The organism is Tabrizicola sp. (genome assembly GCF_016792905.1).
GTDB lineage: Bacteria > Pseudomonadota > Alphaproteobacteria > Rhodobacterales > Rhodobacteraceae > Tabrizicola.
In genome coordinates, this window is sequence record NZ_JAEULP010000037.1 from 1 (window position 1) to 112,854 (window position 112,854).

107 protein-coding genes, 3 tRNA genes and 3 pseudogenes are annotated in these 112,854 nt (G+C 65.2%); 56 read left to right on the top strand and 57 right to left on the bottom strand.

Translation table 11 applies throughout. The features are described 5' to 3' along the window. Positions 1–401, bottom strand: a pseudogene (locus JNL31_RS08135) (bifunctional proline dehydrogenase/L-glutamate gamma-semialdehyde dehydrogenase); the annotation flags it as partial. A 104-nt stretch (positions 402–505) separates the two neighbouring features. Here JNL31_RS08135 and JNL31_RS08140 point away from each other — a divergent pair. Next, positions 506–967: an Lrp/AsnC ligand binding domain-containing protein gene (locus JNL31_RS08140; protein ID WP_294972080.1), complete on the top strand. Its 462-nt coding sequence runs from the start codon at positions 506–508 to the stop codon at positions 965–967. Positions 968–991: 24 nt separating this feature from the next. Here the strand turns inward: JNL31_RS08140 and JNL31_RS08145 are convergent, their stop codons facing one another. Continuing rightward, on the bottom strand, positions 992–1,117 hold the full coding sequence (locus tag JNL31_RS08145; protein WP_294972082.1) for a hypothetical protein: 126 nt from the start codon (positions 1,115–1,117) through the stop codon (positions 992–994). Between the two features lie 140 nt (positions 1,118–1,257). Between JNL31_RS08145 and JNL31_RS08150 the strand changes: the two genes are divergently transcribed. After that, a complete protein-coding gene (locus JNL31_RS08150; protein ID WP_294972085.1) occupies positions 1,258–2,376 on the top strand; it encodes an aromatic ring-hydroxylating dioxygenase subunit alpha in 1,119 nt (372 codons plus the stop codon). Between the two features lie 15 nt (positions 2,377–2,391). Here the strand turns inward: JNL31_RS08150 and JNL31_RS08155 are convergent, their stop codons facing one another. After that, positions 2,392–3,315 carry a DMT family transporter gene (locus tag JNL31_RS08155; protein ID WP_294972088.1) on the bottom strand — a complete coding sequence of 308 codons (924 nt, stop codon included), beginning with the start codon at positions 3,313–3,315 and terminating at the stop codon, positions 2,392–2,394. Between the two features lie 94 nt (positions 3,316–3,409). Here JNL31_RS08155 and ade point away from each other — a divergent pair, with 94 nt between their 5' ends. Further along, on the top strand, positions 3,410–5,110 hold the full coding sequence (ade, locus tag JNL31_RS08160) for an adenine deaminase (RefSeq protein WP_294972090.1): 1,701 nt from the start codon (positions 3,410–3,412) through the stop codon (positions 5,108–5,110). A gap of 329 nt (positions 5,111–5,439) precedes the next feature. On the opposite strand, the gene JNL31_RS08165 is transcribed toward ade, so the two are convergent. Next, positions 5,440–6,144: an endonuclease/exonuclease/phosphatase family protein gene (locus tag JNL31_RS08165; RefSeq protein ID WP_294972092.1), complete on the bottom strand. Its 705-nt coding sequence runs from the start codon at positions 6,142–6,144 to the stop codon at positions 5,440–5,442. Positions 6,145–6,184: 40 nt separating this feature from the next. Between JNL31_RS08165 and JNL31_RS08170 the strand changes: the two genes are divergently transcribed. Further along, positions 6,185–6,829 carry a hypothetical protein gene (locus JNL31_RS08170; RefSeq protein WP_294972095.1) on the top strand — a complete coding sequence of 215 codons (645 nt, stop codon included), beginning with the start codon at positions 6,185–6,187 and terminating at the stop codon, positions 6,827–6,829. Positions 6,830–6,863: 34 nt separating this feature from the next. Here the strand turns inward: JNL31_RS08170 and JNL31_RS08175 are convergent, their stop codons facing one another. Further along, a complete protein-coding gene (locus tag JNL31_RS08175; RefSeq protein ID WP_294972348.1) occupies positions 6,864–7,694 on the bottom strand; it encodes an NmrA family NAD(P)-binding protein in 831 nt (276 codons plus the stop codon). A 110-nt stretch (positions 7,695–7,804) separates the two neighbouring features. Here JNL31_RS08175 and JNL31_RS08180 point away from each other — a divergent pair, with 110 nt between their 5' ends. Then, entirely contained in the window at positions 7,805–8,197 is a 393-nt protein-coding gene (locus JNL31_RS08180) for a helix-turn-helix domain-containing protein (protein ID WP_294972098.1), read from the top strand. A 112-nt stretch (positions 8,198–8,309) separates the two neighbouring features. On the opposite strand, the gene JNL31_RS08185 is transcribed toward JNL31_RS08180, so the two are convergent. From JNL31_RS08185 to JNL31_RS08220, 8 genes are all read right to left on the bottom strand, one after another. After that, positions 8,310–10,631, bottom strand: a complete 2,322-nt coding sequence (locus tag JNL31_RS08185; protein WP_294972101.1) for a calcium-binding protein — start codon at positions 10,629–10,631, stop codon at positions 8,310–8,312. Positions 10,632–10,640: 9 nt separating this feature from the next. Then, positions 10,641–11,285, bottom strand: a complete 645-nt coding sequence (locus JNL31_RS08190) for a hypothetical protein (RefSeq protein ID WP_294972104.1) — start codon at positions 11,283–11,285, stop codon at positions 10,641–10,643. Between the two features lie 117 nt (positions 11,286–11,402). Beyond that, positions 11,403–11,858: a low molecular weight phosphatase family protein gene (locus JNL31_RS08195; protein ID WP_294972107.1), complete on the bottom strand. Its 456-nt coding sequence runs from the start codon at positions 11,856–11,858 to the stop codon at positions 11,403–11,405. Between the two features lie 4 nt (positions 11,859–11,862). Next, a complete protein-coding gene (locus tag JNL31_RS08200; protein WP_294972110.1) occupies positions 11,863–12,339 on the bottom strand; it encodes a UPF0262 family protein in 477 nt (158 codons plus the stop codon). A 57-nt stretch (positions 12,340–12,396) separates the two neighbouring features. Then, positions 12,397–13,698, bottom strand: coding sequence for a histidinol dehydrogenase (gene hisD, locus JNL31_RS08205; RefSeq protein WP_294972350.1), 1,302 nt, complete (start codon positions 13,696–13,698; stop codon positions 12,397–12,399). A 161-nt stretch (positions 13,699–13,859) separates the two neighbouring features. Further along, positions 13,860–14,333 carry a DUF2948 family protein gene (locus tag JNL31_RS08210; protein ID WP_294972113.1) on the bottom strand — a complete coding sequence of 158 codons (474 nt, stop codon included), beginning with the start codon at positions 14,331–14,333 and terminating at the stop codon, positions 13,860–13,862. Then, positions 14,330–15,598, bottom strand: coding sequence for a UDP-N-acetylglucosamine 1-carboxyvinyltransferase (murA, locus tag JNL31_RS08215; protein WP_294972116.1), 1,269 nt, complete (start codon positions 15,596–15,598; stop codon positions 14,330–14,332). Before murA ends, JNL31_RS08210 begins: the two co-directional genes overlap by 4 nt. A gap of 5 nt (positions 15,599–15,603) precedes the next feature. After that, complete coding sequence (locus tag JNL31_RS08220; protein WP_294972119.1) at positions 15,604–15,774, bottom strand: hypothetical protein; 171 nt, start codon at positions 15,772–15,774, stop codon at positions 15,604–15,606. A gap of 112 nt (positions 15,775–15,886) precedes the next feature. On the opposite strand from JNL31_RS08220, the gene JNL31_RS08225 reads away from it, so the two are divergent. After that, a tRNA-Thr gene (locus JNL31_RS08225) sits at positions 15,887–15,961 on the top strand. Between the two features lie 138 nt (positions 15,962–16,099). On the opposite strand, the pseudogene JNL31_RS08230 reads toward JNL31_RS08225, so the two are convergent. Beyond that, positions 16,100–16,795 (bottom strand): annotated as a pseudogene (locus JNL31_RS08230) (IS5 family transposase); the annotation flags it as partial. 701 nt (positions 16,796–17,496) lie between these two features. On the opposite strand from JNL31_RS08230, the gene JNL31_RS08235 reads away from it, so the two are divergent. The 4 genes from JNL31_RS08235 to JNL31_RS08250 all read left to right on the top strand — a co-directional run bounded on the left by JNL31_RS08235 (position 17,497) and on the right by JNL31_RS08250 (position 20,782). Beyond that, on the top strand, positions 17,497–18,261 hold the full coding sequence (locus JNL31_RS08235; protein ID WP_294972122.1) for an AraC family transcriptional regulator: 765 nt from the start codon (positions 17,497–17,499) through the stop codon (positions 18,259–18,261). Positions 18,262–18,342: 81 nt separating this feature from the next. Next, on the top strand, positions 18,343–18,789 hold the full coding sequence (locus JNL31_RS08240; protein WP_294972125.1) for a FixH family protein: 447 nt from the start codon (positions 18,343–18,345) through the stop codon (positions 18,787–18,789). A gap of 11 nt (positions 18,790–18,800) precedes the next feature. Continuing rightward, entirely contained in the window at positions 18,801–20,030 is a 1,230-nt protein-coding gene (locus JNL31_RS08245) for a cytochrome c peroxidase (protein ID WP_294972127.1), read from the top strand. Further along, the gene (locus JNL31_RS08250) at positions 20,027–20,782 is read left to right on the top strand and encodes a hypothetical protein (protein WP_294972129.1); all 756 of its coding nucleotides are present in this window, start codon (positions 20,027–20,029) and stop codon (positions 20,780–20,782) included. Before JNL31_RS08245 ends, JNL31_RS08250 begins: the two co-directional genes overlap by 4 nt. 705 nt (positions 20,783–21,487) lie before the next feature. Here JNL31_RS08250 and JNL31_RS08255 read toward each other — a convergent pair. From JNL31_RS08255 to JNL31_RS08280, 6 genes are all read right to left on the bottom strand, one after another. Then, entirely contained in the window at positions 21,488–21,799 is a 312-nt protein-coding gene (locus tag JNL31_RS08255; RefSeq protein ID WP_294972132.1) for a putative quinol monooxygenase, read from the bottom strand. 4 nt (positions 21,800–21,803) lie between these two features. Beyond that, the gene (locus tag JNL31_RS08260; RefSeq protein ID WP_294972134.1) at positions 21,804–22,757 is read right to left on the bottom strand and encodes an ABC transporter permease; all 954 of its coding nucleotides are present in this window, start codon (positions 22,755–22,757) and stop codon (positions 21,804–21,806) included. After that, on the bottom strand, positions 22,750–24,339 hold the full coding sequence (locus JNL31_RS08265; protein WP_294972137.1) for a sugar ABC transporter ATP-binding protein: 1,590 nt from the start codon (positions 24,337–24,339) through the stop codon (positions 22,750–22,752). The genes JNL31_RS08260 and JNL31_RS08265 overlap by 8 nt, the downstream gene beginning before the upstream one ends. Beyond that, entirely contained in the window at positions 24,336–25,502 is a 1,167-nt protein-coding gene (locus JNL31_RS08270; protein ID WP_294972140.1) for a Gfo/Idh/MocA family oxidoreductase, read from the bottom strand. The genes JNL31_RS08265 and JNL31_RS08270 overlap by 4 nt, the downstream gene beginning before the upstream one ends. Positions 25,503–25,607: 105 nt before the next feature. Beyond that, positions 25,608–26,729 (bottom strand): substrate-binding domain-containing protein, encoded by a 1,122-nt coding sequence (locus tag JNL31_RS08275; RefSeq protein WP_294972142.1) that lies wholly within the window; start codon positions 26,727–26,729, stop codon positions 25,608–25,610. 54 nt (positions 26,730–26,783) lie between these two features. Further along, entirely contained in the window at positions 26,784–27,605 is an 822-nt protein-coding gene (locus JNL31_RS08280; protein WP_294972144.1) for a sugar phosphate isomerase/epimerase, read from the bottom strand. A gap of 220 nt (positions 27,606–27,825) precedes the next feature. Between JNL31_RS08280 and JNL31_RS08285 the strand changes: the two genes are divergently transcribed. From JNL31_RS08285 to JNL31_RS08295, 3 genes are all read left to right on the top strand, one after another. Beyond that, complete coding sequence (locus JNL31_RS08285) at positions 27,826–29,199, top strand: ROK family protein (protein ID WP_294972146.1); 1,374 nt, start codon at positions 27,826–27,828, stop codon at positions 29,197–29,199. Continuing rightward, positions 29,196–30,200 (top strand): substrate-binding domain-containing protein, encoded by a 1,005-nt coding sequence (locus JNL31_RS08290; RefSeq protein ID WP_294972147.1) that lies wholly within the window; start codon positions 29,196–29,198, stop codon positions 30,198–30,200. Before JNL31_RS08285 ends, JNL31_RS08290 begins: the two co-directional genes overlap by 4 nt. Positions 30,201–30,739: 539 nt before the next feature. Beyond that, complete coding sequence (locus tag JNL31_RS08295) at positions 30,740–31,606, top strand: MurR/RpiR family transcriptional regulator (RefSeq protein ID WP_294972149.1); 867 nt, start codon at positions 30,740–30,742, stop codon at positions 31,604–31,606. Here the strand turns inward: JNL31_RS08295 and JNL31_RS08300 are convergent. Genes JNL31_RS08300 through iolD form a run of 3 tightly spaced genes read right to left on the bottom strand, consistent with a single transcriptional unit; the run spans position 31,603 to position 35,187 of the window. Next, entirely contained in the window at positions 31,603–32,415 is an 813-nt protein-coding gene (locus tag JNL31_RS08300) for an SDR family oxidoreductase (protein ID WP_294972177.1), read from the bottom strand. The genes JNL31_RS08295 and JNL31_RS08300 overlap by 4 nt on opposite strands. Beyond that, the gene (gene iolE, locus JNL31_RS08305) at positions 32,412–33,314 is read right to left on the bottom strand and encodes a myo-inosose-2 dehydratase (RefSeq protein WP_294972180.1); all 903 of its coding nucleotides are present in this window, start codon (positions 33,312–33,314) and stop codon (positions 32,412–32,414) included. Before iolE ends, JNL31_RS08300 begins: the two co-directional genes overlap by 4 nt. Before the next feature lies 1 nt (position 33,315). Continuing rightward, positions 33,316–35,187, bottom strand: coding sequence for a 3D-(3,5/4)-trihydroxycyclohexane-1,2-dione acylhydrolase (decyclizing) (gene iolD / locus JNL31_RS08310; protein ID WP_294972182.1), 1,872 nt, complete (start codon positions 35,185–35,187; stop codon positions 33,316–33,318). Between the two features lie 112 nt (positions 35,188–35,299). Between iolD and JNL31_RS08315 the strand changes: the two genes are divergently transcribed. The 12 genes from JNL31_RS08315 to JNL31_RS08370 all read left to right on the top strand — a co-directional run bounded on the left by JNL31_RS08315 (position 35,300) and on the right by JNL31_RS08370 (position 48,256). Beyond that, entirely contained in the window at positions 35,300–36,739 is a 1,440-nt protein-coding gene (locus JNL31_RS08315; protein ID WP_294972185.1) for an NAD-dependent succinate-semialdehyde dehydrogenase, read from the top strand. Then, entirely contained in the window at positions 36,736–37,545 is an 810-nt protein-coding gene (locus JNL31_RS08320; RefSeq protein ID WP_294972188.1) for an aldolase/citrate lyase family protein, read from the top strand. The genes JNL31_RS08315 and JNL31_RS08320 overlap by 4 nt, the downstream gene beginning before the upstream one ends. Next, positions 37,545–38,522: a hydroxyacid dehydrogenase gene (locus JNL31_RS08325; RefSeq protein ID WP_294972190.1), complete on the top strand. Its 978-nt coding sequence runs from the start codon at positions 37,545–37,547 to the stop codon at positions 38,520–38,522. The genes JNL31_RS08320 and JNL31_RS08325 overlap by 1 nt, the downstream gene beginning before the upstream one ends. Continuing rightward, positions 38,519–39,634: a Gfo/Idh/MocA family oxidoreductase gene (locus tag JNL31_RS08330; RefSeq protein WP_294972192.1), complete on the top strand. Its 1,116-nt coding sequence runs from the start codon at positions 38,519–38,521 to the stop codon at positions 39,632–39,634. The genes JNL31_RS08325 and JNL31_RS08330 overlap by 4 nt, the downstream gene beginning before the upstream one ends. Next, a complete protein-coding gene (locus tag JNL31_RS08335) occupies positions 39,631–40,605 on the top strand; it encodes a Gfo/Idh/MocA family oxidoreductase (protein ID WP_294972194.1) in 975 nt (324 codons plus the stop codon). The genes JNL31_RS08330 and JNL31_RS08335 overlap by 4 nt, the downstream gene beginning before the upstream one ends. A gap of 17 nt (positions 40,606–40,622) precedes the next feature. Beyond that, on the top strand, positions 40,623–41,456 hold the full coding sequence (locus JNL31_RS08340) for a TIM barrel protein (protein ID WP_294972197.1): 834 nt from the start codon (positions 40,623–40,625) through the stop codon (positions 41,454–41,456). A gap of 25 nt (positions 41,457–41,481) precedes the next feature. Beyond that, positions 41,482–42,555: a Gfo/Idh/MocA family oxidoreductase gene (locus JNL31_RS08345; RefSeq protein ID WP_294972199.1), complete on the top strand. Its 1,074-nt coding sequence runs from the start codon at positions 41,482–41,484 to the stop codon at positions 42,553–42,555. Positions 42,556–42,601: 46 nt separating this feature from the next. Continuing rightward, a complete protein-coding gene (gene dnaG / locus JNL31_RS08350) occupies positions 42,602–44,530 on the top strand; it encodes a DNA primase (RefSeq protein WP_294972202.1) in 1,929 nt (642 codons plus the stop codon). A gap of 77 nt (positions 44,531–44,607) precedes the next feature. Continuing rightward, positions 44,608–46,605 carry an RNA polymerase sigma factor RpoD gene (rpoD, locus tag JNL31_RS08355; RefSeq protein WP_294972205.1) on the top strand — a complete coding sequence of 666 codons (1,998 nt, stop codon included), beginning with the start codon at positions 44,608–44,610 and terminating at the stop codon, positions 46,603–46,605. A 13-nt stretch (positions 46,606–46,618) separates the two neighbouring features. Next, a complete protein-coding gene (locus JNL31_RS08360; protein ID WP_294972208.1) occupies positions 46,619–47,122 on the top strand; it encodes a hypothetical protein in 504 nt (167 codons plus the stop codon). A gap of 268 nt (positions 47,123–47,390) precedes the next feature. Further along, positions 47,391–47,693, top strand: a complete 303-nt coding sequence (locus JNL31_RS08365) for a hypothetical protein (RefSeq protein WP_294972210.1) — start codon at positions 47,391–47,393, stop codon at positions 47,691–47,693. A gap of 92 nt (positions 47,694–47,785) precedes the next feature. Continuing rightward, the gene (locus tag JNL31_RS08370) at positions 47,786–48,256 is read left to right on the top strand and encodes a hypothetical protein (RefSeq protein ID WP_294972211.1); all 471 of its coding nucleotides are present in this window, start codon (positions 47,786–47,788) and stop codon (positions 48,254–48,256) included. Here the strand turns inward: JNL31_RS08370 and JNL31_RS08375 are convergent. Together JNL31_RS08375 and yghX are read right to left on the bottom strand one after the other, a co-directional pair. Then, positions 48,253–49,125: a glycosyltransferase family 2 protein gene (locus tag JNL31_RS08375; RefSeq protein ID WP_294972214.1), complete on the bottom strand. Its 873-nt coding sequence runs from the start codon at positions 49,123–49,125 to the stop codon at positions 48,253–48,255. The genes JNL31_RS08370 and JNL31_RS08375 overlap by 4 nt on opposite strands. A gap of 47 nt (positions 49,126–49,172) precedes the next feature. Beyond that, positions 49,173–50,072 (bottom strand): YghX family hydrolase, encoded by a 900-nt coding sequence (gene yghX / locus JNL31_RS08380; protein ID WP_294972217.1) that lies wholly within the window; start codon positions 50,070–50,072, stop codon positions 49,173–49,175. A 222-nt stretch (positions 50,073–50,294) separates the two neighbouring features. On the opposite strand from yghX, the gene nrdR reads away from it, so the two are divergent. Next, the gene (nrdR, locus tag JNL31_RS08385) at positions 50,295–50,762 is read left to right on the top strand and encodes a transcriptional regulator NrdR (protein WP_128514091.1); all 468 of its coding nucleotides are present in this window, start codon (positions 50,295–50,297) and stop codon (positions 50,760–50,762) included. Positions 50,763–50,788: 26 nt separating this feature from the next. Further along, positions 50,789–51,856 carry a bifunctional diaminohydroxyphosphoribosylaminopyrimidine deaminase/5-amino-6-(5-phosphoribosylamino)uracil reductase RibD gene (ribD, locus tag JNL31_RS08390; RefSeq protein WP_294972220.1) on the top strand — a complete coding sequence of 356 codons (1,068 nt, stop codon included), beginning with the start codon at positions 50,789–50,791 and terminating at the stop codon, positions 51,854–51,856. A gap of 45 nt (positions 51,857–51,901) precedes the next feature. Here the strand turns inward: ribD and JNL31_RS08395 are convergent, their stop codons facing one another. Beyond that, positions 51,902–52,330, bottom strand: a complete 429-nt coding sequence (locus JNL31_RS08395; RefSeq protein WP_294972223.1) for a VOC family protein — start codon at positions 52,328–52,330, stop codon at positions 51,902–51,904. Between the two features lie 89 nt (positions 52,331–52,419). Here JNL31_RS08395 and thyX point away from each other — a divergent pair, with 89 nt between their 5' ends. Continuing rightward, the gene (thyX, locus tag JNL31_RS08400) at positions 52,420–53,325 is read left to right on the top strand and encodes an FAD-dependent thymidylate synthase (RefSeq protein WP_294972225.1); all 906 of its coding nucleotides are present in this window, start codon (positions 52,420–52,422) and stop codon (positions 53,323–53,325) included. Between the two features lie 216 nt (positions 53,326–53,541). Continuing rightward, a complete protein-coding gene (locus tag JNL31_RS08405; RefSeq protein WP_294972227.1) occupies positions 53,542–53,922 on the top strand; it encodes a hypothetical protein in 381 nt (126 codons plus the stop codon). A gap of 108 nt (positions 53,923–54,030) precedes the next feature. Here JNL31_RS08405 and JNL31_RS08410 read toward each other — a convergent pair whose 3' ends face one another. After that, the gene (locus tag JNL31_RS08410; protein ID WP_294972230.1) at positions 54,031–54,594 is read right to left on the bottom strand and encodes a transposase; all 564 of its coding nucleotides are present in this window, start codon (positions 54,592–54,594) and stop codon (positions 54,031–54,033) included. 160 nt (positions 54,595–54,754) lie between these two features. Between JNL31_RS08410 and JNL31_RS08415 the strand changes: the two genes are divergently transcribed. Continuing rightward, positions 54,755–55,081, top strand: a complete 327-nt coding sequence (locus JNL31_RS08415) for an ArsC/Spx/MgsR family protein (RefSeq protein ID WP_294972232.1) — start codon at positions 54,755–54,757, stop codon at positions 55,079–55,081. A 1-nt stretch (position 55,082) separates the two neighbouring features. On the opposite strand, the gene JNL31_RS08420 is transcribed toward JNL31_RS08415, so the two are convergent. Then, a complete protein-coding gene (locus tag JNL31_RS08420; RefSeq protein ID WP_128514143.1) occupies positions 55,083–55,289 on the bottom strand; it encodes a cold-shock protein in 207 nt (68 codons plus the stop codon). 257 nt (positions 55,290–55,546) lie between these two features. Then, positions 55,547–57,493 carry a threonine--tRNA ligase gene (thrS, locus tag JNL31_RS08425; RefSeq protein WP_294972235.1) on the bottom strand — a complete coding sequence of 649 codons (1,947 nt, stop codon included), beginning with the start codon at positions 57,491–57,493 and terminating at the stop codon, positions 55,547–55,549. A gap of 162 nt (positions 57,494–57,655) precedes the next feature. Between thrS and JNL31_RS08430 the strand changes: the two genes are divergently transcribed. Then, positions 57,656–58,453, top strand: a complete 798-nt coding sequence (locus JNL31_RS08430) for an alpha/beta hydrolase (RefSeq protein ID WP_294972238.1) — start codon at positions 57,656–57,658, stop codon at positions 58,451–58,453. A gap of 129 nt (positions 58,454–58,582) precedes the next feature. After that, positions 58,583–59,332: an alpha/beta hydrolase gene (locus JNL31_RS08435; protein ID WP_294972240.1), complete on the top strand. Its 750-nt coding sequence runs from the start codon at positions 58,583–58,585 to the stop codon at positions 59,330–59,332. Positions 59,333–59,365: 33 nt separating this feature from the next. On the opposite strand, the gene phaZ is transcribed toward JNL31_RS08435, so the two are convergent. Then, the gene (gene phaZ / locus JNL31_RS08440) at positions 59,366–60,634 is read right to left on the bottom strand and encodes a polyhydroxyalkanoate depolymerase (RefSeq protein WP_294972242.1); all 1,269 of its coding nucleotides are present in this window, start codon (positions 60,632–60,634) and stop codon (positions 59,366–59,368) included. Between the two features lie 96 nt (positions 60,635–60,730). Between phaZ and phaC the strand changes: the two genes are divergently transcribed. The 5 genes from phaC (at position 60,731) to JNL31_RS08465 (ending at position 65,578) form a co-directional block, all read left to right on the top strand. Continuing rightward, the gene (phaC, locus tag JNL31_RS08445; protein WP_294972245.1) at positions 60,731–62,521 is read left to right on the top strand and encodes a class I poly(R)-hydroxyalkanoic acid synthase; all 1,791 of its coding nucleotides are present in this window, start codon (positions 60,731–60,733) and stop codon (positions 62,519–62,521) included. A 150-nt stretch (positions 62,522–62,671) separates the two neighbouring features. After that, entirely contained in the window at positions 62,672–63,121 is a 450-nt protein-coding gene (locus tag JNL31_RS08450) for a Phasin (protein WP_294972247.1), read from the top strand. Positions 63,122–63,238: 117 nt separating this feature from the next. Beyond that, entirely contained in the window at positions 63,239–63,886 is a 648-nt protein-coding gene (locus tag JNL31_RS08455; RefSeq protein ID WP_294972250.1) for a glutathione S-transferase family protein, read from the top strand. A 78-nt stretch (positions 63,887–63,964) separates the two neighbouring features. Next, a complete protein-coding gene (gene phaR / locus JNL31_RS08460; RefSeq protein ID WP_294972252.1) occupies positions 63,965–64,516 on the top strand; it encodes a polyhydroxyalkanoate synthesis repressor PhaR in 552 nt (183 codons plus the stop codon). A gap of 114 nt (positions 64,517–64,630) precedes the next feature. Then, positions 64,631–65,578 (top strand): LysR family transcriptional regulator, encoded by a 948-nt coding sequence (locus tag JNL31_RS08465; RefSeq protein ID WP_294972253.1) that lies wholly within the window; start codon positions 64,631–64,633, stop codon positions 65,576–65,578. A 318-nt stretch (positions 65,579–65,896) separates the two neighbouring features. On the opposite strand, the gene JNL31_RS08470 is transcribed toward JNL31_RS08465, so the two are convergent. The 8 genes and pseudogenes from JNL31_RS08470 to JNL31_RS19150 form a co-directional block, all read right to left on the bottom strand. Next, positions 65,897–67,084 carry an aminotransferase class I/II-fold pyridoxal phosphate-dependent enzyme gene (locus JNL31_RS08470; protein WP_294972351.1) on the bottom strand — a complete coding sequence of 396 codons (1,188 nt, stop codon included), beginning with the start codon at positions 67,082–67,084 and terminating at the stop codon, positions 65,897–65,899. Between the two features lie 93 nt (positions 67,085–67,177). Beyond that, a complete protein-coding gene (locus JNL31_RS08475; RefSeq protein ID WP_294972255.1) occupies positions 67,178–67,723 on the bottom strand; it encodes a sarcosine oxidase subunit gamma in 546 nt (181 codons plus the stop codon). Next, positions 67,716–70,625 carry a sarcosine oxidase subunit alpha family protein gene (locus tag JNL31_RS08480; RefSeq protein ID WP_294972257.1) on the bottom strand — a complete coding sequence of 970 codons (2,910 nt, stop codon included), beginning with the start codon at positions 70,623–70,625 and terminating at the stop codon, positions 67,716–67,718. The genes JNL31_RS08475 and JNL31_RS08480 overlap by 8 nt, the downstream gene beginning before the upstream one ends. Further along, positions 70,622–70,885 carry a sarcosine oxidase subunit delta gene (locus JNL31_RS08485; RefSeq protein WP_294972260.1) on the bottom strand — a complete coding sequence of 88 codons (264 nt, stop codon included), beginning with the start codon at positions 70,883–70,885 and terminating at the stop codon, positions 70,622–70,624. The genes JNL31_RS08480 and JNL31_RS08485 overlap by 4 nt, the downstream gene beginning before the upstream one ends. Before the next feature lie 174 nt (positions 70,886–71,059). Then, positions 71,060–72,310, bottom strand: coding sequence for a sarcosine oxidase subunit beta family protein (locus tag JNL31_RS08490; RefSeq protein ID WP_294972263.1), 1,251 nt, complete (start codon positions 72,308–72,310; stop codon positions 71,060–71,062). Positions 72,311–72,436: 126 nt separating this feature from the next. Beyond that, positions 72,437–72,967, bottom strand: coding sequence for a DNA starvation/stationary phase protection protein (locus JNL31_RS08495; RefSeq protein WP_294972265.1), 531 nt, complete (start codon positions 72,965–72,967; stop codon positions 72,437–72,439). Between the two features lie 82 nt (positions 72,968–73,049). Further along, on the bottom strand, positions 73,050–73,304 hold the full coding sequence (locus JNL31_RS19145; RefSeq protein WP_366928936.1) for a MerR family DNA-binding protein: 255 nt from the start codon (positions 73,302–73,304) through the stop codon (positions 73,050–73,052). Between the two features lie 33 nt (positions 73,305–73,337). After that, positions 73,338–73,491, bottom strand: a pseudogene (locus tag JNL31_RS19150) (MerR family DNA-binding transcriptional regulator); the annotation flags it as partial. 79 nt (positions 73,492–73,570) lie between these two features. Between JNL31_RS19150 and JNL31_RS08505 the strand changes: the two are divergent. Beyond that, positions 73,571–74,239: a cation transporter gene (locus tag JNL31_RS08505; protein ID WP_294972267.1), complete on the top strand. Its 669-nt coding sequence runs from the start codon at positions 73,571–73,573 to the stop codon at positions 74,237–74,239. 45 nt (positions 74,240–74,284) lie between these two features. Here the strand turns inward: JNL31_RS08505 and JNL31_RS08510 are convergent, their stop codons facing one another. Then, entirely contained in the window at positions 74,285–75,718 is a 1,434-nt protein-coding gene (locus tag JNL31_RS08510; protein WP_294972269.1) for a Glu/Leu/Phe/Val dehydrogenase, read from the bottom strand. A 336-nt stretch (positions 75,719–76,054) separates the two neighbouring features. On the opposite strand from JNL31_RS08510, the gene JNL31_RS08515 reads away from it, so the two are divergent. The 13 genes from JNL31_RS08515 (at position 76,055) to JNL31_RS08575 (ending at position 88,094) form a co-directional block, all read left to right on the top strand. Further along, entirely contained in the window at positions 76,055–78,106 is a 2,052-nt protein-coding gene (locus tag JNL31_RS08515; RefSeq protein ID WP_294972271.1) for a Tad domain-containing protein, read from the top strand. Further along, positions 78,103–78,645: a TadE/TadG family type IV pilus assembly protein gene (locus JNL31_RS08520; protein WP_294972272.1), complete on the top strand. Its 543-nt coding sequence runs from the start codon at positions 78,103–78,105 to the stop codon at positions 78,643–78,645. The genes JNL31_RS08515 and JNL31_RS08520 overlap by 4 nt, the downstream gene beginning before the upstream one ends. Positions 78,646–78,651: 6 nt before the next feature. Then, entirely contained in the window at positions 78,652–79,278 is a 627-nt protein-coding gene (locus JNL31_RS08525; protein WP_294972275.1) for a hypothetical protein, read from the top strand. Positions 79,279–79,351: 73 nt separating this feature from the next. Then, complete coding sequence (locus JNL31_RS08530; protein WP_294972277.1) at positions 79,352–79,588, top strand: hypothetical protein; 237 nt, start codon at positions 79,352–79,354, stop codon at positions 79,586–79,588. 65 nt (positions 79,589–79,653) lie between these two features. Next, positions 79,654–80,943 carry a homoserine dehydrogenase gene (locus JNL31_RS08535; protein WP_294972279.1) on the top strand — a complete coding sequence of 430 codons (1,290 nt, stop codon included), beginning with the start codon at positions 79,654–79,656 and terminating at the stop codon, positions 80,941–80,943. A gap of 80 nt (positions 80,944–81,023) precedes the next feature. Beyond that, positions 81,024–82,124, top strand: a complete 1,101-nt coding sequence (locus JNL31_RS08540) for a hypothetical protein (RefSeq protein WP_294972282.1) — start codon at positions 81,024–81,026, stop codon at positions 82,122–82,124. Positions 82,125–82,207: 83 nt separating this feature from the next. Next, positions 82,208–83,173: a class II fructose-bisphosphatase gene (glpX, locus tag JNL31_RS08545; RefSeq protein WP_294972285.1), complete on the top strand. Its 966-nt coding sequence runs from the start codon at positions 82,208–82,210 to the stop codon at positions 83,171–83,173. Between the two features lie 146 nt (positions 83,174–83,319). Next, positions 83,320–84,348 carry a nitronate monooxygenase gene (locus JNL31_RS08550; protein WP_294972289.1) on the top strand — a complete coding sequence of 343 codons (1,029 nt, stop codon included), beginning with the start codon at positions 83,320–83,322 and terminating at the stop codon, positions 84,346–84,348. Beyond that, positions 84,345–85,028, top strand: a complete 684-nt coding sequence (locus JNL31_RS08555) for a 5-formyltetrahydrofolate cyclo-ligase (protein ID WP_294972290.1) — start codon at positions 84,345–84,347, stop codon at positions 85,026–85,028. Before JNL31_RS08550 ends, JNL31_RS08555 begins: the two co-directional genes overlap by 4 nt. Before the next feature lie 163 nt (positions 85,029–85,191). Then, positions 85,192–86,931 carry a single-stranded-DNA-specific exonuclease RecJ gene (gene recJ, locus JNL31_RS08560; protein WP_294972293.1) on the top strand — a complete coding sequence of 580 codons (1,740 nt, stop codon included), beginning with the start codon at positions 85,192–85,194 and terminating at the stop codon, positions 86,929–86,931. A gap of 63 nt (positions 86,932–86,994) precedes the next feature. Next, positions 86,995–87,069, top strand: a tRNA-Glu gene (locus JNL31_RS08565). 115 nt (positions 87,070–87,184) lie between these two features. Then, positions 87,185–87,976, top strand: coding sequence for a lytic murein transglycosylase (locus JNL31_RS08570; RefSeq protein ID WP_294972354.1), 792 nt, complete (start codon positions 87,185–87,187; stop codon positions 87,974–87,976). Positions 87,977–88,019: 43 nt separating this feature from the next. Then, positions 88,020–88,094 (top strand) — tRNA-Glu (locus tag JNL31_RS08575). 82 nt (positions 88,095–88,176) lie between these two features. Here the strand turns inward: JNL31_RS08575 and JNL31_RS08580 are convergent. The 3 genes from JNL31_RS08580 to JNL31_RS19155 are packed head-to-tail and all read right to left on the bottom strand — an operon-like array spanning position 88,177 to position 89,688. Continuing rightward, on the bottom strand, positions 88,177–89,211 hold the full coding sequence (locus JNL31_RS08580) for a tyrosine-type recombinase/integrase (RefSeq protein ID WP_294972294.1): 1,035 nt from the start codon (positions 89,209–89,211) through the stop codon (positions 88,177–88,179). Beyond that, positions 89,204–89,527: a hypothetical protein gene (locus JNL31_RS08585; protein ID WP_294972297.1), complete on the bottom strand. Its 324-nt coding sequence runs from the start codon at positions 89,525–89,527 to the stop codon at positions 89,204–89,206. Before JNL31_RS08585 ends, JNL31_RS08580 begins: the two co-directional genes overlap by 8 nt. Then, on the bottom strand, positions 89,524–89,688 hold the full coding sequence (locus JNL31_RS19155) for an Arc family DNA-binding protein (RefSeq protein WP_366928934.1): 165 nt from the start codon (positions 89,686–89,688) through the stop codon (positions 89,524–89,526). Before JNL31_RS19155 ends, JNL31_RS08585 begins: the two co-directional genes overlap by 4 nt. Positions 89,689–89,776: 88 nt before the next feature. Here JNL31_RS19155 and JNL31_RS08590 point away from each other — a divergent pair, with 88 nt between their 5' ends. Beyond that, a complete protein-coding gene (locus JNL31_RS08590) occupies positions 89,777–90,100 on the top strand; it encodes a hypothetical protein (protein ID WP_294972300.1) in 324 nt (107 codons plus the stop codon). Positions 90,101–90,386: 286 nt separating this feature from the next. On the opposite strand, the gene JNL31_RS08595 is transcribed toward JNL31_RS08590, so the two are convergent. Next, a complete protein-coding gene (locus JNL31_RS08595) occupies positions 90,387–90,860 on the bottom strand; it encodes a hypothetical protein (protein WP_294972302.1) in 474 nt (157 codons plus the stop codon). Positions 90,861–90,972: 112 nt separating this feature from the next. On the opposite strand from JNL31_RS08595, the gene JNL31_RS19160 reads away from it, so the two are divergent. Continuing rightward, positions 90,973–91,329 (top strand): helix-turn-helix transcriptional regulator, encoded by a 357-nt coding sequence (locus JNL31_RS19160; RefSeq protein ID WP_366928935.1) that lies wholly within the window; start codon positions 90,973–90,975, stop codon positions 91,327–91,329. A gap of 225 nt (positions 91,330–91,554) precedes the next feature. After that, positions 91,555–92,616, top strand: coding sequence for a bifunctional 2-polyprenyl-6-hydroxyphenol methylase/3-demethylubiquinol 3-O-methyltransferase UbiG (locus tag JNL31_RS08600; RefSeq protein ID WP_294972305.1), 1,062 nt, complete (start codon positions 91,555–91,557; stop codon positions 92,614–92,616). A gap of 1 nt (position 92,617) precedes the next feature. Here JNL31_RS08600 and JNL31_RS08605 read toward each other — a convergent pair whose 3' ends face one another. From JNL31_RS08605 to JNL31_RS08650, 10 genes are all read right to left on the bottom strand, one after another. Beyond that, positions 92,618–94,156 carry a type IV secretion system DNA-binding domain-containing protein gene (locus JNL31_RS08605; protein WP_294972308.1) on the bottom strand — a complete coding sequence of 513 codons (1,539 nt, stop codon included), beginning with the start codon at positions 94,154–94,156 and terminating at the stop codon, positions 92,618–92,620. Then, positions 94,153–96,237: a DNA sulfur modification protein DndD gene (gene dndD, locus JNL31_RS08610; RefSeq protein WP_294972311.1), complete on the bottom strand. Its 2,085-nt coding sequence runs from the start codon at positions 96,235–96,237 to the stop codon at positions 94,153–94,155. Before dndD ends, JNL31_RS08605 begins: the two co-directional genes overlap by 4 nt. 5 nt (positions 96,238–96,242) lie before the next feature. After that, positions 96,243–96,443 carry a hypothetical protein gene (locus JNL31_RS08615; protein WP_294972314.1) on the bottom strand — a complete coding sequence of 67 codons (201 nt, stop codon included), beginning with the start codon at positions 96,441–96,443 and terminating at the stop codon, positions 96,243–96,245. Further along, positions 96,444–97,631, bottom strand: coding sequence for a DNA phosphorothioation system sulfurtransferase DndC (gene dndC / locus JNL31_RS08620; RefSeq protein ID WP_294972317.1), 1,188 nt, complete (start codon positions 97,629–97,631; stop codon positions 96,444–96,446). A 98-nt stretch (positions 97,632–97,729) separates the two neighbouring features. Beyond that, entirely contained in the window at positions 97,730–98,812 is a 1,083-nt protein-coding gene (locus JNL31_RS08625) for a site-specific integrase (RefSeq protein WP_294972321.1), read from the bottom strand. A gap of 302 nt (positions 98,813–99,114) precedes the next feature. Beyond that, positions 99,115–99,636: a DUF488 family protein gene (locus tag JNL31_RS08630; protein ID WP_294972323.1), complete on the bottom strand. Its 522-nt coding sequence runs from the start codon at positions 99,634–99,636 to the stop codon at positions 99,115–99,117. 119 nt (positions 99,637–99,755) lie between these two features. Then, on the bottom strand, positions 99,756–100,751 hold the full coding sequence (locus tag JNL31_RS08635; protein WP_294972326.1) for a hypothetical protein: 996 nt from the start codon (positions 100,749–100,751) through the stop codon (positions 99,756–99,758). Positions 100,752–101,307: 556 nt separating this feature from the next. Further along, positions 101,308–102,306: a diguanylate cyclase gene (locus JNL31_RS08640; RefSeq protein WP_294972329.1), complete on the bottom strand. Its 999-nt coding sequence runs from the start codon at positions 102,304–102,306 to the stop codon at positions 101,308–101,310. Positions 102,307–102,309: 3 nt separating this feature from the next. Further along, positions 102,310–102,885 (bottom strand): heme NO-binding domain-containing protein, encoded by a 576-nt coding sequence (locus tag JNL31_RS08645; RefSeq protein ID WP_294972331.1) that lies wholly within the window; start codon positions 102,883–102,885, stop codon positions 102,310–102,312. A 63-nt stretch (positions 102,886–102,948) separates the two neighbouring features. Next, positions 102,949–104,673, bottom strand: coding sequence for a DUF4153 domain-containing protein (locus tag JNL31_RS08650; RefSeq protein WP_294972333.1), 1,725 nt, complete (start codon positions 104,671–104,673; stop codon positions 102,949–102,951). A 126-nt stretch (positions 104,674–104,799) separates the two neighbouring features. Here JNL31_RS08650 and JNL31_RS08655 point away from each other — a divergent pair, with 126 nt between their 5' ends. After that, positions 104,800–105,261, top strand: a complete 462-nt coding sequence (locus tag JNL31_RS08655) for a GNAT family N-acetyltransferase (protein WP_294972335.1) — start codon at positions 104,800–104,802, stop codon at positions 105,259–105,261. 31 nt (positions 105,262–105,292) lie between these two features. On the opposite strand, the gene JNL31_RS08660 is transcribed toward JNL31_RS08655, so the two are convergent. From JNL31_RS08660 to JNL31_RS08675, 4 genes are read right to left on the bottom strand one after another with little or no spacing between them, the layout of a single operon-like run. Beyond that, complete coding sequence (locus JNL31_RS08660) at positions 105,293–107,362, bottom strand: hypothetical protein (protein ID WP_294972338.1); 2,070 nt, start codon at positions 107,360–107,362, stop codon at positions 105,293–105,295. Beyond that, complete coding sequence (locus JNL31_RS08665; protein WP_294972339.1) at positions 107,359–110,145, bottom strand: DUF4159 domain-containing protein; 2,787 nt, start codon at positions 110,143–110,145, stop codon at positions 107,359–107,361. The genes JNL31_RS08660 and JNL31_RS08665 overlap by 4 nt, the downstream gene beginning before the upstream one ends. Then, a complete protein-coding gene (locus tag JNL31_RS08670; RefSeq protein WP_294972342.1) occupies positions 110,146–111,033 on the bottom strand; it encodes a DUF58 domain-containing protein in 888 nt (295 codons plus the stop codon). Continuing rightward, positions 111,030–112,034 (bottom strand): MoxR family ATPase, encoded by a 1,005-nt coding sequence (locus JNL31_RS08675; RefSeq protein ID WP_294972344.1) that lies wholly within the window; start codon positions 112,032–112,034, stop codon positions 111,030–111,032. Before JNL31_RS08675 ends, JNL31_RS08670 begins: the two co-directional genes overlap by 4 nt. A 247-nt stretch (positions 112,035–112,281) precedes the next feature. Here JNL31_RS08675 and JNL31_RS08680 point away from each other — a divergent pair, with 247 nt between their 5' ends. Further along, positions 112,282–112,854 (top strand): DUF1285 domain-containing protein, encoded by a 573-nt coding sequence (locus JNL31_RS08680; RefSeq protein ID WP_294972346.1) that lies wholly within the window; start codon positions 112,282–112,284, stop codon positions 112,852–112,854.

Below are 112,854 nucleotides of genomic sequence, written 5' to 3' on the forward strand. Positions count from 1 at the left end.
AGCACCTTGCCGGTCAGCATCAACGCCCAGGTGGAGGCGTTCACCAAAGACGACGCCGATTTCCCCAGATGGCGGCCCCAGTCCGAGGGCGCGATCTTGTCCTCGATCAGCGCATCCATCGTCTCGGCGTCCGGCACGCGCAGAAGCGCTTCGGCCAGGCACATCAGCGCGATGCCCTCGTCGGTCGACAGCCCGTATTCCGCCAGGAAGACCTCCATCAGGCCGGGGCGGGAACTTGCCCGGATACGCTTCACCAGGTCGGCGCCCTCAGCCACGATGGCGGCCCGCGCGGGGGCGTCCAGCGCGGCTTCGGCCGCAAGGCGCTGCACCAGCGCGGTCTCGTCGGTCAGGCTTCCGGTCTGGATCACGGACCAGGCGGACAGGGCGGATTGGGCAGTCATTCGGGCACCTCGCTTTCCGCCCAGCATATACCCAAATCGAAAGGCTGTTTTCCCGAAACTTTCGTGTTACTCAGGCGAATGACGGAATATTCGGGGAAAGACCAATGCCTTCCGACCGCGCCGATCTGGACCGTTTCGACCTTGCCATCCTGCGGGTCCTGCAAACCGAGGGCCGTATTGCCGCCGTCGAACTGGCCCGCCGCATCGGCCTGTCGAAATCGCCCACCCAGGCACGGATGAAGCGGCTGGAGGAAGCGGGGATCATCACCGGCTACCGCGCGATCCTCGACCCGATCCGCATGGGCCAGGCACATGTCGCCTTCGTCGAAGTCCGCCTCTCCGATACCCGCGAGGCTGCCCTGACCGCGTTCAACAAGGCCGTGCTGATCGTGCCCGAGGTGGAACAGTGCCACATGATGGCGTCCTCCTTCGACTACCTCCTGAAGGTGCGGACGGCCGACATCCAGTCCTACCGCCGCGTGCTGGGCGAGGTGATCAGCGCCTTGCCGCATGTCGCCAGTACCTCGACCTATGTGGCGATGGAGGCGGTGAAGGAAGTGTTCTGAAGGGCCGGTGGGTTGGCACCCACCCTACTCTTTCGGCTTGGCCGTGCTGATCGTGACCTTCGCATTGGTCGACGACACCGCCACCGGGGCCTTCGCGGCCTCTTTCTTCGGCTTCTTGGTTTCCTTGCGCTTGTTCATGCCCTTGGCCATGGTCGCCTCCCCTGTCGGCCCTGATGGCCGTACCGAATCCTAGGCTCACTGCCCCGAGATTGCACGGGCCAAATGTGCCCGGACTTGCCAGCCCGGAGCCGTCGCCGCAAACTGCTTGCCGGGAATCCGGAGCCGAGCCGATGAGCCTTGAACGTGCCGACCTGACTGCCGCCACGCAACCCTTGAACCGGGCGCGGTCGATGCCCGCCGGGTTCTATACCGACCCCGCGATCTTCAGGAAGGAACGCGAGCGGGTGTTCCTGAAGCACTGGTTCTTCCTGACCCGGGCCGAGGAACTGCCTGAAGCAGGCGACTACCGCGCCTTCGACAGCCCCGGCGGGCCCATCGTGCTGATCCGGGGCAATGACGGCAAGCTTCGCTGCTTCGCCAACTACTGCCGCCACCGCGGCTCGATCCTGCTGGAGGGCAAGGGCAACGCGGGGGGCCGCATCACCTGCCCCTACCACGCCTGGAGCTACCTGAACGACGGTCGCCTGTACGGCTGCCCGGACATGAAGGACGCCGAGGGCTTCGACAAGGTGGAAAACGGGCTGGTCGCATTGGACCTCGACGACTGGGAGGGCTTCGTCTTCGCCCGCTTCACCCGCGAGGGCCCCTCTTTGCGCGAGCATCTGGGCGACTTCCCCGACCGGATGGCCAGCCACAAGCTTGGGGCCATGCGCTGCACCTGGTCGGTGACGCTGGACGCGGCCTGCAACTGGAAGCTCATCCTGGAAAACGCGGTCGAGACCTATCACACCGGCATCGTCCACCGTGACACCGTGGGGGCGCAGCAGTCCCGTTCACCCGCAACGAAGGGCGACTGGATTGCCATCCAGGTCATCTCGGGCCGGTCGATCGCCACGCTCGGCACCGAACAGCCGCCCTTTCCGCCGATCGACGGGCTGGACGAGGAGGCAAAGCTGGGGACCTGGTTCACCGTCGTCTTCCCCACCGTGCAATTCGCCGTGGCGCAGGATTGCCTGTGGTGGCTCAACACGCGCCCGGTCAGCGAAAGCCGCACCGTGCTGGAGGTCGGCGGCTGCTTCCCCGAGGACCGGCTGGCCCTGCCCGATTTCGAGGCCCGCGCCCTGCCCTATTATGACCGCTGGGAGAGGGTCGCGAAGGAAGACGTGGGCATCCTGGAGAAGCAGCAGCGCGCGCTCGGCTCGGCGCTCTACCGGCCCGGCCCGCTGTCCTGGCGCGACGACATGGTGCAGGCGATGGGTGTCTGGGTTCTGGACCGGCTGGAGCTTTGACGGAGAGGTCAAGGGCTACCCCTGCGGCGTCATCGCCTTCCTTTGCCGCGCGCGTTCCAGCCCCAACTGCCGTTCGCGCCAGATGATCAGGATGCCTGCCGTCACGATCAGCGCAGCCCCGCCAAGCATGGGCATGGTCGGGACCTCGGCAAAGACGAAATAGCCGATCCCCAGCGCAAAGATCATCGAGGCATAGTCGAAGGGCGCGACCAGCGAGGCATCTGCCTCGCGATAGCTGGAGGTGAGGAGGATCTGCCCGACGCCGCCCAGAAGCCCGGCCCCAACCAGGATCGCGGTTTCGCCCGGCGTGGGCCAGACCCAGCCAAAAGGAATGGTCACAAGCGACAGCGCGGTGGCGGTCAGCGAGAAGTAGAAGACGATGGCGGCAGTTTCTTCGGTGTTCACCAGCCGACGCACGAAGACCTGCGCCAGCGCGGCAAAGACCGCGCCGCCGAGGACGACCATCGCGCCGAAGGCTTCCAGATAGCCAGCCGCGTCGCCCGACAGCACGGTCAGGCGCGGGTAGACGACGATCAGCACCCCCACCAGCCCCATCGCCACCGCGCTGATCCGGAAAAGCCGCACCTCCTCGCCCAGGAACATGGCTGCGAAGACCACGGTCAGGATCGGCGCGGCATAGCCGATGGCGGTGACTTCCGGCAGCGGCAGGTAGCCGAGGCCCGCGAAGCCGAGGCCCATCGCCAGCGTGCCCATCAGCCCGCGCCAGAAATGGCCGAAGGGGTTGCGGGTCCTGAGCCCGCCCGGAAGTTCGCGCCGAAAGGCCAGCCAGGCGAAGATCACCGGGATCGCGAAGAATGACCGGAAGAACACTGTCTGGCCCGCGGGAACGTGGTCGGCCGTCGACTTGATCAGCGAGGCCATGACGATGAAGACCATGACCGAGGCAAGCTTGAAGGCGATGCCGCGCAACGGACGCATGGGCCACTCCTCCGGTTTCCGGATGGCTGTTTCAGGCGGAACGCTCTGGACGCCGCGCCCGGGTTGAGTTTCCCTGTTCGGAAAGGAGAAGACCATGCCCAAAGCGCCGCTCGCCGACAGAATTGACCAGGGCCGCGGGTTGATGCCCGCCGATCTGGTGCTGAAAGGAGGACGGGTTTTCGACCTGATCACCGGCGACCTGGTGGAAACCGACGTGGCGATCTGTGGCGACACCATCGTCGGCGTGTTCGGCAGCTACCGGGGCAAGCGCGAGATCGACGTCTCGGGCCGGGTGCTGGTGCCGGGATTCATCGATACGCACCTGCATGTGGAAAGCTCCTTGGTGACGCCGCACGAGTTCGACCGTTGCGTGACGCCGCGCGGGGTGACGACGGCGATCTGCGACCCGCACGAGATCGCGAATGTCTGCGGGATCAAGGGCATCCGGTTCTTTCTTGAGTCGGCGTCGCAACTGGTGATGGACCTCAGGGTGCAGCTTTCCTCCTGCGTGCCCTCGACCCATATGGAGACGACAGGCGCGCGGCTTTCGGCGGCTGATCTGGTGCCGTTCATGGACCACCCAAAGGTGATCGGACTGGCGGAGTTCATGAACTATCCCGGCGTCCTGATGAAGGATCCCGGGTGCCTGGAGAAGCTGGAGGCCTTCGCAGGCCGCCACATCGACGGGCATGCGCCGCTGCTGCGCGGGAATGACCTGAACGGCTATATCTCGGCGGGGATCCGCACCGAACATGAGGCGACCACCTACGAGGAAGGGCTGGAGAAGCTGCGCAAGGGGATGCGTGTGCTGATCCGGGAAGGGTCGGTGTCGAAGGACCTGCACGCGCTGGCGGGGCTGCTGACCGAGAGGTTTGCACCCTACCTCTGCCTCTGCACCGATGACCGGAACCCGCTGGACATCGGCGAACACGGGCATCTCGATTACATGATCCGCACGGCAATTGCGCTTGGGGCGCCGCCACTGGCGGTCTATCGGGCGGCCTCGCTGTCGGCGGCGGAGGCGTTCGGTCTGAAGGATCGCGGGCTGATCGCGCCGGGGAAACGGGCGGATATTGCGGTGATCGACTCGCTCGACGGGTGCCATGCCTCGCTGGTGCTGGCGGGTGGGGTGGTGGCGGACGACGCGGCCTTCGCGGCGCGGGCGGGGACGGTGCCGGTGGCGCGGGGGTCGGTGAAGGCTCCGCGGGTGGAGGCGGGGCATTTCCGCACCGGCGGCAACCGGGTGGAGACGCCGGTGATCGGCATCCTGCCGGGCAAGATCATCACCGAACACCTGACCTTCGACATCGCGCCGCAGGATGGCGACAAGAAACCTGACCTGACCCGTGACCTGGTGAAGATCGCGGTGATCGAGCGGCACGGGGTGAACGGGAACCGGGCGACGGGGTTCGTCAAGGGCTTCGGATTGCAGCGCGGGGCCATCGGGTCGACGGTCTGCCACGACCACCACAACATCGCGGTGGTGGGGGCGGATTACGGGGACATGGCGCTGGCGGCGAACCGGCTGATGGAGATCGAGGGGGGCTTCGTCGTGGTGGAGAGCGGCCGGGTGCTGGCCGAGCTGGCGCTGCCGGTGGCGGGGCTGATGAGCCTGGCGAGCTTCGAGGAGGTGCGGGAGGAACTGGTGAAGCTGCGGGCGGCGGCGGCGTCGCTGGGGGTGGTGCTGGAGGAGCCGTTCCTGCAACTGGCCTTCCTGGCGTTGCCGGTGATCCCTCATCTGAAGATCACCGATTTCGGCATGGTGGATGTGGACAGGTTCGAGGTGATGCCCTGAACCCGTCCACAGTGGACATTTTTGCTATTTTCGTTTAGTGTCTGCGGCTTGCGCGTTGTCGTTGGGAATTTCTTAACCCGCGATCGCCCGCTCGCCAGGGCCCGTTCCCACTGTGGGGAGAGGGGGCGCGTGGTGCAGGGCCTTGCCCGGTTCTGAAGCCTCGCGCGGGTTGGGGCGGTTTTCAGATTGAGCGCTGACGCGCAAGCCTTCCATCTCGCCTCTGCGCGTGAAGAACGCGCAACCGGCTCGGACGCTTGGGGGTTTTCCACCCCCAAACCCCCGGAGGATATTTGGGCAAATGTGAAAGGCATACGGTGGAAGTGACCGGCCTAGAGCCAGCGCAGCTCGGCCATGAGCGGCAGGTGGTCCGAGGCCTGCGGGCCCCTTGTCCGTACCTGCGTCAGCGGCATGAGTTCGAGGTCGGGGGAATGCACGATCCGGTCCAAGGGCAGGAAAGGGCGGCGCGAGGGGAAGGTCGGCGCGGTGGGCAGGATCATGAAGGGCGTGGCGATCCGGCCGAGGCCGACGCGGCGCGAATGTTCGTTGAAATCGCCGAGGATCACGGTCGGCCGCGCCGGGTGACGCTGGAGCGCGATGCGGATCGCATCGAGCTGGCGGCGGCGGGCGGCGCGCAGGAGGCCGAGATGCACCGCCACCACCCGCAGGGGCGCGGGCGTGTCGAGATCGACGATCACCGCGCCCCGGGGCTCGTGCCCGGGCAGGTCGAGCCGTTCCAGCCCGCAGACGTGGATGCCGGGACGCGCGAGGAGCGCATTGCCGTGCCAGCCGAGGCTGACGGCGTTCGGCCCGATGGGCAGCGGCTCCAGCCCGGTCGAGGCGGCGATCCGGTCGCGCGGCAGGGCCGAGGGCCGGTCGCCCAGCCGGAAGTCGGCCTCTTGCAGGGCGAGGATGTCGGCCCTGAGCGCGGCGATCCCGGCCAGAACCCGTTCGGCATCGCGGCGCAGGTCGGTGCCGAGCCCTGCGCGGATGTTCCACGAACCGAGGCGCAGGCTGGGCTGTGAATCACTGTCCATTGCGGCAATATAGGGCAGAGCGGCAAGGAACGGAGGGGGCGTGTTTCCAGCATCGGCCATCGTGCTGCGGGCGATCCGGCTGCTTCTGGCGATCGAAGCCGGGGTGGCCATGATCCGCGGCGTGGGTCCGGCGGTCTTTGTCACGCTGGCGGCGCTGGTCCTGACCTTCCTTCCGGCCCTGTTCGCCAGCCGCGTCGGGCTGCGCCTGCCGCAGAGCTTTCTGGCCGCCATCGCGCTTTTCGTGCTGGCGACGCTGTACCTGGGCGAGGTTCATGCCTTTTACGACCGCTTCTGGTGGTGGGACCTGGCGCTGCATTTCGGCTCGGCCATGGGCTTCGGTATCCTGGGGTTCCTGCTGGTCTTCATGCTGTTCCAGGGCGACCGCTATGCCGCGCCGCCCTGGGCGGTGGGGGCGTTGTCCTTCTGCCTGGCGATCACGGTGGGCACGCTGTGGGAAATCTTCGAATATGGCATGGACCGGCTCTTCGGCTTCAACATGATGAAATCCGGGCTGGCCGACACGATGGGCGACCTGGTGGTGGACGCGGTGGGGGCAGCGTTGGCCGCGCTGGCGGGGGTGATCTACCTTTACGATCGCGCCGGGCGCGGCCTAAGGGCGCCGTTCGACCTGTTCATCGAGACGAACCGAAGCCGCTTTCGCAAGGTGCTGAAACGGAAGCGCTAGGCAGGGAGCGCAGTGGCGCCCCCTGCCCTTCCGGTCAGAGTGCCGCCTTGATGGTCTCGGCGATGGGCGTCGTCGGACGACCGATCAGGCGGCTGAGCGTATGGCTGTCATCGGCCAGCGCGCCGTTGCCCGCCTGGGCATCGCTGTCGGCCAACACCTGCGCAAAGCCTTCCGGCAGGCCGAAGCCCTGCAGCGCCTTGGCATAGTCTGCCTGCGACATCGGCACATAGGCCACCGGCTTGCCCGCAGCCTTGGCGACGGCGGCGGCAAGGTCGGCGCCGGTATGGGCGGTATCGCCCGCGAGCTCATAGGTCTTGCCGACATGGGCGGCGTCGAGCGCCGTCACGGCGATGGCCTCGGCATAGTCCTTGCGGGCGGCGGAGTTCACCCGGCCATTGCCCGCAGCCCCGATGATGGCGCCATGCTGGACGGCAGCGCCGAGCGCGCCGGTGTAGTTCTCGGTGTACCAGCCGTTGCGCAGGATGGTGGCGGGAATGCCACTGTCCCGGATCGCGGCTTCGGTGGCGACATGATCCTGCGCCAGGATCATCGGCGAGGCGTCGCCCTTCAGGATCGAGGTGTAGACCAGGCGCTTGACCCCGGCGGCCTTGGCGGCGGCGATCACCTTCTTGTGCTGGCCCGCGCGGTCGGTGAAGTCGTTCGAGGAGATGAGGACCAGCGTGTCCACCCCCTTCAGCGCGGCGGCATCGGGACGGGTATAGTCGAAGGCGCGGGTTTCGACCCCGAGGTCGGCCGCCTTGGCCGGGTCGCGGGCGAGGGCGACGGGTTTGCCCCCGCGCGCCGTTAGGGCGGCGATGGCATGGCGGCCAAGCTGGCCGGTGGCTCCGGTGATGGCGATGGTCATGGTGATCTCCCTTGTCGGATCGGTGGTGCGGTTGACGAGGCAGAGATAGACCATTACTTACGAAATGGAAGTACGCACAAATTTGTTAGTATTCCGAAGGGACGCACAGCATGACGGGCAGAAAGGCACAGGCACTGCTGGATGGGTGGCAGTTGGGCAACGTTCTGGCGGCGGATTGTCCGTCGCGGATCATCCTGAACCATCTGACGAACCGCTGGGGTGCCCTGGTGATGGTGGCGCTCGCGACCGGGCCGCACCGGTTTGCCGAGTTGCGGCGGAAGGTGGGCGGCGTCAGCGAGCGGATGCTGAGCCAGACGCTGAAGGATCTGGAGGGCGACGGATTCGTGCTTCGGACGGCGCATGCCGTGGTGCCGCCGCATGTGGACTACGAGCTGACCGCGCTCGGGCAGCAGGCGGCCGTGCATGTGGTGGCGCTGGCGGGCTGGATCGAAGGGGCGCTGCCGGGGATATTGGCCGGGAAGGCGGCGCTGGCGGCGGAATAGAGGCGGCGAGTGCCCACGGTGGACAGAAAATCGTACCGTTTTGAATCAATAAGTTACGCGCGGACGTTAGGGGTCTGGAAAGGTTTGCGCAGGCCCGGGCACAGCCTGTCTGTCACGCGGCGAGAAGCCAGTCGAAGGGCGACGGGCCGGGGTCGTCGGGGAGAGTGCCCGAGAGATCGTCATTGGCGGAAAGGACAGTGCCAGCGAACTCACCTCCTACGACATAGAATGGACCCGTAGGAATGTCCGAACGGGCCTGAACGGTCCAGTACTCGCTTGTTATGTCACCGTAGTCATACTCGTCCCACTGGGCAAACAGCCGTTCAGCAGACCTCAATGCATCTTCAATGACCTCGGACCGGGTGTCGATCATGGAGTCGGTTTCGAGGTTGTAACGGATGAGATATTCTTCATAGGTTTCGGTGTCCACAACGTCATACCCACCGTCTGACCGGACTGTGACGTCATAGTAGTTGTACTGAAGGGTGATTTCGTGAAGGGCGCGCACTTCGTTGCGGAAAACGCCTTGAATCGCGTAGGTCCCACCCGGAACGTCGGACGTGCGAACATCCAGTGATACGGGCGCCGACCCTGGGAGAAGCAGGTCCAACAATTCAGGATCGTCGCCGAAGTCCCACCAGTCCCGCAGGTTTACCGACGATGTCCCGAGAACTCCGTCATCGGAATAGAACCGGTCGGTTGCGTCCGGGTTGATGAAGATGGCACTCAGCCACGAAACATTGATCTCTCCCAGCCCAAGGTCTTCGAGCGTCAGGCGCGAGAAGGCTTCTTCGGTCAGGCCGTCGATGTTGACAACGGCAAGGCTGACGCAACCGCCGTTCTGGAACTCGAACACGTCCGCTCCGGACCCGCCCCAGAGGATTCTCGGGCCATACGCCTCCAGATTGTCGAGGATGAAGTGGTCTGAGCCACCACCGCCCGCCGCGAAGACTGGGTCGTTCTCATTGGAAACCGTGATCGTATCATCGCCGTCGCAGCCGATGACGCATTCCAGGCCCTGCGCGGCCATGTCGACCGTCACGCCATCCGACCCGAGCGCCACCGCCACATCCCGGCCCGCGCCGCCGTGGACGTTCCCGCCATCCGCAGCGTCGAAGAAGATGAAGTCGTCGGCACCACCGCCGAAGAGGGAGTCGGCGCCATCTGCGCCATAGAGAATATTTGCGCCGTCGTTGCCGATGATGACGTCGTTGTGGCTTGACCCTTCAATGCGCTCGAAGCCTGCCACCTCGACTTGGACCTCTCCGATCACCAAAGTGCCGACCTGCAAGTTGAGGGCCACGCCTTGCACTACATCGGCAAACGACAGAAGATCACCCTCCGCACCGTTTTCACCACCGTCGATCCGCTCAAGAGCATCTGCAAGACTGCTTACCCGGAACTCGTCGCTCTGGCTGCCACCGCGTATCTCTTCGATACCGAAGAGGCTTGCCTGAAGTATGTCGAGTAGTCCGGTGCCGGTGACATAGCCAACATAATCTGCCGTGCTTTGGGCAGTGCCGATCAGATTGAACTGTCGTGCCGAGTCCAGATGGGAATAGTCTACAACATCCCGGCCCTCGGCACCGTCAATGACATCACGTCCGAGACTGCCGAAAATCGTGTCGTTTCCCCCGCCGCCATGAATGAAGTCGGAGCTATCCGTACCGGAAAGGGAGTCGCTTTCAGCCGTCCGCCCAAGCGTGATGTTGGAGAAGGAGCGGATAAAGTTCCTGTCGCCATTCATATAGCTTGTTTGAGGGACGCAAGCGTATGCCGCCGACAGGAATGTATCCAGCGCGGACATTCCCGCAAGATAGGTCAGCGCACCTGACGGATAAGCCAGGGTTTGCACGATACCATCGAACCAGTTGGCCGCCCCGAAAGCTTCGTCGGTGAACTTGATCATGGCAACGGCGTCATAGGTGCTGCTGCCGGGTTCGACGACGTTGCTGTAGAAGGCATCGCTATAGCCGAGCAGCAGGAACAGGTGGTTCCCGGCCCAACCGCCCGTGTTTTCTTCGAATATTGTTTCCGCCGCGGGCGCAGCATCGTCGCTCGCCAACGCATCAATCGTTGGAAACTCGGCCGTCGGCCCGCTCATAAGCTTGTCGTAGACCTCTTGCGCAACAGCGTTGGACACCGCATCCATTTCTGCGTCGCTTAGAGTCTGGCCAGTGCGCGCCTCAACCTGCGCCTTATTGTACGCGCGGATGAAATCACTCTGGCTGCCTGCATTGGCATTCACCTCGGCTGCACCTCGCAGCCAAAGGATTGCGGCGCGATATTCGGCTGGAGGGGCATCAGGATAAGGATAGGCGTCATCCATGAATTGCGCGAGACGCAGATAGAAATCTGCCCTTGGATGTTCAGAAAACGCATTATGAAAATCGTCGATGAGGGTTTGACGCTGGGCTGAGGTAAGAGCTGGCAAGATAAACCCCTATTGCTGGGTCGAGAGGAGATTGTTGATGCCTGAGCCGAGGTCATCCAAATAAGGAGGCCAGCTTTTCACCCAGGTTTCGTCAAGGCGCGGCCAAGCTGGACCATTGGCCCAATCGACGGTGCCTAAGTGAACTTCAACCCAGATTCCAGGCGCCATCTGAGAAATTAATTGGCAGTCATGGGCGCCTTGAAGCCGTCTCCGTTCGAGTATCGCGTCTCGGCACTCCAACACAAACGGTTGGCCACTAAGTCGCGCCTTCACAGGGCGGAACCACCTTCTGGGGTCATTGGGAAAATTTCCTAACTTGGCAGAAGGCTCACGCATCTCGGGCAGAGCGGATGGTACGGTCTCCCCTGCCGAGGCAGAAAGGACTACCCCAGGAAAGCCCGGCGGCAAGCCTACGATGAGATAGAACGTACCTGGCGGCAACTGTACTTCTGGCGGGAACCGTTCGGGGTGGCTCCAAGTCAGGGAGCGAATTGAGCCATCCTCCCTTCGACTTATTTTCGGCATCGCCGCGTTGAGCAGGCAAAGCGTATGGCCAGCCATTTCGAGCGGCGTGTGATCCGCTTCGCAGGCGTCGGCTTCGGCAGTCGTGACGCTTGCAAGAACAAACAAGGCAACTGAAAGCCGGGTTTTCACTGAGCGCCTGCGACCGTTAAAGAAACGTTACCGCCAGAATGATGCAACCATCGAGGGTAAGTCAAGATCACATTACAGTCTTGGGCTGTAGAAAGCGGAGCGATGGTCAACGCCGCCCTACCCCTCCGTTGGCGGCCCAAACCTTGCCAGCATCCGCTCCCGGATCTGGTCCCGCGCCTGCCTATAGGCGGCCAATTTCGCCTCTCGCGTTTCACCCAATCCGGTGGGGTCGAGGATCGGCCAATATTCGATATCCAGGTGATGAAACCGGGTCAATTCCAGCGCCATCCTTTGCGAGGCGGGGCTCAATGCGATGATCAGGTCGAATTGCGAAAGATCGTCGCCCCAATCCTGCATCTCCTCGAAAGACCGCGAGCGGTGTCGCGACAATTCGATGCCCAGTTCCTGACAGACCGCGACGGTAAAGCCGTCGATCTCCATATCGTTCTTCACGCCGGCCGATTGCACATAGGCGCGCTGGCCGTAAAGCTGTTTCATCAGCCCCTCGGCCATCGGCGAGCGGACGGCGTTGTGGTCGCAGCAGAAGAGGACGGATTGGGGGAAGTCGCCCAAAGCCTCAGCCCCAGTGCAGGACGCAGATCAGGGTGAACAGCCGCCGCGCGGTGTCGGTGTCGACCTCGGCCTTGCCCTCCAGCCTTTCGCGCAGGATCGCGGCGCCCTCGTTGTGGATGCCGCGGCGCGCCATGTCGATGGCCTCGATCTGGCTGGGCGGCAGGCGCTTCACCGCATCGAAGTAGCTTTCGCAGATCTGGAAATAGTCCTTCACCACCTGCCGGAAGGGGCCGAGCGAGAGGTGGAATTCGGCGGCCTTGTCGCCCGCCTCGGTGGCGATGTCGAAGACGAGGCGGCCTTCGCGGATGGCGAGGAGTACGCGCCAGGGGCCGTCGGGCAGCTCCCGGTCGGGGCGGCGGGCGGGGATGAAGGAGTTCTCCTCCAGAAGGTCGAAGATCGCGACGCGGCGTTCCTGTTCGATCTCGGGCGTCGGGCGGGCGAGGCCCTTCTCGTCGATCTCGATCTGGCAGATACGGTTCATGGGCGGGGTCCCTGCGGTTCGGACCGTGATGCCCGAGCCCGCGACGCCGCGCAAGAGTCAGTCGTTCAGCCGGTCAAGACGGACACGGACGGAAAGGCCATGGGCCTGGAGGCCTTCCGACTGCGCAAGCCGTTCGGCGGCGGGGCCGATGGCTTTCAGCGCTTCCGGGGTCATCTTCGCGAGCGTGGTGCGCTTCATGAAGTCGAGGACGGAGAGGCCGGAGGAGAAGCGGGCGGAGCGGGCGGTGGGCAGCACATGGTTCGGGCCGCCGACATAGTCGCCGATGGCTTCGGGCGTGTAAGCGCCAAGGAAGATCGCGCCGGCATGGGTGATCTGGCGGCTGAGGGCCTCGGGGTCGGCGGTGCAGAGTTCGAGATGTTCCGGGGCGACGCGGTTGGAGAGCACTGCCGCCTCGCCGAGGTCGCGGGTGATGATGATCGCGCCGTGGTTCTCCCAGCTGGCCCCGGCGATGGCGCGGCGGTCGAGCGTTTCCAGCCGCTTCGCGACGGCTTTCGCCACGGCCTGACCAAAGGCCGGGCTGTCGGTGATCAGGATGCCTTGGGCGCTTTCGTCGTGTTCGGCCTGGGAGAGGAGGTCGAGGGCGATCCAGTCGGGGTCGTTGTCAGCATCGGCGATGACGAGGATTTCGGACGGACCGGCGATCATGTCGATCCCGACGCGGCCGAAGACCCGGCGCTTGGCCGCGGCGACAAAGGCATTGCCGGGGCCGGCGATCTTGTCAACCGGGGCGATGGTTTCCGTGCCATAGGCCAGCGCCGCAATCGCCTGCGCGCCGCCGATGCGGTAGACCGTGTCGACCCCGGCGATCCGGGCGGCGAGGAGGACGAGGGGGTTCACCTTCCCGCCGGGGGTCGGGCAGGCGATCACCAGCCGATCCACCCCGGCGACCTTGGCGGGAATGGCATTCATCAGGACGGAGGACGGGTAGGAGGCGAGGCCGCCGGGGACGTAGAGGCCTGCCGCCGAAACCGGCGTCCAGCGCCAGCCGAGCATGGCGCCGGTCGCGTCGGTCCAAGCCTCGTCCTGCGGTTTCTGGCGGTTGTGATAGGCACGGATGCGGTCGGCGGCCAGTTCCAGCGCGGCGCGGTCCTCGGGCGAGACGCGGGCGATTTCCGCGTCGATTTCGGTCGGCGTGAAGGCGAGGGTTTCCGGCGACAGGGTCAGGCGGTCGAAGCGCGCCGTCAGTTCGATCACGGCCCGGTCGCCGCGCGCGCGGACATCGGCGATGATCTGTGCCACCGCCTGATCGACGTCTTCCGCCTCTTCCCGCTTCTGGCCAAGGAGCGTCCGGAAGGCGGCCTCGAAGCCCGCGTCGGTGGTGTTCAGGAAGACGGGCATCGGGACCTCCGGCTGGTCGCGGTCCAGATAGCGCGGGCCGACGGGCGGCTCAAGCCGGGATGCGGCGTTGTGCGGCGGCAAGGGGACGATTTCTTCGAAGAAATCGGCGCGGAGCCTTTGAAGGCTCCGGTCCGGAGTGTTCGAAAACTCCGGCTTTTGCGTCAATCGTGGCGCGGAACCTTGCCCGAGGGCGCGCGGTAGGGGCGGGTCACATCGTCCAGGCGCAGGTCCAGCGCCTCGACGTCCAGCGCGATACCGCCGTCACCCGCCAAAGTCAGGGTCAGGCGGCCGGTGCCATCCTCCCCCGCCGCAAAGCCGATGTCGAGAAGCGACAGCACCAGATCCTTGTCGGCGCGGTCGAAGCCGAAGCTCTGCACCTTGAGCACATCCTCGACGACCAGCATCGCGCGCACGCGTTCATAGGCCCGGCCCACGCGCTCGGCCTCGGCCCGGTCTTCCCAGCGGAAGCGGTTCAGGAGGAGGGCAAAGCGGCGGCGGCGCGGGTCGAAGGACATCTCGGTGACGGGCAGGACGGCATCCTGCACCAGGGTCGAGATGACCTTCAGGTCCTCGGCATCCTGCGCAACGAGCCGCAGCTGGGCTTCGCCGCCGTCTTCGAACTTCGCGTCCGTCATGCCTGGATGCGCTCGATATGCGCCCCGCAGGCGCGCAGCTTCTCTTCCACCCGCTCATAACCGCGGTCGAGGTGGTAGACGCGGGAGACGACGGTTTCCCCTTCCGCCGCGAGCCCCGCCAGGATCAGCGAGACCGAGGCGCGCAGGTCGGTCGCCATCACCGGCGCCCCCTTCAGCTTCTCGACCCCGGTCACGGTCGCCGTGCCGCCGTGGACGTCGATCCGGGCGCCCATGCGGATCAGTTCCGGGGCATGCATGAAGCGGTTCTCGAAGATCTTCTCTTCGAGGACGCTGGTGCCCTCGGCGGTGCAAAGGAGCGCCATCATCTGCGCCTGAAGATCGGTCGGGAAGCCGGGGAACGGCTCGGTCGTGACATTGACCGCCTGCACCCGGCCGTTCTTGCGGCTGACCTTGAGGCCGCGATTGGTCTGCGTCACGCTGACACCCGCGGCGTCCAGCTTTTCGGCGAAGGCGCCGACAAGGTCCAGCGTCCCGCCGATGCATTCCACCTCGCCGCCGCAGATCGCGGGGACCAGCATGTAGGTGCCCAGTTCGATCCGGTCGGTGACGACCTGGTGCGTGGCGCCGCCCAGCCGGTCGGTGCCCTCGATGGTGATGGTGCCGGTGCCCTCGCCCTCGATCTTGGCGCCCATCTTCTTCAGGCAGCGGGCAAGGTCGACGATCTCGGGCTCGCGCGCGGCATTCTTCAGGACTGTGGTGCCCTTGGCGAGCGTCGCCGCCATCAGCGCGTTCTCGGTGGCCCCGACCGAGACGAAGGGGAAGTCGACGACAGCGCCTTTGAGCCTGCCGCCGGGGGCTTTTGCGTGGACATAGCCGTCGCGCAGGTCCAGGTCCGCCCCCATCGCCTCCAGCGCCTTCAGGTGCAGGTCGACCGGTCGCGCGCCGATGGCGCAGCCTCCGGGCAGCGAGACCTCGGCATGGCCGTAGCGGGCGAGCATCGGCCCGAGGACGAGGATCGAGGCGCGCATCTTGCGGACGATGTCGTAGTCGGCCTTGAAATTGGTGATCGAATGGCTGGAGAGCGCCAACACCAGCCCGTCCTGCAGGCTGGCGACCTCGGCCCCAAGCGATTGCAGCAGCTGGGTCATGGTGCGGATGTCGGACAGCCGCGGCGCATTGGTCAGCGTGAGCGGTTCGTCGCTAAGGAGCGTCGCGGGCATCAGCGTCAGGCAGGCGTTCTTCGCCCCCGCGATCGGGATCGCCCCCGACAAAGCCCCGTTGCCGCGCACCAGTATCGAATCCATCTGCCCTAGTCCTTTTCGCTGTCCCGGGCCGCGTCGTCGGCGTTGCGGGCCTTTGCCTGTGCCTTCCGGCGCGCCATGTTGGCCTTGAGCGCCGCCTTCAGCCGGTCTTCCCGGCGGACGGGGCGCTCGGGCTTCCGGGCCTTTTCGCTTGCAGGCGGGTCCGAAGGGCTGCGCATGGGGAAGGCTTCTACCCCAAGGGGGAGCAGGGGTCCAGAGAGCGCCGGGATTCCCGCCCATACCCCCTTGCGCCCCGTTTCGATTGCGTCTAATCACCCGCCCACCAACGGCGCTGCAGTAGCTCAGTGGTAGAGCACTCCCTTGGTAAGGGAGAGGTCGAGAGTTCAATCCTCTCTTGCAGCACCATCCATCCCCTTGATTGCAAATAAAACCCTTGATCTCAAGGGCTTTGTGCCATTTCTGGTGCCTGAAATGATCCCAGAACGAGGGTGAGATGGCCGGGCGGCTGCACTGCTTCAAGGTACAGAACGGGCTCTTCGTGGCGCATCCGTCATAGCGGGTGGCGAGACGCGGCCGGTCCTTGAGCTTTCGGAATGTGTCTCGATCCGATGCCTCTTTCGATAGAGCGCACGGTCGTGGTGTATCTGGATATTTCTGTTGAATTTTGATGGGATGCAAGCTTCGATCCGGCGCTTGGCCAGGGCTTTGCGGAGCAAGTCGGCCTCACGGCCCCGGTCGGCCAGAAGCACTTTGGCAGGCGGCATCGTCGCCAGCAGGTCCGCCGCCCCCCTATGGTTTCGGACGTGGCCAGCGGTGCGGAACAGGCTGCGGGGGCGCCCTTGGCTGTCGCGAACGGCATGCAGCCTCGGGTTCAGCCCGCCTTTGGTGCGTCCGACATGCCGGGAAGAGCCCCCGCTGAGCAGACTGGCCGCCGTTTGGTGCGCCTTCAGATGGGTCGCGTCGATCATGAGTTCCGCCGTCTCGGCGCCGCCCTTTGCAGGCTCGACGAAGATGCGCCCGAACACGCCCAGCCCGCTCCAGCGGATGAAGCGCTTGCAGATCGTCTTGTGCGGCCCGTAGCCTGGCGGAACGTCGCACCACCGCAGGCCATTGCGGATGATGAAGACGATGCCGCTGATGACCCGCCGGTCAATCCACCCGAGGCATACTATGAGACAACGGAAGGAACGGAGAAATCCGCGCCAAACGGGCGTCGGGAAGCAGGATCAGATCGGTCATGGCGGCACCCCCTACACTGCCGCCGGTGAATCGATGCCTCGCTGCAACCGCAAGCGATTTAGTGGGTCCTGAGCCTGGGTCGGCCTTAACATCTGCGTCGGGTCATGTTCGAGAATCTGAATTTCTCCAACATGACCCGTCGAGCGTGATGTCGAAAGCGCCACTTGGTTAACATGAAACTATGTCGAAGCCGCGCGCTTGAGCCACATCGGTTGATGCGGCTGGTCGTGGAGATCCCCGAGCTTCGGGCAGACGATTTGACTACCGGTGCCAGCGGAGTGTTCCAAGGTTAGGCCCCGGAGGATCGAGTAAGGTCAACCACACCACGAACAGCCACGCGCCAAAATCGAAACGCGGACCGCAGCCCGCGCTTCGATTTGGTGCTCTGTCGAGCTTGTTGGCCGCTCAGCAACCGCGTTGCCCGACGGGCTGGAGCGGCTGCGAGTGTACACGCGCAGGTTCGTCTCTCATTTGACCAAGCACAGGAGAGACTAAATGACCCGACCCCTACCAGAACACTGCGACCGCGCGACTTGTCGCCGACCGCATTCGTGGCCTCGTGCACAAGAAGATCCAGATCGAGATTTCTTGCGGTGCACGCCTCGGGCGGCACCGAAAACGATTCTTGTGGCGTGAATCCTGTTTGCCTTAGCCTGACCATCCCATAGCATTTCCGGATGGAAGCAGCCGGCATTGGCAGAGTGTTGTTCTGGGAAGGCGGCAGCCTCTGGCTGGCGCTGATCACCGGAGCCATGGGCTGGCATTCGCATCACGCGATCCAGCTTTGCCTGCCGATCCAGGGGACTGCGCAGTTCAGGACCGACCCGGGCAGTGACTGGATTACCTGCGATGGCGCGCTCATTGCGCCAGACGTGCCGCATGTGTTTCACGCACCCGGAAGCGTGGTAGCGAACATCCTGTTCGAGCCGGAGTCAGTGGTCGGGCGAGGCGTGCTGGCGAAACATGGCTCGGTTGGGCTTCAGCTACTGCCAGGGGCAGAAGCCAGGCAACTCGCGCAGCCGATTGCCACCGCCTACTTCGAGGGTGCCGATGACGAGACGCTGGCCTTGCTGGCGCGGCATGTGGTTGCAAGATTCTCCGGCGTGGACACACTGCCGGTGATCGCCGACCCGCGTGTCCTGCGCGCCATCACCGAGATCCGCCAGCATCTGGACGAACCGATCACGCTGCCTGCTCTCGCGCGCAAGGTCGGCCTGTCCCCTGGGCGCCTTCGACATCTTTTCGTCGCGGAGACCGGCGTTTCCTTCCGGCACTACCTGCTTTGGGAACGGCTCAACAGGGCCCTGTCCCTTGGCTTTGCCGGGGCATCCTGGACCGACGCGGCCTATGCGGCGAACTTCGCCGATTCCGCACATCTTTCGCGGACATGCCAGCGCATGTTCGGCCTTGCCCCGACCCGGGCCCGGATCGAGCCGCCAAATGCCCAGCATTCCCTGACCGCCTGAATTTTCGGAATAGCCCCTTCGTTCAAGCCTGCCTTCGGCCATTGGCGTAAATCCTGGGCATCGCAAACGAAGGAGCCTCCCATGTCAAACCCGATCACCCGCCGCCGCCTGCTCTGGTCGGTGCCGGTCATCCTGATCGCCGTTGCCGGAGTCGGCGTCGCCAAGATGATGCAGCCCCCACCTGCCGACCTTGACCTGTCGCTTGCCAAGCCGACCGACCAGGGCCTTTACACCGCCGCGGTCGAGCCCGGCCTCTCACCCATCGCCGTCGGCACCATGCACGGCTGGGTGGTCAGCATCACCACGCCGGACGGCACCCCCGTCGAAACGGCCGAGATCACCGTTGATGGCGGCATGCCGCAGCACGGGCACGGGCTGCCGACCGAGCCCGAGGTCAGCGCCAATCTGGGCGGCGGGCGCTACCAGATCGAGGGCATGAAGTTCAACATGCCGGGCTGGTGGGTGGTCAACCTTGCCGTTGACGGCCCCGCCGGTCCGGACACCGTGACTTTCAACATCGTCCTTTAGGAGGGATGGCGATGCGCGCTTCGACCCTTCTCCTCGCAGCCCTGATCGCCGGATCGGCGACGGCCACATACCGGGCCATTTCACCGAAGACGAACTGGACGGACGAGGAAGCCAGGCTTGTGCTGTCGCTGGGATTGTCGAAGCTGCCACCCCTTCCGGCCGATCCGTCCAATGCCGTCGCGGACGACCCGCGTGCTGCGGAACTGGGAAAGGCTCTGTTCTTCGACACCCGTTTCAGCGCGAACGGAAAGGTCGCCTGCGGCACCTGCCATCTGCCGGACCGCCAGTTCCAGGACGATCTGGCGCGGGCCAAGGGGGTGGGGGTGACCGCCCGCCGGACCATGCCCATCGCAGGCACTGCCTACAGCCCCTGGCTCTTCTGGGACGGGCGCAAGGACAGCCAGTGGGCCCAGGCCTTGGGCCCGCTGGAAAGCGCGGTCGAACATGGCACCGACCGGGCCTTCATCGCGCATCTGATCGAGACGCATTATGCAGATCAATACGCCGCCCTGTTCGGGCCTCTGCCGTCACTTGCCGACGTGCCGAACCACGCGAGCCCGACCGGACTTGGTCCCGTGCTGGACGACTGGATGGCGCTCGACGACACCCGGCGCGACGCCGTGAACCGCGTCTTTGCCAATGTCGGCAAGGCAATCGCCGCCTTCGAACGCACGATCACCCCGCGGCCTTCGCGCTTCGACGCCTATGTCGATGCCCTTGCAGCGGGCAAGGACACTGTGGGTCTCCTGAGCCTGCAGGAAGAGGAAGGTCTTCGGATCTTCGTCGGCAAGGGTGAATGCACCAAGTGCCACAATGGTCCGCTCCTGACCGACAACTTCTTTCACAACACGGGCGTGGCCGCCGTCCCCGGCCTGCCTGAGGACCAGGGTCGAAGTCTCGGAACGGACCAGGTTCTGGCCGACCCGTTCAACTGCCTCGGGCCCTACAGCGACGCCGATCCCGGCGATTGCGCCGAGCTGAAGTATCTGGCCAAGGCCGGGCACGAGATGACCCGGGCCTACAAGCCGCCGTCCCTGCGCGGCGTCGCCGGTCGTCCGCCCTACATGCATGCAGGCCAGATCGCGACGCTGGGCGACGTCCTGGTCCACTACAACACCGCGCCTGCCGCCCCTGACGGCCACAGCGAACTGGAGCCGTTGAACCTGACCTCGACGGAACTCGCCTCTCTTGAGGCGTTCCTCGTATCTCTTGACCCCATCTCGACGGAAGCTCAGCCATGATCAGCCGATCCGCCATCAAAGAACATCTCGCCCTTGACCGCCGGTCCTTCACCGAACTGGCCACCGGCTTCACCGCCATCGCCGTCGCGGGGGCAACGCTTTACAATCTCGGTTACTTCTCACCGATCGAGTGGAGCCTGATTTCCCTGCTCACGGTGCAGGACCTTCTGATCGGGTCGGCCATCGGCGCAATTCCCATGGCGGTCTCGGCAGGGCTGGCCCTGGTGTTCGGCCGCCTGATCATCCTGGCACCGTTGCACAAGGCACGCGCGCTTGTGGTGGCCGGCCTGGCACTTTCCGTCACCGGCTTCGGGTTCATCCATTTCTATTCGGGTCCCGGACAATCAACCCTTGGCCACATGGCCTGCGGTTATCTTGCCCTTGGCGTGATCGCCGCAGCGATGAATGTCGTGGTCAACTGGCGCCACATGGCCAACCTGTGGCTGGTGTTCTCACTGCTATACATCCCGACGGTCCTTGGCATGACCGACAGCGCAGCCGCGACCGACACGACCCGCGCCCTGTCCGAGATCGAGACTGACAGGGGCGTGATGCAGGGGCGGATCGTGCGCGTGACCTCGGCCTATGTGCTGATAGCCAAAGACCATGCCATCATCACGATGCCGATGAACAAGGTCCGGGAGATCCGGTGGTTCTTCGTCGACTCGCCTGCCGCCGACTTCCTGGACGGAAGGCCGGAGACCGCCGAGGGGGGAGCCGATCCGGTCCTGGCCGAGAAACCTCAATCCTGATGGCGCAGCCCGTTGGATTGCGCCGGGCGCGGGACCTGCACGATGTGCGAACTGCCCGCGTCCGCGAGCAGCGGAGTGCCCCCAGCGACTGACCCGTGAGTGCCATGTCGTCGAACGATCGCGCAAGCCCTTCCTGTTCCGCCGCTCGCAGCGAGTGCGGTTGCGTCCGGAGCAGCGCCAGTTCGGCAGCGAGGTCCGCTGGCAGAGCTGGGGCGTCCGTGGCGACAGATCCGGAAAGGCGACCTTCCTCACCGGCGGCACCAGCGGGATCGGGCTGGCGACCATGGCAGCAGCCCTGGCGGGCTCACCGCGACACGGGGGGGGTGAGCCATGAGTCAGCTTGTTGCCAGGGCTACCGGCTTGCTTGGTGGCGTGATGCAAACCCCAAGTGCTGGCGAGATCAAGGCCCGAACCAGACCGCGCATGCCGACCTTGTTCCAGGCGAGGCGGGCGAAACGAAGAGCGGGAAGAAGATCGACAGAGATGGGGCCACCTCCTGTCCACCGGGCCACCCGTCGTCGGCCTTGCCAACACCGGCCGAACATCACTTCCAGGGCGCAATGGTCTCGGGTCGGGCGAAAAACTCCTTTCGTCCCAAAGGGCCAGGCAGACTACCGTCCTTGGGCAAATGCCGTTCAAGCCCTGAGCTTCAGGTCCTTCGCATGGCGCGGCCACCCCGCGCCCCGGTTGCGAAAGAGACTGCCGTCAAGCCAGTCCGGCCATGTCCGAAAGCATCGTCAGGTGCCGGATCTCGACCGGCCGCGCCAGCAGCCGGTCCAGCTGGGAAAATAGCGGCGCAAGATGGGGCATGGCCAGGTGCGCATCCAGATCACCCTGCGTGCGCCAGTTTTCATAAAAGACGAAGCAGCATGGATCACCCGCATCGACGTGAAAGTCGTAGTTGAGGCAGCCCGGCTCGGCCCGTGTGGGGGCGACCTGCGCGTCCAGCAAGGCCAGAAGCTCGTCGCGCGTGCCGGGCCGGGCGGTGACGGTTCCGATGATGGTCACATGCGCCATGGTTTCACCGCTTCTGGCTGAGAGCGACTGCAAGGATGATGATCCCACCCCGCGCGATCAGTTGCTGGCTGAACTCCAGCCCGAACAGGATCAGCCCGTTGTTGATCAGGCCGATCATCATCGCGCCCACGATGGTGCCGATGACGGTGCCCTTGCCGCCGAAGAGGCTCGTGCCGCCCAGAACCGCCGCGGCGATGACCGACAGCTCGTCGCCTTCGCCAAGCTGGAAGCGGCCGGATTGCAGGCGTCCCGCGTAGAGCATCCCGGCCAGCGCCGCCGCACAGGACGACAGGACCAGCACCTTCATCTTGATGTTGGCGGTCTCGATGCCGGAATATCGCGCGGCAGTCTCGCCCCCACCCGTCGCCAGAACCCGGCGGCCAAAGCCCGATCGGCGCAGCACGACATGCCCGACCCCGCCCAGCACCGCGATCCAGACCAGCAGCAACGGGACCGGGCCGATGGACCCGCCACCAAACACCCAGGAATAGCCCGGCGACAGGATCGGCACGGCGGCTGTGTCCGAGATCCACATCGCCACTCCCTTGGCGATGCCCATCATCGCGAGGGTGGTCAGAAACGAGGGGATGCCGATGCGCGTCGTCAGCCAGCCGTTGAACATGCCCACCGCAAGCCCGGTGCCGATTCCGGCCGCGACCCCTCCCAGAGGGCCGGCCACGGCGATCGCCATGGCGACGGTTACGGTCGTCAACCCGGCGACCGCCCCGACCGACAGGTCGATCTCGCCGGCCGAAAGTACAAAGGTCATGGCAATGGCCATCACCGCGATCATTGCTGTCTGCCGGACGATGTTCAGCAGGTTGTTGGGGTTCAGGAACCCCTTGTCGTTCAGCGTCAGCGCGAAGATCAGGAAGATCGCGACAAAGCCGATGTAGATGATGTTCTGCCTCCAGTTGGAGAACAGGGCCCCGCCGGGGGCTGCAATCGCCTTAGCCATCTGTGGCCTCCTTTGCGGTCAGGGCTTTCTGAATCTCGATCTGCAGGCGGCGCTCGGCGGCTTGCAGGGCATGCTCGGGGATGGTTTCAGCCGGATCGTCCAGCTCTGAGCGGTCCAGCATCTGATGCGCGCGACCATCGGCCATGACCAGGATGCGGTCGCAGGCGGTCAAGAGTTCCGAAAGTTCGGACGAGATGACGAGCACTCCCTTGCCCGCCATCGCCAGGTCGCGCACCAGGCGGATGATCTCGGATTTCGATCCGATGTCGATGCCCGCGGTGGGTTCATCAAGGATCAGGATGTCCGGATCGGTGGCCAGCCATTTTCCGATGACGACCTTCTGCTGGTTGCCGCCCGACAGGGTCGAGACTGCATGATCGCGACTGGCGGTCTTGACCGACAGGCGCTGGATCATCTGATCGGTGACCTCGCGGGCGCGCGAGCGGTCCACGAGACCGGCTTTGGTGATCCGGCCCAGGATTGCCATCACCATGTTTTCGGCAACGCTGTGGGCCGGGATGATGCCTTGCGTAGCGCGGGCCTCGGGCACCAGTGCTATGCCTTCGGCAATTGCATCCGCCGGGCGCCGGATCTGCACCGGGCGACCCTTGATCCGGATTTCCCCGCCAGCGGCAGGCTCGATCCCCGCGATCACCCGTGCGAGTGCCGACCGGCCGGAGCCGAGTAGTCCGGCCAGGCCCAGCACTTCGCCCCGGTGCAGGGTGAAGCTGACGTTGTCGGGCTTGTGGGGGCCGGTGACATTCTTCAATTCCAGGAGCGCCTCGCCCCGGGTCGCGCCGCTGCGCTCCACATCGGCAAGGCCCTTGGATCGTTTGCCGACGATGTGTTCGATCATCGTGTCTATCGGCAGGTCCGCCATCGGCGCGGTGATGACGTGCCGCCCGTCGCGCAAGATCGTGGCGCGGTCGGCGATACGGGCGATTTCGTCCATCCGGTGACTGACATAGATGATCGCCACGCCCTGCGCCTTCAGCTTGCGCAGAAAGACGAAGAGCCGCTCCACATCCGATACGGCCAGCGCGGTCGAGGGTTCGTCCAGGATCAGCACGCGGGCGTCCTGGCTGATCGCCTTGGCAATCTCTGTCAGCTGCTTTTGCCCCGCCCCCAGGTCACCCACCAAGGCGCGCGGATTCACCTCGACCTCCAGCATCCGGAAGATTGCCTCGGCGCGCCGGATGGAGTCCTCGTCGTCGATCAGTCCGCGCGCATCACGGACCTCGCGCGTCAGGAACACGTTCTGCGCCACGGTCAGGGTGGGGATCAGCGACATTTCCTGAAAGTTCATTGCCACGCCGGCGGCACGCGCCGCTTCCGGGGTGGCGGCGGCAAGCTTGTGGCCTGCCACTTCGACCGTGCCGTCGTCGGGGACGTGCACCCCGTTCAGCACCTTGAGAATGGTCGATTTCCCGGCCCCGTTTCCGCCCAGCAGGGCATGAACCTCGCCCGGAAGAACCTCCAGATCGACAGTATCCAGCGCGCGGACGCCGCCGAAGGATTTGGAGATCCCCGTCATGCGCACGGCCGGAACAGTGGCATCGGGTGTCGGGGCCGGGGCGATCATCCGACCGTTTCCCACTTGCCGGTTTCACCCGAGCGCAGCATCGCATCCGCCACCAGTTCGGTCAGCAACCCGTCCTCGAAGTTCGGGCTGGGCTGTTTTCCCGACGCGATGGCGCTGAAGAAGTCGAAGCATTCGACAATCTTCGTTTCCGAGTAGCCGATGCCGAGGCCCGGGATCGGCCACAGCCCGCCGCCGTAGGGATGCGCCGGACCCGTATAGATCGTGCGGAACCCGCGCGCCTCCGCCGGATCGTCGGCGAACATCACCTGCAACTCGTCGCGGCGTTCGTAGTTGAAGTGGATCGATCCCTTGGTGCCATGGACTTCCAGGGTGATGAAGTTGTTGCGGCCCCAGGCATTGCGCGTGGCCTCAAGGCTTCCCACAGCCCCGTCGGCGAAGCGCAGCATCGAGATCACCTCATCATCGACATCCACCGGCGCGCGGTCGGCACCGGCGGACTTTTCCGAGGCCCCCAGCTTGTCGACACCACCCTGCTGCATCGGTCGGGTCTTCACATAGGTATGGGTCATCGCGATCACCTCGGCGATGGGGCCGACAAGGTAATGCGCCAGATCGACGACATGCGTGCCGATATCACCCACCGTGCCCGACCCGGCGATCTTCTTCTGGAAGCGCCACGACAGCGGGCCGTTCTCGTCGGCCGACCAATCCTGCAGATAGGTGCCCCGAAAGTTCAGGATGCGGCCGATGCGGCCCTCGTCGATGATTTTCTTCGCCAGAGCCACGGCGGGGGTGCGGCGGTAGTTGAAGGCGACCATGTGGATGATGCCCGCAGCCTTCGCCGCCTCGGTCATCGCACGGGCTTCTTCGACCGTGCGCGCCAGGGGCTTTTCGCAGATGATGTGCTTGCCGGCCCTTGCCGCCGCGATGGCGATTTCGGCATGGACGTTGTTGGGGGTGCAGATATCCACCACGTCGATATCAGGGCGCGCCACGACGGCACGCCAGTCGCTGCTGGCCTCGTCAAAACCGAAACGGCGGCGGGCCTCCTCGGCGGCCCCGTCGGTGATGTCGACGATCACCTTGCGATGCGGAATGGCCGGGGCGGGCCAGAAGAACATCGGCATCGACGCATAGGCCATGGCATGCGCCTTGCCCATGAACCCGCCGCCGATCATGGCGACATTCATCACTTTGGTCATTTTCGGTCTCCGCGAATTGAGGGGAGCGCCTTCGGTCACGCCAGGGGCAAGCTGCCGGGCCGAAGGCTCTGCTTTCGCGCGGGAATGATCCCCGCGCCGAAAGGATCACTGCATCATCGACTTGATGTTGTCGGTCGCCTCGGTGGAATAGACCTGTTTCCAGGCGTCCAAGAGATTGTCCTTGCTGACGGGAAGCGCCGGCAGGGCAACAAAGGCCGGGGCCTCCTTGCCCAGAAGCGCGTAGCCGGCCAGCTTGGCCTCGACCACGCCCGCATCATAAGGGCGCTGCGCACCAAGGCCCTTGATGAAACCACCCTGCGCCATGCTGATCGCCACGTTTTCCCCGAGGTCCACGGTGGTGATGATCAGATCATCCCGGCCCGCAGCCCGCGCGGCCGAAATCACGCCCTCGGCCGGCACATCCCAGACTGCCCAGATGCCCTTGATCGACGGGTTCGCGGTCAGCATCGCCCCCGCCGCCTTTTCCGCGTCGCCCGAAAAGTCCGGCCCGCCGATGCCCTGTTCGTCCACGATCTTGATGTTCGGGTAATCGCTGGCGATGGTCGCCTTGAAGGCGTCATAGCGCTGCTTGGTCACGAAGAAGTCGGCGGCATGGAACACGAGGCCGATATCCCCGCCATCCGGCCCCAGCGCCTTGGCCATCAGATGCGCCGCAGCCACGCCGTTGCCGTAGTTGTCGGCCGAGACAACCGAGACGAAATCCGTGCCCGCCACGAAGCCCGTCGGCACGTTGTCCATGAACACAAGCTTCGCCCCAGCAGCAGAGGCCGCGCGGTAGGCTGCGGCGGTGGCGGTCGGATCGGTCGGGATCGACACGATGATGTCAGGCGACTGCGCCATGATGGTTTCCAGGTCGCTGACCTGCTTTTCCGGCTTGAAGCCGGCGTCGGTGATGGCAATCACCTCGATACCCATCGCGGCGAACTGCGTCTGGAGCCCGTTGATTTGCGCGCGCGCCCAGTCGTTGCCGCCGTAGTGCATGACGATGGCGGCAGAGGCCCCCATCTCCTTGATCTTGGCAATCTCCTCGTCGCTCAGCACAACGGTCGAAGGCGCCGTCGGTTCTTCACCGTTCGGTCCCTTGGAGAGCACGGTTTCCTGCAAGGCGGCCAGTGCGGAGTCAGGATCGGCGAAGGCCGGGGCGTTCAGGCCAAGGGCCAGCGCAAAGGCGGTGGCCGAGCCCAAGAGAGCACGTCTGTTCAGCATCACGTCTTCCTCCCATGGAAGAGATGGGGTCGCCCCCGGTAAAGGGCTTGGCAGTCAGTCCGCCATCGCCCGGTTCAGGTAGTCCTTGCTGATCCGCGCCCCTTCGGCGGGATCGTCCCAGCCGTCGAGTTCGGTGCAAACCCAACCCGCAAAGCCCACGTCCCGCATGGCCTGAAGAATGGGGCCGGTCGGAACATCACCCCGGTCAATCGGCGTGAAGGCAAAGGGCTCTCTTTGGAACCCCTTGAGGTGCACATAGGAAATGCGCGCCGCATGATCACGGATCAGTTGCGCAGGGTCGCCCCCGGCGGCGGCCAGGTGGGCGGTGTCGGGGCAGAAATCGATGGCGGTCAGGTCGAAGATCTTGGCAACTTCGTCCGGGCCTTCCACGATGGTGGACAGGTGCGGGTGGTAATGCGCGCGCAGGCCCCGGGCATCTGCCAGTGCCTTCACCCGGTCCAGCGCCCCGCCCAGCTTGTGGTAATCGGTCTCGCGCACGCCGTCGAAACGCTTTGCTCCACCACCCACCACCAGATGCGGCGCGCCAAGTTCTGCGGCACGGTCGGCGGCCCGGATCACCCGGGCCAGTTCCTCGGGCAGGATGTCGTCGAAGATGAAGTTTCCACCGGCATAGGTCGCGACCAGCGCAAGCCCGTTGTCGGCGAGAAGCCGACGCATTTCCGCAGCCGTCGCGCCCAGCAGGTTGCCGTCGAACAGTTCAACCCCCTGATACCCCGCGGCGGCGATGTCGGCGAGGGCACGGTCCATCGCGCCAAAGGTGAGGTAGCTGAGTTGGGTGATCGAGGTCACGCCCACGGCATTGCCGCCAAGCGCACCCCAGCAATTGGCGTGATACGCCAGCTTCCACTCATCCATCTGTGATCCCCCGTTCGTGGCTCGGAGCGGCCCTGCCCGCTCGACCGATCCGCATGCGGCCTCCTCAGGCCGTGAAAGGCTGCTTACGCTCCGAATCTGCTCTGGTCAACTATTTTCAGTCATATCTACGCTATCTTTTGCTGATTTTCTGCAAAAGTATTTACTTGAACGGCCGAAGGTAGCCAATTATCTCTGTGAGGACTGGCCAAAGGAGCTGTTCTTGCCGCCGTCCTCTGCCGCCCTCGCCGAATCGACGCGCCCGCGCGGCAAGGGACGTCCGCGCACCAGCGAGACGGCAGCGCCGTCACTTGTGGAAATCCTGAACCTCATCAGGAGTGAACGCGCGACCACGCGGCAGGCGCTGGAACGGGAAAGCGAACTCGGCCGGGCTGTGGTGGCGGATCGGTTGCAGCTCTTGTCGGACCTCGGCCTTGTCGATGAAAGCGAGCTTGGGCTGGCCACCGGCGGGCGCGCCCCGCGCCTCGTACGATTTTCGGCCCGGCGCGGGCTGGTGCTCGTGGCAACTCTGGACCAGACGGCGATCGGGGTCGGCGTATCGGACCTTTCGGGCAACCTTCTGACCGAGCATCACGAGGCCGCCGACCTGACTGCCCCCGCCTCTCACCTTGCAGGTAGCCTGTCGGCCCTGTTCACCTGGTGTCTGGAACGGCATGCCACGCCGACCGCGCCTTGGGGCATCTCGCTTTCAGTCCCGGGAACGGTGCCTACTGGGCGCGACGCTCCCTTCTTGACCGCCACCCCCCCTGTCCTGCCCGCGTGGGAGGGATTTCCGCTTGTCGAGACCCTGACCCGTCAGTTCGGGGTGCCAGTCTGGATCCGCTCCAGCGTGGAGACCATGACGATGGGTGAACTGCACGCCGGTGCGGGCCTCGGCCTGCGTTCGATGCTGTTCATCAAGGTCGGGCGCCGGATCGGGGCGGGGATTGTCTGCGACGGGCAGCTTTACAGAGGCGCGCAGGGGGCGGCGGGGCTGATCGGCGCGTTGCCGGTCGTGTCGGACGGCGTGACCGGCACCCTGGACATGATGGCGGGGTCCGACATGATCCAGCGCGAAGGGCGCGCGGCGGCCGAAGACGGCCGCAGTCCGGTTCTGGCCGATCTGTTGCGGCGCGGGGCCGAGATCACGCCGATCGAGGTTTCGCAGGCTGCTCAGGTCGGCGATGCGGCAGCGGCAGTCATTTTCTCGAAATCGGGGCATCTGATCGGGCAGGTGGTGGCCACGCTTGCCAACGCGCTGAACCCCGAGATGATCGTGCTGTCTGGCACCCTTGTTCAGACCAACGACAACCTGCTGGCGGGCATCCGCGAAGCCGTCTACGGCGCGTCCCACCCGCTTGTGACACGCGACCTGCGGATCATCAGGTCGCAGATGGGCAGTTCGGCCGGGCTGGTAGGCGCTTCGCGCGTGGCATCCGAGGCACTGTTCGCGCCGGGTTTCCTCAAGGACTGGATCCTTCAGGGCAAGCCGACAATGCACCCCGATTTCGTTGCCTTCCGCGCTCAGGCCGACAAGCTCGGCGGCCCGCCATCGACCACTGCACCTCCATCCCGGCCGGAGAGGGGCACACAATGACGATTGCCGGACTTGGCCCGCACGGAGAACGCGCCGCCCCGCCGGAACGGGTCAACCTGCTGCCCGAGGATATCGCCGCCGCCAGGATGGTCGCCCGAAGGGTTGCCGTCGCCCTGCACACGCTGGACAGCGACTGGACGCGACTGCAGATTTCCGGAATGCTGGGCATCTTCGGCGATTGCGGGGTGGTCGTGACCGAGGTCGCCGATTGCGGCTTCTCGGCGCAACGGCAGGTGGACGAACTTGATCGCCTGATCGCAGCGGCACCCGACGCCATCGTCGCCCTGCCGGTGGCCAACGAACAGGTCGTGGCGGCCTTCCGGCGGGTGTCTGCCGCGGGAATCCGACTGGTACTGCTGGAAAACGTGCCGACCGGCCTTCTGCCCGGTTCGCACTACACCTCGCTGGTGTCATCGGACAGTTTTGGGCTTGGCATGATGGCCGCCGCTGGTCTTGCACCTCATCTCGCCCCGGGTGCCGTGGTGGGGGTTCTTGGCTTTGCCGCCGACTTCTTTGCCACCAACGAACGCGAGATCGCCTTCACCAACTGGATGCAAGCGAACCGGCGGGACGTGCGAACCCATGTGAGACGGTTCGGCTCGATGGACGAAGCCGCCGATCTGGCCCAGCGGATGATCGAGGATCATCCGGATATCTCGGGCTTCTTCGTGGTGTGGGACACACCGGCGCATGCGGTGGCGAACCGTCTCGATGTCGCAGGCAAAGCCCCCGCAATGGCCACGGTCGATCTGGGAGAGGATGTCGCCATTGCACTTGCGGCAGGTCGGCCATTTGTCAGCGTGGCAGCCCAGCAGCCTCTCCAGCAAGGTGTGGCCGCTGCTCGCACGACGATCCTCGCGCTTCTGGGCCGCACGGTCCCGGCATGGATTGCCGTCCCCGGGGTATCCGTGACCCGAAACAACGTGGCCGACAGCTTTCAGATCATCTGGAGAAAGCCCGCCCCGCGAGAGGTCCTGCGCTTGCTTGGCTTGACAACCTGAAGTCAAAAGGGAACGCACCGGTCCGGAATTGAGCGGTGGGTTCGCACCAGAGGTTGCCGCGGTCGTGATGAAAGGCCGGCCTGCCGGGATGAATTTACGCGAAAGCGCCGCCGGTCACTTACCGCTATGGACCGAAGTCGCCCCCGAATCGCCGGAGCGGAGGATTCAGCCCGCCCCGACCGGCTGTGACAGAAAGCACCCCCCATCAGGGGAAGCAGGTTTCCCCGGCACCTTAAGTTCACGGAATATCCAAAGCCCAGCACCTGGTCCCTACCTTACCACTGCGACGCATGAAGGTAAGTAACGCACGTGACCAACCACATGAGAGACGCCAGGACCAACCCCTATCCGCGTCGGCCCTGTCGCAACTTGCGCCGCCCGATCTGGCCGCTTGATGCGGATGCCAGCTCCTGACCGGGCCTGCGGTATCCGGTCTTCCGCAACGGCAGCGAACCATGCGTTGCTTCGGAATTGACAAAGTTTGATGCTGCGTGCTCGATGGTCCCGCCGCCAGAATGCGCGATCCGGAGAGGTCCCAGATGTCGTTTCGCCCGCCGGAAAGCTATGAAGAGCTGATCAAGCTGATCCACGACCGCTATGACTCGATGTCGAAGTCATACCAGAAGATCGCGCTCTACCTCACTCAGAACCCGAACGACGTGGCGGTGCTGTCGGTCAATGCCATCGGCCAGAAATGCGGCATCCACGCCTCAAGCTTCGTGCGCTATGCGCAGTCGCTGGGCTATCGCGGATTCAAGGAGTTGCAGGCCGTGTTCCAGCGGCGGCTGTCGACGGCGGCGCCCGGCTTCGACGCAAGGGTGCGGGCGCTGGAGGTCGAACTTGGCGGCGCGCGCGAAGGCGACATGGGGTTCCTGGCCGATCTCGTCGCGCGGGACCTCGCCTCGCTGCAGGAGCTTCTGGCCAGCATGGAGCCTGCCGCGCTGGGCCAGGCCGCCGACCTGATCGAGGCGGCGGACACGATCTATCTCCTTGGACAGTTGCGGTCGGCGCCGGTGGTCGATCTGTTGCGCTATGTGCTGACCATGCTCGGCAAGCGCACCGTGCTTCTGGATGCCAGCGGCGGCCTTGCGACGCACATGGCCAGAGCGGCCCGACCGACAGATGTGCTGTTCGTGGTGTCCTTCCGCTTCTACGCGACCGAGGTGGTGAACGTGGCCGAGGAAACCGCCGCGCGGGGCGTGCCAATCCTGGCGATCACCGACAGTACGCTTTCACCCTACGCGAAGCTGGCCAAGGTTCTGTTCGCGGTGCCCGAGCACGAGTACACCTTTTCACGCAGCCTGGCCGCACCGATGTGCCTGGCGCAGGCCCTGTGCGTGGCCGTGGCGGCGCGCTTGCAGAAGGACGGCGGCGAGCCGCGGATTCCAGTGGTTACAGGGCCCTAAAGCCGCATCGGCCCGTCCGGAACCGGCATTCCGCCCGCCACCGCGCCCCAGACCGACTGGTCGAAGTTGACGATGGCGCCGGTCATCAGCCCAGCATCGTCCGACACAAGGAAGTTCACCGCCCGCGCCGCCTCGTTCGGGTCGACCAGCCGCCCGAAGGGCAGCGCGGCGGCGGCCTTGGCCTCCCAGTCGGGATCGCCGCCTTCGGCCTGGATCTCGCGTTCGTGGTCCGAGGCCATCCAGCCGACGTTCAGCTGGTTCACCCGGATGCGGTTGGCCATCACCGAAAACGCCGTGTTGGCGGTCAGCGTGGTCAGGGCCCCCTTGCTGGCGCAATAGGCGTTGATGAAAGGTTGCCCGGCAAGCGCGGAGATCGAGCCGATGTTGCAGATCGCCCCTTCGATCCCCTTGGCGATCATCAGCCGGATCGCCTCCTGCATCAGGAAATAGGGGCCACGGACGTTGGTGGCGAAGAGGGCGTCGAAGGTTTCGGGCGTGGTGTCGAGGATCGTGCCCCGGGCGGTGGAGGCCCCGGCGTTCACCAGCACATCGAGACGGCCGAACAGCCGGTCGGTTTCCGCCACGACCATCCGGCAGTCTTCGACGCGGGAGAAGTCGGCTTGCAGGAAATGCGCCCAGATGCCATGCGCCTCGGCGATCTCGCGGGCGACATGCGCGCCGCGCTCGGCATTCCTGCCGGTGATGACCACGCCCTTCGCGCCCGCCGCCGCCAGCCTGCGCGCGATGGCAGCGCCCAAACCTTGCGTTGCCCCGGTGACGACGCAGACCTTGCCGTCCATCCGGTTCATGCGACGACCTCGTAACCCGCCGCCGTCATCACCCGCATCAGTTCCTTGTGGCCGACCTGCGCCATTTTCAGCGGCGAGTTGGCCTTGGGGTCCTGTTCCGCCTCGACCACGAACCAGCCCTCATAGCCATGATCGGCCAGCCGCTGCACGATGGCCTTGAAGTCCAGCGAGCCATCGCCGGGCACGGTGAAGGCGCCCTTGATCACCGCATCAAGGAAGCTGTCCTTCGACCAGTCGAGGCTGTCCAGCACCGACTGCCGGATGTCCTTGGTGTGGACATGGCGGATCCGGGCGTGGTGGTTGTCGATGGCGCGCAGGACGTTGCCGCGCGCGAAATGCAGGTGGCCCGCGTCCAGAAGCAGTGGAATTCCCTCGCCGGAGTTCGCCATGAAGGCGTCAAGCTCGGGTTCGAACATCACCACCGCGCCCATGTGGTGATGGTAGACGAGGGGCATGCCCTGATCGGCGCAGAATTCGCCCAGCGCCGTGACCTTGCGGGCATAGGCGGCCATGTCGACATCGGACAGCACGGGCTTGGTCGCCAGTGGGGCGTTGCGGAGGCCCTGCACCGACCGCCCGACCTCGCCATAGACGATGCAGGGGGCGTCGACCGCCTTGAAGAGGTCGATCATCGGCTGGATGCGGTCCTTGTTGGCCGCAAGGCTTTCCTCGACCAGCGTGCCCGAAAACCAGCCGCCGCAAAGGGTGACATCGGCCATCTTCAGATAGGGCAGCATCTCGGCAGCGGTTTCGGGGAAGCGACGGCCCTTCTCCATTCCGGTGAACCCGGCAGAGCGGGACTGGCGCAGGCATTCTTCCAGGCTCACGTCGTCGCTGAGGTCGGGCAGGTCGTCGTTCCACCAGGCGATTGGCGACATCCCGAGTTTGGCTTTCAGCATCTTACACTCCCACACGCTGCTTGGCGCGAATCGCGATCTGGCTTTCGCGCGCCTTGTTGACGGTATCCCGGTCGGACACTTCCGGCACCCCCACGTCCCAGTCGGCATCCCCCGGCACCCAGGCATAGGCGTCGGTGGTGATGCTGATCACGGTGGTGCGGTCATTGCCTTGCGCCCATTTGAGCGCAGCCTCAAGGTCGGCAAGGCTTTCCACCTTGCGGGAGGCGGCGCCCATCGCGGCGGCATGGGCGGCGAAGTCGACGTGCAGCGGGTTGGCCTTGTCGGTGATCCGGCAGTCCTTCAGCAGGTTGTTGAAGCCCGGCACGCCCTTGAACTGTTGCAGGCGCGAAATCACCGCATAGCCGCCGTTGTCACAGACGATCACGATCATCTTGTGGCCCGACAGCACCGTCGAATAGATGTCGGAGTTCATCATCATGTAGGTGCCGTCACCCAGCATGACGATGGGCGTGCCACCCAGCCCTCCCGGCCCGGATTGCGCCATGGCGCAGCCCCAGCCCGCAGCGATTTCGTAGCCCATGCAGGAAAAGCCGAATTCCAGGTCGAAGGTATTCGGCGCCTTGACCCGCCAGCCCTTCGCGACCTCTCCGGGGATTCCCCCTGCGGCGGAGATCAGCGTGTCGTTTTCGGCGGCCGACTTGTTCACGACGTTGACCACTTGGGCGTAGGTCGGGATCGGCGCGTTGGTCGGGGTCTGGTGGTCGTCCAACAGCGCGTCCCATTCCTTGAACAGCGCCTTCGCGTGGGGCAGGTGGCCCGCCGACGCCTTCCACGCGCCAAGCGCCGCGTCAAGTTCCGCCACGCTTTCCAGCGCGTCGCCGACCACGGCCAGCGCCCGGTGTTTCAAGGCGTCGAAGCGGGCGGCGTTGATCGAGATGAACAGGGCGTCACGCGAGAAGGCGGTCCATGAGCCGGTGGTGAAATCCTGCAACCGGGTGCCGATGGCGAGGATCACGTCGGCTTCGGCGGCCAGCGCGTTGGCCGAGGTCGAGCCGACGATGCCGATGGGACCGGCATGGACGGGGTGGTAATGCGTCAGCCCGCCCTTGCCCGCGATGGTTTCCACCACCGGGATACCGCGCTCGGCCGCGAACTTCGCCACGGCCTCCTCGGCGCCGGAATAGCGCACGCCGCCGCCTGCGATGATCAGCGGCTTTTTCGCGGTCTTGAGGAGCGCGGCCGCATCCGACACGGCTTTCCGATCCGGGCGCGGGCGCGGGATGGTCCACAGGCGCTCCTCGAAGAACTCGACCGGATAGTCGAAAGCCAGTTCCTGCGTGTCCTGCGGCAGGGCGAGGAAGGCGGGGCCGCAGTCGGCGGGGTCGAGCATCGCGCCAACGGCCTGCGGCAGGGACTGGAGGATCTGGGCGGGGTGGGTGATCCGGTCCCAGTAGCGAGTCACCGCCTTGAAAGCATCGTTCACGGTGATCGAGGGGTTATTGTAGTGTTCAACCTGTTGCAGCACCGGGTCGGGCAGGCGGTTGGTGAAGGTGTCCCCCGCGATCAGGAGGACCGGAAGGCGATTGGCATGGGCCGTCCCCGCCGCCGTCACCATGTTCAACGCGCCCGGCCCGATGGAGGAGGTGGCGACCATGATCTGCCGCCGCCGTTTCGCCTTGGCAAAGCCCACCGCCGCCAGCGCCATCGACTGTTCGTTCTGCCCGCGCCAGGTCGGAAGCCTGTCCTGCACCGCCTCCAGCGCCTCTGACAGGCAGGTCACGTTGCCGTGGCCGAAGATGCCGAACACGCCCGCGAACAGGGGGATGCGCTGGCCGTCGATTTCGGTGAATTGCGTGGTCAGCCAGCGCACAACGGCTTGCGCCATGGTCAGGCGAATCGTTCCGTGGTCCATGATCTCTCCTCCCCTCGGGCTCGGGCGGACCATACACGCTTGCATTGGGTGTTGACAATAGATGTCACAAGCAATGATTATTGCAAAAGTGACTCGGGGGAGGTGGCGGCGCATGTATCGGCAGTTCGGATTGTTCATCGGCGGCCAGTGGCAGGCCAGCGTCAGCGGTGCCACGGCGCCGGTGTTCAGCCCGGTGACGGAACAGTCGCTGGGCAATTGCCCGGTGGCTTCGGTTGCCGACACCGAGGCGGCGTTGGCGTCGGCAGACGGGGGGTTCAGGGCCTGGGCGGCGACGCCCGCCTTCGACCGGGCCGAAGCCCTGCACCGGATCGCCGACGAGATGATCCGGCGGGCGGACGAAGCGGCGCGGATGATCTCGCTGGAAACCGGCAAGCCCATTGCCCAGGCCGGGCGGGAATGGGGTCTGAGCATCGACCAGTTCCGCTGGTACGCCGAGGAAGCCCGCCGCATCTATGGGCGCATCGTCGAAAGCCGCGTTCCCGGCGGGCGGTTCGAGATCCACCACGAGCCGGTGGGCGTGGTCGCCGCCTTCACCGCCTGGAATTTTCCTGCAGCCCTGATCGCGCGCAAGGTCGCTCCCGCCCTTGCCGCAGGCTGCGCCGTCATCGTCCGGCCCTCGTCGCAGACGCCGGGCGTGGCGATGGTGATGGTCGACTGCATCCGTGCGGGTGCCTTGCCTGCGGGCACGGTGAACCTGGTTGTCGGGCCGACGGCGGCAACCTACGCGCCGCTGATGGCCTCCAAGGCCGTGCGCAAGGTGTCGCTGACCGGCTCCACGCGGGTGGGCCAGCAGATGATCCGCGATGCCGCCGCCACGCTGAAAAAGGTTTCCATGGAGCTGGGCGGCAATGCCCCGGTGATCGTCTATGACGACGCGGACCTTGAAGCCTGCCTGAACGTCGCGGTGCCCACCAAGTTCGCCAATGCGGGTCAGGTCTGCGTGACCGGCGACCGTTTCTATGTCCATGACCGCCTTCACGATGCCTTCGTCGATGGCTTCGTGAAGCGGGCGCAGGCGATCAGGCTGGGCGACGGGCTGGACCCGAGCGTGGGCATGGGGCCGCTGATCAATGCGGGTCGCCTGGCCGAGATGGAGAGGATTGTCTCTGGGGCGGTGGCTGCAGGGGCGAAACTCGCTACCGGCGGTGCGCGAGCCACGGGTTTCAACGCGGGGCATTTCTTCGAACCCACGGTCCTGACCCAGTGCACCGACGACATGGCTGTCATGGCCGAGGAAAACTTCGGCCCGATCGCCGCCATTACCCGCTTTGAGACCGAGGACGAGGTTCTGGCCCGCGCCAACGCCAGCGACATGGGCCTGTCAGCCTATGCTTTCACCACGAACCCCGCCCGGGCCCGGCGCACGGTCAGCGCGCTGAAGGCGGGGATGGTCGGCATCAACTCCTTCGCGATGGCGGCCTCCGAGGCGCCCTTCGGCGGCACCAACCACTCTGGCATGGGCCGCGAGGGCGGGACCGAGGGCATCCGCGACTATCTTGACGTGAAATCCAGCCAGATGGTGTGGGCATGATCCCGAACAAGCTGAAAGCGCTCTGGGCCGAGGGGAAGCCGACAATCAACGGCTGGTGTTCCATCGGCAACCCCTTCACCGCCGAGATCATGGCGGCGCAGGGCTTCGACTCTGTGACCATCGACATGCAGCACGGGGCGCTGGACTATTCGCACCTGCTGCCGATGTTCCAGGCAATGCGCGCCAGCGGGGCGACCCTGATGGCGCGGGTGCCGTGGCTGGAGCCGGGCATCATCATGAAGGCGCTGGATGCCGGGGCCTACGGGATCATCTGCCCGATGGTCAATTCTGCCGAGGAAGCCGCGCGCTTCGTCAGCTACTTGCGTTATCCTCCCCTCGGCCAGCGCAGCTTCGGCCCCACCCGCGTCTCTTTCGCTGCGGGGGCGAACTACGCGGGCGAAGCGAATGACAACATCCTCGCCTTCGCGATGATCGAGACGGCGGAGGGCATGGCGAACCTTGACGCCATCGCCGCGACGCCTGGCCTCGACGGGATCTACGTCGGCCCCGCCGACCTCACACTGTCGCTGACCCAAGGCCGCCTCCCCCCCGGCTTCGACCGGGAAGAACCGGAGATGATCGCGGCGCTCCAAACCATCGTGGCCGCCTGCAAGAAAAACGGCCTGCGCGCCGCGCTGCATTGCGGGACGCCGGACTATGCCGCCCGCGCCATCGGCTGGGGGTTCGACATGACCACGGTCGGGGGCGACTCGCGCTTCCTTGCGGCGGCGGCCGGGGCGGCGGTCGCAGGCTTCCGCAAGTTGACCGACGGGGCGGCGTCGAAGACCGAGAAGGGGGCCTACTGATGCCGCATCTTCTGGTCGCCGGGAAGCTGCATCCCTCGGGGCTGGACCTGCTGCAGCAGGCGCAGGACGTGACCTTCGACTATGTCGAGGAAATCTCGGAGTCCTCCTATCAGGCGCATCTGCCGAAGGCGGACGGGATGGTGATCCGCACCCAGCCGCTCGGCGCCGCCTCCATCGCCAAGGCCCCCGGCCTGCGGATCGTCTCGCGCCACGGCGTCGGCTATGACGCGGTGGATGTCCCGGCGCTGAACGCCCGGGGCATCCCGCTCTGCATCGTCGGCGACGTCAATTCCTCGGGCGTGGCGGAACATGCGATGATGCTGATCCTGGCCGCGACCCACCGGCTGATCGCCGCGGACAAGGCCACCCGCAGCGGCGACTGGGGCTGGCGCAACGGGCTGCAAACGCATGAGGTCGCGGGCAAGCGGCTTCTGATCGTCGGCTTCGGGCGGATCGGCCAGAAGCTCGCCGGCATGGCGAAGGCCTTCGGGATGGAGGTCCATGCCCATGACCCCTACATTCCCGCCGACCGCTGGCCCGATCTTGCCCTCCGCGAGCCCGACCTTGCTGTCGCACTGGTCAGGGCCGACGCCGTCTCGCTGCACCTGCCGCGTGCCGAACGGGCGGTCATCGGCCCGGCGGAACTGGCGCTGATGAAGCCCACAGCCGTCGTGGTCAACACCGCGCGCGGCGGGCTGGTGGACGAGACGGCGCTGGCCGATGCCCTCCGTGCGGGCCGCCTTGGCGGCGCCGGGATCGAGGTCTTCGCGGCGGAGCCCCCCGGCGCCGATCACCCGCTCTTCGCGCTGGACCGCGCCGTCCTCACCCCGCACAACGCCGCCCTGACCGTGGAATGCGCCGAACGGATGGCCATCGCCTCGGTGCAGAACGTGCTGGACTTCTTCGCCGGAAAGCTCGACCCGGCCCTTGTCGTCAACGCGGCTGCCATCGGCGGCCTGAAGGAACCTGCAAAATGACCAAACCCCGCCTTCGCATCGGCCTGATCGGCACCGGCTTCATGGGCAAGGCCCATGTCTTCGGCTTCACCTCCGCGCCCCGCGTGTTCGAGCTACCCTATGATCTGGAGCTGCACACCGTCGCCGACATCACCCCGGAAGCCGCCGAACGCGCCCGCGTGACGCTGGGCTTCGCGCATGGCACCGCGCGCTGGCAGGACATCGTGGAAAACCCCGAGATCGACCTCGTCTCGATCACCGCCCCCAATGCGCTCCACAAGGAAATGTCGCTGGCCGCCATCGCCGCCGGAAAGCATGTCTATTGCGAGAAGCCGCTGGCCCCTCTGGCGCAGGACGCGCTTGAGATGACCCTTGCCGCCGAGGCGAAGGGAGTGAAGACGCAGGTCGGCTTCAACTACCTCTGCAACCCGATGCTCCAGACCGCACGCGAGATGATCGTGGCGGGCGAACTGGGCGAGATCCGCGGTTATCGCGGCCTCCATGCCGAGGATTACATGGCCGATCCCGCCGGCCCCTGGGGCTTTCGCCACGACCCGGCGGGCGGCGGCGCGCTGGCCGACATCGGGTCGCACGCGCTGGCCACGGCCGAATTCCTCTGCGGACCGATCACCCGCGTCATGGGCGACTGCGTGACCATGATCGCCGAGCGTCCCGACGGCAAGGGCGGCCGCAAGAAGGTAGAGGTCGACGACCTCGGCCGGGCCTTCCTGCGCTTTGCAAGCGGCGCCACCGGCAGCATCGAGGGCAACTGGATCGCGACGGGCCGCAAGATGCAGCATGACTTCGAGGTCTACGGCACCAAGGGCGCGCTCGCCTTCAGCCAGGAGCATTTCAACGTGCTCCACTATTTCAACGCCGCCGATGCGAAGGGCCGCCAGGGCTTCCGCCGGATCGAGGCCGGGCCGGACCATGCGCCCTATGGCCTCTTCTGCGTCGCCGCCGGGCACCAGATCGGCTTCAACGACCTGAAGGCCATCGAGGTGGCGGGCTATGTCAACGCCATCGCCGGGGCGCCCGAGCCCTTCAACTTCCGCAAGGGCCTGCGCATCCAGACCCTGGTCGAGACGATCCAGACCTCCAGCCGCGAGGGCCGCTGGCTGGAGGTGAAATGACCCTCGGCGTCGGGGTCATCGGCACCGGCGTAATGGGGGCGGAGCATGTCCGCCTCCTGCGCGAGGAAACCGCCGGGGCGGCGCTGGTGGCCGTCTGCGACGCCGATGCAGCGCGGGCCACGGCTGTTGCCGGGGACGCGGCGGCTTTCACCGACCCGCTGGCGCTGATCGCGGATGACGGGGTGCAGGCGGTCGTCATCGCCTCGCCCGACGCGACCCATGCCGGGCTGACGCTGGCCTGCATCGCTGCGGGCAAACCCGTGCTCTGCGAAAAGCCGCTGGCGCCCTCGGCAGACGAAGCGCTGCGCGTGGTGGAAGCCGAGGTCGCCGCAGGCCGACGACTTGTCACGGTGGGCTACATGCGGCGTTTCGACCCGGCCTATGCGGCAATGAAGCAGGCGCTCGACGGCGGAGCCATCGGCGCGGCGGTCCTTCTGCACAACATCCACCGCAACGCCGCCGCCCCCGACTGGTTCACCGGGGCGATGGCCGTGACCAACTCCTTCGTGCACGAGATCGACATCAGCCGCTGGCTCCTTTCCGCCGAGATGACGACCGTGCAGGTCCACGCCGCCCCGGGCGGGGATCCCTTGCTCATCACCATGGAAACCGATGCGGGCCAGATCGTCTCGACCGAGGTCTTCATGAACGCGGCTTACGGCTACCACGTCCATGCCCAGCTCGTCGGGCGCGACGGCACCGTGGAAATGGCCCCGCCGACCACCACGCTGACCAACCGCGCGCTGCACCACGGGCACCAATGGCCGGAAAACTGGGTGCCGCGCTTCCGCGATGCCTACCGCATCCAGATGAACGCCTGGGTGCGCTCCTGCACCGTTGGCCCGCCGGTCGGCGCCTCGGCCTGGGACGGCTACCTCGCCACCGCCATCGCCGAACAGGTTGTCGCGGCACTGGCCACCGGAGCCAGGACCGCCTTGTCCCTCGCAACACCGCCCGATCTCTACCGCTGACCCCGAAGGACGCACAGATGCCGATCCGCTTCGCCCTGAACCGCACCTGCGCGCCGCAGCTTGCCCTGCCCGAGTTCATCGCGCTGGCAACGACCGTCGGCGTGCAAGCGGTGGAAATCCGCAACGACATAGAAGGGCGCGAATTCGCCGACGGGACGCCCGCCGCCGAGGTCAAGGCACGTCTCGACGATGCCGGGTTGCAGATCGCGTCGGTCAACGCGCTGCAACGCTGCAACGACTGGACCCCCGACCGTGCAACCGAGGCCAGGACGCTCGTCGCCTATGCCGCCGCCCTGGGCGCGCCCGGCTTGGTCCTCTGCCCGGTCCATACCGAGGATCACGGCTGGACCGAGGCCGAGGCGGAGAAGAACCTGCGCGACGGGCTGCGCGCCTTGCGCCCGATCCTGCGCGACCATGGCGTGACCGGCTATGTCGAACCGCTGGGCATGCGGGGTTCGACGATGAAGCGACAGGCAATGGCCGTGGCCGCCGTCTCCGACATCGACGGCTGGGATGACTTCCGGCTGTGTTACGACACGTTCCAGTTCTACCGCTGCGGCGACACGCAGCTTTTCCCCGACCGGATCGGGCTGGCCCACATGTCCGGCATCACCCGCACCGATCTGGCTCCCGGCGACCTGACCGAACCCGACCGCGAGCTGATCTTCGTCGGCGACCGGGTCGGCAACATCGCGCAGCTGCGTGCCTTGCAGGCGGCGGGCTATGACGGCTTCGTCTCGATGGAACCCTTCAGCCCGTCGGTGCAGAACGACCCGCAGCTTGTCGCCCATCTGCGCGCGAGCCTAGACTATGTTGCGACGCTGCTCGCCGACACCCCGCCGAACGCTTGAGCGGCAGGACAGAAGGACGGACCCAATGATCAGATACGCAGTCGTCGGCGCAGGCTGGATCTCGCAAGAGGCGTTCCTGCCCGCCGTGGCCACGACCGGGAACTCCCGGCTTCAGGCCATCGTCTCTGGCAGCCCGGAGACCGCGAAGCGCCTCGCCGCGTTTCACGACGTGCCCGAGGTGCTGCCCTACGCCGACTATGACAGGCTCCTGGCCAGCGACCGGATCGACGCGGTCTATGTCGCCCTGCCGAACGACCTACATGCCGATTTCGCCATCCGCGCCCTGAGGGCGGGCAAGCATGTGATGGTCGAAAAGCCGCTCGCCACCACCCTTGCCGAAAGCAAGGCGATGACCGCCGCCGCGCGCGACAGCGGCGCCTTCCTGATGACCGCCTACCGCCTGCATTGCGAACCCGGCACCCATGCCATGCTGGGTGCCCTCCGCAGTGGCCGGATCGGCGACCCGGTCTACGTCGCCGCGACCTTCGGCTTCCAGACGCAAGCTGGCAATCACCGCCTGAAAGCCGGGCACTGGGGCGGCGCCCTGCCCGATGTCGGCGTCTACTGCCTGAACGCCACCCGCCATGTCTTCGCCGCCGAGCCGCTTGCCGTGCAGGCCATGGCCAGCCGCCCGGCGGGTGACGCCCGCTTCGCCGAGATCGACGCCAGCCTGGCAGTCACCCTGCGCTTTCCGGGCGACCGGCTGGCGCAGTTCTTCTGCTCCTTCGGATCGGCGCTGTCCGAAACCCTGCGCGTGATCGGTACCACGGGCGAGATGATCCTCGACCCCGCCTTCCGCTTCGAATCCACGATGCGCCTGACGATCCGGCAGGACGGCGGGGAGACGGTGGAGACCTTCCCGCAGGTCGACCATTTCGCCGGACAGATCGCCTATTTCTCGGACTGCATCGCAGAAGGCCGCCCCCCGGCGCCGGATGGCGAGGAAGGGCTCGCCGACATGCGGGCGCTTCTCGCCATCGACCAGGCGGCGCGGACCGGCGAGACCGTCACCCTCGCGCCCCGGCCCTTCGGGCGCGGGATTTCGCCCGACATGCTGCGTCACTTCCCCACGACCAGCCGGCGGCTCCTGCTCCCATAGCCCCCTGCCCCTCGACTCGACCCGCGGCAGGCGGCATACCTGTCCCATGTCGCTTCCACCCGGATTCCTCGACGAACTGCGCACTCGCGTCACGCTTTCTTCCATCGTGGGCAAGAAAGTCACCTGGGACATGCGCAAGTCGAACCTGGCAAAGGGCGACTTCTGGGCGCCTTGCCCGTTCCATCAGGAAAAATCCGCCAGCTTCCACGTCGACGACCGCAAGGGCTATTACTACTGCTTCGGCTGCCACGCGAAGGGCGATGCCGTCACCTTCGTCAAGGAATCGGAAAACCTCAGCTTCATCGAGGCGGTGACCGTTCTCGCCGGTGAGGCCGGGATGCAGATGCCCGCCCGCGACCCCCGCGCCGCGGAAAAGGCCGACCGGCGGACCGAGGTGCAGCAGGTTCTGGACGAGGCGGTCAAATTCTACCGCCTGCAACTGAAGACCGCCGCCGGGTCCGCCGCCCGCACCTACCTTGCCCAGAAACGCCGCCTTGATGAAAAGGCCTGGGATCGCTGGGACATCGGCTGGTCGCCCGACAATGCGCAAGCAGTGGTGGACCACCTGAAGGCCAAGGGCATCCCCGAAGACCTGATGACCGCCTCGGGCGTCGTCGCGAAATCCGACAGTGGCCGCCTCTACGACCGCTTCCACGCCCGCATCATCTTCCCGATCCGCGACGGGCGCGGCCGGGTGATCAGCCTTGGTGGCCGCAGCCTCGACCCCAACGCCCGGGCGAAATACCTGAACGGGCCGGAAACGGAACTTTTCGACAAGGGCCGCAACCTCTTCAACCACGCCCCCGCGCGCGAGGCCGCAGGCAAGGGCAAGCCGCTGATCGTCGCCGAAGGCTACATGGACGTGATCGCCCTCAGCGAAGCCGGGTTCACCGCCGCCGTCGCCCCCCTCGGCACCGCCGTCACCGAAGAGCAGTTGCGGATGATCTGGCGCATCGCGGACGAACCCGTCATCGCGCTGGACGGCGACGCGGCGGGCCTCAAGGCCGCCCAGCGGGTCATCGACCTCGCGCTCCCGATGCTGGAGGCCGGCAAGGCGCTGCGCTTCGCCGTGCTCCCCGGCGGCATGGACCCCGACGACCTGATCAAGGCGCAAGGCGCCCCCGCCATGCAGGCCGTTCTCGACGGCGCACGGCCCATGGTCCAGCTCCTCTGGCAGCGCGAGACGGAAGGCCGCGTCTTCGACAGCCCCGAACGCCGCGCCGCTCTCGACAAGACCCTCCGCGCCCATCTCGCCCGCATCACCGACCCCTCGATCAAGACCCACTACGCCGAGGAGATGAAGCGCCTGCGGCTCGACCTTTTCGGCACCGCACAGGTCCGCCCGTTCCAGCCCGGCCCCTTCCGCCCCGGTCGCCGCAACGCCCCCCCCGGCGGCGCACTCGCCACCACCCGCTCCTCCCTCCTCGCCCAAGCCCAGGGCCCCGTCGAGGAAACCCTGCGCGAGGCCGTCATCCTTGCGACCCTCATCCTCCACCCCGCGCTGATCCACCGCTTCGAAGCCGCCCTCGAACGGCTGGACCTGACCGGCGACGACCACGACACGCTCCGCCAGATGATCCTGGCCGGCGCCGATATGCCCGACCTTCACGCAAAGATCGCCCAGTCCGCGCCCACCGCCCTTGACGCCGTGCTGAAGCGCCCCCATGTCGCCATCGCACCCCCGGTCCGCAACCGGGAAGACGACGGCCTTGCCGCGCTCTGCCTGGCCGAGGAACTCGCCAAACTCGAAGCCCGCCGGGGCGCGCGCCGTGAAATCGAAGACGCGATGGAGGATATGGACGGCCTTCCCGACGAGGGCCTGACCTGGCGTCTCAGCCAGGCCGCCGAAGCCCGCCACCGCTCGGAAAAAAGCGGCACAAGCGACAGCACCGACCTCGGCGAAGACCGGGCCGCCCTGTCAAGACAATTGCAACGGCTGATCGACGATCAGGTCTGGGTCAAGAAGAACCGCTGATTCGGCCTTTCCCCCGGCCTGATTCGCGCTATTGATTCGACCAGCCCCCGCACCGATTCGCGCCGATAGGAGACTCCATGGCCCTCAAGGACACCGACGACGCCAAGCCGGAAACCGAAGACGCGGACGTCTCGCTCGACATGAGCCAGGCCGCGGTCAAGAAGATGATCGCCGACGCACGCGAACGCGGCTACATCACCTATGACCAGCTGAACACCGTCCTTCCGCCGGAACAGGTGTCCTCGGAACAGATCGAGGACGTGATGTCGATGCTCTCGGAAATGGGCATCAACATCATCGAGGACGAAGAGGTCGAGGAAGGCGAGGCCCCGGCAGCGGGCGAGCTTGTCGAAACCTCCACCAGCCGCGAAATCGCCGTGGCGGGGACCACCACCGAAACGCTCGACCGCACCGACGACCCGGTGCGGATGTACCTGCGCGAGATGGGCTCGGTCGAGCTTCTGAGCCGCGAGGGCGAGATCGCCATCGCCAAGCGGATCGAGGCCGGCCGCAACACCATGATCGCGGGGCTCTGCGAAAGCCCGCTCACCTTCCAGGCCATCATCATCTGGCGCGACGAACTTCTGTCCGAGGAAATCCTCCTCCGCGACGTGATCGACCTGGAGGCCACCTTCGGCCGCAGCCTCGACGGCGAGGAAGGCGAGCTGGACGGCCCGGCGCTGGACGAGGTGGGCGTCGGCGAAGCCGCCCCCCGCCGCGCGAACAGCGCCGAGCCGGAGCTTGACGCCGACGGCAACCCGATCATGGCCGAGATGGACGAGGACGAGGATGACGAAGCCTCGAACATGTCGCTCGCCGCGATGGAGGCCGCGCTGAAGCCGCGCGTCCTCGAAACGCTCGACCTGATCGCGCGCGACTACGACAAGCTGGCCGACATGCAGGAAAGCCGGATGAACGCGACGCTGTCCTCGTCCCAGCGGTTTTCCACCGCCGACGAGGCCGCCTATCAGAAGCTGCGTTCGGAAATCGTGCTTCTGGTGAACGAGCTGCACCTCAACAACTCCCGGATCGAGGCGCTGATCGACCAGCTGTACGGCATCAACAAGCGCATCATGTCGATCAACTCCGGCATGGTGAAGCTGGCCGATGCCGCCCGGATCAACCGGCAGGAATTCATCCAGGAATACCAGGGCTACGAGCTTGACCCCTCGTGGCTGGAACGGATGGGCCAGAAGGCCGGTCGCGGCTGGCAGGCGCTGATCGAACGGTCGCGCGAGAAGGTCGAAGAGCTGCGCAATGAAATGGCGCAGGTCGGTCAATATGTCGGCGTCGACATCTCCGAATTCCGCCGGATCGTCAATCAGGTCCAGAAGGGCGAGAAAGAGGCGCGGCAGGCCAAGAAGGAAATGGTCGAGGCCAACCTGCGCTTGGTCATTTCGATTGCCAAGAAATACACCAACCGGGGCCTGCAATTCCTGGACCTGATTCAGGAAGGCAACATCGGCCTGATGAAGGCCGTCGACAAGTTCGAATACCGCCGCGGCTACAAGTTCTCGACCTACGCGACCTGGTGGATTCGCCAGGCCATCACGCGCAGCATTGCCGACCAGGCCCGCACGATCCGTATTCCGGTCCATATGATCGAGACGATCAACAAGCTGGTCCGCACCGGCCGCCAGATGCTGCACGAAATCGGCCGCGAACCGACGCCCGAGGAACTGGCCGAAAAGCTGCAAATGCCGCTGGAGAAGGTCCGCAAGGTGATGAAGATCGCCAAGGAACCGATCTCGCTGGAGACGCCCATCGGCGACGAGGAAGACAGCCAGCTTGGCGATTTCATCGAAGACAAGAACGCGATTTTGCCGCTGGATTCCGCCATTCAGGAGAACCTGAAGGAAACCACGACCCGCGTGCTGGCCTCCCTGACCCCCCGCGAGGAACGCGTCCTGCGGATGCGCTTCGGCATCGGGATGAACACCGACCACACGCTGGAGGAGGTCGGCCAGCAGTTCAGCGTGACGCGGGAGCGTATCCGGCAGATCGAGGCGAAGGCGCTGCGGAAGCTGAAGCATCCGTCGAGGAGCAGGAAATTGCGGAGTTTCCTGGATCAGTGAGTGATCGGCCAAAATGGATCAGAACTTCGAGACTGTCCCCTTTCACTATCTGCGCGCAGATCGTCGCCTGTTTGTGAACTCAGAGTATCTGCTTCAGCTTGATGACGTTGAAAACCCGGACACACAGCCCGGTCGTCACTGGTTTGTGGATGCCCTTGTATTCGAGCCTGGGCGAAACAGACTCTTCCTATGTGAGTTTAGCTTCTCTAAATCACTCGGTGGTTTGAAGAAGCGACTTGAAGCTTGGGCGGCGCATTGGGATGCCGTCAAGGCCGCTGTGGTCAGAGATAGTGCTTTGGATGCCGACGTGTCCCTGCGACCTTGGGCCTTCGTTCCGGAAGAGTGCATCCCAGCTTTGCTGAGGATTGCAGAGGCGTCCGGATTCGATGGAAGCATCCCAGATCGGCCTCCAATCAAGATCACGAATTTAGAAATGACACTTCCTTGGAAATACCGGTTCTGGAAACGCACGGATGAGGCGAGAAAACCGGACTCAATTCCCGCGACGATGCGTTGATTTCCCCGAGCAAGGCTCCCCCGCCAAAGGAGCGCTCTAGTGCACCCTACACCTCCACCCACTCCACCACCGTCCCCGGCAGCGCATCGCCTCCAGCCTGCAGCCCCTCCAAATGGAACGGGATCACCTCCACCAGCGCGGCCTTGATCACCAAACGATGGCCCGGCCAAGATGTAGGTCGGGGTTCACCCCGACTCGCACACCAGCCCCCGACTCACCCCCATCCATGCTATCCTCCCGCCGCTTGCACCACCGGGGAGGGGATGCCATGACCGTCATGAACGTTGTGCACATGCGAGTGAAGCCGGGTATGGAAGAGGAATACGTCCGCCTGCACCAGGACCTCGACGTCACGTCCTGGTCGGGGGGCCGCAACTTCTGGCTGGTAAAGTCGGGCGAACGCAGCTTCATCGTCGTCGGCGAATGGGACGACATGGCGTCGATGGTGGCCGCCCGGCCGATGATGATCGCCAGCCTCGACAAGCTCCGGCCGATCCTCGAAGACCTCGGCGGCGGGCGCGGCGTGACCGAGCCCTGGTCGGGCGAGGTTGCCCTGCATCTCGGCCGGTAGCATCAACCGCAGCAAGGCCGGGCGCCCGTCCGGATGCCCGGCCTTGCGCCCCAGAGACGTCCGCCCCACACTGCCCGCAAACGGAGCCCCCCATGCGCGCAGCCCTGATCCTTGCCCTCCTCGCCGCCACCTCCGCCAGCGCCGCCTGTCAGGGCGACGAGGCCTTTTCCTGCAAGATCGGCCAGAAAACCCTCGAGGTCTGCTACTGGAAGGGCATGCTGACCTACAGCTACGGCCGCGACGGCAAGCCCGAACTGATCCTGACCGAGCCCCTTGAAACTGTCGCCTACACCCCCTGGCCCGGTATCGGCCACGCGATCTGGGATACGGTCGCCTTCCGGAACGCGGGCGTGACCTACGAAGTCTGGACCAGCTTCGACAAGATGGACGAAAACGCCGTCCTCGAAGGCGGGGTCTATGTGATGGAGGGCGAGACAATGCTCGCCAGCCCCACTTGCGACCGGGGCAGCGTCGCGCATGGCCTCGACACGATCTCGTTCATGAAGGCCGGGATCGGCCAGTGCTGGGAGCCCGAAACGCAGAGCTGGGGCAACTGCAACTAGCCCGCCTCGACGAAGGGCCAGACCGGATACTCCAGCCCCGCCGCCCGCAACAGCCCGCAAAGCCGCATCGCCTCGGCCCGCATCGGGGCGGACCGCCGGGCAAGGTCGGGGTTCAACACACCGCCCGCATCAAATTCGGCGAAGCGCGCGTCCAGCCGCGCCCGCTTCACCTCGGGATGCTGCGAATTCGCATGGCCCCGGGCCCGCTTCTCCGCGAATTCCTCCAGCGATTTCACCGCGTAATGGTGCAGCGCCGCAACCGCCACGTCCGGCTCCACCACCGCTGTCAGCCCGTCGAACACGGCCTCCCGGCCCGAAGGCATGACATATCTTCCCTCGGCCACCGTAACCCGGTGAATGCCGGTCCCCGCCAGGCAAGACCTTCGCCCGATCGCCTTGATCGTCCGGCTTTCGCGAGCCTCAGGCGGCAACGCATCGGTAAACCGCTCCGTCACCGGCTGCGCGCGATAGACCGCCTGCCCGCCACTCCCGAACACGATCCAGTTGACGGCAATCGCCGAGACGTCCCGCTCGAACCGCGCAAGGAAGGCGCCGATGTCGGCATCATCATGCAGCAGCAGGAACTCGTCGGCATCGAAGAAGGCCAGCCAGTCGACGTCGGCATGTTTTCTTGCATGATCATAGGCCCGCCGCTGCGGCCGCGGGCCCATTTCGTGCGGCCAGTCCAGATGGACAAGCTCACCGGCCTCGTCCAGCGCCCGCAAGACCTCGGTGGTGCCGTCGGTGCTGGCATTGTCGTAGATCAGGAAGTCGGTGAACCCCAGCGCCTTGTAATGCGCCAGCCATTCCACCACCCCCCGGATTTCGTTCCGGACGATGCCGCACAGCGCAATGCGTTCCCCTGCCATGGGCAGGGTTCTATCCGGCCAATCCGGCACCGATCAAGCTGCAACGGTCAGGCGAGGTTCGCCCTGAAGAAGTCCAGCGTCCGACCCCAGGCCAGCTCCGCCGCCGCAGCGTCATAGCGGGGCGTCGTGTCGTTGTGGAAGCCGTGGTTCACGCCGGGATAGATGAAGGCCTCGTACCTGATCCCCGCCGCCTTCAGGGCCGCCTCGTACTCCGGCCAGCCCGCGTTGATCCGCTCGTCCAGTTCCGCATAGTGGATCAGCAGCGGGCATTTGATCTTCGCCACATCCGCCGCCGCCGGTTGCCGCCCGTAGAACGGCACCGCGCCCGAAAGCTCCGGGTAGGCCACCGCGCAGGCATTGGCGACACCGCCGCCATAGCAGAACCCCGTCACCCCGACCTTCCCGGTCGATCCCTCATGCGCCAGCAGCCATTCCACCCCGGCGAAGAAATCGTTCATCAGCTTCGCCGGATCGACCGTCGCCTGCAACTCCCGCCCCTTCTCGTCGTCGCCCGGATAGCCGCCGACCGAGGTCAGCCCGTCCGGCGCCAGCGCCAGAAACCCGGCCTGCCCGAGCCTGCGCGCCACGTCCTCGATGTAGGGGTTCAAGCCCCGGTTCTCATGCACAACCAGCACGGCGGGCAGCTTGCCCTCGGGCCCCGCAGGCCGCACCAGATAGCCGTTCACCGTGCCATGCCCGTTCGGCGAGGGGTAAGTGACCCGCTCGGCCACGATCCCCGCATCATCGACCGCCACCTGTTGGGCCAGGGCATAATTCGGCGACAGCATGTTCAAGAGCATCGCCGCCGTGACACCCCCCACGGCCCATTTCCCGGCTCGGTCCAGAAACTCGCGCTTCGAAATCTTCCCGTGCGCGTAGAAATCGTACAGTTCCAGCAGTTCCTGATCGAAGTCCTTCGCCGTCATCCGTTCCATCGGTCGGTTCATCGGTGCCTCCTGTCGGTGGGAAAGCCCAAAGGTAGCCCGGACGGCACCCGGGTCCTGCACACGAAGGCGTGAGTCCCCGCCGCCACAGTCCCGCCCCCATATCCGGTGGGCCGAATATTGCCCTTCCCGAAATCATCGGCCTGCCCCTATAGTCAGTGGCAAGGAACCGGGGGAACACCCGGCCTTGAGGCAGGAAGACCAACAACAGCAAGGAGGGGGCCGATGCGCTGCCCATTCTGCGGCAACATCGACACGCAGGTGAAGGATTCCAGACCGGCCGAGGATCACGTCTCGATCCGCCGCCGCCGGTTCTGTCCGGCCTGCGGTGGCCGCTTCACCACTTACGAACGTGTCCAGCTGCGCGATCTCGTCGTCATCAAGTCCTCCGGCAAGCGCGAGGACTTCGACCGCTCGAAACTGGAACGCTCGATCCGCATCGCGATGCAGAAGCGCCCGATCGACCCGGAACGCATCGACCAGATGATCAGCGGCATCGTCCGGCGGCTGGAGTCCCTGGGCGACACCGACATTTCGTCGAAGGTGATCGGCGAGATCGTGATGGAAAGCCTCGCCCGGATCGACACCGTCGCCTATGTCCGCTTCGCCAGCGTCTACAAGAACTTCCAGACGGCGGACGATTTCGACGGCTTCGTCTCCGAGCTTCGGCCCGGAGCCGCCGGGGAAGAGTGATCCCCCGGCCGGAAGACGCTCCCCACATGGCCCATGCCCTGCGCCTTGCCGCGCGGGGCCTGGGCAATGTCTGGCCCAACCCTGCCGTCGGCTGCGTTCTCGTCAAGGACGGCCTGATCGTCGGCCGCGGCTGGACCCAACCCGGCGGACGCCCCCACGCCGAGGTGCGCGCGCTGGAACAGGCCGGTGACGCGGCGCAGGGCGCCACCGCCTATGTCACGCTGGAGCCTTGCGCCCACCACGGCCACACCCCGCCCTGCGCCGAAGCCCTGATCGCCGCCAAAGTCGCCCGCGTGGTGTCCGCCCTCACCGACCCCGACCCCCGCGTTTCAGGCAAGGGCCACGTCCTGCTCCGCGCCGCCGGGATCGCCGTCACCGAAGGCGTCCTCACCGCCGAGGCCACGCGCCTCAACGCCGGTTTCCTGAAGCGCGTCACGCAAGGCCTGCCCTTCGTCACCCTGAAACTCGCCGCATCGCTCGACGGCCGCACCGCCACCGCCACCGGCGAATCCCGCTGGATCACGGGACCGGAAGCCCGCCGCAAGGTCCACGCCCTCCGCCTCTCCCACGACGCCGTCATGGTCGGCTCGGGCACCGCCCTCGCCGACGACCCCGACCTCACCGTCCGCGACCTCGGCGCCACCCGCCAACCCGTCCGCATCCTCCTCGACCGGATGCTCAAGCACTCGCCCGAAAGCCGCCTCGGCCGCACCGCCAGCGATCACCCCGTCTGGCTCCTGCACGGTCCCAACGCATCGGAAGCCGCCCGCAAGGCATGGGCCACCACCGGCGCCACCCTGATCGAGACGCCCGAAACCCAAGGCCGCCTCGACTTGAAGACCGCCCTGCAAACCCTCGCCGTCAAGGGCCTCACCCGCATCCTCAGCGAAGGCGGCGCCACGCTCGCCGCCGCGCTGATCAAGGCGCGCCTCGTCGACGACCTCGCCCTCTTCACCGGCGGCCTCCTGATCGGAGCCGAAGGCCACCCCGCCCTCGGTCCCCTCGCCCTCGCCGCCCTCGCCGACGCCCCCCGCCCAAGCCTCAGGGAAACCCAGACCCTCGGCCCCGACACCTTCAGCCTCTGGTCCCTCTGACCCGCCAGCCTTTCATACTGGCGCAAATATCCCCGCCGGAGGCGCCTACCAGCTCCCCGACGACGCCATGCTCGCCCAGGGCTCCGCCGGAGCCTTCGCCGCCCCGCGCTGCAACAGCTCCACCGACACATTGTCGGGCGACCGGACAAAGGCCATCCGCCCATCCCGCGGCGGCCGGTTGATCAGCACCCCGTTCTTCGCCAGATGCGCGCAGGTCGCGTAGATATCGTCCACCTCATAGGCCAGATGCCCGAAATGCCGGCTGTCCGACGGCAGCCCCGTATCCCCGTCCCAGTTGTAGGTCAGCTCCACCGGGCAGTCCTCCTGCCCCGGCGGCGCCATGAACACCAGCGTGAAGCGGCCCCCCTCGTTGTCATAGCGCCGCGTCTCTTTCAGGCCCAACAGCCGATAGAACGCCATCGACTTCTCCAGATCCTTCACGCGCACCATCGTGTGCAGATACCTGATCGCCATTCCACCCTCCATTCATTCATCTAGCGGTATCACACCGATCAACCGCAAGCTATAGTCAGCCCCGACTCGAACCAACGGAGGCCCCGACCATGCCGCTGACCCCCGAACAGACCGCCGAAATCGAGGCCGCAAGGGCCACCCCCCGCCCCACCCTCCGCGCCGTCTCCGAGGGGATGGAGGCCCATCTCTACCGCGCCCATCCCGTCCTTGACCACGGCTTCATCCGCGTCATCGACTACATGGGCGACGACAGCGCCATCGTCCAGGCCGCCCGCGTCAGCTATGGGGCCGGCACCAAGCACGTCCAGAACGACGAGGGCCTGATCCGCTACCTGATGCGCCACTGGCACTCCACCCCGTTCGAGATGTGCGAGGTCAAGCTGCACGTCAAGCTGCCGGTCTTCGTCGCCCGCCAGTGGATCCGCCACCGCACCGCCAACGTCAACGAATACTCCGCCCGCTACTCGATCCTCGACCGCGAGTTCTACATCCCCGCCCCCGAACAACTCGCCGCGCAAAGCACCGTCAACAACCAGGGCCGGGGCGAGGTCCTGACCGGCGAAGAAGCCGCCCGCGTCCTCGACCTCCTGAAATCCGACGCCAACCGCGCCTATGACCACTACGAGGCGATGCTGAGCCAGGACGGCCAGCAGGGCCTCGCCCGCGAGCTGGCGCGGATGAATCTCCCCGCCAACATCTACACGCAATGGTACTGGAAGGTGGACCTGCACAACCTCTTCCACTTCCTCCGCCTGAGGGCCGACGAACACGCCCAATACGAAATCCGCGTCTACGCCGAGGCGATTGCGGCCACCGTGCGCGACTGGGTCCCGCTGGCCTACGCGGCGTTCGAGGACTACCGGATGGGCGGCGTGACGCTCTCGGCGAAGGCGATTGCGGTGTTGAAACGGCGGCTCGCGGGGGAGGTTGTGACGCAGGAGGCGTCGGGGATGAGCAAGGGCGAGTGGCGGGAGTTTGAGGGGGTCTGGGGGTAATTCTTCTGTCGTGCTTTCAATACCATAAATCGTTAGCTCGTCGCTTCAGTCGCATTGACGGCGTCGGGATTCATCTTCAGGTTGCCACGTTTGCGTCAAATTCAGCTGATTGCCAAAACGTGAATAGTTCACCGTTTAGTGATACACTGGTCGAGTTCGAGAATTGATTCGAACCTGCACTTACCGAGTGAACCTCTGGATAAACGGAGAACTGGGATGACCTATTCGCCTAAATCTTTCCTACTGCCTGCACTTCTGTTTGCTTCAGTTAATGTGGCCTCAGTCAGCGCTGCCCACTCGCAAGAGTTCATGTCCCAAGAGGAGCTTCTTGCCGCAATCCCCGGTCACACCATTCGCGCAAAATCGAATGACGGTACCTCCTGGTACCAAGTTTACAGCACCGGAAAAAAGAAAGGCACCATCGAAGGTATGTTCGGCGACCAACCGATTAAGTCGAAATGGTCGGTCAAAGGTGACAAGTGGTGTGAAGACTGGGGCGATGGCAAGGCCTGCTGGGACGTGGAACGCGTAGACGCAAATTCGCTTCGCATCTACGAGAACGGCAAACCCAGAAAAAACCTCTGGAAGCTGGAATAACTTCGCGGCAAAGGGCGCCCGTAGGGTGTGCATTCATGCGCACTACGATCTCACGACCGGCCAAACCCCGCCCGGCTGCCATCGTCTTGGTGCGCATGAATGCACACCCTACAATATGCCCGGATCACCATCCGCGTCGCGGTGCCACGACGAAAACGGCCACTCCCCCGGATGCCCGACCAACCCGTGCTTCACCGGATTGATCCAGCAATACCGCACATGCGCCGCGAAATCCTCGTCCCCCCGGATGTGATGCTCCCAGAACCGCTTTTGCCAGATGGGCGCTTCGCCGCGTAGGTCGGGGTTCACCCCGACTCTTTCTTCATACGCCCCACCCCGGCGCACACGGCCGCCGTTCGCACCATATCCGTTCTTCGGGGAAAGAGTCGGGGTGAACCCCGACCTACGAACGTCCCTTGTGAACTGCGCCTTGATCGACGCCATCCTTGTCGCATAATCCGCGTCCCCCTCCGGCAATGACAAGACGCAGTGCATGTGGTCCGGCAACACCACCCAGGCATCAATCCCGAACGGTCGCTTCGCGCGGGTCACCGCCACCGCCTGCCGCAACACATCGACATGTCGGACCAGCGTATCCGCCCCCCGGTCCACCAGATTGACCGTGAAGAAAACGCAAGCGCCGGGAACCCTGGGACGGATGTATCGCGACATGGCGGCAGTCTGCCCGGGCGCGGTTAACCCGGTGTTACTACGCGCCCCTTTGCGGCCCCCGCGCCATTATGTTACCACCCGGTTAACGCCCACGGGCAACCACGGGAAATCAAACGACTATCTCAATCTGTCCACCGTGGACACAAGGACCGGAACCCCCATGATCCTCTACGGCATCCCGACCTGCGACACCTGCAAGAAGGCCCTCAAGTCCCTGGAACGCGCCGGCAAGGACGTCACCTTCCGCGACATCCGGGCGAACCCGCTCAGCCAGCCGGAAGTCGACCGCATCGTCCAGGAATTCGGCTCGAAGGCGGTGAACCAGCAGTCCACCACCTACCGCAGCTTCAACGATTTCCTGAAAGCCTCCGACCCCGAGGCGCAGATCATGGCACAGCCGACCGTGATGAAACGGCCGGTCATCCAGGACGGGGATCTCTGGTATCTGGGGTGGGACAGCGCGACCGAAGCCGCGCTGACCGACTAGATCAAAGCAGCCGCAGGTCGCCGGCCGACTGCTTGCCGTCGCGGCCCGACTGCAGCTCGTAGCCGATCTTCTGGTTGTCGCTCAGGCCCTTCAGCCCGGCCCGTTCCACCGCCGAGATGTGGACGAACACGTCCTTGCCGCCATCATCCGGCGCGATGAACCCGTAGCCCTTGGTCGAATTGAACCATTTCACGGTGCCTGTCGGCATTCCGCTTCTCCTCTCAGAACCCCCCGGGGCGTCATTGCCCCGAGCCGTGCCACCAGGTCTTCCAGGGCTTCGTTCAGAGAGCCGGTCAGGAATTCTGTCGTCACTGCGGCGATGATGCCAAGGATTCGCCGAAAATCAAGCCGCAAGGCGAACCTGTTCAACCCCAAGGTAGCGATCCGCGCAGGCGGCCTGCCGCTCCTGCCCGCCAAAACGGCAGGCGGCAGGGCCAATCCGGTGCCCCGTGGCCCCCGGTCGCGTCAGGCCCCGGCGGGCGGCAGGGCCTCGAATCCGAAGGTCGCGATGGCCTGGTCCAGGCTGATCGTCTCGGTCCGGGTCTCGCCCAGGCGGCGGACGGAAACGGTGCGGCCCTCGACCTCCTGCATGCCCACGGCCAGGATCACCGGAACCTTGCCGACCGAATGCTCGCGGACCTTGTAGTTGATCTTCTCGTTCCGCACATCCGCCTCGGCCCGGACGCCCGCCTTTCTCAGCGCGGCGACCACCTCATGCACGAACGGATCGGCGTCCGAGACGATGGAGGCCACCACCACCTGCCGCGGCGCCAGCCAGAACGGCAGTTTGCCGGCATAGTTCTCCAGCAGGATGCCGATGAACCGCTCGAACGAGCCCAGAACGGCGCGGTGGAGCATGTAGGGCATGTGCTTCGCCCCGTCCTCGCCGACATATTCCGCACCCAGGCGGTGCGGCAGTTGCGCGTCGACCTGGAAGGTGCCGCACTGCCACTGCCGCCCGATGGCATCGGTCAGCTTGAAGTCAAGCTTCGGGCCATAGAACGCCCCGTCGCCGGGGTTGATCTCGTAGGGCAGGCCCAGGCTGTTGATCGCACCTTCCAGCGCGCCTTCAACCTTGTCCCACTGCTCGTCCGTGCCGATTCGAACTTCGGGCCGGGTGGACAGCTTGATGTCGAAGCTGTCGAAGCCGAGGTCCTTGTAGACCGATGACAGCAGCCGGATGAATCCGGCGCATTCGGACTCAATCTGGTCTTCCGTGCAGAAGATATGCGCATCGTCCTGCGTGAAGCCGCGCACCCGCATCAGCCCGTGCATCGAGCCGGACGACTCATACCGATGGCACGACCCGAACTCCGCCAGCCTGAGCGGCAGGTCGCGGTAGCTCTTCAGACCCTGGTTGAACACCTGCACATGGCAGGGGCAGTTCATCGGCTTCAGCGCGTTGATCCGCTTTTCCTTGGCGCCCTCTTCGTCCACCTCGACGATGAACATGTTCTCGCGGTAGGCCTCCCAGTGGCCCGACTTCTCCCACAGTACCCTGTCCACCACCTGCGGCGTCCTGATCTCCTTGTAGCCCGCCTGCCGCAGACGGCCGCGCATGTAGTCTTCCAGCACCCGATAGATCGTCCAGCCGTTCGGATGCCAGAACACCATGCCCGGCGCTTCTTCCTGGAGGTGGAACAGCTCCATCTCGCGCCCCAACTTGCGGTGGTCGCGCTTGGCCGCCTCCTCCAGCATCGTCAGATGCGCCTTCAGGTCGTCGCGGTTCCTGAACGCCACGCCATAGATGCGCTGCAACATCGGCCGCGAGGCATCGCCCAGCCAGTAGGCCCCTGCGACATGCGTCAGCTTGAACGCATCCGCCGGAACCTGCCCCGTGTGCTGGAGGTGAGGTCCACGGCACAGGTCCTGCCAGTTGCCGTGCCAGTACATCCGGATGTCCTCGCCCTCCGGGATGCGGTCCAAGAGCTCCAGCTTGAACGGCTCCTGCCGCCCCCGGTAATACTCCACCGCCCGCGCCCGCTCCCACAGCTCCGTCCTGACCGGATCGCGCGCGTTGATGATCTGCTTCATCCGCGCCTCGATCGCCCCCAGGTCTTCCGGAGTGAACGGCTCTTCCCGGTCGAAATCGTAGAACCAGCCCTGGTCGCGCACCGGGCCGATGGTGACCTTCACCTCCGGCCAGATCTCCTGCACCGCCCGCGCCATGATATGCGCGAGGTCATGCCGGATCAGCTCCAGCGCCGGACCCTCGTCCTTCAGCGTGTTGAGGGAAATCGTCGCGTCCGCCGGGATCGGCCACTGCAAATCCCAGTGCTTGCCGCCCACCTGCGCCGAAATCGACGCCTTGGCCAGCGACGGTGCGATGCTTGCCGCCACGTCGGCAGGCGTCACGCCCGCCGGATACTGGCGGATGATGCCGTCGGGAAATGTCAGGGAAATCTGGCTCATGGCCGTCTCCTCGTCAGTTTGGCGCCTACGAAACGCCCGGTTGCGGGTTATGTCGGGCGGTTTCTGCCAAGCCGCTGGGGTGAAGTCAAGCCATGCGCGACCTTCCGCCCGCGGGTTGCACGACCCCTGACGAATGCGCGTATCGCTTGCTATCTTCCTTGCATGACAACCTTCCTCACCACCCCGCAAGGTCGCCACATCGCCTATCACCAGACCCCCGGCAGAGGCCCCGGCGTGGTCTTTCTTGGCGGGTTCCGCTCGGACATGTCCGGCAGCAAGGCCCTTGCCCTGCAATCCTGGGCCGAGGCGACGGGCCGCGCGTTCCTGCGCTTCGATTATTCGGGTCATGGCGCCTCGCACGGCGCCTTCGTCGACGGCGCCATCACCGATTGGCGCGAGGATGCCGCCGCCGTCATCGACGTGCTGACCGAAGGGCCCCAGATCCTCGTCGGCTCCTCCATGGGTGGCTGGATTGCCCTGCTCCTGGCCCGCGACATGCCCGACCGGGTTGCCGCATTCGTCGGCATCGCCGCCGCCCCCGACTTCACCGAACGGATGTGGGAGGCCGAGCTCACCCTCGCCGAACGCACCACACTCCTGGAAGAAGGGGTCTTCCTGCGCCCCTCGGACTACTCCGACGATCCCTACCCGATCACGCTCCGGCTGATCGAGGACGGGCGACAGAACCTGGTGATGCACGGCCCCCTGCCCCTGCACATGCCGGTGCGGCTTCTGCAGGGCAGCGCCGATACCGACGTGCCGCCCACTGTCGCGATCTCGCTCTTCCACCAGATCACCAGCCCCGACCTGCGGCTCACGCTGGTCAAGGACGCCGACCACCGTTTCTCGACCCCTCCCTGCCTTGCGATGATCACCGAGGCGATCGAGGATGTGACCCGCGCGCGTGAGGCACTCCCGCTGGACGAAAGCCCCGGCTTGAAGGTTTCGAACATCCGCTGATGTTGCCTTTCCGCCAGCCTGGCGGGACTCGTTCCCGGGTCCGGATTTGAATCCAGCTGCTTGTGGGCTACGCTTCCCGAAAAGACCAAGACCGCCGCTTGCAGAAATCCTGCGCCGAGGGCCCTTGTTGTGAACGTACTCGTGCTGAGAGACCCCGACCCTGTCGAACCCCTTGTCCTGATCCCGGGGTTCATGGCGGATGCCCGCAGCTTCATGCCGCAACTGGCAAGGCTCGGCGCAGATCGTCCGGTGATCATCCTGTCCCCCGGCCTCGGCGACAGTCTGGAACGGATCACCGCCGACATCGCGCCACATCTGCCCCCGCGTTTCGCCCTTGTCGCGCACGGCCTTGGCGGCAACATCGCCATCGAAATCCTGCGCAGGCGCCCCGAGGCCGTGACCCGCGTCGCGCTGATCGCGACCGACCCGCTGCCCGAGACCCCGCAACTCGCCGCCCAGCAGGAGGCGCTGCTTGTTGCCGCGAAGACCGGCCACCTTCAGGCCTGCATGGCCGAGATGCTGCCCCTGACCGCGCTGCATGATGCCCCCTGGCGGGATGAGGTGATGGCGCTGGTCATGGACATGGCGGAAAACCTTGGTCCGATCCAGTTCCGGCGTCACTTGCGCGTGCTGCAACGGCGTCCCGACCAGCAGAAGACGCTGCGCAAGGTACATGTGCCGACGATGATCATCGCGGGCGAAAGCGATACGCTGGTCCCCCGCCGCCGCGCCGAATTCCTGGCGGCAATGATGCCGCAGGGCTGCCTGGAAATCATCCGGGAGGCTGGCCACCTGCCGCAACTGGAACAGCCCGAGGCGGTGACGAAGGTGCTTCAGACCTTCCTCGCGGGCCGCCTGCCGACGCTGGTGCTGCGCTAGCGTCTGCCCCTGAAACGATGCAACGCCGCGGCCTTATTGCGCCGCGGCCAGCGTGATTTTCGCCTTGGGCTTGCCCGCGGCCTTGTCGATGAAGTTCAGCACCAGCGGGCGGATGTTCAGCCGCCAGCTCTTGCCCGCGAAGATGCCGTAGTGGCCGGCACCCGGTTCCAGGTGGTGTCCCTTCTTGTCCTCGGAAAGCCCGGTCAAGAGTTTCAGCGCCGCAACGCATTGGCCCGGCGCGGAAATGTCGTCGTTCGCGCCTTCGACCGTCATGACCGAAACCCTGGTGATCGCGCCCATGTCGACCTTGCGGCCGGCCACCACGAACTCGTTCCGGGCAATCTCGCGGTTCTTGAAGATGCGCTCGACGGTCGACAGGTAGAATTCCGCCGTCATGTCCATCACGGCCAGGTATTCGTCATAGAATCGGTTGTGCGCGTCATGGTCCGAGGCCTCGCCCCGCGCGGCGCGCAGGATCTGCTCGGAAAACGCCTTGCCGTGCCGTTCGGCGTTCATCGCCATGAAGCTTTGCAGCTGCAACAGCCCCGGATAGACCAGCCGCCCCGCGCCCTTGTACTTGTAGCCGACGCGCTGGATCGCGATGTGTTCCAGCTGGCCCATGGTGATCCGGCGGCCGAAATCGGTGACTTCCGTTGCCGCGGCATCAGGATCGACCGGCCCGCCGATCAGCACCAGCGACTGCGGCTGCGCCTCGGGGTGTTCGGCGGCCAGATAGGCTGTCGCGGCCAGCGTCAGCGGCGCGGGCTGGCAGATCGCGATGACATGCGTGTCCGGCCCCAGCGCCTTCATGAATTCGGCAAGATAAAGCGTGTAGTCCTCGATGTCGAACTTGCCCGCCGAAACCGGTATATCCCGCGCATTGTGCCAATCCGTCACGAAAACATCGGCATCGGGCAGCAGCGAGGCGACGGTGGACCGCAAAAGCGTGGCATAGTGACCCGACATTGGCGCCACCAGCAGAACCTTCCGCGCCATGGGCGAGCGACGGCGGACGAAGAATTGCACCAGGTTGCCGAACGGCTTCTCGACAATGTTCTTGATGTCGACCAGGTGATCCTGCCCGTCCGGCCCGACGATCGAGCGGATGCCCCAGTCGGGCTTTGCGACCATCCGGCTGAAGGTGCGTTCGGTGACTTCGCCCCAGGCCGCCATCAGCGGCAGCACCGGGTTCATCGACATGGCGAAGGCAGGATAACTCGCAAAGGCCCTGGCCGAGGCGCCCAACCACTCATTCGTGTTGCGGGCGCTTTCCATCAGGTCGTAGGTGAACATATACTTCATCACGTCTCCTTGCCCCCGGCGGGCCGATGTCGCATGGCGGGGTACGGGACGCACCGCTATGCTGCATAGCGGCAACGATAGGGGGGAATGGTTAGCATGACAACAGAAGACAGGGCCCCCGATACCAAAGAACGAGTTGACCGGCTGAACGCCAACCTCGCAAAGGTCGAGGAACTGTCAAAGCGGCTGACCGCAGCCCTGACCCATCGCCGCCAGGTCGACCCCTCGCTGCATGGGCCCGCGCCCGACGTCTACATGAAGGCCGCCGCCGCCTATTTCGCCGAGATGGTCTCGAACCCCGCCCGCGTGGTCGAGCATCAGGTGAGCTACTGGGGCAAGACCCTGAAGCATTATGTCGAGGCGCAACAGACGCTTGCCAAGGGCGAATTCAAGGCGCCCCCCGACCCGAACCCCAAGGACCGCCGCTTCCAGAACCCCCTGTGGGAAACGCATCCCTTCTTCAACTACCTCAAGCAGCAGTACCAGATGAACTCCGACGCGATCACCACCGCGGTCGGCGACATGGAGACGCTTGCCCCCGAAGACCGCCGCCGGGTGGAGTATTTCACGAAACAGATTGTCGACATGTTCAGCCCGACCAATTTCCTGGGGACCAACCCCGAGGCGCTGGAAAAGGCGGTCGAGACCGATGGTGAGAGCCTGGTTCAGGGGCTTGAGAACCTGGTCCGCGACATCGAGAGCAATCACGGCGACCTTCTGGTCACGCTTGCCGACAAGGAAGCCTTCCACGTCGGCCAGAACATCGCCACTACCCCCGGCGAAGTGGTCTACCGCAACCGCATGCTGGAGCTGATCCAGTACACCCCCACCACCGAGACGGTCCACAAGACGCCGCTCCTGATCTTCCCGCCCTGGATCAACAAGTTCTACGTCATGGACCTCAAGCCCGCGAATTCGCTGATCAAGTGGATCGTCGACCAGGGCTTCACCCTCTTCGTCGTCTCCTGGGTCAACCCCGATGCGTCCTACGCCGGGACCAGCCTTGACGACTACATCCGCGACGGCTTCCTGCGCGCCATGGCCGAGACCCGGCGGATCACCGGCGAGAAGCAGATCAACGCCGTCGGCTACTGCATCGCGGGTACCACGCTGGGCCTGACGCTTGCGCATCTGCAGAAAGCGGGCGACGAGACGGTAAAGACCGCCACCTTCTTCACCACCCTCACCGATTTCTCCGATCCCGGCGAAGTCGGCGTCTTCCTCAACGACGATTTCGTCGACGGCATCGAACGCCAGACCGAACGCGACGGCATCCTGTCGCGCTTCTTCATGAGCCGCACCTTCAGCTTCCTGCGCTCGAACGACCTGATCTACACCCCCGCCATCAAGTCCTACATGCTGGGCGAGGCACCCCCGGCCTTCGACCTTCTTTACTGGAACGGCGACGGCACCAACCTGCCCGCGACCATGGCCGTCCAGTACCTGCGCGGCCTCTGCCAGGGCGACGGTTTCGCCAAGGGCGAATTCAAGGTCTTCGGCCATCCCGTCCACCTCTCCGATGTGAAACTCCCCGTCTGCGCCATCGCCTGCGAGACCGACCACATCGCCCACTGGAAGGGCTCGTTCAACGGCATCAAGCAGATGGGATCGAAGGACAAGACCTTCCTCCTTTCCCAGTCCGGCCACATCGCCGGGATCATCAACCCGCCCTCCAAGGACAAGTACGGCCACTACACCAACGATGCCCCCGTCGCCGGTGAACCCGAGGCCTGGCTCAAGTCCGCAACCTTCCAGAAGGGCAGCTGGTGGCCGCGCTGGGGCGCGTGGCTGGCCGGCAATTCCGGCCCGATGATCCCCGCGCGGAAACCCGCCGATTCGCTGGCTCCGGCCCCCGGCACCTACGTCACCGCCACGCCCGGCCCCTGACTTTCCCCGCCTTTCCGCAGGGTTATCCGGTGCAACTCCGGGTATTGCTGCAATGCAGAAAAAGACTTGAAATGCTGCACCGCAGCACGTATATGTTGCTCATGAAAACGGGCCGCCTCCTCCCCCCTCCCCGGCCCACAGGAGAGTGACATGACCAAGACCCCGGACTTCACCAAAGTCGTGCAGGACATGATGGCTTCGTTCCCGGTCGACGCTTCGGCGTTCCAGAACGCGTTCAAGACCCAGGCTGCCTTCGCCGAGAAATTCTCGAAAGTGGCGATCGAAGCCGCCGAGAAATCGACCGAAATCTCGGCCAAATGGACCAAGGACACCCTGGCCAAGGTCGCCGACATCGCCAAGGCGAAATCGGAGCCGGCCGACTACTCGAAATCCGTGACCGATTTCGCGTCGGCCGCTGCCGAGATGGCTGCCGAAAACCTGGCCGCCTTCGCCGAAGTCGCCAAGAAAGTGCAGATGGAAACCGTCGAGCTGATGCTGGCCGCGGGCAAGGACATCTCGGAAGATGCCACCGCCGCCGTCAAGAAAGCCACCGCGGAAGTGACCTCGGTCGCCAAGAAAGCCGCTGCGGCTGCGAAGTAATTCGTAACGAGTTCAGCGTCCCCCAAGGCGCAAGAAAGGCCCGGAGGCAACTCCGGGCCTTGTTCTTTTTCCGGCCCTCCCGCACCCTTCCCGGGTCGCATCGACCGGAGTGGCCCAATGACCGACCCCCTCACCATCTGGACCTATGACTGGGTGCCGCAGGGCCCGCGCGGCCATGTCCGTGATCTCCGCCTCCGCTGGGCCTGCGAAGAGGCGGGCCTGCCCTACTCCGTCGCTTCCATCCGCTTCGAGGACCGCACCGGCCCCGACCACCTCGCCCGCCAGCCCTTCGCGCAGGTCCCCGCATTGCAAGACGGCGAGATTCGGCTGTTCGAAAGCGGCGCCTGCCTCCTGCATCTGGCGGAAAAGTCCGAAACCCTGATGCCTCGCGACGCGAAAGGCCGGGCCGAAACCCTGGAATGGGTCATCGCAGGGCTTAACTCCATCGAGATGGTCACGGTCCCCTGGTGGTTCATCGGCCTCTCCAGCCCGTCGGAAAACCCGCTCGAAGGCTGGCTCGCCTCGCGCCTGTCCCGGCTGGACGCGGTCCTCGCCAGCCGCGACTGGCTCGCCGCCGGGCGCTTCACCGTGGCGGACCTGCTGATGGCCGACATCCTGCGGGTGAAGAAACTCCGCGCCGCCCTCGGCCCCTACCCAGCCCTTGCAGCCTACACCGAGCGCACCCTCGCCCGCCCCGCCTTCCGGAAGGCGCATCAGGACCAGCTCGACCACTTCGCCGCCGCCGATGCCGCACGGGCAAACTGACGCGCAGCCAAGGCTTTCTTTTTGCAGGCTCCTCCCCTAAGCTTCTCTGCAAGCGCGAAAGTCCCGGGGGAGGGAACCATGGCCGACACCGACAAGCCGCTTCTGATCAAGCGCTACGCCAGCCGCCGCCTCTACAACACCGAAACCTCGGATTACGTCACCCTGGAAGACATCGCCGGCTTCATCCGCCAGGGCCGCGAGGTGCAGATCGTCGACCTGAAAACCGGGGACGACCTGACGCGCCAATATCTCCTCCAGATCGTCGCCGAACACGAATCCAAGGGCGAAAGCGTCCTGCCCGTCGACGTGCTGACCGACCTTGTCCGCAGCTATGCCACCGGCATGCAGGCGGTGATGCCGCAGTTCCTTGCTTCCTCGTTCGAAATGCTGCGCGACAGCCAGGCCAAGATGGTGGAAAACCTCGCCGCCTTCCCGAACCCGCTTGCCGCCGTCCCGGGCTTCGACGCGCTCCGCAAGCAGCAGGAGGCCTTCCTGAAGACGATGATGGGTGGCATGCCCGGCTGGGGCGGCTCCGGCCCGGCGAAAGAGGAGGACGCCTCGTCCGCCGACGACATTGCCGACATCAAGAAGCAACTGGCCGAGTTGCAGAAGAAGCTTTCCAAGCTCTAGGCCCCCGGGTGCGGCGCGTCTCCCCTGAAAACCCCGCCCCGGGCCTGACCCGGGGCCTCGCCCTGCCACCCCGCGCAGCACCGGGCGCACGCGCCCCCCGCAGGTCCTGACCCGATGGCCGAGCCCGAAGGCCGCGTCACGCTCTGGGGGATCGAGGTCTTCGTCGCCGCCGCCGAGGAAGGCTCGATCTCCGCCGCCGCCCGGCGCCTCGGCGTCAGCCCCTCCGCCGTCAGCCAGCAACTTGCCGGGCTTGAAGCAGCCCTCGGTGCCGTGCTCCTCGACCGTTCCGGCCGCCCGGTGCAGGTGACGCCTGCGGGCGCCATGTTCCGTCGCCACGCCCAGACCATCCTGAACGCCGCCTCCGAAGCCCGCGCCGAACTGGCGATGGCCGACCTCTCCGGCATGACCACCCTCCGCCTCGGCGTGATCGAGGATTTCGACAGCGACGTCACGCCCCGGCTGCTCTCCACCCTTGCCCGCGACCTGAAAGGGTGCCGCTTTCTCCTCGAAACCGGCGCCAGCCACCGGCTGATGGACCAGCTCGAAGCCCGCGCCCTCGACATCGTCATTGCCGCCGATTCAGGCACCGACTCCGCCCCCGAAGACTGGCGCGAGGTGCATCCGATCCTCTCGGAACCCTTTGTCGCCGTCGCGCCCCCGGGGCAAAGCATCAACGACCTGCCCCTGATCCAGTACACCGCCCGGCACCTGATGGGTCGCCAGATTGCCGCCCACCTCGCGCGGCACGGGTTGAAGCCCGCGCATCGCTTTGAACTCGACAGCTACGCGGCGATCCTCGCCATGGTCGCGGGCGGCGAAGGCTGGACCATCCTCACCCCCCTCGCGCTCCACCAGGCCCGCGCCTTCCGCGCCAAGGTCGAGGTCCGTCCCCTGCCCTTCCCCGCGCTCTCGCGCACCCTGTCGCTTTCCGCCCGCGCCGGCATCCTGCACGGCGTCCCCGCCCAGATCGCCCAGCACCTGAAACCCCTCATCGCCGAGGTCGTGATCGCGCCGGCCCTCGCCGCCACCCCCTGGCTCGCCCCCGCGCTGCGCGTATTCTGACGAGGCTCCGCGCGCGCATCCCACACGCGCACCCTGCCTTTCATCTTTGCCCCAAATATCCCCACCGGAGCCAGCACCGATTGCGCCCCGCACAGCCTTTCATACTGGCGCAAATATCCCCGCCGGAGGCTCCGGCAGCGGGGCAGGACGCAACACCGGCCCTGTCCGCACGGCAGCTGCGCCAGGCGCCTCCCCTCCCCCTCCGTGGGGAGGGGCCGGGGGTGGGGGGCGCCCGACCAAAATCCTGACATTTCCCCAACGAAAAACGTCAACCCATTGATTTCAATTCAGTCCGAAAACTTGTCCACCGTGGAAAGCCTAGCCGCGGACATCCTTCGCCGCATCGACGATCGCCGCCGCGATATAGTCCAGCTCGCCCTCGGTCAGCCGGGTCGGCAGCCGCACGTCGCAGGCCCGCATCAGCATGGCGCGCGTCTGCGGCAGCTCCGGCACCTCGACCAGGAACTGCCAGTTCCAGAACGCCCGCGCATTGCCCTCGCTCAAGCCGAAGACCTGCACCGAGACCCCCCGCGCCTTCGCCGCCGCCTGGAAGTCCATCGCCTGCTGGTCGGTCCAGTCCCCCATCAGGTTGAACTGGATCGAATCCGGCGCCCGCTCCTCCGGCCCCAAAGCCTCCGGCACCTTGAGGTGAGCGGACCCGTTCAGGACGTCAGCCACCCGGTCATGCCCGGCGCGGCCCTTCGCCACCCGCTCCGCCACCAGTGGCAGCTGCGGGCGGATCACAGCCGCCGACAGGTTCTGCATCCGCAGGTTATAAAGCGGCAGCTTGTTCTGCCAGTGCGCGCAGGAATTGGTCAGCCCGGGATGCTTCTTCCAGTTCGTCTCGTAAGCCCCCGACATGATGATCGCCCGCGCCGCGACTTCCGGGTCGTCGGTGATCATGATCCCGCCCTCGCCGGCATTCACCAGCTTGTAGGACTGGAAGCTGAAACAGCCCACCCGCCCGATCGTCCCGATATTGCGCCCGCCCCAGACCGTCCCCAGCGAATGCGCCGCATCCTCGATCACCGGAACGCCCGCCGCGTCGCAGAGCGCCATGATCGCGTCCATGTCCGAGGTATGCCCCCGCATGTGGCTGATCATCACCGCATCCGCTTCCGGCAGCTTCGCCGCGAAGTCCGCCATGTCGACCCGGTAGTTCGCACCCACCTCCACCAGCACCGGCACGCAGTCGGCATGCACGACCGAAGACGGCACCGCTGCAAAGGTGAAAGCAGGGATCAGCACCTTCGCGCCCGCGGGCAGGTCCAGCGCCTTCAGCGACAGGAACAGCGCCGCCGAACAGGACGACACGGCAAGGGCATAGCGCGCGCCCAGCAGCTCGGCGAACTCCTGCTCCAGCAGCGCCACCGGCGCGTCCGAGGGGGCCGTGTAGCGGAACAGGTCGCCCGAGGACAGAAGCCGGTCGATCTCGGCCCGGGCAGCCTCGGGGATCGGTTCGGCATCATAGACGTTCGGAGCCAGGGTCTGACCGTCGGGGGCCATCATGCACCTTTTCTTAATCTCGCGTTAAGAAAAGATGTAAACCCCCGAATGATCACGCGCCAGTGACAAAATCTTCCCCTTGCGCCTTTCCGCCTAGAATTTCGTCCCCGCGCGGGCCGCCAGCATCTGCATCGCCGTATCGATCTCGTGCCAGGCGGTCCGCGCCATCGACCGGAACACCATGATCTCGAAGGCATAGTCGCCGCTGCGCAGGATGACGACGTTCATGTGGTTCGCTTGCGTGCGAACCGCCCGCCCCACCGGAAAGACCAAAAGTCGCAGGTCCAGCGGCACCAGCCGCGCCAGCGCATCGACCGCGCCGGTGCCAGTGACCGCCAGCACCGTCCAGCCATCCGACTGGTCCGTCACCGCCGCCCCCTCCAGCGCCAGAGCCGCCACGCCGGTCAGGAAGGCCTGATCCCGCCCCATCCAGACGATCCGCGCACCTTTCTTCTCGGCGAACCCGTTCGGCTCCGGCATCGCGAGCCCCAGCACCTTCAGCCCCTTCGCCACCGCCTTCGCCCCGCCGGGAAAGACCGCAATCGAGGTGATCGGGCCGACATCGACCTCGGCCAAAGTCACCGTCCCCAGCGTCACAGTTTGCCCCTCAAGGGCGGATTTCGCGATGAGTTCAGGCACGCAGCTTCTCCCCTTCCGGGTCGTGGAAGACCGGACCCGTCACCTCGCAGATCACGTCCAGCCCGCGCAGGTGGTCGACCAGCCGGATCTTCTCGCCGATCCGCGCGCGGCCATCCTTCAGGAACCCAAGCCCCAGCCAGGCCCCGACCGTCGGCGACCAGCAGACAGAGGTGACATAGCCCTGATCCGTCTCGCGATGCACCTCCTGCCCCGGCACGAAGAGATGCGCCCCGGCGCTGATCGGCGCCTGCGCCTTCAGGCCCACCAGCTGCTCGCGCTCCGGCCCCCACATCCCCGGTCGCGTGGCGGCGGCCTTGCCGATGCAGTCCTTCTTCGCCGAAACCATCTTCTCCATGCCGATGTCATAGGCCGTGACCCGACCATGAATCTCGGCGTGCGTGATGAAGCCCTTCTCGATCCTCAGGACGTTCAGCGCCTCCATTCCGTAGGGCCCGCCCCCCATCGTCTCGGCCCGCGCCAGTAGGTCGCGGAAGAGGGCCTCGCCATATCGGGTCGGCACCGCCAGCTCATAGCCCTCCTCGCCCGAGAAGCTGATCCGGAACAGCCGCCCGTCGACCCCGCCGATCCGCACCGGGGCCACGCCCATGAACGGCAGATCCACCGGGGTTTCGAGGAAGGAATTGACCAGCGCCCGCGCCTTCGGACCCGCCACGGCAAACTGCGCCCAGGACTCCGTTACCGAGATGAACCGCACCTGCCAGTCGGCGCAGAAGGCCTGATGCACGAAGTCGAGATGCCGCATCACCAGCCCCGCTGCCGCGGTGGTTGTGGTCATCAGGTAGTGATCCTCGCCCAGCCGGGCCGAGGTGCCGTCATCCAGCACCAGCCCGTCCTCGCGCAGCATCAGCCCATAGCGGACCCGGCCCACCGGAAGGGTGGAGAAGGTGTTGGTGTAGACGAAGTCCAGGAACCTTCCCGCATCCTTGCCCTGAATGTCGATCTTGCCCAGGGTCGAGACATCGGCCACCCCCACCGCCTGCCGCACCATGTTGACCTCGCGGTCGCAGGCCTCGCGCCAGGTGGTTTCGCCCGGCTTCGGGAAATACGACGGCCGATACCACAGCCCCGCCTCGATCATCGGCGCATGGCGGTCGCGGCTCGCCTGGTCCGAAGTCAGGAAGCGCTGCGGGGCAAACCCCTCGGCCCGCCCCCCCGCACCCAGGGCCGCAATCGACACCGGCACGTAAGGCGGCCGGAACGTCGTCGTCCCGGTCTCGGGAATACCGCGCCCCGTCGCATCCGCCAGCACCGCCAGCGCCGCAACGTTGGAGTTCTTGCCCTGATCCGGCGCCATGCCCTGCGTCGTGTAGCGCTTCATGTGCTCGACGGAAGCGTAGCCCTCCTGCGCGGCGAGCTTCACGTCCTTGGTCGTCACGTCATTGGCAAAGTCGAGCCAGGCCCGGCCCGTCCCTTCCACCGCCCAGAGCGCCTTCAGCCGATAGGGCGCATCCTCCGCCTCTGGCAGCGGGACGGAAACCTTCCGACCCAAAGCCTCCACCATCTTCAACGCCGCCGCCTGCCCCGTCGCCAGAGCGCCATGGGTGGACATGGAGCCATTCGCGGCGCCCACGGCCACCAGCCCCGGCACCGCGCCCTCCATCGGCACGAAGGCCGCAAGCTCCTCGTCCCAGCGCGGGCGTCCGTTCATGTGGCAGGTCAGATGGATCGTCGGGTTCCAGCCGCCCGACATCGCCAGGCAATCGGTCTCGATCTCGATGATCTCCGACCCTTTCCGCACCTGGATACCGGAAAGCCCCAGCCGCCCGCGAGAGCCCACCACCTCTGCCCCGACATGCACCGGGCAATCGCCCACGGCACTGGCATCGGGGCGCGGGTCGATGATCGCTGCCACGGTGATCCCCGCCGCCATCAGGTCGCGCGCCGTCGCCCGCGCCGCGTCGGTGTTGGCAAACAGCGTCACCCGCTTGCCGGGGCTGACACCATAGCGGTTGAGGTAGGTCCTGACGGCCGAGGCCATCATGATCCCCGGCCGGTCGTTGTTCTCGAAGGCCACCGGACGCTCCAGCGCCCCGCTCGCCAGCACCGCATGCGGCGCGACGATGCGCCAGAAGCACTCGCGCGGCAGGTTCGGGCGCGCGGGCTTGTGCAGCCCCACCCGCTCCAGCGCGCCATAGGTGCCATTGTCATAGGCCCCCGTGACCGTGGTGCGCGTCATGATCCGCACATTCGGCAGGGCGTTCAGTTCCGCCACCACCTGCGCCACCCAGTCGCCCGCCGCCATTCCCCCGATGGTCTGCGGGTCCGAGAGGAGACGCCCGCCCAGCGCATGGCTTTCCTCGCACAGGATCACATCCGCCCCCGCGCGCCCTGCCGTCAGCGCCGCCATCAGCCCCGCAGGACCCGACCCGATCACCAGCACGTCGCAGAAGGCGAAGGCCTTCTCGTAGGTGCCCTCGTCATGCCTGCCCGACAGGCTGCCCAGCCCCGCCGCCCGCCGGATGATGGGCTCATAAAGCCCTTCCCAGAAGGCGCGCGGCCACATGAAGGTCTTGTAGTAGAACCCCGCCGACAGGAAGGGCGCGAGGTAATCGTTCACCGCCAGCAGGTCGTATTTCAACGACCCCAGCCGGTTCTGGCTTTGCGTGACCAGCCCCTCGAACACCTCCTGCACCGTCGCCCGCACGTTCGGCGTCTGGTTCGAGGCGCCAATGACCTCGACCAGCGCGTTCGGCTCCTCCGACCCCGCCGTCAGCACGCCGCGCGGTCGGTGATACTTGAACGACCGCCCCACCAGCCGCACGTCATTGGCCAGAAGCGCCGAAGCCAGCGTGTCGCCCTTGTAGCCCGCGTAATCCTTGCCGTCGAAGCGGAACCGCACCGGCTTCGTCCGGTCGACCAGGCCCTTGCCGTCGATCCTCATGCCTTGCGCTCCGCCACCAGTTCCACCCCGGAAATCTCATGCGTCACCGTGTTCCGCGTGACCAGCAGCCACTGCGAACACCCCGCCTCGTGATACCAGAGGTCCCGCGTCACCCCCGCCGGATTGTCCCGCAGGTGCAGGTAGTTGTCCCAGTCGGCCAGAGGGGCCTCCGCCTCCGGACGGCGCAGGAAATCCTCCGCCCCGTAGTAATAGAACTCCCGCCGATCGCGTTCGCCGCACAAGGGACATGTCAACCGCATCTTCCGGCCCCCGCTTTCATACTGGTGGAAATATCCCCGCCGGAGGCATCTGTCAGTCGTGCCCGGCGGGCCGCCTGCGGGCTCGCGGGACGCCGATGCCAGGCGCCTCCCCTCCCCCGCGTGGGGAGGGGCCGGGAGTGGGGGGCCGCCGTCAGGGTCAAGCGCATCGCCACCTCAATGCAGGTTATGCTGCGACCCGGTGCCTTCTTCGTCCAGAAGATGCCCCGTCGCAAAGCGGTCCAGCCGGAACTTCCGCGCCACCTCATGGCTCTCGCCCGTCGCCATCAGATGCGCCATGCACCAGCCCGAGGCGGGCACCGCCTTGAACCCGCCGTAGTTCCAGCCGCAGTCCAGGAACAGCCCCTCGACATGCGTCTTGTCGATCACGGGCGAGCCATCCGGCGACATGTCCATGATCCCGCCCCAGCTCCGCAGCACCTTGGCCCGGCCGATCATCGGCATCAGGGTCATGCCTGCCTCCATCACATGCTCGACCATCGGCAGGTTCCCCCGCGCCGCATAAGAAGCGTAGAAATCAAGGTCTCCGCCGAAGACGAGGCCACCCTTGTCCGACTGCGAGATATAGAAATGCCCCATGCCGAAGCTGACGACATGGTTGATCACCGGCTTCAGCCCCTCGGTGACAAACGCCTGCAGGACATGAGACTCAATCGGCAGCCGCATCCCCGCCATCGCCGCGACCTGGCTTGACCGCCCCGCCACCACGATCGCCACCTTCTTCGCCCGGATCGCCCCGCGCGTGGTCTGCACGCCACGGACAACCCCGTTCTCGATGTCGATCCCCGTGACCTCGCAGTTCTGGATCAGGTCCACCCCGCGCCGGTCCGCCCCCCGCGCATAGCCCCAGGCCACCGCGTCATGCCGGGCCGACCCACCGCGAGGATGCAAGAGCCCGCCATAGATCGGGAACCGGGTCTGCTCGAAATCGAGGTAAGGCAAATGCTCCCGCACCCCCTCGCGGTCCAGAAGCACCGCGTCGTCGCCCTGGTTGATCATCGCATTGCCGCGCCGGGCGAAGGCGTCGCGCTGCCCGTCCGAATGGAACAGGTTGATCAGCCCGCGCTGCGAATGCATCACGTTGTAGTTGAGGTCGGCCTCCAGCCCCTCCCACAGCTTCAGGCTGTGAGAATAGAACTCGCTGTTCCCCGGCAGAAAGTAGTTGGCCCGCACGATGGTCGTGTTCCGCCCGACGTTGCCGCCGCCGAGATAGCCCTTCTCCAAGACCGCGACATTGGTGATCCCGTGGTTCTTCGCCAGGTAATAGGCCGTCGACAGCCCGTGCCCGCCGCCGCCGATGATCACCACGTCATACTCGGCCTTCGGCGCCGGGTCGCGCCAGGCCGGGGTCCAGCCCTTGTTGCCGAACAATCCTTCCGTGATGACCTTCAGGCCGGAATAGCGCATGGATGAACTCCCCTGACCCGGCCATCAAAGCGGGTCAGGAGGAGTTATTCAACCGCCAACCGATCAAACCTTTGCCAGCCGCGACATAAAGACGTCGCGGATCACCGTTCCTCGCCCGTACTGGCCTCAGTGCCCGCCGCTTTGCGCGGGGCGCAGCATCTCGAACAGGAACCAGACCCGGCGTTCCGCGCCGTCGATCCAGATCTCGATCATGCTGGCCGTCGCGACATCGCCATGCTCGTCGCAGAGGTCATGCACCTCGCGCAGCGCCCCGATATGCGCCTTGTTGTCCTCCATCAGCTCGGCCAGCATGTCGGCGGGCTCGACGTAATCCGCCTCGTTCGGCTTGACCCGCGTCATCGCCGCGACCTGGTTGATGGATTTCAGCGCCGCCCCGCCGATCTTGCGGGCGCGTTCGGCAATGTCGTCGGTCGCCGCCAGAATCTGCGCCGCCTGTTCGTCCAGCATCAGGTGATAGTCGCGGAAATGCGGGCCCGAAACGTGCCAGTGAAAGTTCTTGGTCTTGAAATGCAGCGCGAAACTGTCGGCCAGAAGCCCGTTCAGCGCCGCCGAGATATCCTTGACCGCATTGTCGCCCAGATCGGTCGGGGTCTTCAGCCTGCCGCGCGCAGGCTGTCTTTGTGCTGTGTCTGCCATGGGTCTTGCTCCTCGATCGCACCCGCAAGCGGGGTGGCAAGGCAACCCGAAACCCGGCCCGGCGGTTCCCGTCGGTGCCAATTCAGCCGTTCAGAGCCGTCCTGTCATGCGGGCCGATGCACTGCGCATGGTCGGCCAGGCTTTCCATGACCGCACAGCTTTCGACCGTGCCGCTGCGGCAGCCAGCCAGCATCCGCTCCAGCTCGACCTCCAGCGCCTGCAGGGCCGCGATCCGGCGGCGCACGTCCTGAAGCCGCGCCTCGGCCAGCCGGTCGGCATGGGCGCAGGGCGCTTCCGGGTGCCCGGCAAGGTCCAGCAGGTCGGCCAGCGCCGCCATGTCGAACCCCAGGTCGCGCGCATGGCGGATGAAACGCAGCCGGGCCACGTCCTTCGCGCCATAGAGCCGCTGCCCCCCCCTCGCTGCGCGCCGGGGCGGACAGCAGGCCCCGCTCCTCGTAGAAGCGGATCGTCGTCACCTTGACCCCGCTTTCCCGCGCTGCCTCGCCAATCGTCACCTCGCGCATCGCAGTCGCCTTTCCGCTTGCCTCTACAGTCACTGTAGATGCTATCCCCGAATCGACAGATCAAGGATGGAGCGGGAAAATGTCGGCCAGTTGCGGGCATCACGTCAGTTTCGATGGCACCTCTGCGGGCTATCGCCGCGCGCTCTGGGTGGTGATCGCGCTGAACGCCACCATGTTCGCGGTCGAGATCACGGCGGGCGCGCTGGCCGGGTCGCAGGCTCTGCGCGCCGATGCGCTGGACTTCTTCGCCGATGCCGCCACCTACGGCGCAAGCCTCTGGGTCATCGGTCGGCCGCTGGCCACGCGGGCGCGCGTCGCGATGGCGAAGGGGGTTTCGCTTCTGCTGATGGGGCTCTGGGTCTTCGGCTCGACGCTCTGGCTGCTTTTCGGCCCCGGCCTGCCGCGGGCCGAGGTGATGGGGATCGTCGGCGCGCTGGCGCTGGCGGCCAACCTGGCCAGCGTGCTGATCCTTCTGCGCTACCGCGACGGCGACGCCAATGTGCGCTCGGTCTGGCTCTGCTCGCGCAACGACGCCGTGGGGAACGTCGCGGTCATGGGCGCGGCGCTTCTGGTCGGAATTACCGCGACGCCCTGGCCCGACCTCGTGGTCGCCGCCGCGATGTCGGGACTGTTCCTGTCCTCGGCCTGGCAGATCCTGACCCGCGCCCGGGCCGAGCTGCGGCAGGCCGCAACCACAAGCCACGACCATCCGCATGACCACGACCCTGATCACGGTCACGTCCATTAGGCTTGGGAACCTGGCCGACCCGGCGACCGGGTCGGCCGGTCGGTCTTACAACCCCTTCGACCTGTAGGTCTGCGCCACCCGCCCGATCGACACGATATAGGCCGCGACCCGCAGGTCCTCCACGTCCTGGCGGGAATGCCAGGTCTCGCGCATTGCCTGATAGGCCGTGCGCATCGTGTCGTCGAGGCCGGAGCGCACCAGCGCCAGTTCGTCCGAGCCGGTCAGGAAGCGCTCCTTGAACCCCTCGGCAAGCGTCCAGCCCAGGCCCCGGTCGGCCGACAGCCGCTCCAGCTCCTCGACCAGAAGGCGGCTCCGCGCCTCCTCGGCCCGGCGCTGCATCCGGCCAAAGCGGATGTGGCTCAGGTTCTTGACCCATTCGAAGTAGCTGACCGTCACGCCCCCGGCATTGGCATACATGTCCGGGATGATCACGCAGCCCTTGCGCCGCAGGATCTCGTCCGCGCCGAAGGTGATCGGCCCGTTCGCCGCCTCGATGATCAGGGGCGCCTTGATCCGTTCGGCATTGCCCAGGTGGATCACCCCTTCCATCGCCGCAGGGATGAGGATGTCGCAGGCCTCTTCCAGGGCCGTCGCCCCGTCCGGCACATGGGTCGCATTCGGATAGCCGGCCAGAAGCCCGCCATGCCGGTTCATCCACTGCCGAACATCCTCGATGTCCAGCCCCTTCGGGTCCATCAATGCGCCATCGCGCTCGATCACGGCGATGATCTTGCAGCCGTCCTCCTCGGACAGGAACTTCGCCGCGTGATAGCCCACGTTGCCGAGGCCCTGCACGATGACCCGCTTGCCGTCGAGCCCGCCGGTCAGCCCCGCCTTCGTCATGTCGTCCTTGTGCCGGAAGAACTCGCGCAGCGCGTATTGCACGCCCCGCCCCGTCGCCTCGACCCGGCCCTGGATGCCCCCCGCATGCGGAGGCTTCCCGGTCACGCAGGCCTTGGCGTTGATGTCGGTGGTGTTCATCCGGGCATACTGGTCGGCGATCCAGGCCATCTCGCGCTCGCCGGTGCCCATGTCGGGGGCGGGCACGTTCTGCGCCGGGTGGATCAGGTCGCGCTTGATCAGCTCATAGGCGAAGCGGCGGGTGATCTGCTCCAGCTCATGCTCGTCCCATTGGCGCGGGTCGATGCACAATCCGCCCTTCGAGCCGCCGAACGGGGTCTCCACCAGCGCGCATTTGTAGGTCATCAGCGCCGCCAGCGCCTCGACCTCGTCCTGGTTCACCGACATCGCATAGCGGATGCCGCCCTTGACCGGCTCCATGTGTTCGGAATGCACCGACCGATAGCCGGTGAAGGTCTCGATCTTGCCGCGCAGGCGCACGCCGAAGCGCACTGTATAGGTCGAGTTGCAGACCCGGATCTTCTGCTCCAGACCCGGGCTAAGATCCATCAGCTTCGCGGCCCGGTTGAACATAAGATCAACGGACTCGCGGAAACTTGGCTCTCCGGAAACTTTCATGCCGTCCTCCCTGACAGGCAGGCGCCGTGGGCCTGGCGCCGTGACTGGGACGCTAGCCGATCCTCGCCCAAGGCGGAACCCGGAAAGCAAGCCTCGCGCGGCCGGGCCCGACCCGAGGGCGAATCGATCTGCCGAAGCTGCCTTGCCGAAAGATGAACGACGGGGAAACTTTTCGCATTCACGTCAGAACATATCAGATTCCCGCAGATTGTTTCCGGATTGTGGCAGCCAGAGGCGGCCCCATCAGGAAATGCCTTACTTATGCCTGATCCTGTGCCTAAATCGGCGGTTGGGAGCCCGCCGTCATAGCGGGACGCTGCTGCTATGGATAGTGACATGTTGAACAAGCCCGCCACGCGCACCGTATTTGCAGACGTCACCCGCAAGTTTTCGGATTTTCGGTCGGACGAAGGCGGGGCAATCGCCATCTTCGTGATCTTCATCTTCGTGATGATGGTGATGTTCGGCGGGATTGCCGTCGATGTGATGCGCTTCGAGATGCGCCGCGTGGCACTCCAGGAAACGATGGACCGCGCGACCCTGTCCGCCTCCAACGTCGTGCTGCCGCCGGACCAGTTGCCGCAGACGGTCGCGCTCGAATGGTTCAACAAGGCCGGTCTGGGCGATTACCTGACCTACGACTACACCATCGAATCCGTCACCGGCGAGGCGACCGCCAACTCGCGCAGGACAACGATGAAGGCCAAGGTCCGGTCGTACAACTGGTTCATGCACATGCTCGATGTCCCGTACTTCGAGGGACCGGCTGTTTCCAGCGCCCAGCAGGGCGAGGCGAAGACCGAGGTCATCCTGGCGCTCGACATCACGGGCTCGATGGCCGAATCCTCCGGTTCGACGACCAAGATCGCGGCCCTGCGCCAGGCGGCATCGAACTTCGTGACGATCATGAAGTACAACAAGGATACCAGTGGCGCCTATACCATCAACAAGGACCCGAACAACCTGATCTCGATCGGTATGGTGCCCTATTCGTCGAACGTGAACATCCCGGTCAACCTGCGCAACCAGTTCACCGTCTCGAACCTGTCGTCCTGGAACTACATTGCGAACCAGGGGGTGCCGAAGATCAACTGCTTCGAGATCCAGCCGAGCACCTTCACCACGACGGGGCTGTCGCTGACCACGCCGATCCCCATGGCGGCCGTTGCCCTCGTTGCGAAAAGCGCGCCCAGCGTCACGCCGACGGCTATCGGAAGCACCACCGGCGACGCCACGAACGGCGGCAAGGTGGGGATCTCGTGGACCGCAGCGGTTGCGATCGACACGAACTCGGGCACATACATGTGCAACCACGGCGACAACCCCAGCACGGGCGCAGATGAATCCGCCTCGAACCTGGTGATGCTCCCGTCGACCGACGTGACCGCGCTGAAAGCGCAGATCCTTACGCTCAACCCGCGCGGGAACACCTCGATCGCGGTCGGCTTTCGCTGGGCCACCGCTCTGATCGACGAACAGGCACGCCCGATCTACACCGCGCTTCGCGCCGGTGTTCCCGGCATGGCGGGGCGGCCCGCAAACAATGCCGACGGTGAGGGCGTCACCCACACCGACGGCAGCAAGGGCACCCGCAAGATCATCGTGGTGATGACTGACGGAACGCACGTTTCCAGCCAGCACGTCCTTGATGCCTACAAGTCCGGCCCGTCGCCGATCTGGCGCGGCACGGACGGCAAGATGGCGATCGAGTTCAACGACAGCGGTGTCGGCATCAACGGCGGCAAGCGTCCCGGCATCAACCCGACCGGCACTCCGGCGCCCGTCAACTCCTGCTCGGGCTGGTCGCTGGCCAACAAAGTGGTCAGCGGCGTCACCGTCAAGCGCAACTTCTTCGTCCCGCACTTGAAGGCCAGCTCTGTTACCAGAACAAACGATCCAACCCGCGCAGAAGGCAACGGCAACACGGGCTCCGCCGTCACTGGCGCCTGCGATCCGCGCGCCTGGATCACCCCGCCGACCGGCGCGACGACGCCCTGGTGGACAGGCAGCGGCACCGTCACCCGGCTCGACTGGAGCGAAGTCTGGCGCTACGCCTCGGTCGACTGGGTGATCGAACAGCTCTACATGCGCTCTAACGTGGTCGGCGCAACCGACTACAACACGATCTACAACCTGATGGTCGGCAAGTACCTGACCAGCACGGCCAACATGGACAGCCTGCTGGCGACCAACTGCACGGCGGCCAAAACGCAGGCCGGGATCGAGGTGTTCGGCATCATCCTCGGCGATGACGTGACCGAAGCCCCGATCAAGAACTGCGCCTCTCCGGGCACGGGCTACTACTACAAGGTGACGAACGCCGACGATCTGAACGCGGCCTTCGAACAGATCGCCAAGATCATCTCGCCGCTGAGGCTGACGGAATGAAACAGCTGCGCACCTTCCTCCGGGACGATTCGGGCGAGGCGTCGATCGAGTTCCTCTTCATCTTCCCGATCATTTTCCTGGTCTTCACGGCCTCGTTCGAAAGCAGCATGTACATGGCGCGCTATGTCATGTTCGACCGCGCTGTGGACCTGACCGTCCGCCAACTGCGCCTTGGAACATACGTCAACCCGACGCACCAGTCCCTGAAGAAGACCATCTGCGAATCCGGGATGATGATCGAGTCGGTCACCGAGTGCATCAACTCGATGAAGATCTGGATGCAGCCGGTGAACACCGGAACCTTCGTCATGGCGGCACCGCCGAAGTCCTGCGTCGACAAATCGCAGCCGATCAACACCGATGAACCGCCAGGCAACGAATACGCGCTCGGCACCGACAACGACATCATGCTGATGCGGATCTGCCTGAAGGAAGACCCGATGTTTCCCACCACCGCCGTCAGCGTGAAGATGCCCGTCGAATCCGACGGCAGCTATGTCATGCTGGTGACGACAACCTTCGTGAACGAACCGGGATGACCTGAGATGCGCAACTTCAAGCACCGTTTGGTCACGTTCCTCCGCGACGAAGATGGCCTGATTCTGGTCGAAGGCCTGCTCATGCTGCCCCTGGTGATCTGGGCGCTGGTCGCGATGTTCATCTACTGGGACGTCTTCCGCACCATCAATGTCACCCAGAAGGCCGCGTATTCCGTCGCTGACCTTCTGTCGCGCCAGCGCGATACCATTCCGCTCGTTTTCGCCAACGGGCTGCAGAACGTGCTCGATTTCCTCACTCCGGGCGGGCACCCGGTCAAGATGCGGATCACCAGCCTCGAATGCACATCCACCACGGGGCTCAAGGTCTGCGATTTCTCCAGCGGAAGCTACAAGCTGCTGTTCTCGTTCTCGCCCGGCAACAAGGTCACGCAGCTCACCCAAACGCAGATCCAGGCGTGGAAGGGCACGACCGCCACCAACGGGAAGATCGCCAAGCTGAACAACGGTGAAAGCGTCTTCGTCGTTGAAACCACCGTCGATTTCAAGGCGCAGCTTCCCACGGTGCTGGCCGGCCTCCTGATCGGCGTCGAGGACCAGACGTTTGGCGAGTTTATCGTGACCCGCCCACGCCATCGGCGCCTCTGCCTGGAAGGCACCACCACCTGCAGCTGATCCCCGCGCCGGTCCGGCTTTCCCCCGGAGCGTTCCGGCGTTAGCCTGTCGGCCGCGTCAAACCGGGATCACCATGTACCGAGCCGTCCTCCTCCTCTGCGGTCTTGCGGCGCTGGCCGCCTGCGCCCCCTTCCCCGAGCTTGAGGCAATGGGCCCCGACGCCGCTGCCCCGCCGCAGCTTCTGCCGATCGACGAGCTGCTGTCCCAGGCCGGTGCCACCACCCCCGACCCGGGCCCTGGCCTTGCCGCCCGGGCCGCCCGGCTCAAGGCACGCGCCGCCGCAATTGCCGCGACCCCGCCTGCGACCTGACGGCGTTGCACCCCGCCCGGCTTCCGGCTAACAGACACCAGCCACAAACTGCCCGAGGTTTCCCGATGTCCGTCGCCCCCCTGCGTCTTGGTCTTGCCGGTCTGGGCACCGTCGGCATCGGCGTGGTGAAGATCGTCCAGGCCCATGCGGACCTCGTCGCCGCCCGCGCCGGTCGCCCTGTGGTGATCACCGCCGTCTCGGCCCGCGACCGCACGAAGAACCGCGATGCCGACCTGTCCGGCTATGCCTGGGAAACCGACCCCGTCGCCCTCGCGAAACGCCCCGACATCGACGTCTTCGTCGAGGTGATGGGCGGCCACGAAGGCCCCGCGAAGCTGGCGACCGAAGCCGCACTCGCCGCCGGCAAGCATGTCGTCACCGCCAACAAGGCCCTTCTCGCCCATCACGGCCAGACCCTCGCCGAAGCTGCCGAGGCCGCGAACCTCGCCCTCCGCTTCGAAGCCGCCGTCGCCGGGGGCATCCCGGTGATCAAGGCCCTGACCGAAGGCCTCGCGGGCAACCGGATGAAGCGCGTCATGGGGGTGATGAACGGCTCCTGCAACTACATCCTGACCCGGATGCAGGCCGAAAACCTGCCCTACGAGACCGTGTTCGAGGAAGCCCGCCAGCTCGGCTACCTTGAGGCCGACCCGAACCTTGACGTGGGTGGCATCGACGCGGGCCACAAGCTTTCCCTCCTCGCCGCCATCGCCTTCGGCACCCGCGTCACCTTCGACGCCGTGGAACTGGAGGGTATCGGCAACGTATCCATCGACGACATCCGGCTCGCCGAGGACATGGGCTACCGCATCAAGCTCCTCGGTGTCGCGCAGATGACCGGCCGGGGCCTGGAACAGCGCATGACCCCCTGCCTCGTCCCTGCCGACAGCCCCTTGGGCCAGCTCCAGGGCGGCACCAACATGGTCGTCCTCGAAGGTGACTCTGTCGGCCAGATCGTCCTGCGCGGCCCCGGCGCGGGCATGGGCCCCACCGCCAGCGCCGTCATGGCCGACGTGATCGACATCGCCCGCGGCTTCCGCCTGCCGACCTTCGGCCAGCCCGCCTCGACCCTCAGCGCCGCCCAGCCCGCCCGCGCTGCCACCCCCGCGCCCTACTACCTGCGCATGACGCTCCTCGACAAACCCGGCGCGCTGGCGAAGATCGCCACCTGCCTCGGCGATGCCGGTGTCTCCATCGACCAGATGCGCCAGTACGGCCACCAGGGCGCCAATGCCCCGGTCCTGATCGTCACCCACAAGGCCGCCCCCGACGACGTCGCCCACGCCATGACCCGCTTCGCTGCAACCGGCGTCCTGGTGGGCCAGCCCGTCGCCATCCGGATCGAGGAAGTCTGATCCCCCGGGACGTTCCCGCTTGACAGACCTGCCCCCTGATCCGACCCTTCACCCATTGGTTCATGGGTTGGAGACGGACGATGCGGGCATTCCTTCTGGCACTGATCCTGGCGACCCCTGCCCTCGCCGACCCGATCCCCGGCGCCGACGACCCCGCCTTCCGCGCCCCCTTCGACCGCGCCCTGCAGGGGGACGATCCGACCGCGCTCGTCGAAATCCACGCCGCAGCCGAGGCCGGTAACACCGCGGCAATCCTCGCCTTGCCTGCCGTAAACGACTGGCTCCGCACCACAGTCACCTTCGCCGACCGCAAACGCATCGCCCGCGTGAACGGCACACCCATGGCCGATGCCTTCGCCGCCGCCGACCCCGTGGCCGCGCTCTGGAACATGAGCGAGCCCGGCACCGACATGGACGCGCTCCTTCAACGCGCCTTCGGCCTTTACGACGCGGGCGAGCCCGACAAGGCCACCTTCCTCTTCATGACCTGGGTCAACCAGACCGGCGGCTACGGCGACCTGCCCTCCGGCTTCTTCGACCACCCCGTCCCGCCCTGGGCCATGGCGCAAGTCCTGCGCAGCAGACTGACCGATGTGACTGCAATCTCCCCGGCTGCTGGCGAATACCTCATGGTCACGCGGCTGGACGCCAACGACCCCGCCGCCTGGATCGCCCTTGCCGGGTTCGCGGGCCTCCACCGCGCTGATGCTTCGCCGCCTGACACTGCCCGACTTGCCGCCATCTTCACTGCCGCCGCAATTCCCCAGGACACAGCCTCCCGCCGCATGGCTGATGCCGTGCCCGTCCTCAAGGCCATCACTCGCCCCGATCAGCCGCTTGACCCCGATACCGCCAAAGCCGCAACCGAGGCCTTCCGCACCGAACCCGGTTTCCAGCCGTTGCTCGCCCTTTGCGCCGCCGCCTGTCCGCAAACCAAAGACCAGTGCACTACCGCCTATGTCGCCGGCTTCGGCCACCCCTTCGGTCGCGCCGCCCAGTCCCAACCCCTCACCGCACTCATCTCCACCGAAGATTTCTTCGCCACCCCGCGCGGCCGCCTCCTGCTCCTCCGCTCCACAAGGGGCGCTCTCGGCGACACCCCCGCCACCTCTCCCGCCCTTGCCGCCGCCCGCCAGATCGACGCCTGCCTCGCCGACGCCATCCTCGCCGCCAATCCCTGACCCACTGTTAGCGCCAAACTCCTTGCCCCATCGCCAACCCCCGGCTAAACCGAAGAAAATCGCGCGAACGCCCTGGGGGACCCATGTCTGAGAAACTGAACTTCCAGGATCGTCTCCTGTCCTTGGGCCTTGGCCGGGTGTCCGAGGCCGCCGCCCTCGCCTCGGCCCGGCTGATCGGGCGCGGCGATGAAAAGGCCGCCGACCAGGCCGCCGTCAACGCCATGCGCGACCAGCTCAACCTTCTCGACATCAAGGGCGTCGTCGTCATCGGCGAGGGCGAGCGCGACGAGGCCCCGATGCTCTACATCGGCGAGGAGGTCGGCACCGGCAACGGTCCCGAGGTCGACATCGCCCTCGACCCCCTTGAAGGCACCACGCTGACCGCCAAGGACATGCCGAACGCGCTGACCGTGATCGCCATGGCCCCGCGCGGCACGCTCCTGCACGCGCCCGATGTCTACATGGACAAGCTCGCCATCGGCCCCGGCCACAAGCCCGGCACCGTCACCATGTCGATGTCCCCTTCCGAGCGCGTCTCGGCCCTTGCCGCCGCCAAGGGCTGCTCGACCGAGGACATCACCGTCTGCATCCTCGACCGCCCGAGGCACGAGGACCTGATCGCCGAAGTCCGCTCCACCGGCGCCGCGATCCGGCTGATCACCGACGGCGATGTCGCGGGCGTCATGCACTGCGCCGAGCCGGAAATCACCGGCATCGACATGTACATGGGCTCCGGCGGCGCACCCGAAGGCGTGCTGGCGGCGGCGGCCCTGAAATGCATGGGCGGCCAGTTCTTCGGGCGTCTCCTCTTCCGCAACGACGACGAACGCGCCCGCGCCCGCAAGGCCGGGATCACCAACTTCGACCGCGTCTACACCCGCGACGACCTGGTGCGCTCCGACGTGATCTTCTCGGCGACCGGCGTCACCAACGGCTCGCTCCTCGCAGGCATCAAGCGCGAACCCGGCTGGGTGACGCTGGAGACGATCCTGATGCGCTCCAAGACCGGCTCGGTCCGCCGGATGACCTACAAGAGCCCGCTGCGCTGACCCCCGCCTCCGACCTGCCCGACCTCGGCGGGCGGTTGAGCGAAGTCCTGTCCGGAACGGGCGGGAAGGCGTCGCAATTGCCATGGCCATTGCCCGGCATCTGCGCAATCATTGCCTTCCGATGATCCGGTGCAAGGACCTCCACCATGTCCGATCCCGTTGCCACGTCGCGTTCCACGCAACTCTGCGATCTGCTCGGTTGCGATGTGCCGGTGCTTCTGGCCGGCATGGGCGGGGTTGCGCATTGGGACCTGGCCGCCGCCGTCGCCAATGCCGGTGGCTACGGGATGCTTGGCATGGTGCGCGAACCCGTCTCGCTGATCCGGCAGGAGGTGACGGCGCTTCGCGCCGCAACCTCGCGGCCCTTCGCCGTCAACGTGATTCCCTCGGCCACCGAACCGGGCCTGCTTGAGGCGCAGATTTCCTGCTGCCTTGAACTGGCGGTACCGGCCTTCACCTTCTTCTGGGATGTGGTCCCGCGGGTGGTCGAGCGGGTAAAACAGGCGGGCGCGCAGGTCCTGCATCAGGTCGGCACGGTCGAGGCCGCCCGGATCGCCGAAGCCGCCGGGGCGGACGTGCTGATCGCGCAAGGTGTCGAGGCGGGCGGCCATGTCCACGGGCGGCGCCCGACCTTCGACCTTACCGCCGGGATCCTTGAACAGACAGCACTTCCCGTCGTGGCCTCCGGCGGGCTTGGCACCGGCGCCGATCTTGCCCGGGCGTTGCAGATGGGCGCTGCCGGTATCCAGTGCGGCACCGCTTTCCTTGCCACCGAGGAATCCTTCGCCCATCCGTATCACAAGGATCGCGTGGTCCAGGCCGGGGCGGGGGATACCGTCCTGACCGATGTCTTCGTGCTGAACTGGCCCAAGGGCGCGGCGGTCCGCGTCCTGCAAAACAGCGTGACCCGCGCGCTTGACGGTGCCTACCTGGGCCACGACCCCGACCTCCTCCCGCGTGAGACCATCGCCTGGGACAATGGCCAGCCGCTCCTGCGGTTCAGCACCGATTCCCCGATGCGCGGCACCACCGGCGATCTTGAGGCGATGGCGCTTTACGCGGGCGAAGGCGTCGCGAGCCTCCGGTCTGTGGTCCCGGCTGCGGTGCGATTGGCCGAAATCGTCGACGGTGCCCGCGCGATTCTTTCCCGGCAAAGCGAAGGGGCCGCATCATGACCGGGCGCCTGTCGTCCCCGCCCTGCTACGCCGAAGAAATCGCGCCGGATTATTTCGATCCGCTCGGGGTCGATCCGGAACAGGCCCGCGACGTGGCACGCTGGCGAAAGGCGGAACGCACCCGGCTCCGCGCCGAGCGCTCCGCCCTTTCGGTTGCCGAACGCGAGGCCGTGGGCACGGCGCTTGCCGCCCACCTGCGCGGCCTCCTGCAAGACCGGTTCGATGGCGCCCGGGGCAAGGTGTTCTCCGGCTTCTGGCCGATCAAGGGCGAACCCGACCTGCGACCGTTGATGGCCGAACTGCACCAGGCGGGCGTCACCATTGCCCTGCCGCTGGTGGAACAGAAAGCCGCGCCGCTGGTCTTCCGGCACTGGACCCCGGAAACCCGCATGGTCCGGGGTGACTGGAACATCCCGGTTCCGCCGCCGGATGCGCCGGTCCTCCTCCCCGACATCGCGCTCGCGCCCCTCGTGGGCTGGACGGCAGAGGGCTACCGGCTCGGCTATGGCGGCGGCTACTTCGACCGGACCCTCGCGGCGCTGAAGCCCCGGCCCTTCGTCATCGGCGTCGGGTTCAATGCGGCCCGGCTGCCGACGATCTATCCGCAGCCGCATGACATTCGCCTTGACATGATCCTGACCGAAGGCGGCGACCGGACCGCAGCGGCCCGCGAAACCTGACGCGCAACCAGCGCTGAGCCCGACGAGATACACTTCCGCAAGTGTGAACATCCGGTTAATGCCCGCGGCCAACCCCTTGAAATCTCTTGCGCTGAAAATCTGTCCACGGTGGACACCCCTTCCCCCCTTGCGTCCCTCGCCCCTTTCCGGCACCCCTTCCCGCATGGCTTCCTTCCTCTCCGTCGAGACCTCCCTCTCCGGTCGCCGCTGGGTCGGCCCAGATCCAGTCCAGGACCGGCTCGCCGAAGCCATGGCCCAGGCAACCCGTCTGCCCCTCCCCCTCTGCCGCGTGCTCGTCGCCCGCGGCGTCGAGCCTGCGGACGCAGTCGCCTTCCTCTCCCCCTCGCTGCGCGACCTCCTGCCCGACCCCCTGATCCTGAAGGACATGGCCCCCGCCGCCGACCGCCTTCTCCACGCCGTCGCGGCCCGCGAAAGGGTCGCCATCTTCGCCGACTACGATGTCGACGGCGGCGCCTCCGCCGCCCTCCTCCTCACCTGGCTGCGCGCCTTCGGGATGCAGGCCACCCTCTACATCCCCGATCGCATCGACGAAGGCTACGGCCCGAACATTCCCGCGATGGCCCAGCTTGCCGAGACCCACGACCTAATCCTCTGCGTCGACTGCGGCAGCCTCTCCCACGATGCCATCGCCGCCGCCAAGGGGGCCGATGTCGTGATCCTCGACCACCACCTTGCCCTCGAAACCCTCCCCCAAGCCCTCGCCATCGTGAACCCCAACCGCCAGGATGAAGACGGCACCCTCGCCCATCTCTGCGCCGCCGGGGTGGTCTTCCTCCTCCTCGTCGAGGCCAACCGCCGCCTCAAACAGCAGGGTCAGCAGGTCCCCGACCTCATGGCCCTCCTCGACCTTGTCGCGCTCGCCACCGTCGCCGATGTCGCCCCCCTGACCGGCGTCAACCGCGCCTTTGTCCGGCAGGGGCTCAAGATCATGGCCCGCCGCGACCGCCCCGGTCTCCGCGCCCTGGCCGATGTCGCCCGCATGGATCAGGCGCCCACCGCCTACGCGCTCGGCTTCCTCCTTGGCCCCCGGGTCAATGCGGGCGGTCGCATCGGCCAGGCCGACCTCGGCGCGCGCCTGCTGGCCACCGACGACGAAATGGAGGCCGCCCGCCTCGCCGCCCGCCTCGACCAGCTCAACACCGAGCGTCGCGAGATCACCGAGACGGTGCGCCTGGAAGCCATGGCCCAGGCCGACGCCCGCGGGCTCGACGCCCCCCTCGTCTGGGCCGCCGCCGAGGGCTGGCATCCCGGCGTTGTCGGCATCGTCGCGGCCCGGCTGAAGGAAGCCGCCAACCGCCCCTCGGTCGTGATCGGCTTCGAGGGCGACGAGGGCAAGGGATCCGCCCGCTCGATCCCCGGCATCGATCTTGGCGCGGCGATCCAGCGGCTCGCGGCCGAGGGGATGATCACCAAGGGCGGCGGGCACAAGATGGCGGCGGGCCTCAGCCTGACCCGCGCCAAGCTTGACCCTGCCATGGCGCGCCTGTCGGACCTCCTTGCCCGCCAGGGGGCTGGTGCTGGCGGCCCGCAGGACATGCGGATCGACAGCCTGTTGGCGACCGGCGCTGCGACCGTGGCCCTGGTTGAAGAGATCGAGAACGCTGGTCCCTTCGGCGCCGCGGCCCCGGCACCGCGCTTCGCCTTTGCCAATGCGCAGGTCAGCGCCCGGCGGATCGGCGATAGCCATCTCAAGCTCACCATCTCGGACGGAGCCGGTCCCGCTCTTGATGCCATCGCCTTCGGTGCCTTCGACGGCCCGCTCGGCCCCGCACTGGAAAATCCCGGCCACCGCCGGTTCCACCTCGCGGGCAAGCTGGAGCTGAACCACTGGAACGGCCGCACCAAGGTCCAGCTGCGCCTGGATGATGCAGCTTGGGCGTAGGCGCTCGCATTTTCCTCTTGCAGAACCCGGTGGCAGATTCTAGACACCGCGCACCGAAAGCGTGGCCCGTTCGTCTATCGGTTAGGACACCTGGTTTTCAACCAGGTAAGAGGGGTTCGACTCCCCTACGGGCTGCCACTTCACCAACATGTCAGCAACACCTGCCCGCCGATCACAAAGGCGTGCTTGATTGTCGCCACACTCTCAATAGATTGGCGCAAATTCCTTGCACAGGTGCCTGATCGTGAGCCTTCTGTCCCGTTTTGCTGCCGCCGCCTTCATTTCCGCCCTTCCATTCGCGGTCCAGGCCGCCAGTTGCAGCGATACCGGCGGCCAGTACGAAGGCTGGAAGGCCGAAATGGCCGCCGAGGCCAAGGCGGAAGGGGTCGGCAAGCGCGGGATCGATGCGCTGATGGCCACCTCCTACTCCAAGGCGACCATCGGCGCGGACCGCAACCAGAAAAGCTTCAAGTATAGCCTGGAGAAGTTCCTGAAGGTCCGCGGCGCCGATGCCATCGTCAGCCAGGGCCGTGCCCGCAAGGCGAAGAACCCCGATTTCTACGCCAGCCTTGAGGCGACCTATGGCGTCCCCGCCGGTGTCCTGCTTGCCATCCACGGGATGGAGACCGGTTTTGGCGGCTTCATGGGCGACACCAACGTCGTCTCGGCCATCGCGACGCTGACCTACGACTGCCGCCGGTCGGACTTCTTCCGTCCGCACCTGATCGGCGCGCTGAAGATGGTCGACAAGGGGATGATCTCGGCCAAGACCGTAGGAGCCAAGCATGGCGAGCTGGGTCACACCCAGTTCCTGCCCGGCAACGCCTATGCCTATGGAGTCGACGGCAACGGCGACGGTGCGGTCGACCTTTACAACCAGGCCGATGCGTTGGCGACCACCGCCAACTACCTGCGCAAGAAGGGCTGGAAGCCCGGCAAGGGCTATCAGGAAGGCGAGCCGAACTTTGCCGTGATCCGCGAATGGAACGCGGCCAAGGTCTACCAGCAGGCCATCGCCATCATGGGCGCAAAGATCGACGGCTGACCCCCTTGCAACCCCGCGCGCGCCCGGCTAGGACGCCGCCAGTGGCCCGTTCGTCTATCGGTTAGGACACCTGGTTTTCAACCAGGTAAGAGGGGTTCGACTCCCCTACGGGCTGCCACCTTCCCCAGTGAGTGTATGATATTCAATGGATTAATCCTTTGATGTGCTAACCTTGAGGGGCGGTTAGCAGTGTTCTTGCTTCAGCCGATGTCGGATAGCTTGCCCATGGCGTGTCTTGCCATGATTTTTTGATCCGCTGCCTTCGTGTAGCGTGTCACTTCTGCCTCGGTCTCATGACCAGTGATGGCCTTGATTTCTTGATTGCTGCAACCTGCCTCGGCCAAACGGCGGGCGCAGGCTTTGCGCAAGCCGTGGGAGGAACAATCTTCCAGTCCAGCTTCGTCACACCGGTCACGCATCCAGTTGCCGAAACCAGCCACACTAAAGGGCCTTCCGTACCTGGTCAGAAGGAATGTCATGTTGTTTTTCGGCGTCTGCTCCAGGACAGCCTTTAGTTTGTCATGGATCGGTATCTGCAACGTGGCCCCGGTCTTCAGTTGACGGACGGATATCGTTCCGTCGCTGACATGCTGCCAACCCATACGGACGGCATCAGACCGGCGCTGCCCGGTGTACAACATGAGCGCCAAGGCAAGTCTCGCCTTGGTGCCAATGGGGTGCCGGTTCTCGAAGGCTTCAATCTGGTCATCTGACCAGGTGTGATAGCCGTCTCCTTCTCTTTTGAAACCCTTCATTCCCGTGAGCGGATTGTGCGTGATTAGCTCCAGATCAACGGCGAAGTTCATCAATACCTTCAGACGCTTAAGCAATGTGTTTGCCGCCTCAGGTCGATCCTGCATCCTTCCAATGATGTGCGAGACGTGCTTACGCCGTAAGCCTTCTACAGGCTTGCTTCCGTACTCTTCCCGGAATTTGTCCAGTTGCCGCCGATAGGTGGCCCGGCTCGACGCAGCGAGATCGTGGAAAGCCGGCGACCTCAGATAGAGTTCGATCAGTCCTGCGAAGGTGTTTCTTGCAGCACACGGCTTCGCCACGACGCGCACTTCTGTGCCAGCGACTGCTTTTGCGTAGGCTTCAAAGAAGGCGGCGGAGTTCAAAGGTCCAGGCAGCGGAAGCTTTGGTTGCCCTGGTCGGTTGAAGTACATGCGCACTTTGCCATGCCGGTCGCGGAAAACGTGTACGTAGGGGGGCTTGGACAGTTTCGTCTTAGTCATCGAGGACATCGTCCCAAGCGTTCGGCGCATGTTTCAACGTCGGTTGAACGACTTCCGCCGATGCGATCACCCGGAAGCCTCCGTGGGGAAGAGCCTCGATTGCGAGAACCGCCTTTCCTACGCTTGCCAGCAGTTTTACGGCCTTCTTGACTTCCACTACCGGAAGCGAAGGTTTCGGATTTATCGTCTTAGACTTCCGCGCCCAAGCAAATGACTTCTCTGCCTTCGCGGGAAGGGCCGGTAGACTGAAGAGCGTACCCTCGGATGGGTTGAAGCAGCCCAGCTCTGCGATCGTGGCTTTCAGGGTATGCTTCATTTTGCGCCGTCTTGTCTGTCGCCTGTTTCCATAGAGGCCTTGATCATTTGCCTCAGCTCAGCCGTCATGTTTCGGTCGTTCGAATTGGCTCGATCCCTGAGCCACTCCTTCATAGTTCGCGGCAATCTCAGAATGATTGTCGTGTCAGCTGCCTCTTGCATCTTGCTTCCTAATCTGTTGCTCTGTTATATCTCATAGATATCATGGCGCGGCGCCGATGTAAATCTCATTGATGTATCGGAGATAGCAATGGCAGTGGGCAGACGGAAGCAAGCCGGAGAACAGTTGCTTGTGCGGTTCGCTGAGGGGTCGGACCTTCGATCACGCCTCGAGGCTGCTGCAAAGGCTAACAATCGAACTGTGACCAAAGAGGTTATCCACAGACTGGAAGCATCGCTCGTGGAGGAAGGCAAGGCCCTCGAAAAATCACAAGCCAGCGGTCTGATCAAATTACCCGTCCCAACTGGAAAGATTACGAAATTGGAGAACCAGCTTGTGGACTTAGAGGTCCAGCTCTTGCAGCGCATCGAGACGCTTGAAACCCGTTTGCTTGCTTTGGAAGCGAAAACATGAGCCGGGGACGCGGTTTAGTGCAGCGCAAGATTATCGAAATCTTCGCTATGGAGCCAGGTCGCAAATTTACAGTGCGAGAACTTGCTGAACGCGCCTACCCCGGCAGTCCGATAGAGAAGGCCCGCACGGATGCTGTGCGACGCGCATTGGTCGGCGTGGAACAGACCATTGGACTAGCACGTTCCAGGGTGGGAGTGCGCGGTCAACGTGGCTGGAAGTACAGGATTGGACTCGACCAAACTTAAGTGTCGTTTCTTGTGAAGCGGATTGCAAACAACTTTGGTTTTCATCCTGCGTTCGAACACATGTCCTCCACGGCAGCGCCAAACGCAATCACGGAAGCTGCCTGCAAAACAGGGTCACTGTGTAGAGCCGAGTTATACGCATCATCAACAATTGCACGGGCAAACACCCGATTTTCTGCGTTGTCCGAACTGGAAATGACTTCGAGAAGGTCCGCTTTCGATCCGCCAGCCTGGCGTACCCTCATGGCTTGTTCTGCAAGCTTTCCCCAAGCCGAGCAAGCGGCGGCAGAATGATCAGGAAAAGAGTTTGTAGAGTTGGCCCGTTCAAGGCGCGCATCGCGTCCATCAGGCTGATTGGATGAGTCATTATTCTTCCCGTAAATAATGAGCAGAGCGACCGCCCCGAGTGCGAGCCAGGGCAGCAACAGCGACTTCCCCGCCGATGGCGGCTGATTGAGGGAGGGTGCAGACCCTTCCAACACTTCCGATCCGTTGTCCTGTTTGAGTTTATCCATTGCAGCTGCCTCGCTTCTAGACCCACAACACCACCATTCAGACCGTTATGGTCGTTTTTGTCAGACCATATCTTTCGTGGAAAGGCGACGAAAGTACGACCAAAACGGTCATATGGACGGATTTGCCAGAAGGTTGCGCGAGCGAGCGGAGGAGCTCGGGATATCGAACGCCGAGGTCGCGCGCCGATGCGGTCTGGGTGAACGGCAATACGCATACTACACCGCAGGCACGAGGGAACCGAACCTCCAAGCGCTGGTGAAAATCTCTCGCATTCTGGGATCTTCTTCTGACGAACTTCTCGGCATGGCCGATCCGCCATCGCGGACCGAACGGGAACGGCTTCTAGACCGCTTGAGCCTAGCGGCAACCTCGTTGACCGACCAAGAACTGCGAACCGTCGTCGCCCAGACAGAGGCGCTAGCTTCTCCGCGTACCAAAAGAATCAGTAAGAAGAGCCCAACCTTCTAAGGCACTTGTGCGGACACTCCCGTGCTTGGCTTCTCTGCACCGAATTTCATATAGCGGTACCTGGCAGGTTTTAGGTCACTTTCAGCAGGGCAAAATCCTTTGGGAAGTGCCCTAGCTCACTCGCGGTATGTCTCCGCCTCAGGGAAATCGGCACAGTTCGCGGTCTCGCGTTCGCCGCACAATGCGCCTAAACTCTTGACTGGTTGAGCTTACCGGGGGTGGGAATTGAGTCTGAATTCCGATCAGATCGAACACGAAATGCGGCGGGCCGCGTACGACCATAATCACGCTTCCTTCCGAGCTCTCAATCAGCAGATGTGGCAAATTCCGCTCATCTCGATGACTCTGACAGGCGGCCTTTGGTTCGGCGTCTCACGGGTGCCTGACCTGCCATATTTTCAGCTGGCCTTGCTATTCCTCGCCTTTGCCGGAAACACGGCTCTCTGCTTCATCATTCTGCGACTTCGCTACGTTATGGAGCGGCATCTGAACTGGCTCGAAACATGCTACCCATCCGGTTTTGTGGCAGCGCGGGGAACACGCTGGTACAACCGACCATTCCTTGTTCGCACTTTGTTCCAGTCCATGCTAGGTTTGGCCGCAGCCCTCAGCCTAGTGTTGTTCTGTGCAACCTTGTGGAAAAACCGCTCAGAGGTCCTCGGGATCATGCCGCAAAAGCCCGCCATCGCCTACTATGACACACACGCAACAAGCCTGGCGGATGGTTATGAGACCGTCACCTTTGAACAAGCGCATCCTGATCTTGTTCAGATCATCGCGATGGAGAGGGCTGGTCAGCCGCTCACCGTGCTCGACATCGGTGCTGGCACTGGACGCGACGCCGCTTGGTTTGCGGCGCGCGGTCACAATGTTCTGGCGCTGGAGCCATCAGGGGCGATGCGCGCGATCGGTGCCAAGCTGCATGTTGGCGAATCGATTGTCTGGCGTGATGACGCGCTGCCCGAACTCACTCAGGTAATGCAGGCAGGAAAGACATTCGACATCATTGTCATCTCTGCCGTCTGGATGCATCTTGCGCGCGAAGAGCGCGCTACAGCTCTCAGCAATGTCTACGACCTGCTTGCCCCAGGCGGGACAGCCTACCTGACCTTGCGCCTCGGTCCGGCGGAGCCCTCACGAGGAATATACGACGTGACGCTGGCCGACTTTAAAGCGCTTGCACAGAGCCTTTCATTGCCGGTGACTGTCTTGCGTACTCAGCCGGATCTTCTTGGGCGCAGCCATATCAGCTGGCAAGCTCTTCGTATCGACAAGCCCGCTCCATGACCTACTTCCAGGCGGCGACCTTTCTAGCGCCGGGATCACCGCGCCGCTTTACCAAGCACTGACCCGTCTGTAGTGCACTAAGATTTGCGCCCTTACCGAGAATGCGCGTGGCGTTCTTGGGTGGCGCGTTCGTGGCGAAGGCGGCGACGAGGCCCATTTCAGACAAGAACTCATCGTCCTCGCCAGAAAAGTCATCCGGCGACTGCGAGATGAGCATGATCGCGCCGCCCTTCGAGCGGCTCATGCGGATCAGGTTGGCAAGCGAGGGCAACTTAGACCCCAGTATTTGGTGCGCTTCATCCACCATGCACAAGACGCGAAGGCCACGCGATCCATCCGCGCTGCGCTCTGAATCGACGAGGCTGTTCAGGTACTGATCGAGCGCATCAAGAACGAGGTTCACCACAATGGTGCGGCTGTCTTCCGCGACGTTCGGGGGCAGCTTGATGATCCAGCTTTGCTGGAAGAAGGACGCCGGATCGAAGGTCGGTTCAAAGAGCGGGAACCGGCACAACTCCTGCATCGTGGCGATTGCGCCATCTTCCTTCATTTCATGTTCGGCATATACACTGATCAATGCATCCCGGATGTGATGCAACTCGCAAGGCGTCTCGGCGGCGAGCGCCCGGCTCGCGGCTTCATGCAAGGCAGTCCTCTGACGATCCCCAAGGCGACTTCCTTTGAGGCGGGAGAACGACTCCCGAAATCGAGACGCGGCTTCGGCAAGGTCAATCTCGCCGCGCGAACGCAGCGATAGTACATCCAGCGGGATCGGCGCGCGCGGAGGCTCCAAGGTGCGCGCTTCAAACAGCTCATCGATCCGGTAGCCCCCACCGGTTGAATCGGTTCCAAGGTCACCCTTGAAATCGAAGGCGATCAGCGGGACCGCAGCTTGCTGCCGGATCGAACGGAGCATGGCAACCGCGGTGCGTGTCTTACCCGAGCCCACGCCGCCCATAATTGCGCTGTGCGGAGAGCCGCCGGACCCGTTCAGGTCCCAAACAATCTTTTCCTTGGACCCGGCATCTTCAGAAATCTCGCCAATCGGGACCGTGATCCGCCCGCTTGAAAAGGTCATGCCTTGGCTAGCGCCGCCTGACCGGAAAGAACCCTGTTTGGAAAGCGGCAATTCCGCCACCTCCACGAGGCGCTTGACGAACTTCGTCACGTCCTGATCAGCCTGATCCCATTCCTTGTCCAGAAACTTGAGCCCGCGCCGCCAGTGCGCCCCTACGAGGGCAATCAGCTTCTTGAGGTCAAGTTCGGGATCAGCTGAGCGCTCGACCATAAGCGCTAGCCAGACCGAAAGTGTCGTGCCGGTGCCAAAGAGCGTATCGCCCTTGATGGCCTTGCCCGGATCGGAGTCATCATCCCCTATTTCAGGCGGCGCAGGCATGGCCAGAGAACGGGCGATAGCAAGTCGCGCGGGCAGATAACGCTTCCGCATGCCAAGCCGTCCCATGAAGGCGGTGTTCAGCGTGTCACTCTTCTCATCGGTGCGGAAGTTCGCCCCAGCCACTTCTACGAGGGAAATGCTCATGCCCCGTTCCCCGCATTCTCGAAGTAGCCCGGCTGGACGCTTGATTGCCCGATATCGCCCACCCGTTCAAAATGGATGAGATACTTTTTCTGAACATGCTGTTCGATTTCCCGGAGGTACTCCCCCACCACTTCCGTGTTCGTCGAAAGCAGGATCACCTGGTGCTCACGCTTGACCAGGTGATTAAGGACGCCCTTGCGGTGCTCGATATCGAGGCGGCCCAAAGGCGTATCGACAACCATCGGGAAGCCGCGCCCTGAGACGGATGATACTGCCGAGATCAAGGCTTGGGTAAAAATCTGCTTCTCGCCAGCCGAGAGGTCATAGCGCCGCACATCAATGCCTTGGGCATTCAGTAGCTGCACGTCGCAGTTTTCATCAATCGCAATCCGCTCAACGAGGTCCTTCTTGTGGGCCATCGAACGGTGAGCGGCGGTCATGGCCTTGGCGATAGCCTCAATCTGGCTTGGAACCGCTTGAGCGACGATATCATCGACCATGCTGGCCACCTTGAGCGCCCGCATGGCGCGGCGCACCGACGGCTTGGCCTGATCCCACTGTCCGGCCAGCTTGGTGAGTTCCGTATTCTTCTGGTTGACCTGACTTTCAAGCGCCGCCAGCTCCCGCTTTAGTGCGCCGATTTCCTGATCAAGCTCCTGAATCTGCCCGTTCAGGACGGTCAGGCGCTCACGTTTCTTGTCTACATGGGGAGCAACCGATTCCGTTCGCGTTACATCCTGTTGCAGCCGCTCCAGCGCCTCTTCATTGAAGACAATATCGCTCAACAGCTCGACAATAGCGGGCGCGCCCAATTCATCCAGCTCATCCAGTCGGTCGATAACCTTGCTGCGTTCCAACTCGTTTAGATGCGGATGAAGGAAGGACGTGGCGCAATTCTCGGGCGGCGGGTACCAAAGTTGCTCCCACGCACTTCGCGCGGTGTCCAGCACTGAATCGCGTTGCGTTTCAGTCAGGTTGGGGTGAATCCCAGACATGCCGCTATCAACGGCCCGCAGGAACCGTTCAAGATTGGTGTCGCCCTGGTTCTTCCCGCTTTCCCAGCGCTCCAGAACAGTCTCACTCGCAAGGCGCGCCTTAAGCTGCTCCCGCAACCCGAGACCGGACAGGGCTAGCGCGATGTCCCTTGCCATCAAGTCTTCTAGCTGCGCCCGCCCGGCTTCAACAGAACGGCGCAGCTGGTTGAGTTGTTCAAGCTGTTCCTGCAACTGCGCCTGCGACCCAGCCCCGAAGCTTGCTAACTCACGGGTCAGATTGTCGCGTTCTTCCTTAAGCTTTGCGAGATCTGGCTCGATTTCTTCGAACCGCCTGCGCTTTTCATCGTACTGAAACTTGAGAACATCTCGGTCCAGCTCCAGCTTCTCGATGGTCTTGTCCGAGACGTTCGGGGATTCACGACGCCGAACGGCGGCATACGCCCGCAAATCCTCAGCCAGTTGTTTGAGGACGGGAATTCCCAGCAGGCCTTCAATCCCGGTGCGGACCTGCGCCGCCATCTCGCGCTCGGCAAACGCGCTGACCTGTTCGCCATCGAACAGGAAAAACGCAGCCAGGTAGTAGGGCAGGAAGGTGCGGGCAATGTAGTCCCGGTACCAGTCCATGCGGTCGCTGCCCTGCAATCCGGTTGGGCCAACCGCCTTGCGGGTCGGGCCTTCGAAGATATGGACTTCCTCATCAAGAGCCCGGTAGGCGCCGCTATCGCTGAAATGCCAGATGCGCTGGATTTCGAGGTGTTCGCCTTCGTCATCAACAAACGTGATTTTGACGGAACAGGAATTGCGCCCGCCATTGGTTGCACCCTGGTGAAGCGCCTTTTCAAGAAACGTCTTGTAGGATGTTGCCAGGCGCTCCTTGTCGCCCCCGGAGAACGGGGAGCGGGCAATCAACGGCAGTCCGTCACGGCCGAACATCCCCAGAACAATAGCTTCAAAGAGGCTTGTCTTGCCGTAACCGTTTGGCGCGCCGATCAGTATGATGTTGCGGCCCGCAGCCGGGGCCGGAAAATCAAACGTGGCAGTTGTATATGCTTTCCAGTCCCGAAGAGCGATCTGAGAGATGTGCATCGGAATCAGTCATCCACCTGGATGCGGTCGAGAATATCGTCGAAGTCATCCCACAAGCCCTTCTTCCGCTGCTTGCCGGTTTGCTCGACTTCAGCTTGCACCAGCTCCTGAAACTCGAAAAACAAGATGCCGCTTGTCCGGCAGGCGTCTCTCACAAGCGCCCGGCCATCAGGGTTATCAAGAAGAACAACTACATTTCTCGACATTTAACGACCCTTCTTGATCTCTCGGACATTCATCGGCTTGGCATTCACCTGACCGGCGATCTCATGAGCCCAGATTTCATATATGAGACCAACTTCCTCTTCATTTATCAAGGCTTGTCCGGTGGTCTTCTCTAGTGCGCGCAGGCGATCGAAGATCTCCGCCCGCGCCTGCAAGGTGAAGGGTCCTGGGACGAAGGTGCCTCCATCCGTGATGGTGATCCGCCCGTCCCGGCGGCGAGCCTGCCTACGGTCCCGGTCATTGCGGATGGAGGCAAGCCAGTCCCGAAAATCCAGCAAGGGGCCAAACTCGGCATACCCAGCTTCAACGAAGCCTTCCAGGCTGCGATCCTTCTCGACAACCGTACATGTCCAGCACCCAAATCGCGAAGACGTTGTGCCACACGATGGCACGTCCGACTTCTGGGTGACGACCGGGCACTCCCCGCCACTGGCGTCACGGTAAAGCCCGATTAGCTTGAGATGCGATCCGCCCCATGGAGGGTCCTTGAGTGCCAGAAACTCCCAGACATCATCGGTGTCCAGTTCAACGATAGGGCGGTAGACAAGGCAGCCAACTAGATCGTTGTGCTTGTTGAGGCGTTCGCCGTTGTCATAGCGCCCGACGGACGCCGCGCGCGTCGCGCTTTCCGACCGCCGTACTCCGAGCAGCAGGATGACCTGTCCCTCTTCGTCTGCCTTTGCCTTGATGTAGCGGCTGGTGGGCTGGATTTTCATACGGTCGGTACACCACCGGAACGAGCGGTTCGGCGGCGGGTATCCCCGGCCTATGACGTTCACCCAGAAGGACTGGTCCGCCGCAGGCCGCGTGATCTTGGTGACAAGAGGCAGCCCAAAGGCCAGAGCGGCCTCACCGATTTCCTCGACGCTCTCGGTCAGGTGCTGGACGACCAACGGGCTCTCGACGAGTGTGTCGTTTGCCACGATGTGAACCTGTCGATTACGCTGACTTGGCGGCAAGGACATGAGCATCTCGAAGACAAGATGCGTCACCAAGGTGCTGTCCTTGCCTCCTGAGTAGCCGATAATCCAGGGGTAGTTGTGGGGCTGTCGGTACTCGTCGAGCAGGTCGGCGCGGATGGCTGCCATGACCGCGCCGCTATCCTTAGTTCGCTCGACGATCTCAGCGTTGTCCAACCCCACGTCGCGCCCCTGCTTTTGAGTGCTCATTCTGCATGTTGTGTAGCAGTCAGAACATACCACTGTAAATTGCACTTTCCGCCAACTTCAACCGGAGCAAGTACAAAGTCAGTAGGGTGGGCCGATCCTCACAGCAGACAGCCGACTGCATTGTCGAGAAACAGGTTGCCATGGCGAATGTAGCGGGTGAGCATTGCGTCAGAGGCATGGCCAGTCTGGGCACGGATCCTATGCGCGGTGACGCCCGCATTTGCCGCGCTGGTTGCAAAACCTGCCCGCAAGCTGTGTCCCGAATATCCTTCCGGGTTCATCCCTGCCGCTGCCATACGTTCGCGCAGCAGAACCGACACCGCATCACCAGTCAGCGCGTTTGCGGCGAGATAGCCGTGCCGGGTGATTGGGCGAAACAACGGGCCGGTATCTAAGCCGGACGCAACGAGCCATGACTCGACCGCCGCAACGGGGCAATGACGGGTCCGACCGTGCGGAATGCCAAGACGTCGACCAGCCCCCTCTTGGTCCGTCTTGCTGCGCCGCACGGTCACGATCAGCCCTTGGCGGGTGGTTTCGATGTCAGCGTGCTCCAACGCCACCAGTTCGGATCGGCGGAACCCCCCGGCGAAGCCCAGAAGAAGCAGCGCTCGGTCCCGCTGATCCCGCAAAGTAGTCCCTAAGCGATCTAGCACCACAAAGAGATCGTCACGCAGCAGCGGCTTTGCTTGTCGCTGAGCCATCCCAAACTTACGCTTCAGCCCGCGCAGAGCGGCCTTTGTGATCTGTGCCCGGCACGGATTGACTAGTCCTGCCGCCTCATGGGCCTTTGACAAAGTGGCAATGCGGCGCTGGATCGTGGCCACAGACAAAGCGCCCGCGTGGGACGCTATGTATGAGCAGATCGTGTCCACTGACGCTGGCAGCCGTCCACCCCAGTCTCGGAAATGTCGCAGATCGCTTTCGTATGCAAGCTCGGTGTTCATGGCCAAGCTGTTTCGCAATAAATCTGCGACTTTATCTTCATTTGCGGAACCAGAATTCGCTTCTTCTAGCTCTTGCGCAATTAATTGCACAGATGAAGCTTCCAGGCGCTGATTTGTTGCTTCCTCCATAACCTGCGATAAGTGAAGATTATCCGAGGTTAGAACATTCAGATTGGCGACGTCGCCGAGCCGCCTGCGCGATCCACCAGCGTTCTTCAGGGGTTCAAACGGCACTTGGTGCTGCCCTCTAAACTGGGCGGGAGTCGCTTCGCGCCTTGCGTCATGGGGACTAGGGTCAACGTGGGAAGCCGGATCTAAGCCAGGACCGCCCTTGGCTTCTTCCTGGGTGTCGGGTTGCCCGCAATGCCAGAGGGCACCGGATGGGGCTATTTTAACCTGAGTGGCCGCACTAGACACCTGGGTGTGTCCGTCTGCCGTCAGCTGGTTGCAACCGGTGCAGATGCTTTTCCTCTTTTTGACTCTGGCATTAGTCAGATGACCTGATCCAGATTTCGGGTTTGCCCGTGGGCGGCGGCTCATGGCTTCAACCCCATCTTCAGAAGCTTCGCCATGTAGGCAATTTCCAGAATTTCCTCCCGATCGAAGAACAGATCACCGAAGCGGTTCGCACGCTGGATGAACCGGTCTTCTGCCTCTGCATGCGTCTCAGCACTTCCATCCCGGCGGATGTGGATGATCTCGACCGCGCGATGTTGAGCTAGATATCGAGACAGCACGAAGAACCGGTGGCAGTCTAGGACTTCGCCCTCTGCGCAGAGCAAGGCGGGCCGGCACCGTGCGGCGATCTCCAGGACACGCTCGATCCCTGCGAGAAAGCTCGGCATCGTCGTTCGCCTCGTATAGGACGCTTCGTGGTCGGTCACGTTCCCGCCAAGTTGGTCGCCAAGGTGGACATAGGCTATACCTCGTCTGTTCAGGCACGTTCTCAGCTGGGGCTGGTTGAAGTGTAGAAGCCGCGAGCGGGGGAACGACCGGACATCGATGATGCAGCCTATCTCCGCAGCATCTATTCGCGCGATGAACTCCGGCCAGGTCATGTTTGAGTAGCCGAGTGTGTAAACCGTTTGCGCCAAGATAAATCTCCATTTATTGTTTAAAAACAATAACATATTGAGATTACTCATGGCATGCCAGAACGGCTTACTGGACCAAGATCCTATATTGTTGGATCGATCTGGCGGATCAAGCGTTGCTGGAAAGGCTTGAGGTCATTGAACCGCACGTGGGGTTTGTATCGTTTCCACCATTCCGGAAGCCTGCGCGTCATGTGGACCTTCCAAGCCGTTTTGACCCACGTCGGCGTAAAGTGCTTAGGATCAATTCTCCCCATCTCCTTGGGTGTCGCCAGAAAGTATTCTGCGCCTTCAGTTTCTCGAATGAACTGGCAGTACTCGGCGTCACGCAGGAAAAGGACTTGCCCTGCATCTTCAGTTCGGTGGATGGGCTTTTGTGTGGTCGACGTTTGCCGACGAGTCTTCCGAACTGAAGCCAGCTGAGGATGGCATTGAGTCCCACGCCGGCCTTCAATGATCTCATCGTCTGACCAACCACGCTGATGTCGAGACCGGATCGTGTTCGGCGTTACCCTCTGCAGCTTCGCAAGTCGGCTGGTCGTGAAACTTTCGCCAGTGCGAGTGCTGTAGAATACAAGGGTGTCTCCCTTGTTTCCGTTCTGGGTTCGCTTGTCGGCCCAGCGGACTTTCCCTGGAGCGTACTCAGGGTCATCGTTGTCTATTCGGTCCACCGTCGCCTTATTGGCTGGGCATGGGCCAACGTGACGCAGAAAGTCTTCGAACCTGTTAAATTCGGGATGGATCACCGCGCCCTTAGACTTCGCACGTCCCTTCATGTTTCGATGCGCCGTTGCCTCTGACTTATATCGTGCACGGAGTTCCATTTTTGTCAGACTTTGGATTGCTTCGAGGTGTGCAGGAACGGACCCCAACCCATCAGAAGTTTTCTCATCGATGCGCTGCACTTTCGGTTTACTTATGAGCGGCTCAAGTCCACCCGCGGCGACGACCGAAGATACTGAATTTCTTACGCAAATCTTCGATTTTCTCAGCGGCTCTCCCTGCGGTGTCGCTTGAGAAAATCCCAGGTCAGGAACGACCTCGGGCCCATCTTCAGCAAAGGCAATTTTGGCTTTCATGGTCGCGGTCCTTGCACTTGATTTTGCGGCCCGCTAAAGTCTGGAGTAGGGCCTCGGATTGGTGTCTGGGGACATTCATATGGATAGCCCGTCACGGATCGCACCCCGTGGCGGGTTCTCTTTTTGCATTCAGTCGGGAAGGGTCTTGGCGAGTACCTTGGCGCGGACACCGGCAGCCTGGTCACATGCCAACGTCCTCAGCGAGCGTGCGTGGTAAACCGTCATCCGCGTTGGCGTGAGGGTAGCAAGTGCAGGAAATAGTCTTATGTTATCAATCGCCCAGTTTTCGGAGGTTAGCAGACCTAGGGCATTGAAAGTGTTCGATAAGGTCAGAACCCTACGGGCTGCCACTTTCCCATGCTTCGCCCCCGATCACCGGACGCGCCCCGCTCCCCGCCAGCGCTGACGCGCTAAGCCTTCGCCGCCAAGCATCCGCGGGCGGTCCGCCTTGATGCCCTGCGCATGGATCGAAGCCGGAGCAGAGCGCATCCGGCCGCGCATGACCGCTTGGTTCGCGTTCTTCCAGGATCACCTTCCCGCGCGGCGGAGCGAGGCCCTATTCCCCGCGCGAGACGAGCAGCACCGCCCGGCCGCGACCGGCGTGTTTTGCCGCATAGAGCGCGCGATCGGCGATGGCCAGAAGCTGGGTCGGGTCGGGTACCATCATGTCGGAGGACCGGGCGATGCCGATGCTGGCCGAAACACGGGCGATCTGACCATCGAACGGCATCGGCTGGCTGATGCGGGCGATGATCCGGTCGGCAATGGCTTGCAGCGTCTTCGGGTCGCTGCGCCCGGCCACGATCACCACGAACTCGTCGCCGCCGATCCGCGCGGCGCAATCCTCGGATCTCAGCTGTTCGCGCAGGATGCGGCCGACCGTCTCCAGCACGAAATCGCCCGCCGCATGGCCCAGAGTGTCGTTCACCGCCTTGAAGTAGTCGAGGTCCAGGTGCAGCAGCCCGAACCCCGCCCGCGCGGCACAAAGCCGTTCCAGCACCAGATCGACCGCCCGCCGGTTGCGCAGTCCGGTCAGCGGGTCGGTCATCGCCTCTTCCTCGGCGGCCACCCGCGCCCCTTCCAGCCGCAGGTTCAGCCCCCGCAACTCGCGCGTCACGGCGGCATTGGCCTCGGCAAGGTAAAGCAATTCCATCGCCAGGTCCGTGGCGGCGAAATCGGCGTCCGTCAGGGCAAGATCCCGCACGGCAGAGATCAGGTCGATCCCGAAGGACAGGTTCAGGAGGATCCGCCCGCCCGGCAGGCGACGGCCCAGCCCCCTCAGCCCCGCCTTGACCCGGTTGCGCGGCACCAGCCGGAACCGGTTTCCGGCCCGCGCCAGCACGTCGCCGACCGTCACTGCCCCGCCGGGTGCGCGCACGTCGAACAGCTCCTCGAACCGGGCGCCGGGCATCGCATCCCCGCCCAGGACCCGCGCCAGCGTCGGCCCGTAGCTCAGCGCGCGCCCCTCGCCGTCCATGAGAAGATGCATCGGCATGAAATGCGCCAGCGCGACGCTGTCGAGGTCTATGCGGTGGTCCGGGCGCCCGGCATGCATGAGCTATCCCTCCGGCAGGGCCAGGTCGAACCGCCGCCCCCTGGCATGTCGGCTGTCGAGCACCGTGATCGAGGTCCGCGCATCCGTGCCGGGTGCGATGAGGCACAGCGCGCCATAGTCATCGGCCATCGCCGTCAGCAACCCCACCAGCACCCGCTGCAACCCGGCAAGATGCGACTGGCAGCGTAGCTCGAACCGGTCGGGGCCGGTTTCGTCGAGCGTCACCTCGGGGAGGTCGAGATGCGGCATTGCCAGCCGGGCGCGACCGGGCAGTTCCTCCAGCGAATGCAGGAAGTCGGCGTAGCAGGTGCCGCCGAACCGCAAGAGCCTGCGCACACCTTCGCGCTCGGGGTTTGTCACCAGATAGGTCCCCACATCTTCCCAAACTGCATCGACCGACCGCCCCAGAACATCCGCCGCGACCTGCGCGATCCGGTCCGCCGTTCCGGGATCATACCGCAGCATCGGCTCGAATGTCTCGACCTTCGCATCGGTCGCGTTGCAGATCCGCTTCCAGCTTTCCAGGCCAAAGGTATCAATCACATAGCTTTGCAAGGACCGCAGCAGCAGCGCATCCATCTCCGACCCCGTCGCAGGTTCCGGGTCAAGCCTAGCGCGCAATCGTTAACGGAACCCCCCGAGTCACGGCAGGAACAGAAGCCCCGCCGCGTCGGTGCCAAGCTGGTTCAGCTGTGCCGCCGTCACCGGTGGAGGCGCGTCCTGGTAGCTCCGCATCAGCGCCATGGCGTCGGCGGCTTCGATGTAGCGCCCGTCGGGATGCGCCGCCATGCGCAGGACCGGCTGGCCCCTGTCATCCAGATACAACCCGGTGATCTCGGCATAGTCGGGGCTGCGCTGCAGGAACAGCATGGCCTCTTCGCCCGGACGCGACGGCAGAAGATCGGCAACCACCATCAGACAGCGGGGACGGCCGTCCGGCAGTTTCGAGTCGCAGACGCGCTGCCAGTCCTGCAGCTGGTAATCGTCCACCGCCGCGAACAGCATGTCGCGCGTGCCCGTAGCCGAGGCAGGCTGCAACGGCATCACCGCCGCAAGCTTCGCCGCCAGCGCTCCACGGTCCATCACCGGTGCGCCATCGCCCGCCAGTCGCTGCGCCAGCGCCTCCTGCCCCGGCTCGGCGGCCTTCGCTTCAAGCGCGGTGATCGCTGCGGCACCCGGCTTGCCCCAGGAACGCAAGGCCTGGACATCCAGCGCCGCGACCGGGGTCTTGCCCGCCTCGAACCGTGCAAGCTGGCTTGCCGCCGATATGCGTTCGGCGTTCAGCACCGGCGTCAGCCAAAGGGCGGCCAGCGCAACCACCAAAAGCGCCATCCGGATGTTGCCCTGCCGGATCCGCTCCATCCACTGCCCGCCACGCAGCACCGATCCGGCATAGACCAGTCCGTAGGCCACCCCGATCCCGGCAACGAGGAGGATGAAGATCCGCCCCGGGGTCCAGCCGTAGTCGCCGACCCGGATCCAGATCGCGTAAAGCGCCAGCCCGGCAACCAGCGGCAGCACCAGCGCCAGTCCCTGCGTGCAGCGCAGCAAGAGCGGGCTTTGCGTCGCGTCCGCGTCCGACTGGTCGACGGCGATCGACACCAGCCCGATCCCGCCCGCAACCATGGCGAGGAGCAGCCCGGCGGGCGACAGCCCGCTGACCAGACCGTCCAGCCCCCGGAACGGCAGCGCGACCAGGAAGACCGCCATCACCCCCAGCACGACCGGCAGGAACAGCCGGAACATCCGCAGGACGACGTAAGGCGACACGAGATCGGCGAGGTCATGGATCACCGCCATCGCAAGGCCGAAGACCGCACCGCTCAGGATCAGCGGCACGACATCATGCGCCAGCAGGCGGCGGATCACGTCGATCCCGACGATCCGCAACACTTCGTCCGACAGGTAGATCACCAGCCACACCAACCCGGTGAAGGCCGCTGCAGCAGCGACGCGCAGCACGATCGACCAGGCCTCCAGGAACAGTTCCGGATAGTCGTGCCAGCTCGACTTTGCCGCAGCGATCAGGAAGGGCACCGGCAGCGTCGCCACGGTCAGCGCCGCGAGGATCGGGATCGGCGGGCTGAACAGCGCATCGGCCTCACCAAAGCGCAGCGCGGTCAGCCAGACCAGTCCGGCCACCGCAAGCCCCAGCCCCAGGGCCCGCGGCAAGGCCCGCGTCAGGCCCAGGGGCCCGGCCATTGCCAACAGGGCGCCGAACGCGCTCAGGACCAGCGCGAAAAGCACGAAGGCCGGGTAATGGCCGATCCACTCCCGCTCGTCCGCCTGGAACACGGCCCAGAGCAGAGCGCCGCCGATTGCGCCGACCAGCGCAAGCTGCACCCGAGCCGCGATCTGCCCTGTCATCGTCGACCTCCCGCCTCTTGCCGTTGTTATTCGTTTGTGCAGTCCCGGCGCATAGTCAGGATTTCCCACCCGTTGCCAAGCAGATTGCGACACGGCAAGCTGGCCACGAGCCCAGGAGGGACTGCCATGCCGCCCGCCAACCCGCCCCCGGTGATCCGCCCGCTGCGCCGCGAAGACGAGGCCGACTGGCGCAGGCTCTGGACCGGCTATCTGCAGTTCTACCAGACATCCGTGCCCGAGGCCGTCTATGTCTCGACCTTCGCCCGGCTTCTGGGCGAGGACCCGCAGGATTTCAGCGCCCTTGTGGCCGAGGTCGACGGTCGGCTCATGGGCCTGACGCATTACCTCTTCCACCGGCATGCCTGGAAGATCGAGAGCGTCTGCTACCTGCAAGACCTCTATGTCGACCCCAAGGCGCGCGGCCTGGGCCTTGGCCGCAAGCTGATCGAGGCGGTCTATGCCCGCGCCGATGCCGCCGGGGCTCCCGCCGTCTATTGGTTGACGCAGGACTTCAACCACGAGGCACGCCAGCTGTACGACCGGATCGCCAAGGTCACACCCTTCATCCGATACGTCCGGCCGCTCTGACGCTGGCCTGACCCACCCGACCGGGCCGCCCTCACGCCGCCTTCGCGCCCTTGCGTCCCTCGACCAGCCAGGCCACCACGGCCAGGCCTGCTGCCAGCAGAAGCCAGGCCCAGGCGGGCAGGACAGGCATCACGTTCACTTCGGTCGTAAGGTAAGCCTCGCGCGGGGTGATGCCGATCCAGCCGCGGCCCACGGCGACCCTTCCCTCGGCCACGGTGCGGATGTCGGGAGTGCCCGGTTCCAGCCGGGTGACGCCGCCCTTCGTCGCCTCGGCCAAGGGCGTAAGGTCAGCCCCCGAGGCTATGGTCTCGACAAATTCGCGCGGGGTCGCCGGGCCGACGGCGATGACCCGGGTCAGCTCGCCCTGCTCCAGCCGGTAAAGCCCCAGCATCGGCGCCTTGAATCCGGCCTCATAGCGGCCCGGCGCGGCCTGCGGCATCGCCAGTTCCGTCACCGTTCCGTCCGGCGCGGTGATCGTGACCGGACCCGGCTCCTCTTCGGCCAGGGTCCGGCGAGTGATCACCATCGCCTCGCCCTTGACCTCTGCGGTGAGCGTCTCCTCCTCCAGCTCGGGCTCCTTCAGCATCCAGTGCGCCAGCCGTCGCAGCAGCTCCAGCTGCGGTCCGCCCCCTTCGTAGCCCCGGCCCCAGAGCCAGGACTGGTCCGAGGCAAGCACCGCGACCCGCCCCTGGTCCACCCGGTTCAGGACCAGAAGCGGCAGGCCATGCGCGCCCGACATCAGCACCTGCCCGGCAGTCTGCTCGACCTCGATCTGGCGGAACCAGCGGCCCCAGCCGCCTTCGGGCGCCTCCTTCTCCAGCCCTTCCGTCACCGGGTGGCGGCGGCCGAGGTCGGTGATCTTCGGTCGGAAGCCCTCCTCGATCACCTGCGCCGTGGGGGCAACCGGCAGGATTTCCGCGAGCGGCGAACGGTAGAGGCTGTCGACCGCGCCGAACTCCGGCCCGGCGGCGACCAGCACGGTGCCGCCTTCGCGGACGTAATTGACCACGTTCTCGATATAGGACGTCGGCAGGATGCCCCGCATCCGGTAGCGGTCGAAGATGATCAGGTCAAATTCCTTGATCTTCTCGACGAACAGCTCCCGCGTCGGGAAGGCGATCAGGGAAAGCTCATCGACCGGCACCCCGTCCTGCTTTTCCGGGGGACGCAGGATGGTGAAATGCACCAGATCCACCGCCGCGTCGGATTTCAAGAGGTTGCGCCAGACCCGTTCGCCTGCGTGGGGTTCCCCACTGACCAGCAACACCCGCAGCCGGTCGCGAACCCCGTTGATCTGCACCGCAAGCGCGTTGTTGCGGTCGGTGATCTCGCCCTGCACCGGGGCGACCGAGAATTGCAGCACGTTCGCCCCGCCATGCGGCAGCGTCACCGGCAGTTCCAGATCGGTGTTAAGCGCCACGGTGAAGGTCTGCGGCGCTTCGGTGTCGATCGAGATGGTCAGCTCGACCTCGCCCGCACCGGAGGGCGGGGCGCCGATATCCTCGACCTTGAGGTCCAGCTTGAACTCCTCGCCGATGATGGCGAAGGCCGGGGCGTTCTTCACCACGATACGGCGGTCCCAGTCGGCCTGTTTGCCGGTCAGCAGCACCTGCAAGGGCGCGGGCAGGTTCGGCACCACGCCCAGATCATGCACCCGCCCGTCGGTGATCAGGATCGCCCCCGCCACCCGGGCGCGGGGTTCCTCGGCCAGGGCCTCGGACAGCGCGGTCAGCGCCAGCGTGCCCGCATCCTCCTCGCCGTCGCCGACATGGCGGATGCGGAGTTCCGTATTCGGCATCTGCGCGATTTCCGCCTGGACGGCGGCCACGGCAGCCTCGGTCTGCGCCTTGCGGTCGCCAAGCGCCTGGCTGGCGCTGTCGTCGACGACAAGGATCACGATGTCCGACAGATTCTGCCGTTCCTCCTCCTGCAAGGCCGGGTTGGCCAACGCCATGACCAGCGCCGCCAGCGCCAGGGCCCGCAGCCACCAGCCCGACAGCCCCCGCCACAGCGCCAGCGCGACCAGAACCACCGCAGCCCCCGACAGCGCCCAGATCAGCGGCCAGCCGACCAGCGGCGCAAAGACCACGGTGGCACTCATTGCCCCAGCCTTTCCAGAAGCGCGGGCACATGCACCTGATCCGACTTATAGTTGCCGGTCAGCACATGCATGATCAGGTTGATCCCGAAGCGATAGGCGATCTCGCGCTGCTGCTCGCCCGCATAGCCGCGCCCGATGGGGACCAGCGGAATGCCGCTATCGTCCGTCGCCCAGGCCGAGGCCCAGTCGTTGCCGCCGATCACCACCGGCGTCACCCCGTCGTTCAGGTTGCGGAACGGCATCCCCTCCGCCGCTTCAGCCGCGGCATTCGGGGCGGCCTCCACCCAAACCTGCCCGCCCTGATAGCGGCCGGGAAAATCCTGCAGCAGATAGAAGGTGCGGGTCAGCACATGGTCGGACGGCATCGGCTCCAGCGGCGGAATGTCGAGGCCCGAGGCGATGACCTGCAAGGCCTGGCCTTCGGGCGTGGTGCCACCACCGAGGCCGGTCAGGTCGGCGTCCCGCGTGTCGAACAGGATCATCCCGCCGGTGCGCAGATACTGGTTCAGTTTGGCGTAGGCCGCGTCCGAGGGTTGCTTCTCGCCTGCTTCGATCGGCCAGTAGAGGAAAGGGAAGAACGCAAGCTCGTCCTTCTCGATGTCCACCCCCATCGGCATCATCGGCTCGACCGAGGTGCGCTGCCAGAGCTTGTCGCTGAGGCCAAGGAGCCCGGCCCGGGACAGCTCGTCCAGCTTCGGATCGCCGGTCCGTACATAGCCGAGGACCACGGAGGTCGTCGCTTCCAGTGCAAAATCGTCGCCGGGTTTCGGCCCGTCGTCCTGCGCCATCGCGCCCCTTGGCAAGGCCGCCAGCAGCACCACCGCCAGCACCGCCACACCGCGCGAAAGCCCGCGCAGGCGCCCGGCGAGCCACAGCGCAGCCAGCACGTCGACCAGCAGCAGCACCGTGGCGAAGGTCAGGAAATGCCCCTTCAAGGCCTGCACCGCCCGCGCCTCCAGCCGGTCGACCGGCACGCCCGCGGGCCAGGCCATCGGCTTCAGTTCCGTCTCGGTCCCGACCGCGTTCAGCGCCACGCGGCGGTCGGACCCGGCGTAAAGCCCCGGCGGATGCGCGGCAGACGGCCCCTCGGCCACCGCCTTGGCCAGCGCCTCGCCCTCGACCCCCGGCAGGTCGCCCGCGTCCGAAGTCTGGCCGAAGGCGTCCAGCACCACCTCCGGCACCCAGGTCTGGCCCGCCAGATCCTCGGTCCCCGGCGCAGCCGCCTTGGTCGAGACCGCAAGTCGTTCCAGCATCTGCACGAACAACCCTGACAGGGGCAGTGAGGACCATTCGGCATTCGCCGTCACATGCACCAGCACGATCTGCCCCGCCCCCATCACCTTGCGGGTCATCAAGGGCGTACCGTCATCCAGCGCGGCGATGGTGCGTTCGGCCAGGTCCGGGTCGGGCTGGGCCAGCACCTGTTCGCGCACCACCACGTCCGGCGGCGCGGTCAGGCCAAAGAAGGGCGAGCCTTCCGGGAACGGGGCCAGCGCCTTCGGCTCGCCCCAACTCATCGCGCCACCGACCGTGCGACCGCCTTCGCGCAGGCGGACCGGCATCAGCGGGTCTTCCTCGCTGCGCGAGACATCGCTCGCCGCCAGCACCGGCCCCGCGAAGCGGAGGAGGAGCCCGCCCTTCTCCACCCAGTCCAGCACCGCCTTGCGCTCGGCCTCGGTCACGTCGGCGACATCGGCCAGAATCACCACATCGGGGTTCGCCTTCAGTGCGTCGATCAGGTTGCCCTCGATCAGGTCGGCCGTGGGGGCCAAAGCCTGCCGCAGGTAGTGCAGCGGTGACAGGAGTTGCAGCGATTCCTGATCCGCCCCGGTCTTGATCAGCGCGATCTTGCGGCGCTTCAGGCTGTCGTCGGCCAGGCTGACCGTCCCCGCCGTGCGCGCACCTTCCAGCGCGAAGCGCGTCACGCGGTTGCGCAGTTCCGGCGGCAGGTCGATGGCAGCTTCCGCCGTCGCAGCCCCGCTGGCGAAGTCCAGCGTGACGCGGCCCAGATCACGCTCGATCCCCGCCGGGTCCGGCCCCTGCGCGATGACCTCGACCGACGCCGCGTCGCCCGCAGGCACCCGGCTGGCGCGGACCACGATCTTGCCATCCTCGAAGGCGGCAGGATGCAGGCCGAAGACGGTGCGCGGGTCCTCGATCACCCGAACGTCACCCTTCGCCTGCAAGGCGGCAAGGAGATCAGCCCGGCCCTCATGCTCCAGCCCGTCCGACAGCCAGACCGTCTCGAACCCGCCATCGGGCAGCGCTCCGGCCCAACCGGCCATCCCGGACGGCGCCCAGGCCTGTGGCTGCAACCCTGCGGCCCGGCCCGCCCAGGCCTCGGCCGTCTGGAAGGCCACCGCGTCCGGCGCATCGGTCAGGCGAATGACTGCGACCGTGCGCCCCGCCGCCCCGGCCTCGCCCACCAGCGCCTCGACCTTGGCCACCCGCTGCGGCCAGTCGCGGGCATCGGCCCAGCCCGCATCCACGATGATCAGCAAGGGCCCGGTCCCCGCCGCGCGATCCTCCGGGTTCAGGATCGGCCCGGCAAAACCCACGATCACCGCGCCGACGGCCAACGTCCGCAGAAGCAGGAGCCACCACGGGGTCTTGTCGGTCTCGGCCTCCTCGTCCTTCAGACCCAGAAGCAGCGCCACGCCGGGAAACCGCCGTCGGATCGGCGCGGGCGGCACGGCCCGGAGCAGAAGCCACAGCACCGGCAGCGCGATCAGCGCGATCAGAAGCCAGGGGACGGTGAAGCCAAGCGGCCCGAGGGTGAACATCTACCGCCCCCCCTCCAGCGCGGCATAGGCCCAGAGAAGCGCCGATTGCGCCGGCGCCCCGGTGTGATGCGTGGAGAAATGCCAGCCGACCGCGCGGGACAGCTGCGCGAGCCGATCCTTGCGTTCCGCCAGCCGCGCCAGATAGCGGTCGCGCAGGTCGCCCGCGCGCTGCGTCTCGTGCCGCATCGTGCCGCCCATCGATTCAAAGATCGTCCGCCCGTCGAAGGGAAACTCCTCCTCCGCCGGGTCGAGGACCTGGATCAGCACGCCCTTCACCCCCCGGTCGGCGGCGCGCGCCAGCCCGGCCTCGATCCCCGCCAGATCGCCCAGGAAATCCGACAGGAACACCCCGCGCCCGTGGCTCACCATGCCCTCGGTCTCCGGCGCACCGTAATCCTCGCCCGCCTCCTCGCCCGACAGCCGCGAGGCCAGCCGCAGAAGCTGCGCCCGCCCGGCGCGGGGTGCGGCAAGACCAGCAAGCCCGACCCGCTCCCCGCCCCGCAACAACAGAACCGCCAGCGCCAGGCCCAGAAGCTTCGCCCGGTCCGCTTTCGGCGCGCGGGACTTGTCGCCGGTGAAGGACATCGACTTCGCCGGATCGACCCAGAGCGTCACCGACTGCGCCGCCTGCCATTCGCGCTCGCGCACGAAATGCGCGTCCGACCGGGCCGAGCGCCGCCAGTCGACCATCCGCGCCGAATCGCCCGCATGCGCCGCGCGGTACTGCCAGAATTCATCCCCCAGCCCCGCCCTGCGTCGCCCATGCTCGCCCATCATCACCGTCGAGGCCAGCATCTCGGCCTCGGCCAGCAGGGGCGGCAGGGTCTGCCCCAGCGCTTCCGCGCGGGTGCGCAGGTCGCCGTTCAAAGCCTGGGGGGCTGCGGTCACGCCGCCGCCTCAAGCTTGAGGACGCGGTTGGTCACGCGGGCGATGATCCCCGCCAGCGTCTCGCCCCGCGCCCGGGCCGCGAAGGACAGCGCCATCCGGTGCACCAGCACCGCCTGCGCGAGGTCCGCCACGTCGGAAATCGAGGGTGCCAGCCGCCCTTCCAGAAGCGCCTTGGCCCGGACCATCAGCATCAGCGCCTGCGCCGCCCGCGGCCCCGGTCCCCAGCTGAGCGCATCCGCCAGATCGCGGCCCTCGGGTTCGCCCGGACGGCAGGCGCGCACGAGGTCGAGGATCGCCTCCACCACCTGCTCGCCCACCGGCATCCGCCGGATCACCCCCTGCGCCGCGATCAGTTCGCCGGCGGTGAACACCTGATGCGCCTCGGCCTCCTCGGCGCCCGTCGTGGCGATCAGGATGTCGCGTTCGGTCTGGCGGGTGGGGTAGTCGACATCGACCTGCACCAGGAAACGGTCAAGCTGCGCCTCGGGCAGCGGATAGGTGCCCTCCTGCTCGATCGGGTTCTGCGTCGCCAGCACATGGAACGGCTTGCCAAGGGGCCGATGCTGGCCCGCGATGGTCACTTCCTTCTCCTGCATCGCCTGCAACAGCGCCGACTGGGTCCGGGGCGAGGCCCGGTTGATCTCGTCCGCCATCAGAAGCTGGCAGAAGATCGGACCTTCGACGAAGCGGAAGGCCCGGCCCCCGTCAGCCGAGGTTTCCAGAACTTCCGAGCCCAGGATATCGGCAGGCATCAGGTCGGGCGTGAACTGGATGCGGTTGGCCTTCAGCCCCATCACCGTGCCCAGCGTGTCCACCAGCCGGGTCTTGCCCAGGCCCGGTAGGCCGACCAACAGCGCGTGGCCGCCGCAGAGCATCGAGGCCAGCACCAGGTCGACCACCTTCTCCTGCCCGATGAAGCGGCGGTTGATCGAGGCCTTCGCCTGACCAAGGGTCGCCCCCAGCGCCTCGATTTCCGCCACCAGCGCCTTCGTATCGGCCATGCCTCATGCTCCCTTCAGGGTCTGTCCCTGTCAGTAAATCGAAGTATCCCGCCGGGCACAAATGGCAAAAGGCGACTTGACACAAATGATCGTGAGAGAGGCGTCACCGGGCGCGACCCAAAATCCTTGAGCAAGGATTTTGACAAGTTTCTTGCTCAAGAAACTTGGCGCCCGTCCAACCCGCGCTTCGGAACCCCTTGCAGAAAGCGCCGGTTGCACCCTGCGGTAACACCACTACATTGCGCCCATGACGCAACCCAACGCCGACACGCTCGCCGCCGCCGCCAAGGCCGCCGGACAGAAAGGACCGCCGCCGGTCCATCTCTGGAACCCGCCCTTCTGCGGCGATCTCGACATGCGCATCGCCCGCGACGGCACCTGGTTCTATCTCGGCACCCCCATCGGCCGCGCGCCGCTGGTCAAGCTCTTCTCCTCGATCCTGAAGCGCGAGGGGGACGACTATTTTCTCGTCACCCCGGTCGAGAAGGTCGGGATCAGGGTCGACGACGCCCCCCTCCTCGCCGTGGACTTCGACGCCAAGGGCGCGCACCGCGACCAGATCGTGACCTTCAGCACCAAGACCGAGGACACGGCCACCCTCGGCCCCGACCACCCCCTGCGGGTCGAACGTGACCCGGACACCGGCGAGCCCTCGCCCTATGTGCTGATCCGCCGCAATCTCTGGGCGCTGATCGACCGGAAATCCTTCTACCGGCTGATCGATCTGGGTTGCCATGAAGACCACGACGGGCATAAGTGGTTCGGACTCTGGTCCTCGGGGCAGTTCTTCCCGGTGATCCCCTCGTCGGAATTGCCCTGA

Bases quoted from the DNA above. Each gene is read 5' to 3' on its own strand.
- JNL31_RS08140 (WP_294972080.1), top strand. From the start codon at position 506: ATGCCTTCCGACCGCGCCGATCTGGACCGTTTCGACCTTGCCATCCTG.
- JNL31_RS08145 (WP_294972082.1), bottom strand. From the start codon at position 1,117: ATGGCCAAGGGCATGAACAAGCGCAAGGAAACCAAGAAGCCGAAGAAA.
- JNL31_RS08150 (WP_294972085.1), top strand. From the start codon at position 1,258: ATGAGCCTTGAACGTGCCGACCTGACTGCCGCCACGCAACCCTTGAAC.
- JNL31_RS08155 (WP_294972088.1), bottom strand. From the start codon at position 3,315: ATGCGTCCGTTGCGCGGCATCGCCTTCAAGCTTGCCTCGGTCATGGTC.
- ade (WP_294972090.1), top strand. From the start codon at position 3,410: ATGCCCAAAGCGCCGCTCGCCGACAGAATTGACCAGGGCCGCGGGTTG.
- JNL31_RS08165 (WP_294972092.1), bottom strand. From the start codon at position 6,144: ATGGACAGTGATTCACAGCCCAGCCTGCGCCTCGGTTCGTGGAACATC.
- JNL31_RS08175 (WP_294972348.1), bottom strand. From the start codon at position 7,694: ATGACCATCGCCATCACCGGAGCCACCGGCCAGCTTGGCCGCCATGCC.
- JNL31_RS08180 (WP_294972098.1), top strand. From the start codon at position 7,805: ATGACGGGCAGAAAGGCACAGGCACTGCTGGATGGGTGGCAGTTGGGC.
- JNL31_RS08200 (WP_294972110.1), bottom strand. From the start codon at position 12,339: ATGAACCGTATCTGCCAGATCGAGATCGACGAGAAGGGCCTCGCCCGC.
- hisD (WP_294972350.1), bottom strand. From the start codon at position 13,698: ATGCCCGTCTTCCTGAACACCACCGACGCGGGCTTCGAGGCCGCCTTC.
- JNL31_RS08210 (WP_294972113.1), bottom strand. From the start codon at position 14,333: ATGACGGACGCGAAGTTCGAAGACGGCGGCGAAGCCCAGCTGCGGCTC.
- murA (WP_294972116.1), bottom strand. From the start codon at position 15,598: ATGGATTCGATACTGGTGCGCGGCAACGGGGCTTTGTCGGGGGCGATC.
- JNL31_RS08220 (WP_294972119.1), bottom strand. From the start codon at position 15,774: ATGCGCAGCCCTTCGGACCCGCCTGCAAGCGAAAAGGCCCGGAAGCCC.
- JNL31_RS08240 (WP_294972125.1), top strand. From the start codon at position 18,343: ATGTCAAACCCGATCACCCGCCGCCGCCTGCTCTGGTCGGTGCCGGTC.
- JNL31_RS08245 (WP_294972127.1), top strand. From the start codon at position 18,801: ATGCGCGCTTCGACCCTTCTCCTCGCAGCCCTGATCGCCGGATCGGCG.
- JNL31_RS08250 (WP_294972129.1), top strand. From the start codon at position 20,027: ATGATCAGCCGATCCGCCATCAAAGAACATCTCGCCCTTGACCGCCGG.
- JNL31_RS08255 (WP_294972132.1), bottom strand. From the start codon at position 21,799: ATGGCGCATGTGACCATCATCGGAACCGTCACCGCCCGGCCCGGCACG.
- JNL31_RS08260 (WP_294972134.1), bottom strand. From the start codon at position 22,757: ATGGCTAAGGCGATTGCAGCCCCCGGCGGGGCCCTGTTCTCCAACTGG.
- JNL31_RS08265 (WP_294972137.1), bottom strand. From the start codon at position 24,339: ATGATCGCCCCGGCCCCGACACCCGATGCCACTGTTCCGGCCGTGCGC.
- JNL31_RS08270 (WP_294972140.1), bottom strand. From the start codon at position 25,502: ATGACCAAAGTGATGAATGTCGCCATGATCGGCGGCGGGTTCATGGGC.
- JNL31_RS08275 (WP_294972142.1), bottom strand. From the start codon at position 26,729: ATGCTGAACAGACGTGCTCTCTTGGGCTCGGCCACCGCCTTTGCGCTG.
- JNL31_RS08280 (WP_294972144.1), bottom strand. From the start codon at position 27,605: ATGGATGAGTGGAAGCTGGCGTATCACGCCAATTGCTGGGGTGCGCTT.
- JNL31_RS08290 (WP_294972147.1), top strand. From the start codon at position 29,196: ATGACGATTGCCGGACTTGGCCCGCACGGAGAACGCGCCGCCCCGCCG.
- JNL31_RS08295 (WP_294972149.1), top strand. From the start codon at position 30,740: ATGTCGTTTCGCCCGCCGGAAAGCTATGAAGAGCTGATCAAGCTGATC.
- JNL31_RS08300 (WP_294972177.1), bottom strand. From the start codon at position 32,415: ATGAACCGGATGGACGGCAAGGTCTGCGTCGTCACCGGGGCAACGCAA.
- iolE (WP_294972180.1), bottom strand. From the start codon at position 33,314: ATGCTGAAAGCCAAACTCGGGATGTCGCCAATCGCCTGGTGGAACGAC.
- iolD (WP_294972182.1), bottom strand. From the start codon at position 35,187: ATGGACCACGGAACGATTCGCCTGACCATGGCGCAAGCCGTTGTGCGC.
- JNL31_RS08315 (WP_294972185.1), top strand. From the start codon at position 35,300: ATGTATCGGCAGTTCGGATTGTTCATCGGCGGCCAGTGGCAGGCCAGC.
- JNL31_RS08320 (WP_294972188.1), top strand. From the start codon at position 36,736: ATGATCCCGAACAAGCTGAAAGCGCTCTGGGCCGAGGGGAAGCCGACA.
- JNL31_RS08325 (WP_294972190.1), top strand. From the start codon at position 37,545: ATGCCGCATCTTCTGGTCGCCGGGAAGCTGCATCCCTCGGGGCTGGAC.
- JNL31_RS08330 (WP_294972192.1), top strand. From the start codon at position 38,519: ATGACCAAACCCCGCCTTCGCATCGGCCTGATCGGCACCGGCTTCATG.
- JNL31_RS08335 (WP_294972194.1), top strand. From the start codon at position 39,631: ATGACCCTCGGCGTCGGGGTCATCGGCACCGGCGTAATGGGGGCGGAG.
- JNL31_RS08340 (WP_294972197.1), top strand. From the start codon at position 40,623: ATGCCGATCCGCTTCGCCCTGAACCGCACCTGCGCGCCGCAGCTTGCC.
- JNL31_RS08345 (WP_294972199.1), top strand. From the start codon at position 41,482: ATGATCAGATACGCAGTCGTCGGCGCAGGCTGGATCTCGCAAGAGGCG.
- dnaG (WP_294972202.1), top strand. From the start codon at position 42,602: ATGTCGCTTCCACCCGGATTCCTCGACGAACTGCGCACTCGCGTCACG.
- rpoD (WP_294972205.1), top strand. From the start codon at position 44,608: ATGGCCCTCAAGGACACCGACGACGCCAAGCCGGAAACCGAAGACGCG.
- JNL31_RS08360 (WP_294972208.1), top strand. From the start codon at position 46,619: ATGGATCAGAACTTCGAGACTGTCCCCTTTCACTATCTGCGCGCAGAT.
- JNL31_RS08365 (WP_294972210.1), top strand. From the start codon at position 47,391: ATGACCGTCATGAACGTTGTGCACATGCGAGTGAAGCCGGGTATGGAA.
- JNL31_RS08370 (WP_294972211.1), top strand. From the start codon at position 47,786: ATGCGCGCAGCCCTGATCCTTGCCCTCCTCGCCGCCACCTCCGCCAGC.
- JNL31_RS08375 (WP_294972214.1), bottom strand. From the start codon at position 49,125: ATGGCAGGGGAACGCATTGCGCTGTGCGGCATCGTCCGGAACGAAATC.
- yghX (WP_294972217.1), bottom strand. From the start codon at position 50,072: ATGAACCGACCGATGGAACGGATGACGGCGAAGGACTTCGATCAGGAA.
- nrdR (WP_128514091.1), top strand. From the start codon at position 50,295: ATGCGCTGCCCATTCTGCGGCAACATCGACACGCAGGTGAAGGATTCC.
- ribD (WP_294972220.1), top strand. From the start codon at position 50,789: ATGGCCCATGCCCTGCGCCTTGCCGCGCGGGGCCTGGGCAATGTCTGG.
- JNL31_RS08395 (WP_294972223.1), bottom strand. From the start codon at position 52,330: ATGGCGATCAGGTATCTGCACACGATGGTGCGCGTGAAGGATCTGGAG.
- thyX (WP_294972225.1), top strand. From the start codon at position 52,420: ATGCCGCTGACCCCCGAACAGACCGCCGAAATCGAGGCCGCAAGGGCC.
- JNL31_RS08405 (WP_294972227.1), top strand. From the start codon at position 53,542: ATGACCTATTCGCCTAAATCTTTCCTACTGCCTGCACTTCTGTTTGCT.
- JNL31_RS08410 (WP_294972230.1), bottom strand. From the start codon at position 54,594: ATGTCGCGATACATCCGTCCCAGGGTTCCCGGCGCTTGCGTTTTCTTC.
- JNL31_RS08415 (WP_294972232.1), top strand. From the start codon at position 54,755: ATGATCCTCTACGGCATCCCGACCTGCGACACCTGCAAGAAGGCCCTC.
- JNL31_RS08420 (WP_128514143.1), bottom strand. From the start codon at position 55,289: ATGCCGACAGGCACCGTGAAATGGTTCAATTCGACCAAGGGCTACGGG.
- thrS (WP_294972235.1), bottom strand. From the start codon at position 57,493: ATGAGCCAGATTTCCCTGACATTTCCCGACGGCATCATCCGCCAGTAT.
- JNL31_RS08430 (WP_294972238.1), top strand. From the start codon at position 57,656: ATGACAACCTTCCTCACCACCCCGCAAGGTCGCCACATCGCCTATCAC.
- phaZ (WP_294972242.1), bottom strand. From the start codon at position 60,634: ATGAAGTATATGTTCACCTACGACCTGATGGAAAGCGCCCGCAACACG.
- phaC (WP_294972245.1), top strand. From the start codon at position 60,731: ATGACAACAGAAGACAGGGCCCCCGATACCAAAGAACGAGTTGACCGG.
- JNL31_RS08450 (WP_294972247.1), top strand. From the start codon at position 62,672: ATGACCAAGACCCCGGACTTCACCAAAGTCGTGCAGGACATGATGGCT.
- JNL31_RS08455 (WP_294972250.1), top strand. From the start codon at position 63,239: ATGACCGACCCCCTCACCATCTGGACCTATGACTGGGTGCCGCAGGGC.
- phaR (WP_294972252.1), top strand. From the start codon at position 63,965: ATGGCCGACACCGACAAGCCGCTTCTGATCAAGCGCTACGCCAGCCGC.
- JNL31_RS08465 (WP_294972253.1), top strand. From the start codon at position 64,631: ATGGCCGAGCCCGAAGGCCGCGTCACGCTCTGGGGGATCGAGGTCTTC.
- JNL31_RS08470 (WP_294972351.1), bottom strand. From the start codon at position 67,084: ATGGCCCCCGACGGTCAGACCCTGGCTCCGAACGTCTATGATGCCGAA.
- JNL31_RS08480 (WP_294972257.1), bottom strand. From the start codon at position 70,625: ATGAGGATCGACGGCAAGGGCCTGGTCGACCGGACGAAGCCGGTGCGG.
- JNL31_RS08485 (WP_294972260.1), bottom strand. From the start codon at position 70,885: ATGCGGTTGACATGTCCCTTGTGCGGCGAACGCGATCGGCGGGAGTTC.
- JNL31_RS08490 (WP_294972263.1), bottom strand. From the start codon at position 72,310: ATGCGCTATTCCGGCCTGAAGGTCATCACGGAAGGATTGTTCGGCAAC.
- JNL31_RS08495 (WP_294972265.1), bottom strand. From the start codon at position 72,967: ATGGCAGACACAGCACAAAGACAGCCTGCGCGCGGCAGGCTGAAGACC.
- JNL31_RS19145 (WP_366928936.1), bottom strand. From the start codon at position 73,304: ATGGCGGCGCTGGCCGACCTGCTGGACCTTGCCGGGCACCCGGAAGCG.
- JNL31_RS08505 (WP_294972267.1), top strand. From the start codon at position 73,571: ATGTCGGCCAGTTGCGGGCATCACGTCAGTTTCGATGGCACCTCTGCG.
- JNL31_RS08510 (WP_294972269.1), bottom strand. From the start codon at position 75,718: ATGAAAGTTTCCGGAGAGCCAAGTTTCCGCGAGTCCGTTGATCTTATG.
- JNL31_RS08515 (WP_294972271.1), top strand. From the start codon at position 76,055: ATGTTGAACAAGCCCGCCACGCGCACCGTATTTGCAGACGTCACCCGC.
- JNL31_RS08520 (WP_294972272.1), top strand. From the start codon at position 78,103: ATGAAACAGCTGCGCACCTTCCTCCGGGACGATTCGGGCGAGGCGTCG.
- JNL31_RS08525 (WP_294972275.1), top strand. From the start codon at position 78,652: ATGCGCAACTTCAAGCACCGTTTGGTCACGTTCCTCCGCGACGAAGAT.
- JNL31_RS08530 (WP_294972277.1), top strand. From the start codon at position 79,352: ATGTACCGAGCCGTCCTCCTCCTCTGCGGTCTTGCGGCGCTGGCCGCC.
- JNL31_RS08535 (WP_294972279.1), top strand. From the start codon at position 79,654: ATGTCCGTCGCCCCCCTGCGTCTTGGTCTTGCCGGTCTGGGCACCGTC.
- JNL31_RS08540 (WP_294972282.1), top strand. From the start codon at position 81,024: ATGCGGGCATTCCTTCTGGCACTGATCCTGGCGACCCCTGCCCTCGCC.
- glpX (WP_294972285.1), top strand. From the start codon at position 82,208: ATGTCTGAGAAACTGAACTTCCAGGATCGTCTCCTGTCCTTGGGCCTT.
- JNL31_RS08550 (WP_294972289.1), top strand. From the start codon at position 83,320: ATGTCCGATCCCGTTGCCACGTCGCGTTCCACGCAACTCTGCGATCTG.
- JNL31_RS08555 (WP_294972290.1), top strand. From the start codon at position 84,345: ATGACCGGGCGCCTGTCGTCCCCGCCCTGCTACGCCGAAGAAATCGCG.
- recJ (WP_294972293.1), top strand. From the start codon at position 85,192: ATGGCTTCCTTCCTCTCCGTCGAGACCTCCCTCTCCGGTCGCCGCTGG.
- JNL31_RS08580 (WP_294972294.1), bottom strand. From the start codon at position 89,211: ATGACTAAGACGAAACTGTCCAAGCCCCCCTACGTACACGTTTTCCGC.
- JNL31_RS08585 (WP_294972297.1), bottom strand. From the start codon at position 89,527: ATGAAGCATACCCTGAAAGCCACGATCGCAGAGCTGGGCTGCTTCAAC.
- JNL31_RS19155 (WP_366928934.1), bottom strand. From the start codon at position 89,688: ATGCAAGAGGCAGCTGACACGACAATCATTCTGAGATTGCCGCGAACT.
- JNL31_RS08590 (WP_294972300.1), top strand. From the start codon at position 89,777: ATGGCAGTGGGCAGACGGAAGCAAGCCGGAGAACAGTTGCTTGTGCGG.
- JNL31_RS08595 (WP_294972302.1), bottom strand. From the start codon at position 90,860: ATGGATAAACTCAAACAGGACAACGGATCGGAAGTGTTGGAAGGGTCT.
- JNL31_RS19160 (WP_366928935.1), top strand. From the start codon at position 90,973: ATGGACGGATTTGCCAGAAGGTTGCGCGAGCGAGCGGAGGAGCTCGGG.
- JNL31_RS08605 (WP_294972308.1), bottom strand. From the start codon at position 94,156: ATGAGCATTTCCCTCGTAGAAGTGGCTGGGGCGAACTTCCGCACCGAT.
- dndD (WP_294972311.1), bottom strand. From the start codon at position 96,237: ATGCACATCTCTCAGATCGCTCTTCGGGACTGGAAAGCATATACAACT.
- JNL31_RS08615 (WP_294972314.1), bottom strand. From the start codon at position 96,443: ATGTCGAGAAATGTAGTTGTTCTTCTTGATAACCCTGATGGCCGGGCG.
- dndC (WP_294972317.1), bottom strand. From the start codon at position 97,631: ATGAGCACTCAAAAGCAGGGGCGCGACGTGGGGTTGGACAACGCTGAG.
- JNL31_RS08630 (WP_294972323.1), bottom strand. From the start codon at position 99,636: ATGACCTGGCCGGAGTTCATCGCGCGAATAGATGCTGCGGAGATAGGC.
- JNL31_RS08635 (WP_294972326.1), bottom strand. From the start codon at position 100,751: ATGAAAGCCAAAATTGCCTTTGCTGAAGATGGGCCCGAGGTCGTTCCT.
- JNL31_RS08640 (WP_294972329.1), bottom strand. From the start codon at position 102,306: ATGCATGCCGGGCGCCCGGACCACCGCATAGACCTCGACAGCGTCGCG.
- JNL31_RS08645 (WP_294972331.1), bottom strand. From the start codon at position 102,885: ATGGATGCGCTGCTGCTGCGGTCCTTGCAAAGCTATGTGATTGATACC.
- JNL31_RS08650 (WP_294972333.1), bottom strand. From the start codon at position 104,673: ATGACAGGGCAGATCGCGGCTCGGGTGCAGCTTGCGCTGGTCGGCGCA.
- JNL31_RS08655 (WP_294972335.1), top strand. From the start codon at position 104,800: ATGCCGCCCGCCAACCCGCCCCCGGTGATCCGCCCGCTGCGCCGCGAA.
- JNL31_RS08660 (WP_294972338.1), bottom strand. From the start codon at position 107,362: ATGAGTGCCACCGTGGTCTTTGCGCCGCTGGTCGGCTGGCCGCTGATC.
- JNL31_RS08665 (WP_294972339.1), bottom strand. From the start codon at position 110,145: ATGTTCACCCTCGGGCCGCTTGGCTTCACCGTCCCCTGGCTTCTGATC.
- JNL31_RS08675 (WP_294972344.1), bottom strand. From the start codon at position 112,034: ATGGCCGATACGAAGGCGCTGGTGGCGGAAATCGAGGCGCTGGGGGCG.
- JNL31_RS08680 (WP_294972346.1), top strand. From the start codon at position 112,282: ATGACGCAACCCAACGCCGACACGCTCGCCGCCGCCGCCAAGGCCGCC.